Raw genomic sequence first — 115343 nt, forward strand, 5'->3', positions numbered from 1 at the left:
TACTCCAGCCGAGCGTCTACGTGATTTACTACTAACCACCTAACCAACAGGTGTTGCAACGATCCCCAGAATCCAAGATCACGTTGCTGGCCCGGCCCTTTCTTAATACGTTCAGATCGCGTCAATCGGTGACGCTATGACCTCGGTGGGAGGCCGTGACCGCCGCTGGGGTCAGGCGCTGCGCCGTTCGCCACGGCGTTCGCGCAGGATGGTCAGCCGGTCCTCGAGGATCTGCTCCAGCTCCGGAAGGGAACGGCGCTCCAGGAGCATGTCCCAGTGCGTACGGACAGCCTTTTCGTTGCTGGTGTCCGGACGTTCGCCATCAACGAGGAGCGCTTCCTTACCCGTCTTGGAAACCCACACAGGAGGAATTTCAGCCTCTGAAGAGAACGTTACGAAGACCTGCTCGCCGTCCTCGCACCGGTATTCGACGCGCTGGCGCGGGGCCGGCTCAACGCCGGACTCGGTCTCCATGCTCTGCGCGCCAAGGCGCATACCCCGCAGGCTGCGATCGCTCATGTTTTCTCCCTCTGGTCGGTTCGCGGAGCAGGACTCCACGCAAGCCGGAACGGCATAACCGCCCCGGACTACTGTGTGCACTGTGCTGCATCATAAGATTCAACGCATTGCGAAGCTTTCTTGTTCCAGCGGATCTGGTCCGACCGGACAAATACTCAATTATACCGGCGTGGGGCCTAGCCGCAAAACGGGAGGGGACCCGCGACCAAGCGCGAATCCCCTCCCGGCCCGTGTAAGGCGATCCGTGTCAGGACCCAGGCTGTTTAGCGGGTTCCTCGTCGAACAGCCCGCCGCCGCCCGCGGTCGGATCAGGATTGGTACCGCCGAGCGCCTGGCCGATGCCCTTGAGTGCCTCGCCAATTTCGCTGGGAATGATCCACAGCTTGTTTGATGATCCCTCTGCTATTTTCGGAAGCGTCTGCAGGTACTGGTACGCGAGGAGCTTCTGGTCGGGGTTTCCCTTGTGGATGGCGTCGAAGACCTTCTGGATGGCCTGTGCCTCACCGTCTGCGCGGAGGATGGCTGCCTTCGCGTCGCCCTCAGCCGCAAGGATCGAGGCCTGCCGCTGGCCCTCAGCCGTGAGGATGGCGGACTGCTTGGTGCCTTCGGCCGTGAGGATCGCAGCGCGGCGGTCTCGCTCGGCCCGCATCTGCTTCTCCATCGAGTCCTGGATCGAGTGGGGCGGATCAATGGCCTTGAGCTCCACGCGCGAGACCCGGATGCCCCAGCGACCGGTTGCCTCGTCCAGGACACCGCGCAGCTGGCCGTTGATCTGGTCGCGGGATGTGAGCGCCTCTTCCAGGTTCAGGCCGCCCACAACGTTACGCAGTGTGGTAGTGGTGAGTTGCTCCACGGCCTGGATGTAATTGGCAATCTCATAGGTGGCGGCGCGCGGATCAGTGACCTGGAAGTACACCACAGTGTCGATGGACACCACCAGGTTGTCTTCGGTGATGACAGGCTGCGGTGGAAAGGACACCACCTGCTCCCTCAGGTCCAGGAGCGGCAGGAGCCGGTCCACAAACGGGATCAAGATGGTGAGTCCCGGGTTCAGGGTCCGCTGGTACTTGCCGAGCCGTTCAACGACGCCGGCCCTCGCCTGCGGGATAATCCGCACTGAGCGGACCAAGACAATGATCACGAACACGATCAGGACCACCAGCACAATGGCCAGGGCGGCTCCTCCTGCGTTATCCATACGACTCCTATTCCCCAATTGTTAGGCTGTACTTAGGACTGAGTGGCCTGCTCCGGCTGGGCGGAAACAACAGCCGTGGCCCCGTCGATGGCGGACACTACTGCCTTCTGGCCGGCAGGCAGGACGCCGCCGGAGGACCGGGCGCTCCAGACATCGCCCCCGATCTTGACGAGGCCGCCGGTGGAGCTGACTGCTTCCATCACGAGGGCCTGCTCGCCGATGAGCCGGTCAATGTTGGTGCGCTGGTCGGCGGGCCCCTTTTTCAGGTGGCTTAGTGCCACCGGGCGGACAAAGGCGATCATCAGCAGTGAGACGACGCAGAACACCACAATCTGCAGCCACAGGTCAGCGCCGGCAAAATCTGCGACGAGCGCGGCAAGTGTTCCGCCGCCGAGCATAATGAAGAACAGGTCAAGGGTGATCATTTCGATCACTGCGAATGCGAGGAAGGCGGTGAGCCACAGGGCCCACCAGTTTTCGCCGAGCCATTCAAACATTCCGTCCCCCTTGACCATCCGGTAGCTGTCTATTTATCCTAGTCCGCCGGAAAGCAGGACGGCAGGTTGCGTGAAGGGCAGCGGTTGAACGTGGCCAAGTCGTTACGGCGCGGACCGCACTGTACGGAAGACCGTGATCCGGAATCGTGCCTCCACCTGGGTTGACTCCCCGCCGCTCCCGATTTTGGCCGCAATGGCCGTGCGGTCCAGGTGGTGCCCGGCCGGACCCATAAAGGCCAGGTCAGCAAGCTCCCCGGGCGTTAGCATCATCAGGATATCCAGGTCCCGGGTGGACTCGGCGGCGAAGTGCGGCGAGAGGGAATCTGCCAGCCGCGCGTCCTTGTCATCCTCGATGGACAGCATCCCCGCCTGGGCGGCAACGGCGGCCAGGTGTCCGGCGCGCGGCGTCACCACCACCAGCCTTCCGCCGGGGCGGAGCACCCTGGCGAATTCGGCGGCGTTTCGGGGAGCAAAGATCACCGTGATGGCGTCGACGGCGGCGTCGGCCACCGGGAGCGGCTGCCACACATCGCAGGCAAGGCTGACGGCCTCGGGGTTGAGGCGCGCGGCGCGGCGGAGCGCGAACTTGGAGATGTCGAGCGCGACGGCGGCGCAACTGGCGGTGCGCCGCTGCACCTCATCCAGCACCACCCTGAGATAGTGGCCGGTCCCCGTACCCGAATCGAGGACCGTGAACGGTTCGCCCGGGGTTATCCCGGGCACAACGGCGGCCGCGACGGCGTCTGCCAGGGGGCGGTAATGCCCGCCGTCGAGGAAAGCGAACCGGGCCGCCACCATCTCTGCGGTGTCGGCTTCAAAGACTGTCCCCTTACCCACCAGCAGGTTGAAATAGCCCTGTTTCGCCGCGTCGAAGCCGTGCCCGGATCCGCAGACCAGGGCCTTGCGGGCCGCGTCACCCGGCCCGACCCGGACATTCAGTGCGGCGCCGCACACGGGGCAGCGCAGCGGAGGGCGAGGGCTTGATGGCATACGGACCATCTTAGGGCGGGGAGCGGGCCGGCGCGGAGCCCGCGCGAGTGGCCCGGCCGCATGTTCGCGTGGGGGAAAGCCGCACGTTAGGCTCACGTGGGTGAAGCCAGAACACCTCCCGCTGCTCAATTCCGTCTCCGCGCCGGCCGTTCACCCGGACGGCAGCCGCGCTGTTGTGTCGGTGACCAGGCCGGATTTCACTGCTGATTCCTACGTGGGCCAGCTGTGGAACATCCCGTTGAACCAGGAGCAGCTGCCGCGGCGAATAACCAGGGGCTTCCGGGACACCGTCCCTGCCTTCTCTCCTGATGGGCTGGGCCTCGCCTTCCTCCGGACGGGCGGACCGTCGTCGAAAGCGCAGCTCGTCGTGGTGGAGGCCGGCGGCGGTGAACCCCAGGTCATTACCGACAGGCTGCTCGGAGTGGAATCCTTCGCCTGGTCTCCTGATTCGCGCCGGATAGTCTTCAGCTCCCGCGAGCCCGAGACCGGACGGTACGGCAGCAGCGAAGCCATCACCGCAGAGGCGGAGGCCCCACGGCTGATCTCCTCCTACCAGTACAGGCTGAACAGCGTTGGCTACACGCGCGACAAGCCGCGGCAGCTGTTCATCGTGGACGTCCCGGAACTCGGCAGCGAACCGCTGGCACCGCCTGCGGCTCCGTCGCTGCCGGAAGCCCGGCAGCTGGCGTCGCTCGCCACGGACGCCAGCTCCGGAGTTTTCAGTGCAGACGGATCAGCCGTCTACTTTGTGGCAGCACCGCCGGAGAACGATGACGACTTGGCCACCTCGATCTACAGGGTGCCGGTCACCGGCGGCGACCCCCTCCTGGTGGATAAAGGAGTAGCCGCACCTCAAACCGTCTCGGAGGTCCGGCAGTCCCGGGACGGAAAGTGGCTGTTCTACATTGCCCGGGACCTGGGCGGCTCGGGCCGGGACTTCGTGGCACGGAACGCCGTGCTGTACTGCGTAGCGGCCGACGGCGGCATGCCGGTTGCGCTGACCGACCCGGAGTTGATGGACGTTGCGGCGCCGGGTGCCCGGATTGAGCTCCGCGGCCCGGACCACGCCCTCGTCCTGAACAACGCGCAAGGCTCGGTTGAGCTCCTCGAGCTGGGGGCGGCGGGCGGGCATGCCCTGCTGGTGCACGGCGACAAGGTGGTGACGGGGGCTGCCTGGGCGGGTGGTTCGCTGCTCGTCGTATTCGGCGATCCGTCCACCCAGGGGGACGTCGCAGTACTCAACGACGGGCAGCTGCGACTGCTGACAGACTTTTCGGCCGTTCTGCGGACACAGTCGGACATTGTGGTTCCACAGGAGCTGACGTTTGAGGCGCCCGATGGCTATCCCGTCCATGGCTGGCTCGTCAGGCCTGCGGGCAAGGGGCCGCACCCGGTCCTGCTGAACATCCATGGCGGGCCGTTTGCCCAGTTCACCGTTGCCCTGTTCGACGAAGCCCAGGTGTACGCGGCTGCGGGCTATGCCGTGCTGATGTGCAATCCGCGCGGCTCCGCCGGCTACGGCCGGGAACACGGGCTGGCCATCAAGGGCCGCTTTGGCACCGACGACATGGAGGATGTCCTCGCGTTCCTGGACGGGGCGCTGGCCAAATTTCCGGCGCTGGACGCGGGCCGGCTGGGCATAATGGGCGGCTCGTACGGCGGATACCTGACCGCCTGGACCATCGCGCACCACCACAGGTTCCAGGGTGCCATTGTGGAGCGTGGATTCCTGGACCCGGTCAGTTTCGAGGGCTCGGCCGACATTGGCTGGTACTTCGGCAACGAATATCTCGGCAGCTCAACGGTGGGGGTCGCCGCGCAAAGCCCGTTCGAGCACGTGGGCAACGTGCAGACCCCGACGCTGGTCATCCACAGCGAAAACGATCTCAGGTGTCCGCTGGAGCAGGGCCAGCGGTATTTCACGGCCCTGAAGCGCCAGGGTGTGGAAACCCAGCTGCTGGTGTTCCCGGGCGAGGACCATGAACTTTCCCGGTCAGGCAGGCCGCAGCACCGGCGTCAGAGGTTCGAGCACATCCTGCGCTGGTGGGCCCGGTTCCTCCCGACCGACGCAAATCCGGCAGACGCACCGCCGGAGTGACGAGGTGGCGTGCTGGCGTGCAGGCGTGCAGGCGCGTCAGGGGTTCTCGGGCAGGAATCCCAAGGCCGCACGGGCCTTTCCGATCCCCGGCTCGGCCCAGTTGGCGGCATACTCGGCGTTGGAGCTCAAGGACCTCAACTCGGCGCGGTCAATGTAGAGGGTGCCATGGAGGTGATCGGTTTCGTGCTGCACAATTCTCGCCTGCCAGCCCTCGAATTCCTGTTCCGACGCCAGGCCTCCGGGGGTGTCAAACCGGAGCAGCACCCGTTCTGGCCGTACTACCACTGCCTGCAGGCCGGTCAGTGAGAGGCACCCCTCGAAGAACGCGGCGTTTTCCGTTCCGACGGCCGTGTAGTGCGGGTTGATGATGGTGAGGAACTCCAGCGGACTGCGGTGCCGCAGTGCAGCGGCCTCGGGGTCGACGTCGTACTGGTCCTCAAGGACTGCCAGCTGCAGCGGAATTCCGAGTTGCGGGGCGGCCAGCCCCACACCAGGGGCTTCGTGCATCACGTCGCGCATGAGGGCAATCAACTGGTCCAGCTCGCCGGCGCTGATCTGGCCGTCGAAGGACGCGGCCCGCTGGCGGAGTACGGGATTCCCGGCCTGGACGATGGGCGGCAGCGATCCCGCAGACAGGATTTCCTGCACCCGTTCCCTCAGACGCGCAGGAGTGAATGAAGTGGGCGGTGATACAGCGGTCATGCGGAAAGCCTAGCGGCGGACGCCGCAGGGCGTCGGCCGCGTCGGCTACTGTCGATGCCATGGCTGAACTGATTACGTCCGAACCCAACGCACTGGAACTTGTCCTGGACTTTATCCGGACCCTGGAAGCCGGCGGTGACGGCGGGGCCATCGGCCGTTTCCTCGCTGCGGACTTCGTGTTGGTCGAGGCGCCGCATCTGCTCGCGGTTGAAGGCTCCACGCGGACGCGGGACCAGGCGATGGCTGGCCTCGATCAAAGCGGCGAAGTGGTGGCGGACCAGAAGTTCGAGATCCGCCGCACTACCTGCGAAGGCGGTCGGGTTGTGGTGGAGGCCGACTGGTCGGCGAGGACGCTGATGGACCTGCGGTACTGGGATGCCGGGGAGACCATCCGCGCCCGGACGTCGTCGGTCTTTGAAGTCCGGGGCGGCCTGATCATCAGCCAGGACAGTTACGACTGCTACTTCGCGAACTCCTGACCCGTCGCCCTCCGGCGCGGGTTTACTGCATGGTGAACCGGCGGGCCACCAGCCTGTTTGCCGCCGGAATGCCGGACACCGCGCTGACTGCGTGGTTCCTCAACGCCAGGAACGGCGGCGCCATCGGGCGCCCCAGCATCATGTTCACTTCGGACTGCCATCGCGCCACCGAGGCGGCCTTACGACGCCGGGCGGAATAGGCGTGCAGGCGCTGGCCAACCGGTTTCCCCGCCAGGGCATCACAGATGATCGGCGCGAGCTCCGCCGCCTCCAGCCAGCCAAGGTTCATGCCCTGGCCGCCGATGGGGCTTATTTCATGGGCAGCATCGCCGATCAGGACCGCCCGCCCCGCGATAGATCGGCAAGCCACCGTGGAGCGCGGGCTGAAGCTGCTGAGCATACTGTTGGTGGCCGCGTCCGGCCGGATCCCCGTACGCTGGTGGACCATCCGCGCCAGTTCGACGGCGTCCGGGACTGCTGCGGGCCGGGGAATCCTCACTACCCACCGGCGGCGACCGCCCGGCAGCGGAAAGGATTCCACTATCCCTTCCGCTTCGAGGTACAGGACGGCTTCGTTCAGGTTTTCGCCGGTACCTTCGAAATCACCCATCACATAATGGTCGGGATAGGTTCGGGACGTGGCCGGGATGCCCAGCAGGCTGCGCATCAGGGACCGCGAGCCGTCGGCGCCGACCAAAAGCCGTGAGGTGATCCGGGTGCCGGCACCGCCCGCGTTGGTCGCCTCAGCGACGACGGTGACCAGTCCGCCGTCGTCCGCTATTTCCGTCACCCTAGTGCCCCTGACCAACGCGGCGCCATCCAGTTCGTGTACACGCCGTTCCAGCAGGGTTTCCGTTGTGACCTGGGGGAGGGACAGGACAAACGGGAAGCACTCCGAGACGGATGCGAAGGACATTGACCCTACGGTCTTCGTGCCGCTGACTGCGATGCCGCCACGGATCTGCACGCCGGCATCAACCATGGCACTGGCCACGGCTACCCTGTCCAGCGCCGCGAGGGCGGGGGGATGGATGCCGATGGCCCGCGAGTGAGGTTCCCGGCGGAGCCGCTGTTCAAGGACCTGGACCGCGACGCCGTCCTGAAGCAACAGGGCGGCGAGATACAGACCCACGGGTCCGCCGCCGACGATCACCACGTCAGCCATCGGGATGCTCCGGGCGGTGCAGGAGGACCTGATGGAACGGGGAGTGGCGCGCCACCTGCCAGCCCGGGGGAGCAGCGGCGGCGAGTTCTGCCTGGGTGTAGCTGCGCCTGATGGAGGTCAGGCCGTCCGCGCGGATGAACGAGCCGCGGAAGGGGAGGGCCGCCAGGGAGAAAAGTGCGTAGGCTGCGATGTTCCGGCGGAGGTCGTTGTGCAGGGAAATCCGGCGCGCCAGGGCTTGCGAATCTGCCAGGAGCCGAGCCAGGTCTGCCGGTTGGAGGTGGTGGATGACGTGGTTCGAGATAACGACGTCGAACCGGCGGCCTTCGCGGACCAGGTCGGCACTGTCTGCCTGGCGGAACCGGACTGAGACGTGGTGGGGGCGGTGTGACGAGTAGCTGTATGCCCTGGCGTCCGGGTCAATGCCGGTGACCTCGAGCAGCAGTTTGTCCCGGGCGGACCAGAGGGCGAGCTGGCGTGCCAGGTCCCCACCGCCGCATCCTATGTCGAGGAGCGTGGTTTCAGAGTCGGAGGAGAGCAGTGGGCGAAGCTCGCGGCGGTACAGCTGCCGCCAGCCGGAGAAGAGCCGGTTCACCAGTTCGAATTGCCGGTACGTGAGCTCCAGTTTGGTCGGATCACAGTCCGGCAGGTCCATCATTTCCACTGCGTCCGCAGCCCTTTGCCGCATCAGGGACACAGGCTAGACCAGTGACGAGGCTGCCTCGGGCTGCACCGCCCGTTTTCCGGTGGCTGCCTGGCGCAGTTTCGTGAAGAGCCCGGTTTCCACCGTGAGTCCGGGGCCGAACGCCATGGAGCAGATGCGTTCCTCACCCTCCACCGGCGGCTGCTCCAGGATGTGCCTGAGGACAAACAGCACGGTGGCGCTGCTCATGTTGCCGTAGTCCCGCAAAGTATCCCGTGCCGGAACAAGTTGCTCGTCGGTGAGTTCAAGGCGCGTCTGGACCTTGTCAAGGATGCTCCGGCCGCCGGGATGGATGGCCCAATGGCGGATGTCCCGGTAGGGGAGTCCGCGCAGCGAGGGATCCCGGGCCAGCAGTGGCGCGAGGGCGCCGATGATGTGATCGTCGATGATGTGGGGGACGTAGTTGCCCAGCACCATTTCGAAGCCATGGTCGCCGATGTTCCAGGCCATGGATTCCTCGCCCACCGGCGTAAGGACGGTTTCGAAGTGGTCCAGTTGCATCAGCGCAGGTGTGTCCGGATCATTCCGGGCCGTAATGATGGCTGCCGCCGCGCCGTCGGCGAACAGCGCCGAACCCATGATGGTGTCGGGATCGTTCGAGGTCCGCACGTGCAGGGAGCACAGCTCGGCACAGACCACCAGGACAACGGCCTCCGGATCTGCTTCGCAGAACGACTTGGCGGCCCGCAGCGCCGGAAAGGCGGCATAGCAGCCCATGAATCCGAGGTGATAACGCTGGACGGCCGGGTCCAGCCCCAGCGCGCGGACGATCTTATAGTCAGGACCCGGGTTGAAGAATCCGGTGCAGGAGACGGTAATGACGTGGGTTATGTCAAGCAAGGACATTTCCGGGCAGGCGTCCACGGCAGCCCGGGCGGACTCGATGAAAAGTTTGGTGACCTCCCGGGCGAAGATCTCGTTGCGCACCTTGGTGGTGGGGTTCAGGAGCAGGCCCGTGGCGGGATCAAAAAACTGCGGAGCGTCCGAACGGAACGCCATGGTCATTTCTTCGACGGCGGTATGGCGCGTATCGATGGCGGCGGAATCGAAGCAAGTACTCACCAGCCGCGAGCCCAGCCTGGTCAGGCCAGGCTGAGCTGCAAAAACGTCGCGGGCTTCGGTCTGGACCAGCAAGGTGGGCGGAACAGCAGTTTCGAGTGAACGCACGTAGACCGTCATTGGTTCATTCTTGGCGAGCACAAGGGATTAGACAATGGCGACGTGCGGCAACATCAAACGGAAGCCCCGGAGTCGCCCGCTAAACGTCGGCCAAATGCAGGTTCGTTCTCAATGTAATTGTCAGTCGCGACGTGGGAACTGACAGGCTGGATGAGACAAATCTGCAGGATTCTTTCTCATTCGTGTTGTCAGTTCCGTAAATCGTTGACCGGACCCTGAGTGGCTGGGAAGATGATCAGCTAGCCACTCGATGCCATGGCGGGACGCTGACAAGTTGAATGAGAATCGTCCAAAATACGTACGCTGACACGTTCAATGCGAAAACTGACATCTGGAATGAGAACGGACAATGCAGGCCACTCTCCGCTCTCAGGTCACGCCGATAATCTACATTATGTAAAGTAATACTCTTTGTATCTCATCAAGTAGATACGCGGCACCATCCCGCAGCCGTCCTTTCTCAATTTAGTTGGCCATTTTCGCAACCTAGTACTAATGCGGGGCCGCATCCGGCACAACCGCCGGTGGATGCCGACTGACCAGCCCCACCGTGTTCCCTTCCGAGTCACGGATGAAGGCCATCCACTCATCGGTTCCTGCCGGACCCAGGGTGGCGTCGCCATGGTGGAAGATCACCTGCGGCAGCGCAACTACCTCCACTCCCCTGCCCTGCAGGACGCTGATGCTGGTCCGGACATCCTCCACCTCCAGATAGAGGACCGACGACGGTGCGCCGCGCTCCAGGAGGAGTCGGACGCCGTCCAGATCGAAGAACAGGAGTCCCGGCGGGTCGTAGACCGCCGCTGGCTGCATCCCGAGCAGCTGTGAATAGAACTCCGCGGCCCGCTGGAGGTCATGTGCCTGCTGGGCCACCTGGATCAGGCGCACCGTGCCTCCCGCTTGATAAGCACCGCTGTTGTCCCACCCATCTTCCTTAATCCCCCCGTAGCAGGGCAAGCATCAGGACCGGGCCGCCGCCGTCGCCGGGTTAGGCTCGAAGTCATGACCTGGACCCAGCAGCAATCCGCAACCGGCGGCAGGCGCGCCATCACCGCCGCGGCACTGTCCGACGCCGTCCTCATCCTTGTTTTCGCAGCCATCGGCAGGGACGCCCACCAGCGCGGCGACATTGTCACCGGCGTGTTCCTCACCGCATGGCCGTTCCTGGCCGGGGCCGCCATCGCCTGGCTTGCGGGGCGGGCGTGGCGGAGTCCGCTGTCCATGGCAACCGGCGTCGTGGTCTGGCTTGGCGCCGTGGCCGGCGGCATGATCCTGAGGGCGCTGACGGGACAGAGCGTAGTACTGGCCTTCGTGGTTGTTGCGCTCTTGAGCCTGGGGTTGTTCCTGGTGGGCTACCGGGCACTTCTTGCACTGGTACGCAGGCTTAGAAAGTCGTGAAGGGGCCGCCGGCCACGCGTCCGGGGCACGCCTGATGGACACGGCCCATGTAATAGGCTGGCATCACCACAGAGTCTTGCCGGGCACAGCTACGGCCAACAGATCCGGAAGGATTGAACAGTGATCACCGCATTCGTTCTGATCAAGACCGACGCCGCGCGCATCCCGGAAACCGCCGAGGAAATTTCCGCGATCCCAGGCATCAGCGAGGTCTATTCCGTCACGGGCGAATGGGACCTCATCGCCGTTGCCCGCGTCGCCCGGCACGAGGACCTGGCTGACGTCATTGCCGACAAGCTGTCAAAGGTGCCCGCGGTGGTTCACACCACTACACACATTGCCTTCCGTGCCTACTCGCAACACGATCTCGACGCGGCATTCGCTCTCGGCTTCGAACAGTAGGACCACTTCCCCTGAAACAGACGCGGGCCCGGCTTCACAGCCAGGCCCGCGTCCTTTCCTGTCCACTTCAAGGCCGCGTGAGCGAAACCCACTTATCGAGGACCGCAGCGGCAGCACCGCTATCAATCGATTCCGCGGCCCGGGCAAGCGCCGAACGCATACGCTCCAGGAACGGGCCCTCGGACGATTCATCAAAGGCCACCAGTCCAGCGGCCGCGTTCAGCAGAACGGCATCCCGGGCTGCGCCGGTCTTGCCGGCCAGGACATCACGTACGACGGCGGCATTCGCCTGGGCGTCCCCGCCACGGAGGTCCTCCACAGTCGCGGGACGGATGCCAAGCCCGGCCGGCTCAAAATTCAGCTCAGAGACAGCGCCGTCGCGGATTTCCCAGACGGTGGAGGGACCCGTTGTAGTCAGTTCGTCCAGTCCGTCATTGCCGCGGAAAACCAGGCCGCGGCTGCCCCGCTTCGCCAGGACGCCTGCAACCAGTGGAGCCATACGGGCATTCGCCACTCCCACGGCTGAGGCCTGGACAAGAGCCGGGTTGGTCAGAGGTCCCAGGAAATTAAAGGCTGTGGGGATGGCGAGTTCCCGGCGGGGTACGGCGGTGTGACGGAAAGACGGGTGGAACACCTGCGCGAAGCAGAAAGTGATTCCAGCCTCCCCCGCGTTGCGTGCCACCTGGGCCACCGGGAGGTCGAGCCTGACCCCCAGCGCTTCAAGCACGTCAGCCGAGCCGGAGGACGAAGACGCTGCACGGTTGCCGTGCTTGACGACCTTCGCTCCGGCGCCCGCAGCAACTAGGGCGGACATGGTGGAAATGTTGACGGTATTGAGCTGGTCCCCGCCGGTACCAACGATGTCCAGCTTCTGACCGGGGATATCGATGGGTGTTGCATGGCGCAGCATCGCGTCCACCAGACCCGAGATTTCGTCCACGGTTTCGCCCTTGGCGCTGAGGGCAACCAGGAATCCGGCGATCTGCGCGGGGGTGGCCTCCCCGGACATGATTCTGTCCATAGCCCACGCGGTATTGTCCGCAGTGAGGTCAGTACCGTTGATAAGAGCCGAGATGAGCCGCGGCCAGGTGTTGCTGTCCGCCGGGGCGGTTGCCTGAGAAGTCACCTTCTGATGCTATCGAGCCACCTCGGACCTGACCAATGTGAACGTCGCCGGGAACTTTTCATAGTGATTTCGCGTCTTTGTAGAAAAAGTCCCCCCAAAAGGCGGTTCGCGTTGGGAACTACGGACTTTTATAGACATAATGTCTATGTGACATCTGCGACCCATGCCCCCAGTACCCCGGCGCACCCCACGCTGAACCGCCCCAATATGGTTTCTGTCGGAACCGTAGTTTGGCTGTCCAGTGAGTTGATGTTCTTCGCCGGTCTCTTCGCCATGTACTTCACGCTGCGCTCCACGAGCGGACAGATGTGGGCGGAAGAGACAGCAAAGCTCAACTTCCCCTTTGCGCTCGTCAACACGATCGTCCTTGTGGCCAGTTCCTTTACTTGCCAGATGGGCGTCTTCGCCGCCGAACGGCTGCAGCCTCGCAAGACAGGCGGCCCGTTCCAGTTCTCCCGCTGGGGCATGAACGAATGGTTCACGCTGACCTTCATCATGGGTGCGTTCTTCGTCGCCGGCCAGGCAACTGAATACGCGATGCTTGTTTCCGAACACGTTTCGCTCTCATCCAACGCCTACGGCTCATCCTTCTATATCACCACCGGCTTCCACGGTCTGCACGTAATCGGCGGCCTCATTGCCTTCCTCTTCATCATCGGACGCTCGTTCGCAGCAAAGAAGTTCGGCCACTTCGAAGCAACCTCCGCGATCGTCACGTCATACTACTGGCACTTTGTGGACGTTGTCTGGATCGGCCTCTTCCTGGTCATCTACGTACTGAAGTAGTCAAGCTTTGATTCCTTTTCTACAAGAGGCAGAATTTCAAGAAGCGGCTCACGGAGCCGGCGCACGATCGAATAAAGGAACCACCACGTGAAGGCTCTCTCGCAAAAGCGGCGTCACCCACTCGCAGTAATCGCGCTGCTACTGATGGGACTCCTCGTCACTGGTGGGCTGTATGCCGTTGCCACCACCGTCAACGAGGCCAAGGCATCCACCACCAGCTTCAGCGCCAATGACACCACCGAGGGCGAAAAGCTCTTTGAGGCTAACTGCGCCACCTGCCACGGCATGGGCGCGAGCGGCAGCCAGGATGGCCCCTCGCTGGTCGGCGTCGGTGCTGCGTCCGTTGATTTCCAGGTTGGTACCGGCCGGATGCCCATGCAGATGAACGGTCCCCAGGCGTACAAGAAGCCGGCCCAGTTCAACGATGCCCAGACGCATCAGCTTGCAGCCTACGTGGCTTCTCTGGGAGCCGGCCCGGCAATTCCTGAAGAACACCTGCTTGATGAGCAGGGTGACGCCGCCAAGGGTGGCGAGCTCTTCCGCGTGAACTGCGCTATGTGCCACAACGCAGCAGCAGCCGGCGGTGCACTCACCCGTGGCAAGTTCGCTCCCGCCCTTGCCGATGTCTCGGGCAAGCACATCTACGAAGCGATGGTCACCGGACCGCAGAACATGCCCGTCTTCAGTGACGCAAACGTCACCCCCGAGGGCAAGCGCGACATCGTCACGTTCCTGAAGCAGATCGAGGCCAACGGCTCCCCCGGTGGCGCTGACCTCGGAGCCCTGGGCCCTGTCGCCGAAGGACTCTTCGTCTGGGTTGCAGGCCTGGGCGTCATCATCGCGTTCACCATCTGGCTTACTTCCCGGACGTCTTAGGCGCAACGGGAAACTTAAGAACTTCTGCTGCCCAGTCAGCAGTTTGAAATTGAAAACTAACCCGGCAGACGCCGGGACGAGAGAAGGATGAGGCGAATTATGGGCAACCATAGTGACGGCAGTCCGAACCACTCGGGCACCGTAGCTACGGCTGGTCAGAATGAGGTGGAGAAGTTCCAGGATCCTGGAATTCCCCCGCACCGTTTGCGCCTGGCCGACACGGACCCGAAGGCCGCAAAGCGTGCAGAACGGCAGGTCGCCGTGCTTTTCGGCGCCTCAGTTGTCGGCACCCTGATCTTCCTGGTCGCGTACTTCGCCATTGACTTGGGCGAGGGCACGAGCATCGCCACGATCCGGCTGCAGAACGCCCTGCTGGGCGTTGGCACCGCGTTTGCGATGCTCGGCATCGGCACCGGTATTGTGCACTGGGCCAAGGCCCTGATGCCGGACCATGAAGTCTCCGAAGAGCGCCATCCCATCCGCACCGAAGAAGACCGCCTGGCGGCAGTCCGGATCGTGGATGACATCGTGGAAGAGACCGGCATCAAGCGCCGCCCGCTCATCCGCAACACGCTGCTCGGTGCTATGGCCCTGGCCCCGCTTCCCGCGATTGCGGTTTTCGGTGACCTTGGCCCCCGCCCCGACCGGGCGCTGTCCCACACTATGTGGGCACCGCAGGAGGGCAAGCTCAAGCGCCTCACCCGCGACCCCGACGGCACACCTATCAAGGCCTCTGACGTCACCATCGGTTCGGCCTTCCACGTGATTCCTGAGGGCCTGAACGAACTGCATGAAGGCAAGCTCAACGAAAAGGCCAAGGCAGTTGTCCTGCTGATGCGCCTGGATCCGGCCTCGCTGAACCCGTCGGCGGGCCGCGAAGACTGGAGCTACAACGGAATCGTTGCCTACTCCAAGATCTGCACCCACGTCGGTTGCCCCGTTGCTCTGTACGAGCAGCAGACGCACCACCTGCTGTGCCCGTGCCACCAGTCCACCTTTGACCTCACGAACGAGTGCAAGGTGATCTTTGGCCCGGCCAGCCGGCCCCTCCCCCAGCTGCCGATTGCAGTGGACGCCGAGGGCTACCTGGTCGCAACCAGCGACTTCAATGAACCTGTAGGACCGAGTTACTGGGAGCGTGATGAGCATGAGCGCAGCATCAAGAGCTGAAGCCCCCGCCTTCGTCGCCACGACTAAAGCAGGACGCATCACTGATTTTGTTGACGCGCGAGTTGGCGGATCAGGAATCCTGCGCGAGTTCGGACGCAAGGTATTCCCCGACCACTGGTCATTCATGTTCGGTGAAGTCGCCCTCTATTCCTTCGTCATCCTGCTGCTCTCGGGCACCTTCCTGACGTTCTGGTTTGATCCGTCCATGGCGGAGACCCACTACGACGGTTCTTACCTGCCGTTGAAGAACGTCGAGATGTCGGTGGCGTACAGCTCCTCGCTGGACATTTCCTTTGACATCCGTGGTGGCCTGTTCATGCGCCAGGTTCACCACTGGGCCGCACTGCTGTTCGTCGCCTCGATCGGCGTTCACATGCTGCGTGTTTTCTTCACAGGAGCCTTCCGCAAACCGCGTGAAATGAACTGGGTTGTCGGCAGCGTCCTGCTGATCCTCGCCATGGCAGCCGGGTTCACTGGCTACTCACTCCCCGATGACCTGCTTTCCGGCAACGGCCTGCGGATCATCGATGGTGTTATCAAGTCCATCCCCGTGGTTGGTACCTACATTTCCTTCTTCCTCTTCGGCGGCGAGTTCCCGGGAACGGCTGTTATTGGCCGCCTGTACATGCTGCACATCCTGCTGGTGCCCGCGCTCATCCTGTTGATGATCGTCCTGCACCTGTTCATGGTGGTTGTGCACAAGCACACCCAGTACCCCGGCCCCGGCCGCAACGACGGCAACGTTGTTGGCTACCCGCTCGGCCCTGTATACGCAGCCAAGGCCGGCGGCTTCTTCTTCATCGTCTTCGGTGTCGTTGCCCTGATGGCGGCTTTCTTCACGATCAACCCGATCTGGAACTACGGCCCCTACGATCCCTCGCCGGTTTCTGCCGGCACCCAGCCTGACTGGTACATCGGGTTCGTTGACGGTGCACTGAGGCTCATGCCCGGTGTCATCGGTGATTTCCAGTTCGAGTACGTTGTGTTCGGCTACGTGCTGACGCTGAACGTTCTGCTGCCCGCCCTGGTGCCTGCGGGGATTCTGTTCACGGTGATGTTTATGTACCCGTGGATCGAAAGTTGGATCACCAAGGACACCCGCGAACACCATGTCCTGGACCGTCCGAGGAACGCCCCCACCCGCACCGCCATCGGCGTCGCCGGTTTCGTCTGGTACTGCGTGATGTGGGCGGCCGCTGGTTCGGACCTCATCGCCACACACTTCCACGTGTCCCTGAACGATGTGACGTACTGGCTCCGCGCCTTGTTCTTCATCGGCCCGGTCATCGCGTTTATGGTTGCCAAGCGAGTTGCCCTCGCGCTCCAGCGCAAGGACCGCGAAATCGCACTCCATGGCCGGGAGACCGGACGCATTGTCCGCCTTCCGCATGGCGAATTCATCGAAGTGCACGCACCGCTGGATGAGTACAAGCGCTACAAGCTCGTCGGATTCGAATCCCCCGCGCCGCTGCCGGCGGTCCCCAACGACCACGGGATCGTGACGCGCAAGGAAAAGCAGCGTGCTTTCCTCTCCAAGTGGTTCTTTGAAGACCGTGTTGCACCGGCCACGCCTGCAGAGCTGGAAGCCGCACACGGCCACCACGCCCCTGCGGTAGAGGCCGGCGAGGAAACCAAGAGCCTCAGCCACTAGCACTCATAGCAGTAACGGGAAAAGGCCCGGTCCATTTGGACCGGGCCTTTTCCCGTTAATTGCGGCCGGCCGCTGTTGGCTACTGCCGGGCCGCTCCTAGTGGTTGCGGTAACCCAGCGACTGGTTCCGGGCAGGCCTCGCACCTGGCCGCTGGAGGGGTACCCATAGCTTGTAGCGGTCGGCCCGGTAGTACGAAACTGAGTAGTCCACCATCGCCCTGGCAACAAAGGCGTGCCTCTGAATCTTGAGCAAGGGGGCGCCGACGTCGACGTTGAGCAGGCGGGCCGTAGAGGGGGAAGCAGCTGTCGCCTCGATCATGTCCTCCCCCCACTCCATCACGAGGCCGAACTGCTCACTCAGCACGTTGTAGAGCGATGTTGGGGGCTCGCCGTCCAAGAGACCCGGGACGCGCTGCGCCGGGATGAAGTTCTCGTCCACGCTCATCGGCTCACCGTCCGCCAGCAGCAGCCGACGGAAACGCACCAGTGGCGTCCCTTCCTCCACCTGCAGTTCGCGAGCTAGGAAGGCGCTTGCGCCGATCTGTTCAAAGCTCAGGACCTTGGCGGCCGGCACCATGCCGCGGCGCTGCATCTCTTCACTGTACGAGGTGAGCTTTACCTGAAGGTCCAGTTTGGGCTTCCGCACGAACGTGCCGAGACCGACAACCCGCTCGAGGACTTCCTCGCCGACCAAAGCGTCGATGGCCTGCCGGACAGTCATCCGGGCCAGGCCGAACCGCAAGGCAAGATCCCGTTCCGAGGGCAGCGCAGAACCTGGAGGGCAGGAATCGCTGATGTAGGCCCGGAGGATCTCCCTGAGCTGGATATAGATGGCGGTCCCGCTGCTGCGGTCGATCTCGCCGGCAACGGCGCCGGCATCAGCAGCCACGGAGGTAGGTCCTTGCTTCAGTTTTCACTATCCAAGCTTAAGGCAAGCAGCACCGCTGGACTAGACCAGTTCCAGCAACCGACCGGTCCCACTCCCCCGTTTCGTCGCGCGGCCATCCAGCCGGATATATTGGACAGGAAATTCAGCGATGACGGTGTGGGGTCCGTCAGGAGATCGGAGACCCCTTGCCAGTGCATAAGGCCGTTGTGTCAGCGTCAGTCGGCTTGCATGCCCGTCCCGCCGCAATGTTCGTGAGGGCAGTGACTGAAACCGGACTTCCCGTCACCATCCGCAGGGCCGGCATCCAGGGTGTCGACGCCCGTTCCCTGCTGGAAGTCATGACTGCCGACTTTCCCTTCGGCTGCGAAGTAGAGCTTTCAGTCCCCGAAGGCGCCCTCAGCGGCCCCGTCAGTCACCGCGACGCCGAGGAGGCCTTACGGATGCTGGCTGAACTCCTGGAGTCACAGGGAGCCAGCTAGCCCCTCCCAGGGTCCATTGTCCCTTGACTCCCGCGCCAAATCGACGCTCCAACCGAATTGACAAGAACGACGTCGGGCCCCACCAGAAGGTGGGGCCCGACGTCGTAATGTGCAATTCTTTGCTGAAGCTCAGCGGCTTCTAGTGGGCGTGGTCCCCACGGCTGTACTCGAAGACCCACCCCACGAGGGCTACGACTGCGAGGCCGGCTGCAATGAACAGGATCCACCAACCCACTGCGAGGCCCAGGAATCCGCCCGCACAGGCGAGGCCCAGAACCAGCGGCCACCAGCTCCAGGGGCTGAAGTGCCCCTGTTCGCCGGCGCCCTCGTGGATCTCGGCATCGTTGCGGTCCTCGGGACGCATGCCGACGCGCTTGCCGGTGAACCCAAGGTAGCCGCCGATCATCCCGGAAAGCCCACCCACCAGGAGGATCCCGAGGGTTCCGACCCACTCATGCCAGTCGGTCAGGAAACCGTAGACCAGGGAAACCGGTACGAAGAAGAAGACTCCGGCTCCAAATATCCATGATTCGATTTTCACTTGGCAGTGTCCTTCTGGTCGGCGTTACCGAGCACCGCTGCTGCGGCTGCAGGCGATTCAACGGTGTGTACCTGCGAGAGCTCCGGGTGGTGGAGGTCCAGGGCGGGACGCTCCGAACGGATCCGGGGCAGCGAGGTGAAGTTGTGGCGCGGCGGCGGGCAGGAAGTGGCCCACTCAAGCGACGCTCCGAAGCCCCACGGGTCATCCACTTCAACGCGCTCGGAGCTGCGCCAGGTGATGTAAACGTTCCAGAAGAAGGGAATCAGGGATGCGCCCAGAACAAACGAGGAGATGGTGGAGAACTGGTTCATCCAGGTGAAGTTGTCCTCCACCAGGTAGTCCGCGTAACGGCGGGGCATGCCTTCAACGCCCAGCCAGTGCTGGATCAGGAACGTGCCGTGGAAGCCAAGGAACAGCAGCCAGAAGTGGATCTTGCCGAGGCGCTCGTTCAGCATCTTGCCGGTCCACTTGGGCCACCAGAAGTAGAAGCCTGCGAACATCGCGAACACCACAGTGCCGAACACCACGTAGTGGAAGTGCGCCACCACGAAGTAGGAGTCAGAAACGTGGAAGTCCAGCGGCGGCGAAGCCAGGATGATCCCGGTCAGGCCACCGAAGAGGAACGTGATGAGGAAGCCGATGCTCCACAGCATGGGGGTCTCGAATGTAATGGACCCCCGCCACATGGTGCCGATCCAGTTGAAGAACTTCACGCCGGTCGGGACCGCGATCAGCATGGTCATAAAGGCGAAGAACGGCAGCAGCACCGAACCGGTCACGTACATGTGGTGTGCCCACACGGTCACGGACAGTGCCGCAATGGCGATGGTGGCGTAGACCAGGCCCTTGTAGCCGAAGATCGGTTTGCGGCTGAAGACCGGGAAGATCTCGGACACAATGCCGAAGAATGGCAGCGCAATGATGTACACCTCGGGGTGGCCGAAGAACCAGAACAGGTGCTGCCACAGGACCGCGCCGCCGTTCTCCGGATCGAAGATGTGGGCACCGAAGCGGCGATCCGCGCCGAGCGCGAACAGTGCCGCAGCCAGCGGGGGGAAGGCCATCAGCACGAGGATGGACGTCACCAGGGCGTTCCAGGTGAAGATGGGCATCCGCCACATGGTCATGCCAGGAGCACGCATGCAGATGATGGTGGTAATGAAGTTGACCGCGCCCAGGATAGTGCCGAAGCCGGACAGCGCCAGGCCGAAGACCCACAGGTCACCACCGATGCCAGGGCTGAATGTCGTGTTGGACAGCGGCGCGTAGGCGAACCAGCCGAACGACGCCGCACCCTGCGGGGTGATGAAGCCGGACACCGCGATGGTGGATCCGAAGAGGAAGAACCAGAAGGCCAGTGCGTTCAGCCGCGGGAACGCGACGTCGGGGGCACCGATCTGTAGGGGCATGATGACGTTCGTGAAGCCGGCGAACAGCGGCGTCGCGAACATCAGCAGCATGACGGTGCCGTGCATCGTGAACAGCTGGTTGTACTGCTCTTTGGTCTGCAGGATCTGCATGCCCGGTTCGAACAGTTCAGCCCGGATGAGCAGAGCCATGACGCCACCGAGGCAGAAGAACACAAACGACGCGATGAGGTACATGTACCCGATGGTCTTGTGGTCGGTGGAGGTGATCCAGTTGACGACGATGCGTCCCTTGGACCTAGGAACTACGGGAGCCTCAAGGGTTCCGGCAGGTGCGGTCTGGGTATAAGTAGCCACGTCGCTCCCCTTACTTAATTTCGTTCAGGTTCGGGTTGCGGTCATACTCTTCGCCGAGGAGTCCCGTGTTGCCATCTGCCTTGAGCTTGTCCATGTGAGCCTGGAATTCGGTCTCAGAGACAACCTTGACGCGGAACAGCATTTCGGAGTGGTACTCGCCACAGAGCTCGGCGCACTTGCCGTCGTAGGTTCCCTCTTTAGTGGGCGTGAACCTGATGTAGTTGGTCTTGCCGGGGATCATGTCGCGCTTCTGCAGGAAGGCGGGAACCCAGAAAGAGTGGATGACATCGCGGGAGTTCAGTTCAAGGTCAACGGACTTTCCAACCGGCAGGTAGAGCGTCGGCAGCGCTTCCTTGTCGATGGTGTTGCCCGTCAGGTGTGCCTGGACTCCAGCTTCGTGGACATCCTCGGTTACGACCTCGCCGGACTTGTAGTTGAAGTCCCAAGCCCACTGCTTGCCGCGTACGTCAACAACGACGTCGGCCGGCTTGGAACGGTCATCGATCGCCTGCTGGTCACGGTCGGTGAAGTAGAAGAACACCAGGACCATGAACAGCGGGATGGTCAGGTAGAAGACCTCCAACGGGAGGTTAAAGCTGGTCTGCCGCGGGAAACCCGTGGTGCCCTTGCGGCGGCGGTAGGCGACAAGGCACCAAACGATCAAGCCCCACGTGATGATGCCCACAATGAGGGCTGCAATCCATGAGTTGACCCAGAGGTCCATGATCCGGTCAGTGTGATTGGTGGTGCCACGCTCGGTGGGCAGCCACCCCTTCTCTACCTCTGGCGAACATCCAGTCAAAACCAACGCGCCGGCAACTGCCAAGCCTGAGATCGTAGTGATCGTTTTGCGTCGGCTGCCGGTTCGGTTCTGCGAACTCACAGACGGCCCTTCCTACTTGTTGCTGTTGCCCGGCCACCCAAGGGGCCGTCCGGGCACACTAAAAGTTTTACTACTCGGTGTAGAGCTTACCGCTCTGCCGGGCGTTTCGCCCACATGTCGGCGCCGTGCCTCCGTGCCGTTTTTGGCGGACGGAAAGCACGGCGCCGGCATCGGGCGAAAGAACCGGGTCAGTGGAACGAATCACCACAGGCGCAGGAGCCACCGGCGTTGGGGTTGTCGATGGTGAAACCCTGTTTGGAGATGGTGTCCTCGAAGTCGATGCTGGCACCGCTGAGGTACGGCACGCTCATCTTGTCCACCACGACTTCGACGCCGTCATAGTCGCGGACGGCATCTCCATCGAGGAGGCGCTCGTCGAAGTACAGCTGGTAAATGAGGCCGGAGCAGCCGCCGGGCTGGACGGCAACGCGGAGGCGGAGATCGGTCCGGCCCTCCTGCTCCAGGAGGCTGCGCACCTTGCCTGCTGCGACGTCGGTCAGTTTGACCTCGTGTGCGGCCAGTTCTTCGCTGGCAGCGCTGGTGGTCTCGGTGATGTTCTCGTTGGTTGCGGTGCTCATTTGGCCTACCTTAGGACGGTCCTGGCGGCCCCGCGTCAGCGGTGCCTGCCCCTACGGATACGGTACGGGCTATAGCTACATGCTACTTCGGTCAGCCCTGTAGCTCTAACTCCTGACGTAACCAAGCCTGCCCGCTGATTGTTCCCGACGGTGGAGGAATGCCGGCATCAGAGGGGCACGGGATTCAGGCCAGGCCTTCTGCGTTCATCCGGGCGAGCAGCAGCGCCTCGGCGACCACGGCGTTCCTGAAATCACCAATGTGAAGGGACTCGTTGGCACTGTGGGCACGGGAATCGGGATCCTCAACACCGGTCACGAGGATCTGGACGTCCGGATAGACGTCCATCAGGTCCGCAATAAAGGGAATCGACCCGCCGATCCCCATCTCCACCGCCGGAACACCCCAGGCTTCCCCCAGCGCCCACATGGCGAACGTCGCCGCCTTGGAGGATGTATCAGCGAGGAACGACTTTCCGCTTTCCCCGGGAGTGAACACCACCTTTGCCCCAAAGGGCGCATTGGCCTGGACGTGGCGTTGAACGGCTTCCATCGCTGCCGCCGGATCCTGGCCGGGCGCCAGGCGCAGGCTGAACTTGGCACGCGCCCGGGGCAGGAGCGTGTTCGAGGCCACGTCCACGGCGGGCGCATCGAAGCCGATGATGGACAGCGCGGGCTTAGTCCACAGCCGTGCGGCGATGCTTCCGGTGCCGGCGAGCCGGACGCCGTCGAGAACGGAGGAATCAGCACGGTACTCCGCCTCGGTGAGCTCCACGCCGACGTTGTCATTCGATACGAGGCCTTCGATGGCCACGTTGCCGTCAGCGTCGTGGAGGGTGGCAATCAAACGGGACAGCAGGGTTGGCGCGTCCAGCACGGGTCCGCCGAACATACCCGAGTGGACAGCATGCTCCAGCACCTGGACTTCGATGGTTCCGTCCACAAGGCCGCGCAGGCTGGTGGTCAGGGCGGGAATGCCCACCTTCCAGTTGCTGGAGTCGGCCACCACGATCACATCGGCCCGCAGCAGCTCCCGGTGCGTTTCGAGGAAGGAACGGAAGGTGGGAGAACCAGCTTCCTCCTCACCTTCGCAGAAGAACGTCACACCAAGGCCGAATTCCGTGCCCAGAACCTCGGTCGCTGCAGCATAGGCGGCCACATGGGCCATGATCCCGGCCTTGTCGTCAGCAGCGCCACGGCCGTATAACCTGCCGTCCCGTTCGACGGCGGCGAAGGGCTCCGTTTCCCACAGCGCCGGATCCCCCGGCGGCTGGACGTCGTGGTGGGCGTACAGCAGAATGGTCGGCTTTCCTTCGGCCGCCCGTCGGCGTGCGACGACGGCAGGTCCGCCGGGGGTGCCGTCCTCCTTGTTACTGCGCAGGACCTGGACATCCTCAAGGCCGGCGGCGCGCAGCAGTTCCGCTACGGCCTGCGCGCTGGCTTCCAAGGGCGCAGGATCGAAACTCGGCCAGGCGATGCCGGGAATGGCCACAAGTTCCTTGAGCCGGTGGAGGGTTGTGGCGAAGGAACCTGCCACGGAGAGCCTGAGTCCGTCCGCGTCGATGGCCGGTGCAGGGTGGCCGGGGCCGGGGGTGTTGGCGTCGGACGGACTGGCTGCTGGAGTGGGAGACATGGCGAACACAATACCCGCGCCGAATCTCCTTGGGCCGCAAGGTATTCTGTTCACGTGTTCGGACGTAAAAAGGAAGCGCCAACGGCGCAGCAATCAATAGACCAGCAGGCCGCTGAAGCGGCAGCCCGGCAGGATGCCGCGTTGGGCAAGGGTGCGCCCACGCCCAAGCGCAAAGCCCAGGAGGCTGCCCGCAAACGGCCCCTGGTGCCGGAGGACCGCAAGGCGTCGAAGGCCGCTGAGCGCCAGGCTATCCAGGACCAGCGGACCAAAATGCGCCAGGCGCTTGACACAGGTGATGAAAAGTTCCTGCCCCTGCGCGACAAGGGTCCGCAGAAGCGTTATGCCCGCGACTACGTGGATGCGCGCTTCAGCCTGGGCGAATACCTCATGTTCGGCGCCCTGGTATTTGTCATCATTTCCCTCATTGTTCCGGCTTCCAGCGAGCAGATGGTTTATGTCCTGGGCGGTTTTTGGGTGATGTTCCTGGCCGTGTTTGTGGATGTGTTCATTCTGTCCAGGCAGCTCCGCAAGAAGCTGACCGAGAAGTTCGGCGGGGTTGAGCGTGGCACGGTTTGGTACGGCTCGATGCGGTCCCTGCAGTTCCGCAAGCTGCGCCTGCCCAAGCCGCTTGTGAAGCGCGGCCAATACCCGTCCTGACGTGTAGGCCGGACCAGACCCGGCAGCACTCCTCCCTTAAACGACGAAAACCCCGGTTGTCCAACCACCGGGGTTTTCGTCGTTTGAGTCAGCGGTTGCGTCGCGCTTTCGCCAGGTCGCGGTTGATCCGCGCCGCCCAGAACGGCCCCTCGTACAGGAAGGCCGTGTAGCCCTGGACCAGCGTGGCCCCGGCATCCAGACGGTCCTGGACGTCTTTCGCCGTCTCGACGCCGCCGACGGCCACCAGCGTGATCGCGCCCCCGGTGGCCTCCTTGAGCCGGCGAAGGACTTCCAATGAACGCTGCTTCAGCGGTGCCCCGGACAGGCCCCCGGCGCCGCATTCGACCACTTTCTCAGCCGGCGACGCCAGCCCCTCACGCCCGATCGTGGTGTTGGTGGCGATAATGCCGTCCAGCTTAAGGTCCAGGGCCAGCTTGGCGACGTCGTCGATGTCCTCATCGCTGAGGTCCGGTGCGATCTTGACCAGCAGCGGGACGTGCCGGCCTGCCGCCTTGTCCGCCTCGTCCCCCACCGCGGTCAGCAGCGGGCGGAGTGTCTGGACATCCTGGAGAAGGCGCAGGCCGGGCGTGTTGGGTGAGCTGACATTGACTACGAGGTAGTCCGCGGCCGGCGCCAGGCTCCGGGCGCTGATCAGGTAATCGGCCGCGGCGTCGTCGAGTTCCACCACCTTGCTCTTGCCGATGTTCACCCCAATCACGGGGCGCACGTTAGGGTGCCGGCGCTGCAGGGCGGCGCGTGCCGCTTTGAGGCGCGGTTCGACGGCGGCCGCGCCATCGTTGTTGAACCCCATCCGGTTAATGACAGCCCGGTCCTCGATCAGCCTGAAAAGGCGCGGCTTCTCGTTGCCCGGCTGCGCCTGCCCGGTGATGGTCCCTACTTCGACATGGCCAAAGCCAAGTTCGGTGAGGGCCTCGATGCCGAACCCCTCCTTGTCGAACCCGGCTGCGAGACCGAACGGGGATGGGAAGGTCAGCCCAAAGGCAGAAGTCTGCAGTGAGGCCGCGGGTGCCGTGAACCGGTGCAGCAGCCGTCCCGCGCCGGAAGCATGGGCAAGCTTGATTCCCTTGAATCCGATCTTGTGGGCGCGTTCCGCGTCCATCCACGAAAAGGCCAGCCTGAAGAATGTCGGATATACGCGCATGGCTCTAGTTTTCCGTCTCGGACGGTCCAGACCAAACCGGGCCGCCATACATGCGGCTCCGGCTAGCATAAAGCCATGAGGTGGCAGCCAGATATCCTCGGTGCTGGCTTCGAAGCCTGCACGTTCAAGGCAGGGGGCGAAGACGGCGTCCAGCGCACCGCCACGCTGGTGCGCTTCCGCCCGGCGAAGGAACCGGCAGCCACCGGCCTGCGCCGGACAGTGCTGTTCCTCCATGGTTGGAGCGACTACTTCTTCAATGTGGACCTGGCGCAGTTTTGGACACACAGCGGCTACGAGTTCTACGCCCTCGACATGCACAACCACGGCCGCAGCCTGCGCCCGGAAACGCCAGGCGGCTACGTGGCGAACCTGGCGGACTATGACGCCGAGATCGAAGCGGCCATCGCCATCATCCGGGCCGACACGCACACGCCGGAACTGGAAGGCAAGGCCTCCCTCACGCTGATGGGCCACTCCACCGGCGGCCTGGTGGCCGCCCTCTGGGTCAGCAACCACCCCGGAGCGGCCTCCCAGCTGGTGTTAAACAGTCCCTGGCTGGAGATGCACGGCAGCTCGCTGGTCCGCCGTGCTGCGTCCACGATGGTGGGACCCGTGGCGCGGTTCCGGCCGGAGGCTGTCCTGCGGCTGCCCGAGCGGGGGTTCTATTGGCGGACCATCAGCAGTTCAGCCGACGGCGAGTGGCCGCTTGACGACAGGTTCCGTCCGCCCATGGCATTTCCGCTCCGCGCGGGCTGGCTCAGCGCCATCCTGGCCGGCCACACCAAGGTGGCCCGTGGCCTGGACATCGACATACCCATCCTGGTGCTGCTGTCCCGGGGAAGCGCCACCGGGCCGTTCTGGTCCGAGGAAATGCGGCGCACCGACGCGGTACTGGACGTCAACATCATCGCCCTCCGAGCCCTGACACTGGGGCGCAGCGTCACGGTGGAACGGATCGACGGCGCGCTCCACGACGTCTTTCTCTCCCCTGCCAAAGTGCGGGCAGACGCCTATGCGCGGCTCGCCCGCTGGCTCCGGGGTTACGGTACGGCTGAACCCGGTGCGGCGTCGACGGCGCCGCCGTAGCGCCGGTCCCGCTGGGCGTAGATTTCGACGGCGTTCCACAGGGTCCGCCGGTCGACGTCGGGCCACAGCGTGTCCATGAAGACGAACTCGGCATACGCGGACTGCCAGAGTAGGAAATTGGAGAGCCGCTGCTCCCCCGAGCTCCGCAGGAACAGGTCCACGTCCGGCAGGTCCGGTTCGTCCAGGTACTTCTGGATGGTTTTCTCGGTAATGGCGCCGGGTTTGAGCCGGCCTGCGGCAACCTCGGCGGCGATGGCCGATACGGCGTCCGTGATTTCCGCCCGGCCGCCGTAATTAACACACATGTTCAACGTGCACGTGCTGTTGCCCGCGGTAAATTCCTCGGCATCTTCCAGTTCGCGGATCACCGAGCCCCACAGCCTGGGACGCCGGCCAGACCACCGTACGCGGACACCCCAGTCGTCCAGCTGGTTCCGCTGCCTTCGTAGCACGTCCTTGTTAAAACCCATCAGGAAGCGGACCTCTTCGGGTGACCGGCGCCAGTTTTCGGTGGAAAACGCATAGACGCTCACGTATTCGATGCCTAGTTCGATAGCGCCCGCCATCACGTCCAGCAGGGCGGGCTCGCCGGCTTTGTGTCCCTCGATCCGCGGCAGGCCCCGCTGGTTGGCCCAACGGCCGTTGCCGTCCATCACAATGGCAACATGGCGGGGGATGAATTCTGCGGGGATCGCCGGGGCAACCGCGCCTGAAGGGTGCGGATACGGTGCCACCACAGGGGTGGTCCGCTGCCGCGAAGGACTCTTCTTTTTTCCCAAGGCCACTATCAGCCACGCTCCACATGTTTGAGGGATTTCAGGACACGTTCAAGGTGCCATTGCAGGTATACGGCCACCAGCCCCGCAGCTTCCCGTCGGTGCGGCACGTCCGAGCCATCCGCCGTCGTCCAGTCCCCGGTCAGCAGGGCACCCAGGAGCACGACGGTCTCCGCGGCCGGCGCAGGCGAACCGGGTGGTCTGCAGTCAGCGCAGACCATACCGCCGAGCGGAGCCGAAAAGGCCGTATGTGGGCCGGGCCGGCCGCAGCGGGCGCAGTTGGTAAAACTCGGAGCCCAGCCCCCGGTGGAAAGGGCCCGCAGGAGATACGAATCCAGGATCAGTCCCGGCGCGTGCTCGGCCCGGGACAGAGAGGCCAGCGCCCCCACCAGCAGGTTGTACTGGGCGGTGCCGGCTTCGCCGTCGACGTCGGTCAGTTTTTCCGCAGTTTCGGTCATGGCAGCGGCAACGGTATACCGGCCATAGTCTGCGGCGATGTTGCTGCCGTAGGCGCCCTTGGCAACAGCCTGCGTGACGATGTCCAGTGTCTTTCCGGAGACCAGCTGCAGGTCGGCAACCATAAACGGCTCCAGCCGCGCCCCAAACTTGCTGCTGGTCCGCCGCACGCCCTTGGCGACGGCGCGGATTTGGCCGTGGTGCTTGGTCAGCAGCGTGATGATGCGGTCAGCCTCGCCCAGCTTGTGCGTACGGAGCACCACGGCGTCATCCCGGTAGGACCGGGCAGCAAAGGATTGTTGGACCACGGTTAATCTTCGCACTGAGTTCCGGAATGCCGGCATTGCCGGTGCGTTGCGCGCCGGGAATTCCGGCGCGCAACGTGTTCCGAATCAGGCCCGGGAATCCCGAATGGCACGATTGACTGCGGAAATGACGGCCTTGAGCGAGGACATGCTGGTGTTGGCATCGATACCGACGCCCCACAGGACCCGCTCCCCCACGGCACACTCGACGTAGGCTGCGGCCATGGCGCTGCCGCCTTCCGAAAGGGCATGCTCGCTGTAGTCCAGCACCCGGACATCCACGCCGTCCTCGCGCAGGATGCTCAACAGCGCGGCGATGGGCCCGTTTCCGGTTCCCGTGCGACGGGCCTGGACACCGTCGACGGTGAGCGAGGCGTGCAGGGTCATCCCGCCGTCGTCATCGGTTTCGGTGCTGACGGAACCGAGTGAGTAACGGCCCCACTGGCCCTCCGCCTGGCTGGAGGGCAGGTACTCGTCCTGGAAGTGCTGCCACAACTGGGCGCCGCTGACTTCGCCGCCCACGGTATCGGTCTTCTTCTGGATCACGCCGGAGAATTCCATCTGGGCACGGCGCGGCAGGTCCAGGCTGTGTTCGTTCTTGAGCAGGTAGGCCACGCCACCCTTGCCGGACTGCGAGTTGACGCGGATGACGGCCTCGTAGCTGCGGCCCAGGTCCTTAGGGTCAACGGGCAGGTACGGGACCTGCCAGGTGAAGTCCGCGACGTCCTTGCCGGCGGCGGCAGCATCCTTCTCCAGCGCCTCGAAGCCCTTCTTGATGGCGTCCTGGTGCGAGCCGGAGAAAGCGGTGAAGACGAGGTCGCCGCCGTAGGGGGAACGCTCGGCGACGGGTAGCTGGTTGCAGTACTCCACGGTGCGCCGGATCTCGTCGATGTCGGAGAAGTCGATCATGGGATCGATGCCCTGGACGAACATGTTCAGGCCGAGGGTGACGAGGTCCACGTTGCCGGTTCGCTCGCCGTTGCCGAACAGGCAGCCCTCAATCCGGTCCGCGCCGGCCAGGTAACCCAGTTCGGCGGCGGCCACGCCGGTACCCCGGTCATTGTGCGGGTGCAGGGACAGGATGATGCCTTCACGCGGGTGCAGGTTCCGGCTCATCCACTCAATGGAATCGGCGTACACGTTCGGGGTGGCCATTTCCACGGTGGCAGGCAGGTTGATGATGACCTGGCTGTCGGCGGATGCCTCGAAAACGTCGGCGATGGCGTTGCAGACCCGGACGGCATAGTCCAGTTCAGTCCCGGTGAACGACTCCGGCGAGTATTCATAGGTGATGTGCGTGTCAACGAGGGTTTCCTCGTACTTCTTGCACAGTCTGGCGCCCTGGAGCGCGATGTCGAGGATGCCGTCCTGGTCCTGGTTGAACACCACACGGCGCTGCAGGACGGACGTTGAGTTGTACAGGTGGACAATCGCCTGCTTGGCGCCGACGAGGGACTCGTACGTCCGCTCGATCAGGTGCTCGCGGGCCTGGGTCAGGACCTGGATGGTGACATCGTCCGGAATGTGGTTACCGACGATGAGCTGGCGGACGAAGTCGAAATCGGTCTGCGAGGCAGAAGGGAAGCCGACTTCAATTTCCTTATAGCCCATGCGGACCAGCAGATCGAACATCTTCATCTTGCGGGCCGGGCTCATCGGGTCGATCAGCGCCTGGTTGCCGTCACGCAGGTCTACAGCGCACCAGCGCGGGGCCTTGGTGATGACCTTGTCCGGCCACGTGCGGTCAGGCAGTTCAACGGTGATCTGATCCTGGAACGGACGGTAGCGGTGGGCTGGCATTCCGGAGGACTTCTGTGCGTTTCGCATTAGTATCGGGGCCTTTTCTGTGGTTCTTATCTGAAAGGTGGCCGGGCAACACAAACTCCGCGACGAGGGTGGGCCTTGCGCTAAATCGCGTCTGAGGCCTCGCCGCGGCAGCTAAGAAGGAGGAGCTCTGCGCGCACCATTTGAGGGTAGCACGCGTGCGTAAGATGAGAGGGCACCACCGTCCTTATCGTCCAACATGCAGACGCCGCGCCGGTGCCAGCGCCGGCCGCGGCACGTCACACGAAGGAGCATCTGTGCCCATCTCGGGGATCGACCTGTCCAACATTGACCACACCGTCAGGCCGCAGGATGACCTGTACCAGCACGTGAACGGGTCCTGGCTCAAGGCCACGGAAATTCCGGATGACCGGCCACTCGAGGGAACTTTCACCGCGCTGCGCGACGGAGCGGAGATCGCGGTCCGGGACATCATCGAGGAAGCAGCCGCCAAGGGTGAAGCCGCCAGCGGGATAGAACGAAAGGTGGGCGAGCTCTACAACAGCTTCATGGACGAAGCCACAGTGGAGGCCAAAGGCATGGAGCCCATCCGCGGGCGGCTTGCCGAGGTATTTGCCACCGCCACGGTTGCTGATCTCGTGGCTCTGGCCGGGCGGCTGTTCCGGTCAGACGTGCCCGGGCTCTTCTACATCTACCCGGCTCCGGACGCTGGCAACCCGGACCGCATCCTGCTCTACACCGGCCAGGGCGGCCTGGGACTGCCGGACGAGTCCTACTACCGGGAAGAGAAGTTCGCCCCCATGGTCAAGGCCTATGGCGCGCATGTCAGGACCATGTTCACCCTGGCCGGAGTGGCCGATCCGGAGCCTGCGGCCGCACGCGTCGTTGCCCTCGAAACCAGCCTCGCATCCCACCACTGGGACAACGTCACCCTGCGCGACCCGCAGAAGACCTATAACCTCAAGTCCGCTGAGGAAGCGGCCACCCTGTTCCCGCTCCTTAACACCTGGTTCGAAGCTGCCGGGATCGACGCCGACAAGCGCAACGAGATCGTAGTCAGCACACCGGACTTCTTCAGTGGGGCCGCCGGCCTGCTGGAGTCCGAACCGCTCTCCGTGTGGCAGGAGTGGCTGGCCCTGCGGGTCATCAACGGCGCCGCGCCGTACCTGTCCTCCGAGTTCGTGGATGCCAATTTTGCCTTCTACGGAACAACCATCAGCGGCACGCCCCGGAACAAGGACCGCTGGAAGCGCGCCGTCGCCGTCGTCGAAGCTGCACTCGGTGAGGCCGTCGGGCAGATTTACGTCTCGAAGCACTTCCCCAAAACCCACAAGGCCCGCATGCAGACCCTGGTGGCCAACCTGATCGAGGCCTACCGGCAGTCCATCACCGGTCTTGCCTGGATGGGTGAGGAAACAAAGGCCGAGGCGCTGCGGAAACTGGGGGCCTTCCGCGCCAAGATCGGCTACCCCGACAAGTGGATCGATTACTCCGCGGTGGAAATCGACCCGCTGGACCTTCTGGGGAACGTGGAGCGGGCCCACAATGCCGACGTCGACCGCCACCTGGATGAGGTGGGCAAACCGGTAGACCTTAACAAGTGGCTCATGACACCGCAGACGGTCAACGCGTACTACCACCCGATGCTCAACGAGATCGTCTTCCCGGCCGCTATCCTGCAGCCACCGTTCTTCACAGCCGACGCCGACGACGCCGTTAATTACGGTGGCATTGGAGCGGTGATCGGCCACGAGATCGGCCACGGTTTTGATGACCAGGGGTCGCAGTTCGACGGCGGCGGCGCGCTGCGGAACTGGTGGACTGAGGATGACCGGACCGCGTTTGAGAAGCTCACAGCCAAACTGGTGGCACAGTACGACGAGTTGTCCCCCTATGCGGCGCCGGGGCACAACGTCAACGGCAAGCTGACGCTGGGGGAGAACATCGGCGACCTTGGTGGCCTGACCATCGCCTACAAGGCTTACCTGCTCAGCCTTGACGGCAAGGAACCGGAAGTGCTGGACGGGCTGACGGGGCAGCAGCGGTTCTTCGCGTCCTGGGCAGCCGGTTGGCGGCAGGTGATCCGGTCGGAAGAGGCCATCAGGAGGCTCGCCACGGATCCCCACTCCCCCAACGAGTTCAGGACCAACGCCATCGCCAAGAACCTGGACGCCTTCCACCAGGCCTTTGGCGTGACGGACCAGGATGGCATGTGGATGCCGCAGGACGCTCGCGTCAGCATCTGGTAAGCACCCTCCAGACATACAGAGAGGCGGGGCCGCCTGGCCCCGCCTCTCTGTATGTCAACTGGGTGCTGCCGTCAGTCCTGGACGATCAGCACCGGGTTGGCCTGCTGGCACACCGTATCGCCGGCCGTCTGGTTGACGATGTCCTCGGGCAGGGCCACGCCCGCGCCGGCGCCGTAGGTTGCCCCGGTGGTGAAGTCCGTTCCAAGGTAGACCTGCACTCCGGCGACGCGGGGTGCCAGCTGGACCTGCGCGGCCGGAATCCCCAGCAGCGCAGCCACGTCGGCTGCGACGTCGGCGAACTCAGTACCGTAGTAGACAACGCTCTGAGCCACCGGCGCGGCTTCCAACGGCCCGGATTGGGTGAAGCCTCCGGTGATCAAGGCCTGCACGATTTCCTGTGAGCGTCCCGGGACGCCGCTGCCGTTGGCCACAGTGACTGGTTGCAGCGCCTTGTCATACGGCGGCACCGCCGGGGTTGTTTCTGTTGGAGTGGCTGTTGTTTCCGTGGGCGCCGGGGACGGCGTTTTGGGCGCCGTTGGATCCGTGAGGTCCACGTCCTCGCGGAGGGCCGCAAACAGCTGGGACCCTGCGGGCTCCGCAATCTGCAGGCGGTTGATGTCCGTGACTGCCGGCGTGGTGGGCACGGCCACAAACGCCACCTTGCTGATGTCGATGTCCTTAAGCCGGCTACCGATACTCACGAGCGACGGCACGGAGGCCAGCCCCTCATCCACCGTGAGGTTCTTGGTCACTACATCGGCAATGGTCAGCATTTTAGAGGGGTCGGACAGTGTGCCGTCGTCCTTGATCTTGCGCGTGAGGGAGGACAGGAATCCCTGCTGTGCCCGGATCCGGCCCAGGTCGCCGCCGTCGGCAAAGGCATGACGGGTCCGCAGGAAGGCAAGGGCCATTTCGCCCTTAACGGCGGACGTACCCTTCGGCAGGCGCAGCCGGGAGTCAGGATCGTAGACGGCGTCACTGATGCACACGTCAACGCCGCCCACCGTGTTGGAGAGTTCCTTCACGGCGGTGAAGTCCGCCATCATGAAGTGATCGATCTCCAGTCCAGTCAGTTTGTTGACCGTGTCCACGGCGCAGCCGATGCCGGCTTCGTTCATGGCCTCGTTGATCATGACATCGTTGCGGGCAGGAAAAGTCCGTTTGGTCTTCTGGTCGGTGCACTCCGGAATATCGACCAGTAGGTCCCGGGGGAAGCTGATGACGCTGACGCGCTTGTTGTCGGCCGATACGTCCATCAGCATCATGACGTCGGATTTGCCGTAACCTGTCGAGTCGTCCACGGCGCCGTACTCCGCGTTGGCGCCGTCCCTGGTATCGGAGCCAAGGATCAGGATCTGCATCCGATCCGATTTGTCGTCCGATGGGTTCGCACCACCGGCGTTCAGCGGCGCCGTAGTGATGTTCGACTGGAACCGCAAATACCAGTAGCCCGCGAAGCCAAGTCCGCCGACCACCAGGATAGTGACCACCGCAGTGGTCACCTTCAGCCAGGCCGGCATCCGGCTCCGGGATCCGAGATGCCGGGCAACGCCGACGGCGGTAGCATCAGCGTGGCGGGACACCGGACCGGTCCCGGCTGACGCGTCAGCTCCGTACTCGCGATTGTCGCGGCCTCGCCCCATGTGTGGTGTACCTTCCTCGAAAAAATTGAATCCGGCCTATTTTAGTTGCCCAGTCTGGGAACTTCCCGACGACCGGCCGGGTAAGGCGAAAAGGCAGCGTCAGAAGCCGAGCTTGACCAACTGTTTCGGGTCGCGCTGCCAGTCCTTGGCCACCTTCACATGCAGGTCAAGGTAGATGCGGGCACCGAGCAGCGCCTCGATCCCCTTGCGTGCATTGGTGCCGACTTCGCGGAGCCGTGCACCGCCCTTGCCGATGATGATGGCCTTCTGGGACGAACGTTCCACATAGAGATTAACGCGGACGTCGAGGAAGGGCCTGTCTTCGGGCCGGCCCTCACGCGGAACAATTTCATCGACGACGACGGCCAGGGAGTGGGGCAGTTCGTCGCGGACGCCTTCGAGGGCAGCTTCCCGGATGAGCTCGGCGATCATCACGGCTTCGGGTTCGTCCGTCAGGTGACCGTCCGGATAAAGGGGCGGCGACGCCGGCATGTGGCTGATCAGGACGTCTGCGAGCGTGTCCACCTGGAAGCCGTCGGTGGCGGAGACGGGGACGATGTCCTTCCAGCCGTCCTCGCCGATGACATCCCGGCCCAGTGCTGCGACGGCGAGCAACTGCTCGGTGAGCGCCTGCCGGTCCACTGTGTCCGCCTTGGTGACGATCGCGATGACCGGCTTGTTGCCGATGGCGGCGAGCTGGGCGGCGATGTACTTGTCGCCCGGGCCGATTTTCTCGTTGGCGGGCAGGCAGAAGCCGATCGCGTCGACCTCGGCGAGGGTGTCGGCGACGAGTTCGTTCAGCCGCTTTCCCAGCAGGGTGCGGGGGCGGTGCAGGCCCGGGGTATCCACCAGGATCAGCTGGGCGTCATCGCGGTGCACGATCCCCCGGATGGTGTGGCGCGTGGTCTGCGGCTTGGCGGAGGTGATCGCCACCTTCTGGCCCACCAGCGCGTTCGTCAGGGTTGATTTTCCCGCGTTAGGCCGCCCCACGAGGACCGCAAAGCCTGCCCTATAGCCGCCGAAGTCTTTGGCGGCCGAATCCGGGTTGACCGGACGATTACTTTTCTTGCTCACGTGGAACTCCCTGCTGGGTTGCTTTCGCCTCGTCGAGGAGGTCTTCAAGGTCAGTGTCTGCTTTTGGTACTGCTGAGGCAATGATGTGGCTGACGCGGTTGCGGCGGCCCTCGAGCCGTTCGGCGAGCAGCGAGATGCCGCCCACCTCCACGCGGCTGCCCACAATGGGAACGCGGCCCAGGGCCTTGGCCAGCAGCCCGCCCACAGTGTCAACCTCGTCGTCGTCGAGCTCTATGTCGAACAGTTCTCCGAGGTCGTCGATGCTCATCCGGGCGCTCACCCGGTAGGAACCGCCGCCCAGGGCCACGGCCTCGGCGCTTTCGGTGTCATACTCGTCCACGATTTCGCCGACAATTTCCTCGATGAGGTCCTCCAGGGTGACAAGGCCGGCCGTGCCGCCGTATTCGTCGATCACGATGGCAACGTGTGTTGACTCCTTCTGCAGTTCCCGCAGCAGATCGCTCACCGGCTTGGACTCCGGGACGTACCGGACCTCGCGGGCCAGGGCTTCGACCGGGGGCTGTTCGTCGTCGGGTCCGAGCTCATGGAGCGTCGCCGCAACGTCCTTGAGGTACACGATTCCGAGGATCTGGTCCGTGTTGTCGCGGATCACCGGGATCCGTGAATAGCCCGACCGCAGGAACATTGACATGGCCCGCCTGAGGCTGGAGCCGGCGTCGATGCTGAGGATATCCGTCCGGGGCACCATCACGGCGCGCACCAGGGTGTCGCCGAAGTCAAAGACGGATTGGATCATTTCCGCTTCGGTGTCTTCGATCATGTCCGATTCGGAGGCGCGGTCCACAAGTTCGCGGAATTCCTGTTCGCTGAAGAACGCGTCATCACCCGCGGGTGCGCCTGGAGCGGCGGCACTGCCCAGCGCCACGAGCCACCCCGGGATGGGTCCGAGGACCCACGTGAGATACCTGATCAGTGGTGCTGTGGAGCGGACGACTGCGGCCGAATGGAGCCTGCCGAGCTGCCGCGGGGAAACGCCGACGATGACGAAGCCGAGCAGGGCCATGATCCCCGTGGCGGCCAGCCCGGCCAGCCAGACGTTGTCCAGCAGGCTGTGGAGCAGGACGGCCACCGCTACGGCAGAAGCCATCTCGAACCAAACGCGCCAGAACCGCAAGGCCCGGATGTGCGCCACCGGCTGGGCCAGGATGCGCTTCATGGCGTTTCCGCGGCTCTTCAGCAGGGCGTCTTCGGCGTCGTGCCGGGAAAGGAAAGTGAACGCGGCTTCGGCTGCGGTCAGGAGTGCTGCTGTACCGAGGAACGCCAGGGCCATGCCGACAAGGAGCAGGGGCGTCACTGCGTGGTCTCGGCAGGTGCTTCTTTGCCGGTGAAGCCGGAAAGCAGCTGGCGCTGGAGGCCGAACATTTCTTCCTTTTCCTCGGGCTCTGCGTGGTCATAGCCGAGCAGGTGGAGGATCCCATGCGTGGTCAGCAGCAGCATCTCATCCTGCAGGGAGTGCCCGGCGTTGACGGCCTGCACCTGCGCCACCTGGGGGCAGACGGCGATGTCACCCAGCATCCCTTGGGGAGTGGGCCGGTCCGGCGTGCCCGGGGTCAGCTCGTCCATGGGGACCGAGAGCACGTCGGTGGATCCCGGCTCGTCCATAAGCTCGATGTGGAGCTTTTCCATGGCGGGTTCATCCACCAGGAGAATAGAGAGTTCAGCCTGCGGGTGGATGTACAGCTGCTCAAAAACGTACCGGGACAGAGCCACGAGCTCCGCTTCATCAACCTGGATGCCGGACTCGTTGTTGACCTCAATGCTCACGCGTTTTCCCCCCGCTTTTCCCGGCTCACCGAGTGGTTCACTTTGTTCCGCTGGAGATCGTCCCAGAGACTGTAGGCACGCACGATGTCACCCACAAGACGGTGGCGGACCACGTCAGTGGAGTCCAGGACGGTGAAGTTCACGTCCTCGATTCCCTGCAGGATCTCCTCCACGATCCGCAGACCTGAGCGTGTGTCGAAGGGAAGGTCCACCTGGGTGACGTCTCCGGTAACCACCATTTTGGACCCGAAGCCCAAACGCGTAAGAAACATCTTCATCTGTGCCGGTGTGGTGTTCTGCGCTTCGTCCAGGATGATGAAGGCGTCGTTAAGCGTGCGCCCCCGCATGTAAGCCAGCGGCGCGACTTCGATGGTCCCGGCGGCCATCAGGCGCGGGATGGCCTCGGGGTCCATCATGTCGTGCAGCGCGTCGTACAGCGGGCGCAGGTAGGGGTCGATCTTGTCGCTCAGGGTGCCCGGCAGGAATCCCAGCCGTTCGCCGGCCTCGACGGCGGGCCTGGTCAGGATAATACGGCTGACTTCCTTCTGCTGCAGCGCCTGGACAGCCTTGGCCATGGCGAGGTACGTCTTGCCCGTACCTGCAGGGCCAATCCCGAAGATCACCGTGTTCGCGTCAATCGCGTCCACGTAGTTCTTCTGGTTCAGGGTCTTGGGGCGAATGGTCTTCCCCCGGCTGGAGAGGATGTCATGGGTGAGGACGTCCACAGGGTTCTGCAATGACTGGCTGCGGAGCAACGAGACGAGCTGCTGCAACACCGCGGGGCTGATGACTGTGCCACGGGCCACGAGACCGCGAACTTCATGCAGCAGCCGCATGATGCGGGGAACTTCGTTGGCAGGGCCGCTCATGGACAGTTCGTTTCCACGGACGTGGAAGTTAACGGACGGGAACTGCTCTTCGATGTAGCGCAGGGCCTCGTCATGGCTGCCGAGCGATTGGACCATCTGATCGGAGTTGTCAAAGAGAACCACCTCCGTCCGGACACCGGGAAGTGAATGGGGGAATTCTCCGGCGGCGCGGTCAGTATTGAGCCGGCGCTTTCCGTTCGCTGATTCAGTCATGGTGCTGGCCCGCAGGCCCGTGGTCCCCTCCAGTTCGAAAAATTAAGTGCGCCAGCTGCTGCGTGGGGGGCTGTTGCCGAGCATGCAGGAGCCAGCGGAGTCCTTCCATCTTACGCCAGGAGGCACCTCCCGGCGGCGTCAGGCGGTCCCCGGCGAGGGTGCCCGTCACCGGCATACTGCGGGACGGGTGGCGTCATTAGGTATCAACTTCATCTCGGGCTCATATCGTTCCCGTTGCAGTTGGGCCGGCAGCCCGGATTCGGTCCTTTTGGCGGAGCTGGCTATGCGATGCTGGAAATCACAGCCGTCCGGGGACCGGCTCACGGGGCCCAGGCCTCGCCATTTCACAGCCGGAAAGGACAGGCCACGAGAGTGCCGGAAACAGCGACCCCCCTCAGTGCCAGGCGCGTCGCGCCGCGTTTTCGTCCGCAACGTCTCCTGGGCCTGCTGCCAGCATTCCTCCTTCTCACCGGTTGTATCGCGGACCCCAGCCCTGAGCCCAACCTGACGGCAAACTCCAGTGCTGCCGCCACCGGCTCCCCCGGGGCACCTTCCACCAGCGCGCCCCTTGAAACTACACAGTCCTCGAATAAGGCCCCGGTCTACTGGATTGGCCGAAGCAACAGCAACGTGTTCCTATACCGGGAGTTCCGGGACGTGCCGGAGCAGGAGAATCCAGTGACCCGCGCCCTGCGGGCCATGATGTCCGAGAAGCCGCTGGACCCGGATTTCTTCACGCCCTGGCAGGATCCCGAGAAACTCGCCTCGTCCATCTCCGGCAAGAACGTCATTACCGTCGACGTCTCGGAGGATGCCTTTAACAGCAATCTCGACGCCGACATGGCCGGCCGCGCCATTCAGCAGCTGGTCTTTACCGCTACGGCAGCGGCCGCGAGTTCCGGCCTGATCGATTCCGGCCAGCAGATCCAGGTCAGGATCCTGGTGGATAGCCACACCGATTATGTTGCCTTCGACCACGTCCAGCTTGGCGACCCCATGTCCCGAGCTGCCGGAATGGTGGCGCCCGTGTGGATCATCGATCCGCAGGAAGGGACTGATTTGGCCGGCGGAAGCGTCAAGATCACCGGCCGCAGCACGGTTCCGGGCGGTAAACTCCGCTGGCAGATCCTGCGGGCCGAAGCGAACGGGAACAAGGCGCCCTACCTGACCGGGGAGACCACTGCAGCTGCCGAAGCCGCCCAGTCCGGAGTCTTTACGCTTGCCCTTAGCCTGTCCTCGGGGAGTTACGAGCTCCGCGTTTCGCAGGTGGATGCGGCCGGCACCAGCCAGGAGCTGAATGTGGATACGCGGAACTTCAACGTCCGGTAACAGCCCGCGCAGCAGTCGGCCTCAGGATACCGGTGCTGTCCAGCGTCCCAGTACATCACTCGCCAGAACAACCGCTGCCGGTCCGGCCGTGGATGACCTCAGGACGTGGTGTCCCAAGAGCGCCGTCACGGCGCCGGCGTCGCAAAGCCGGGTGACTTCGCGGGGACTGATTCCGCCCTCCGGACCAACGATGAGCAGAATTTCCAGGGGTCCGGCGTCAGCCTGGGTGCCCTGCCATGATTCCAGGACAGACCGGAGCGGCCGGACCGCGTCTTCGTGCAGGATTACGGCCAGATCCGCTGCCGCCACGGCCGCCGCAAGGCCTGGCGTTTCGACGGCGGCGCGCACCTCGGGGATCCAGGCGCGGCGTGCCTGCTTGGCGGCGGCAATGACCACGGACTGCCATTTTGCGTGGGCCTTGGCCGCGCGCTCACCCTTCCAGCGGACAATTGATCGCTCGGACTGCCAGGGAACTACGGCATCAATCCCGAGTTCGGTTGCCGTTTCCACGGCCAGTTCATCGCGGTCCCCCTTGGCCAGGGCCTGCACCAGCACAAGCCGGATGTCGGGCCGGTCCTCCACAACGAGGGCGGAGCATTCCACGGTGAGCTCCGCGGGCGACGCCGAGACAACAGTTCCCGTCAGCCGCCTTCCGGCGCCATCGGCAATGTCCACCGCCTCTCCGGGAGATAGCCGTTTTACGGTCACGGCGTGGCGTGCCTCCGGCCCTTGAAGGACAAAACGGGCACCGGGCACCAGACCGTCCAGCGACCCGGCACCGCTGAAGAAAACGGGATTGCTCACCGCTACAGGTTACCGAACCGGTCCCGCAGCTTGGCAAAGACGCCGCCGCTGGCAGCCAGTTTGCCTTCCGTGAACTGCTCGCCCCGCAGCTTCGCCAGCTGCCGCAAGAGATCCTCCTGCGCGGCATCCAGCTTGGCCGGCGTCTCCACCTGCAGATGGACCATCAGATCCCCGCGGCCGTAGCCGCGCAGGTGCGTCACGCCGAGTCCACGGAGCGTGATGATCTCCCCTGACTGCGTCCCTGCCTTGACGTCGATTTCCTGCAGCCCGTCAAAGGTTTCCAGTGACAGCTCGGTGCCTAGGGCGGCGGCAGTCATCGGGATGTGCAGCGTTGCGTGCAGGTCGTCACCGTCGCGTGCGTACGTGGCGTCGTTGTTGACCCGGAGTTCCACGTACAGGTCCCCGGACGGTCCGCCGGCCGGGCCTGCTTCGCCCTGCCCGGAGAGCTGGATCCGGGTGCCAGTGGCAACACCGGCCGGCACCTTGATGGTGAGCGACCGCCGGCTGCGGATGCGGCCCTGGCCGCTGCATTCGTTGCAGGGGTCCTTGATGACCGTCCCGAAGCCTTCGCAACTGCCACACGGGGCCGCCGTCATGACCTGGCCCAGGATGGAGCGAACCGCGCGCTGGACCTGGCCGCTGCCGCCGCAGATATCGCAGCGCACAGGGTGGCTGCCGTCGCGGCAGCATGACCCGTTGCAGGTGGGGCAGGTGACGGCTGTGTCCACTTCGAGTTTCCGGTTGACGCCGAACACGGCATCGCGGAGTTCGATCCGTACACTGATCAGCGCGTCCTGGCCGCGGCGGACCCGGGAAGCGGGGCCGGAGGTGCCGCCGGCCCCGAAGAACGTGTCGAAGATGTCCTGGAACGCGAAGCCCTGGCCGGAGTATCCACCGCCGCCGAACCCGTTGTCGGTGCCGTTCTCATTGCCGGTGGTGTCATAGATCCGGCGCTTTTGCGGGTCCGAAAGTACCTCGTAGGCATGGGTCACGGCCTTGAAGCGGTCCGATGCATCGTCCCCGGGGTTTACGTCCGGGTGGAGAGTGCGGGCCAGCTTGCGGTAGGCCTTCTTGATCTCTTCCCCGGTGGCTTCCGGCGAGACTCCGAGGACGTCGTAGTGGCTGCTCAAAGTTCGTATCTCTTCCTTGTTGTACTGACGGCAGGCGGGCTGCCGGCACTGCTCTTCGTGCCTGGACCGTGATGCTGTTACGGACCCAGAATTCTTGAAAGGTAACGGGCTACTGCCCTGACGGCGGCCATGGTGGTGGGGTAGTCCATCCGGGTGGGGCCGAGCACACCGATCTTGGCAGTGCTGTCTGGTCCGTAGCCCGTGGCCACCACGGAGGCTTCCGCTAGTCCGTCGTACGGGTTTTCACGCCCGATGCTGACTGCCACGCCCCTCGGATCCTGCGCCATGTCGCTCAGGAGGCGCAGCAGGACAACCTGCTCCTCGAGCGCTTCCAGGACCGGTCCGATACTGAGCGGAAAATCCACATTGGAGCGGGCGAGGTTCGCCGTTCCGGCCATGACCATGCGTTCCTCACGGCTGCTGTGGGCGAGCGTTTCCAGCCCGTGGGCCAGGGCCTGGGCCGCCGCGCGCTGGCCCGGGCTGACGGACGAAACGACTCCGGGCAGCGAGGGGGTCAGCCGGCTCAGCGAGATGCCCGCGAGTGATCCGAGGAAGTGTGTCCGCAGCGCGGCGATGGCGTCGTCGCCGAGGTCCTGGCCGATGTCGATCACGCGCTGTTCGACCTTGCCGGTGGTGGCGATGAGGACCACCAGGACCTGCCGGGGCGCGAGCAGGACGAATTCGATGTGGCGGATGGTGGCGCGGCTCAGATGCGGATACTGCACCACGGCGACCTGGTTGGTCAGCTGCGACAGCATCCTGACGGTCCTGTCCAGGACGTCGTCCAGATCGTCGGCGCCCTCCAGCAGCGACTGGATGGCACGCCGTTCCGCGTGGGAAAGTGGCTTCACCGCTGAAATCTGGTCCACAAACAGCCGATAGCCTTTGTCTGTGGGGATCCGTCCCGCGCTGGTGTGCGGGGCCGTGATCAGACCGTCGTCTTCCAAGGCCGCCATGTCGTTGCGGATGGTGGCACTGGACACGCCGAGGTGGTGGCGTTCCACGAGCGCTTTTGAACCTACTGGCTCGCGGGAGTGCACATAGTCCTCCACGATGGCGCGCAGTACTTCGAGTTTGCGCGGCTCGCTCATACTCCACCTCCATCCGTGGTCACTGCAGGGTTAGCACTCGACATGCCTAAGTGCTAACAGTCTAATATGAGTCACCCCGTTGTTAGCATTGGTACCGCTCCGGGCGAAATTCCGGGCCAGGATCTAGCGGCAAGGCGGAATCAATCCATGCAGTACCAGAACTGGGGTCCGCAGGAGATCACCGCGCCCGTGAGAAGCGAACTCCCTGAGGTCCCCGTGGAACGTGGCATGGTTCTCGAAGACGCCCAGTCAGGCTGGGTGGGAGCGGTGACCCGGGTGGAGAAGTCCGGTGGCATGCATGTAGTGGCCCTCGAAGACCGGCGCGGCAAGTCCCGGTCCTTCCGGCTGGGCTTCGGATTCCTCCTGGAGGGGCAGCCCATCCGGCTCGTTCCCCCGGCGCCCAGGCAGGCCGCCCCCGTGGCCGCCGGCCGGACGGCGTCCGGCTCGGTCCGCGTGGCCGGCCAGCGTGCCCAGGTCGCCAAAGCCAGCAGGATCTGGGTGGAGGGAAAACACGATGCCGAACTCGTGGAAAAAGTCTGGGGTGACGATCTCCGCGTAGAGGGCATCGTCGTCGAGCCTTTGCATGGCATTGATGACCTGGCGGGGGCGGTAGCCGCATTCGGCCCCGGGCCGGGGCGGCGGCTGGGGGTCCTGGTGGACCACCTGGTGCCGGACTCGAAGGAGTGGCGCATTGCGGCTGCCGTGATGGCCTCCCCCGGCGCGGTGGGGAATGTCCTGATCGTCGGGCACCCTTACGTTGACGTGTGGCAGGCAATCCGGCCCGCTGTACTGGGCATCGAACAATGGCCGGTGGTGCCGCGCGGGCAGGACTGGAAGACCGGAATCCTGGCAGCGTTCGGCTGGCCGCACTCCACCAAGGAAGACATCGGGCTTGGCTGGCAAAAGCTACTGGGCGCTGTCCGCAGTTACGCGGACCTGGAAGCATCATTCCTCGGGAGAGTGGAGGAAGTCATCGACTTCCTGACGGTGCCCTGACACCGGATCCGGCTCCTGGCGGCAGCATTTGGTGGCTGAACCAGTATTCTTGGTACTGCGGAGGCTGCAGTTGCATCAGTCCGGCATTCTCCAACCCAGCACCATTGCACTTTCGAAGGAAGAAAACCGTGGCACAAAACGCACGCGAGCACCGGGACGACCACGGCGGCCAGGGCCGTTCCGAGTACCAGGGCGTTCCGGCTAATGCGCTGCCCCTGACGGCCAGCGAAGACCGCCAGTGGGCCACACTGGCACACTTCGGCGGGATCCTCGGCTGTGTTCCGTCACTGCTGATCTACCTGATTTTCCGTGAGCGCGGGCCGTTCACCGCCCAGGAATCCAAGGAAGCGCTGAACTTCAGCCTGCCGCCCACCATTGCGGCGCTGGTGGCCAATCTCCTGGTGTTCATTCCGGTGATCGGAAACATCTTCGCCGTCATCGCCACCCTGATCTGGATTGCCCTGACCTGCTTCTCCGTGGCCGCAGGTATCCATGTCAACAAGGGCCAGCCCCACCGTTACCAGTACAACCTGCGCTGGATCAAGTAGTCACCACCCGCGGTTCAGTCCGGCAGGATCCTGCGGACCACGGCGTCGGCCAGCAGGCGGCCCTTCAGGGTTAATACCAGCGTGCCGTGGAAGGCAGCCGGCGGCTCCACCAGGCCGTCGGCAATGAGCCCGGCCACGGCGTGACGGCCGTGCTCGCCCAGCGTTGACGTGGCCAGTCCCGACACGAGCCGGGCCTCAAGCATCACGCGCTCCACGTCGCGGGTTTCGGCGTCGAGCGTTTCCCGCCCGGCCGCCGGTGACAGGCCCTGAGCGAGCCGTCCGGCGTAGGCCGTGGGGTGCTTGACGTTCCACCACCGCACCCCGCCCACGTGTGAATGTGCACCAGGCCCGATGCCCCACCAGTCGTCCCCGCGCCAGTACGCGAGGTTGTGCCGGCATGCCTGCTCCGGCGTCCGGGACCAGTTGCTGACCTCGTACCAGCTGAGGCCTGCAGCGCCGATCAGCTGGTCGGCGAGTTCGTATTTGTCGGCGTGGTCGTCGTCGTCGATTCCCGGGACTTCACCACGGCGGATCTGGGCTGCCAGCTTGGTGCCGTCTTCCACGATCAGCGCGTAGGCACTGATGTGGTCAGGCTGGTAGGAGAGGGCCGTCTCCAGGGAGAACCGCCAGTCCTCCAGGGACTCCCCCGGTGTCCCGTAGATCAGGTCCAGGCTCACGGCCAGTCCGGCATCGCGCGCCCACTGCACCACCTGCGGCACGCGGCTGGGCGTGTGCGTGCGGTCCAGGACCTTCAGGACATGGGGAACGGCAGACTGCATGCCGAAGGAAACCCGGGTGAAGCCGGCATCGGCCAGGACCTGAAGGGATGCCGGGGTGACCGAGTCCGGGTTTGCTTCGGTGGTCACTTCGGCGCCGGGTTCCAGGCCCCAGTGCCCGACGGCGGCCGTCAGGATCCGTGCGAGGTCTTCCGCCGGGAGCAGCGTGGGAGTGCCGCCGCCGAAAAAGACTGTGCTCAGCGGACGGTCCGGGAGACCCGAGTCGCGCAGGACCGTGGCGGCAAAATCCACTTCGGACACAGCGGTGGTGGCGTAGGCATCCTGGGACGCTCCGCCGCCCAGCTCGGTGGCCGTGTACGTGTTGAAGTCGCAGTATCCGCAACGCACCGCGCAGAAAGGGATGTGCACGTACAGTCCGAAGGCCCGGCCCGCCGCACCGTCCACTGCCTGGGCGGGCAGCAGACCGTCCGACGGCGCGGGGTCGCCGAGTGGAAGAATGCTAGGCATTGCAGGGGCCTCCGGTGTTGCCGGCCACTGTCATCACTACTTCTTGGCCTTGTCCTTGGACTCGTCAGTGGTCAGCGCAGCGATGAAGGCTTCCTGGGGAACCTCAACGCGGCCCACCATCTTCATGCGCTTTTTGCCTTCCTTCTGCTTCTCCAGCAGCTTGCGCTTACGGGAGATGTCGCCGCCGTAGCACTTGGCCAGAACGTCCTTGCGGATGGCGCGGATGCTTTCCCGGGCGATGATCCTGGAGCCGATGGCAGCCTGGATGGGCACCTCAAACTGCTGGCGGGGAATGAGTTCGCGCAACTTGCCCGTCATCATCACACCGTAGGCGTAGGCCTTGTCACGGTGGGTGATGGCGGAGAAGGCATCCACCTGCTCGCCCTGCAGCATGATGTCCACCTTGACCAGGTCGGCCACCTGCTCGCCGTCGGCCTTCCAGTCCAGCGAGCCGTAGCCCCGGGTCTTGGATTTGAGGATGTCAAAGAAATCGAACACGATCTCAGCGAGCGGCAGCCGGTAGCGGATTTCGACCCTGTCCTCGGACAGGTAGTCCATGCCGCCAATAACGCCGCGGCGGCTCTGGCAGAGCTCCATGATGGCGCCCACAAACTCATTCGGCGCCAGGATGGTGGCAGCCACCATCGGCTCGCGGACCTCTGCGATCTTGCCGGACGGGTATTCGCTGGGGTTGGTCACATGGACCACCTTCTTGTCCTCCAGCGTTACCTCGTACTCCACGTTGGGGGCGGTGGAGATGAGGTCAAGATTGTATTCGCGTTCGAGCCGCTCCCTGGTGATTTCCAGGTGGAGCAGGCCGAGGAAGCCGACGCGGAAGCCGAAGCCGAGCGCGGCCGACGTTTCGGGCTCGTACACCAGTGCGGCGTCGTTGAGCATCAGCTTCTCCAGCGCATCGCGGAGCACCGGGTAGTCCGTGCCGTCCAGCGGATACAGGCCGGAGAAGACCATCGGCTTGGCATCGGCGTAGCCGGGAAGGGAGGCCGTGGCAGGCTTGGCGAGGTTGGTGACGGTGTCGCCGACCTTGGACAGGCGGACGTCCTTCACACCGGTGATGAGGTAGCCCACTTCGCCAACCCCGAGACCCTTGGAGGGCGTGGGCTCCGGGGAGCTCACGCCGATCTCGAGGAGTTCGTGGGTGGCCCGGGTGGACATCATCTGGATGCGTTCACGGGGGTGGAGCATGCCGTCAACCACACGGACGTAGGTAACCACACCGCGGTACGTGTCGTAGACCGAGTCGAAGATCATGGCGCGCGCCGGGGCGTTCGGGTCACCCACGGGGGCCGGCAGATCGCGGACGATCTTGTCCAGCAGGACCTCGACGCCCATGCCGGTCTTGCCGGAGACGCGGAGCACGTCGTCGGGGTCGCCGCCGATCAGGCTGGCCAGTTCGGCCGCGTACTTCTCAGGCTGGGCTGCCGGAAGGTCGATCTTGTTCAGTACCGGGATGATGGTGAGGTTGTTTTCCATCGCCAGGTACAGGTTCGCGAGGGTCTGGGCCTCAATGCCCTGCGCCGCGTCAACGAGCAGCACTGCGCCTTCGCAGGCCGCCAGCGAACGGGACACTTCGTAGGTGAAGTCCACGTGGCCGGGGGTGTCGATCATGTTCAGCGCGTAGCTGGTCCCGTCGAGTTCCCAGGGCATACGGACCGCCTGGGACTTAATGGTGATACCGCGTTCGCGCTCGATGTCCATGCGGTCCAGGTACTGGGCCTTCATATCGCGGGACTTAACCACCCCGGTGAACTGCAGCATGCGGTCAGCCAGGGTTGATTTACCGTGGTCAATGTGCGCGATGATGCAGAAATTCCGAATGATGGCCGGATCAGTCGCGGCGGGCACCGGGGCGGTGCGGGCCATGGGAGACACGCAGGGTCCTTACTGTTGACATTCGTGCGACCCCCGCCAGGACGCACCGGAGGCACCCTGCGGCTGGACCGCACATTTGGAACCTCCAGTCTCCCACGTCCGGGCGCATCGTATTGCATTCAGGTCAAACCCGGCACGGTGGCCCGGCGATAGTCTTGGCCCATGCCTATCAACCTCCGCTCCTTGGCCAACGCTGTCCGGACGTCCGTCAGGGTCCTGCAGAAGTTCCGTACCGGGGCAACCCGATCTGCCGGCCCGCACACGCCTGCACCGGCCCGCCAGGCGGCGCCGATGAGGCCTGCCCCGCACGGCGTCTATCCTGGCGACTTTGCCGGCGCGGCATCCATCCGGTACGCCCCGCAGCCCGACGGCAGTCCCGACCCCGGCGAGATTGTGTGGACTTGGGTGCCGTATGAGGAAGACCACACCCGGGGCAAAGACCGTCCGGTTCTGCTGGTGGGCAAGAGCGGACGGTACCTGCTGGGGGTAATGCTCACCAGCAGGGACCATGACCATGCCGGCAACGGATCCGGAGAGTACGTGGACATCGGAACTGGCAGTTGGGACCGCCAGCAGCGGCCCAGCGAGGCAAACCTTGGACGGATCCTGCAGATCAGCCCGGACGCCATCCGGCGCGAAGGTGCAGTTCTGGACCGGAAACGCTTCGATCTGGTGGCTGCAGGCCTACGGCGCCGACACGGCTGGAAATAGCCCGCCAAATGGCCAGCTTCCGGGGGGTCTGCTATTCTGTATAGCTGTGTGTCCGTGCAGGTCGACGGCCACTGATGGTTGGCCGCCATAGGTATCCCCACGCCGCTCAGTCAATGGCCAATCTGAAAGCCCTCTAGACCATTTCCGCATTAAAAAGAGAGTTCACACGTGGCTAATATCAAGTCCCAGAAGAAGCGCATCCTTACCAACGAGAAGGCTCGCCTGCGCAACAACGCAGTCAAGTCTGAGCTGAAGACGGCCATCCGCGCCGTCAACACCGCCGTTGAGTCCACCGACAAGGATGCAGCTGCCGCTGCCCTGCTTGTTGCCGGCCGCAAGCTGGACAAGGCTGTCAGCAAGGGTGTCCTGCACAAGAACAACGCAGCGAACCGCAAGTCGGCCATCTCCAAGAAGGTCAACGCGCTGTAAGGTTTCCAGTTCACCTGAACTGATGATTGTGGCCGGCACCCGATGGGTGCCGGCCACACATCTTTAAGCCGCCAGCGTCTCTGCGCCAGAGCCACCTACCGCAGGCGCGGTCAGCTGACGTCAGTGCCCGCGCACAGAGGTTGCGATGACGGTCACCGCATGTTCAACGGCATAGACGGGATCACGCGAAAGGCCCTTGACCTGGGCATCGGCCTCGGCGGTGGCCTGGATGGAGCGGACCAGACCCTCCGGGGTCCAGCGGCGCACATCGCGCTGGGCCTGCTCCACGAGCCAGGGCTGCATGCCCAGTTCCCGAGCGATCTGCGCCGGGGATCCCTGGGCGCCGGCTACTTTGGCCACCGTCCGCAGCTTGGCTGCCAGCGCGGCAACCAGCGGAACCGGATCAGCCCCGGTGGCCAGCGCGTGGCGAAGGGTGGACAGCGCCACTGGACCGTTTCCGGCCATGGCAGCGTCCGCGACTTTGAAGGCCGTGGCCTCGATCCGGCCACCGTAGTAGCGGTCCACTAACTCCGGGGTCACTGCTCCCGTGGCATCCGCGATCAGCTGGCTGCACGCCGCCGCGAGCTCCGAAAGGTTAGCGCCGACGGCATTAACCAGCGTCTGCACGGCGTCCGAGCTGATCTTGCGTCCGGCGGCCCTGAATTCCGTTGCCACGAAAGTGGCCTTATCCGCATCCTTCTTAAGGGGCTGGCAGTCAACTACCGGCCAACCGCCGGCCTTGACGGCATCGAGGAGCTTCTTGCCGCGGACTCCCCCGGCGTGGCGCAGGACGAGCACCGCATCCGGCTCCGGGCGGGCCAGATAGGTCAGTGCGTCGGCCAGGAAGGCATCGTTCATGCCTTCAACGCCTTCGACTTCGATCAGTTTGCGCTCACCGAAGAGTGAGGGGCTGACTTGCATGGCGAGGGTCCCGGCTTCGTACGTTCCGGCCATGAGGCGGCTGACTTCCACGTCGGGAAACGCCGTCCGCACCTGGGCGCGGACATGGTCCATGGCACGGATGCCTAGGTATTCCTCCGGTCCGCCCACCAGGACGATTTCGGCAGGCGTCACGTCCCGCCAGGTGGCCGTGTTCGACGCCGGAGTCCTGGTAAATGTGGTCTGGGCTGCGGCCATGGTGGATTCCTCCCGGAAATTCTGGTGCAGTGTCTAAGCCTGCCACGGTGGGCCGCCGCCACCAAGCCGGGGCCACGCTGGCCTGGCCCGCGCCGGTCCGGCCAGCACCGCGCCGGACAGCACCGGGCCAACGTGGCCCCCAGTTGCCGTTCCAGGAGGTCCAACACCGATTCCGTCCGGGCGTGCAATGCCAGGACCCCCCGGAACACCTGGCGCGGCCGGACGGCAAGACACACACCGGCAAACGTCAGCACCGAGAGCAGCACCATGGTCAGGAGCCCGAACGGGCCCTCGGGCCAGGGCAGCGCAGCCCCCGGCAATCCGGCCGTGATCCTCGCGGTTCCTGCAACTCCGGCGCTGAAGGTGCCTGCCACGGCGATCAGGACGGTGGCCAGCCACGGCGCGGCAACCACCAGCGGGACGGCTGCCGTTCCCAGCAATGTCACCGGTGCTACCAGCGGGGCTGCCATCAGGTTTGCAGGCAGCGAGTACGTGGAGAACTGGGGCTGCAGGAGCACAATCACCGGGCCGCAGAGCAGCTGCGCGGAGAGCGGGACGGCCCAGGCAGCGGCTGCCCAGCGTGGAATCACTGCCGGGGTCCAGTCGATCATCCGGCGGCCCAGGACGATGATGCCCAGGGTCGCGAGCACCGACAGCAGGAAGCCAAAGCTGGTCCCGAGGCCGGGGTCGATCAGGAGCAGGCCCATTACGGCGAGGCAGAGGAAACTGAGTCCGCGGCCTGTCCGGCCGCCTGCCAGCGATGCCACGGCGATTGAACCCATCAGCGCGGCGCGCAGGACGCTGGCGTCCGGGCCGACGAGCACCACAAACATTGCCAGGCCGGTCAGCGCCAGTCCTGCCGCGGGGAGCCGGGTCAGGCGCAGGCTGCGGGCAGCGATCAGCAGGGCACCCAGGACCAGGCTGCAGTTGGCCCCGCTGACTGCCGTCAGGTGGGTCATGCCCACCGTTTTCATCGCCGCATTGAGCCCTTCATCCAAGGCGCTGGTGTCCCCGGTGACCATGCCCGGAAGCAGACCGGCTGGATCGGCGGCAAGGAAGGACGAAGCGGAGACATACCGGACACGCAGGTCCTTCGCTACGAGCTGCCAGGCCGGGGCGTCGGCATCATCCATTCCGGCGCTGCTGCCGGTCCCGGAGCCGGCACGGGGTGGCAGGGAGGCTGACAGGACAGCCGTTTCCTGCTGGCCTGCGTCCGGTGGCTTCAGCTTGCCGGCGGTCCGGACCACCTGGCCGGGCACCAGGTCTCCCCAGCCCTTGCCGCCCATGACCACCACCGGGGCACGGGTACGGATGACCCGGCTGCTGACGGTGACCTGCTCCGTCTGCGCCGTGACCGACCAGCGTTCGGGCGGCCCCGAAGTTCCCGGGACGGTCATGGCGCGAGGGGATCCGGTGACCTCCAGAATGGCCACCACAGAGTGGCCGGCGGCGACAGCTTCGGCAAACGGCCCGTCGTGGCGTTGGGACGACGAGACAGCCGAATGGGCAGCAGCGGTGGCGGCCAGCAGCAAGGCAACCGCGAGTGTCATCTGAAAGCTCCGCCGGCCTGCCACCAACGCCCTGCCCTTCGAGGCCCGGATCAACAGGCAGGTGGCCAAAAGTACCAAGCCGCAGCAGAGCCCCACCAGCGCCACAGGGGCAAGCCAGACGCCAGCGACGGCGGCACCCCAGACGAGGAGGGCGGGCAGTGCCAGCCTGACGTCGGTGCGCCGGCGCGGCGCATCCGTTGGTGAACTCGATGGCTCCTGGCCCCGGAGTTTCGTCCCGACGCGTGCACCCAGCCTGCGGACACTCAGCCCCGCGGCCTGGACTACGGCGGGCGTAGTCACGGCGGGCGTATCCACGGAAGCCGGGAATGCTGCTGGAGCCCTCTGGCCCTGCACGGCTGAGTCAACAAAGCGGCTCCACTGGCTGCGCCTGGCCACCTCAGATGCCTACCAGGGGAAGGAGTGTTTCGAGCATCTTGGGACCCACGCCATCCACGGCGTCGAGCTCCTCGACCGTTGTGAAGGGGCCGTGTTCCTTGCGCCACTCCACGATCCGCTGAGCCAGCACGGGCCCAACCTTCGGCAGGGCGTCCAGCTCTTCGACGCTGGCTGTATTGAGGTTGACCTTTTCTCCTGCTGAAGCGGTCCCACCACCGCCGGTCCCCTCCCCCGCTTCCCCGGGCATGCCGGACGAACCGGCGGGGACTTCTTCGCCGGCCTGGGGAACGTAGAGCTTCTGACCGTCCGCCAGCATGGCAGCAAGGTTGAGGCGGTTCAGGTCTGCTGTGGGCGTGCCTCCCCCTGCCGCCGCGACTGCTTCGTGAACCCGGCTGCCAGCGGGCAACTGCACAACCCCGGGCACGGCGACAGCCCCGGCAACGTGAATGATAACGGTGCCGGCCTGTGGACTTTCCGACGCCAGCCCAGGCGGCCCGGCGCCGTGCGGCTCCGGGCCTTCGGTTCCTTCCCGAGCAGGCATGCTGCCCTGGGCTGAGATGTCGCTCAGGGGCACAACTTCGGGCAGTCCGGCGGCCACCTGTGACCAGAACCAGGCGCCGCCCAGCACCGCGAATACGGCGATGAGCAGGGCGACCCGCGGGCCCACCCGCCATCTCAGCGCCGGTCCTGTCCGGCCTGTTCCGGCAGCGGACTCATCAGCAGCCCCCGAAGCGGCGTCGTCACCGGATAGGTGGGTACCGCCGTCGTACTCAAAGACCTTTTCGCCACTGCCGGTGAGTAGAAGCCCCGGGCCGGCTCCGAGCGTGGACTGCAGCCGGTCCCGGGCATGCCGGGCCCCCTGGCGTGCTGCTCCAGCGTCCCGGCGTGACATGCTCCCAACGCTAGGGAAGCAGGGCCGCGGGTGACAGTCCCGGCCACACATACCCACAGCAGAGATGTCTCCCTTGCTAATCCCTGGGGCCCTCCGGTGGTCGGCTGGGAGCGAGTATCAGGGGCCCTCGATTCAGCGGCGGCACGATTCAAATCTGGACGCGTCACGGCTTTTGATGCCCTCACCAAGCACGTCACAACCGATCTCGCCTGCTTCCTGGACACAGAACACTGGCAGGCCAAGGTGGGAGGAGCCGACAAAATATCAGCATTTGAGCTACGGGTTACGAGCATCTATCGCCTCGAAGGCGACACCTGGGCACTCGTGCACCGGCATGCAGACCCGATCACCACACCGCAGCCCCCGGACGCCGTCTTGAGAAAATGACAGCCGGGAAACGCACCTATGTGGAAACTGCTAGGTGGAAACTGCGGGGAGCTCCGGCTCCGAGTTCCGCACAGTTGGGCCGCTCTCCCCCACGATCACCGCGAGCACGCCGAGCCCGGCGTGAGCTGCTAGGACGGCGGGCAGGGAGCTGATCTGGGCCGGCGGACAGCTTGGCAAGGCGGCGGACAGCCTGGCTGCCAGCGCTTCTGCCTCGACCGGATTCCCGAAGTGGTGGACGGCGAGGCGGGCCTGGCCGTGGGGGCGCGATGCGGCGTCCGCGGCGGCCAGTTCCTCGAGGCGGGCAACAGCTTTGGCTGCTGATCTGACCTTTTCCAGCGGCACGATCTTGCCGTCGTGGACGGCCAGGATGGGTTTGATGGCGAACATGGTCCCCAGCAGCGAGGCGGCCGCGCCGATCCGCCCGCCCCTGCGGAGCTGTTCCAGGCTGGGCACGTAGAAATAGACCTTGGTCCTCGCGAACTGCGCCGCCGCCGCGGCGGCTACGGCTGTGGTGTCGCTGCCTGCCGCGGCTGCTGCCACCGCGGCCTGCACGCCCATGCCCAGTGCCATGCCCACGGTGCAAGAGTCGAGGACTTCCACGGGGATGGTCACCCGGGTGGCCGCGAGCCGCGCCGCGTCCGCCGTTCCGGACAAGCCGCCGGAAATGTGGATGGAGACCACGCCCTCGTAGCCCAGCCGTTCGGCGGCCAGGAAGGCTTGTTCAAACTGTCCCGGTGACGGGCGGGACGTCTTGACCGACGTGCCGCTGGCGAGTGCCAGGGCAATGGTTTCGGTGATGTCGTCTTCGCCCTCGCCGTAAATTTCCGCGCCAACCATAACAGGCATCGGGATGACAGTCAGGCGCCCGTCCCCTGCACAGGCATGCACCCAGTCGGCCGGCAGTGCAGAGGCAGAATCGGTCACCACCGCGGTACGGACGACGACGGCGGGCGGGGTGGAGGGTACTGGCACACCGGCGCGCGGTGCGGGACGGAGGGCAGCCAAACGCTCCCGGAGCCAGAGCCACGCAGCGGCGTCACGGTCGGGCAAGGGTGCCTCCTGGTTTAGGGCGGCCGCCGGTTGGGCCCGGCGGCCGGTGCCCCGGACTAGGCCGGGACGATGTTGACCAGTTTAGGCGCTCGCACGATCACCGTGCGGATGCCGCGGCCGTCGAGCGCGCGCTGGACGTTTTCGCTGGCCAGCGCCAGTTCCCGCAGTGCGTCCTCGCCGATCCCCGGCGAGACTTCAAGGCGGTCACGGACCTTGCCCTGGACCTGGACCACCGCGGTGACGGTCTCCTGGACCAGCAGCGCTTCGTCGTGCATCGGCCAGCCGGCGTTCGCCACGGACGCCGGGTGACCCAGGACGTTCCACATGTCCTCCGCGGTGTACGGCGCGAAGAGGCTCAGGATGACGGCAACGGCTTCCGCCGCCTCGCGGACGGCGGGATCGGCCCCGCCGTCGCCGGCATCTATAGCCTTGCGGGTCGCGTTGACCAGTTCCATCAGCTTGGCCACCACCACGTTGAACTTGTTAGTGTCCAACAGCGCGGCGGCGTCGGCGATGGTGCGGTGCGTGACGGAACGCAACGCGCGGTCACCGGCGGTCACATCGGCGCCAGGCTCGCTGGTGACGTCCTGCGCCAGGCGCCAGGCACGGGCCAGGAACTTTGCGGAGCCCGACGGCGAAACGTCCGCCCAGTCGACGTCGTCCTCCGGCGGGGACGCGAAGATCATGGTCAGGCGCACGGCGTCCACGCCGAACTTGTCCAGCTGCTCGCTGAGGTCAACGCCGTTGCCCAGCGACTTGCTCATGGCCTTGCCCCCGTTGAGGACCTGGCCCTGGTTCAGGAGCGCACTGAAGGGCTCGTCGGCGTCGATCATACCGAGGTCGTGGATGACCTTGGTGAAGAAGCGGGCGTACAGCAGGTGCAGGATGGCGTGCTCCACGCCGCCCACGTACTGGCCGACCGGCATCCACTCGTTGATCTTCGCCGGGTCGAACGGGCCGTCGGTGTACTGCGGGGAAACAAACCGCAGGAAGTACCAGGACGAATCCACGAAGGTGTCCATGGTGTCAGTATCGCGCTTTGCCGGCCCGTGGCAGTTGGGGCAATCAACGTTGACCCAGGCCTCGGCGGCGGCCAGGGGGGACGTACCCTTCGGGGACAGGTCCTCGCCGCGCAGGTCCGCCGGCAGCCTGACAGGCAGCTGCTCGTCGGGTACCGGAACCTCGCCGCAGGCAGGGCAGTGGATGATTGGGATGGGCGTGCCCCAGAAACGCTGGCGGCTCAGCAGCCAGTCGCGCAGGCGGAAGTTGACGAATTTCTCGCCGGTACCCTGCTCTTCCAGAATGTCGATCGCAGCCGGGATGGCCTCGGCCTTCGGTAACCCATCGAGGACGCCCGAGTTGATCAGGGTGCCCTCACCCGACGTGGCCTTGCCGGAAACGCTGGGATCCTCTTCACCGGTATCCAGCACGGCGCGGACGGGCAGGTCGAACGTCTTGGCGAAGTCGAGGTCGCGCTGGTCGTGTGCCGGGACGGCCATGATGGCGCCGGTGCCGTAGTCGGCCAGGACATAGTCAGCGGCCCAGACCGGAAGTTTTTCGCCGTTCAGCGGGTTGACGGCATAGCGGCCGGTGAAGACACCGGTCTTTTCGCGTTCGGTGGACTGGCGTTCGATCTCGGTGAGTGCCTTGACCTGTTCGCGGTAGGCGTCCAAGGCGGCGGCGTGCTCTTCGGTGACGAGTTCGACGGCGATCGGCGCGTCGGCTGCGACAACAAAGAACGTGGCGCCGTACAGCGTGTCCGGGCGGGTGGTGAAGACGGTGACGTCCTTGGCGGGCTTGCCGCCGACGGCCTCGATCACAAAGTTGACGTGGGCACCTTCGGAGCGGCCGATCCAGTTCTTCTGCATCGCCAGAACCCGCTCGGGCCAGTGGCCGCGCAGCTCGTCCATGTCATCGAGCAGCCGGTCAGCATACTCGGTGATCTTGAAGTACCACTGGTTCAGGGACTTCTTGGTGACGGGGGTACCGCAGCGTTCGCAGGCACCGTTGACCACCTGTTCATTGGCCAGGACGGTCTGGTCCTTGGGGCACCAGTTGACCGGGGAGTCCTTGCGGTACGCCAGGCCCCGCTCGTAGAAGCGCTTGAACAGCCACTGGGTCCAGCGGTAGTACTCGGGGTCCGAGGTGTGCACCCGCCGGGACCAGTCCGCGGAGATCGCGTAACGCTTGAACGACGCCGCCTGGGTGTCGATGTTCGCGTAGGTCCACTCACTGGGGTGGGCATTGCGCTTGATGGCGGCGTTTTCCGCCGGCAGGCCGAAGGAGTCCCAGCCGATCGGGTGCAGGACGTCGAAGCCCCTTTGCCGCAGGTACCGGGCCACAACATCGCCCATGGCAAAAGCCTCGGCGTGGCCCATGTGCAGGTCCCCCGAGGGGTACGGGAACATGTCCAGCACGTAGCGGCGTTCGCGGGAACCATCATCCACAGGCGTGAAAACCTTAAGATCTTCCCACACCTGCGGCCACTTGGCCTCCATCGCCGCGAAGCTGTAGGCACCTTCTTCAGGTGTTTCCGCCGCCACTGCTGCTGTTCCGGTCTCTGTCTCCGGCTGAACGCTCACTGCTGCCCTCTTCTGTTCTGTTGTGGCATCGGTGCTGCCACAACGGTCTGATCCCCTCTGCTGCCGGCCCGGAAACATGCCCGGACACACAAAAGCCCCTCTCCATGGAGGGGCGGCCGCACGGCAATCCGGTTGTTTCCGGGCACCGGGCGGCTAGCTAAGCAGAAGGATCGCACGCATAGGACTACTTTAGCCTACCCACTGCAGGTGGGCAGGCCCAGGCTAAGGGAACGCGCCAGTCCGGGCCGGGCGCAGGGGCGCGTGGCCAGTGCCGGCACCGTCGAAGTGGACAGTGCCGCCGGCCCATTAGGTAGCCCCGATCTCTTCGCCAACGAGAACCCTGTACCAGGGTGGCTCAGGGGGGGTAGATTCTACCCTTGCCAACCCAGCGCAATCGGTCCACAGTATTGTCAAGTCTGTGGGGAAACTAGACGGTCTCAGGTCGAGGAGCCTGACATGTATTCTTGGCGTTTATGTCCCGCACAACGTTGTGATGGACTGAAAATTCCGCCCTTCACCCCTGCGAAGAATTAGCGAGGGACTAGTCGTGTTTGGCTGGGTTACCCGGTTCAGCATGCAGTTCCGAATCTTGGTTCTCGCCCTCGCGGCGGGCCTTATTACTTTTGGCATCGTGAACGTTCCACATATGGCCGTGGACACCATGCCGGAGTTCGCCCCCGCACAGGTAGAGATCCAAACTGAGGCCCTAGGGCTCTCCGCGGTTGAAGTTGAACAGCTTATCACCGCACCGATGGAAGCAGACCTCCTCAACGGCGTGGCCTGGCTGGACGAGATCCGCTCGAAATCTGTCCCGGGGCTGTCGTCCATCGAACTGGTCTTCGAGCCCGGCACGGACCTCCTGCGCGCACGCCAGTTGGTCGCGGAAAGAATGACGCAGGCGCACGCGCTGCCTAACGTCTCATCGCCGCCGCTGATCATGCAGCCCATGTCCTCCACCAGCCGCGTGCTGATGATCAGGATGAACTCCAAGGAGCTCTCCGGCATTGAGATGTCGGTCCTGGCCAGATGGAAGATCAAGCCACGGCTGATCGGCATCCCGGGCGTGGCGAACGTGTCCATCTGGGGCCAGCGCGAACAGCAGCTGCAGGTTGAGGTCACTCCGACGCAGCTGCGCGACAAAGGAATTACCCTTGAGCAGCTAATTAAGACCACAGGCAACGCGGTCTGGGTTTCGCCGTTGAGCTTCCTGGAGGCTTCGACGCCCGGGACCGGCGGTTTCGTGGAGTCGCCCAACCAGCGCCTTGGCATCCAGCACGTCCTTCCCATCCGCACGCCGGCCGACCTGGCCAAGGTCAGCGTGGAGGACACGGACCCGCAGTTGCTCCTGGGCGACATTGCCCAGGTCAAGGAAGACCACCAGCCGCTGATCGGTGACGCCGTTGGGGCAGACGCCGGCCTGATGCTGGTGATCGAAAAGTTCCCCGGAGTCAGCGCCCTGGAGGTCACCCGTAGTGTTGAGGCGGCCCTCAAGGACATGGAGCCGGGCCTCACGGGCGTCCAGATCGACACCTCCGTCTTCAGGCCTGCGACCGGCGTTCAGGACTCCGTCAACAGCCTCGGCCTGGCGCTCCTGATCAGCCTGCTGATTGCGGTAGCACTGTTTTGGCTGCTGTTCCGGTCCTGGCGGGTCGCCGTGATCGCACTCGTGGCCATCTCCACTACCGTCACGACGGCGGCGGTGGTGCTGTTCGCCCAAAATGCCACACTTAACGTCACCGTCCTGATGGGAATTCTGCTCGGCACGTCCGTGATCGTGGGCGACATCGTGGAAGACGTTCAGGCCCACCGACGACAGCGCGCCGTCCGCGAGTCGACGGACGCTGAGGCTACCCCGAGGGCGCGCAGCAGCTACATCGTCCGCGGGGTCCGCACACCGCTGTTCCACGCATCGCTGATGATGGTGGTTGTCCTTGTTCCGACCCTCTTCGTGACTGGAGTAGGCGGCTCGTTTCTTTCGCCGCTTTTCTGGTCGTTGGCGTTGACGCTAGCCGCCGCCCTGATCGTAGGCTTGTCCGTCACACCGGTACTGGCGTTTTTCCTCCTTCCGTCCAAGCCCGCCACCGACAGGGAACTTCCCGCCGTCGGACGTGGGAAGGCGTACTACGACCGCGCACTGGGTGGGGTCAACTCCCGGAAGCCCCTGGCGATTGTGGCCATCGTGGTCGTGGGGATCCTTGGCGTCGCCGCCGGCTCGCAACTGGCAGGAAACCGGCCGCTCGTTCCCACCATGCCCGACCGGACCCTGTTGGTGCAGTGGGACACCATGGCCGGGACATCCAATGACGAAGTCCGGAGGATCGCTGCCCTGGCCTCCGATGAACTCAGGGCCCTCCCGGGGGTTTCGGGCGTCGGCGGTCACGTGGGACGCGCCATCTCTGCGGATCAGGTGGTTGGCAACAGCTCTGCCGAGCTGTGGGTGTCGATCGCACGGGACGCCAATTTCGGCGAAACGGAGAGGGCGGTACGGGACGTGGTCCAAGGCTACCCGGGCATCGCGCACAACGTGCTGAACTACTCCCAGCAGACCGTCGGCGACATGCGCTCCAGCCTGGAGCCGGGATTCGCGGTCCGCGTCTACGGAACTGAAATGCCGGTGCTCCGTGAAAAGGCAGAAGAGGTCCGCCAGGCCCTCCAGAAGATTGACGGTGTGAACAACCCGACGATCGACGCTGCTGCCATGACCGCGATCGTAGAGGTCCAGGTCAATCTCGAGGCTGCCCAAAAGTTCGGCATCAAGCCCGGTGACGCGAGGCGCGCCGCTGCGACACTGATGCAGGGCATCGTCGTCGGGAACCTCTTTGAGGAGCAGAAGGTGTTCGAAGTGGTTGTCCGCGGCGCGGTTGGCGTCCGGGATGACCTGACCAGCATCCGTGAGCTGCTCCTTGACGCTCCTAATGGCGGCCACGTCCAACTGGGCCAGGTCGCCGACGTTCGTATGGTCCCCAGCGAAGTTGTTATCCAGCACGATGCGACGTCGCGGCGGATCGACGTCGTGGCTGACGTCAGCGGACGCCCGCTGGCAGATATCCAGCGGGATATCGAGGCGGCCATCCAACAAATCCAGTTCCCGCTCGAACACCACGCCGAGATCCCCACGAGATACAGCCAGCTGCAGGCCGCAGACACCCTGGTTCATGGACTCGGAATCGCGGCCATCCTGGCTGTACTGCTTCTGCTTCAGACTGCAGTGCGGAGCTGGAAGCTTGCCCTCGCCGTCTTCCTGACGCTTCCCGCCGCGATGGCGGGAGCAGCGGTCGCCGCATGGATCGGGGCGGAGTCCCTGTCCTGGCTGTCACTGACGGCGTTTGCGGCCGTGGTGGCCATCGCTGCACGTAATGCGGCGCTCCTGTCCGCGCGTGTTGACGAACTCTGGCGGGAGTCCGAACAGATGTCACGCACTGACCTGGTCATGACGGCGGCCCGGGACCGGATATCGCCGATCCTGAAATCCGCCCTCATTACGTTCCTCGTGCTGATACCGCCCGCCTTCTTCGGCGGCGCGGTAGGCCAGACCCTGATCGTGCCCATGCTGCTGATCATAGCCGGCGGGCTCGTGACCACAACGCTCGTGGGGATCTTTGTGCTCCCGCTGCTCACACTCTGGTTCGGTCCCCGCACCGAGCCGGAAGAGTGGTCAGAGGTCTACGAATCGGAAGTTCCAGTCATCCCTGTTATGCCGGAAAAGGTGGAAGTATCATGACCAGCAAAAGGACCCTGCGGCGCCTGCCAGTGGCGGCCGCTGTCTGCGCAGCACTGCTGTTTTCACTGCCCGCCTGTGCTCAACCCTCGGCCATGGCGGAAACAGCATCTGAAGCGGCTGCCAAGGTGGAGAAGAATGCCACCACCGGCATAGCACGCATCACGCTGAGCCAGCGGGCCATTGAACGGCTGGAGCTGGTCACCGACACGGTCAAGCCGGGTCCGGGGGGCGCAGGCGTCCTGTTCCCATACGCAGCGCTGTTGTACGACGCGCAGGGGAAGACGTGGGTCTACATCAACGCCGAGCCACGGGTGTACGAGCGCCAGTCCGTCACGGTGACCAAAATCGAAGCGGGCGCGGTCACAGCCAGTGTCGGCCCAGCTGTTGGAACGCCTGTGGTAACAGTAGCCGCGGCTGAGTTGTTCGGCGCAGAGTTCGTCACGGGCAAATGACATGCGCCGGATAGTCGCGGCAAGCCTAAGGTTCAGATCGATCATCATTGCGATGGCGGCGGCGCTGATGATGGTAGGCGGCGCCCAGCTTAGCAGTGCCTCGGTGGACGTGTTCCCTGAATTCGCGCCGCCGAAAGTGGAGGTCCAGACAGCCTGCCTGGGACTTACCGCCGCTGAGGTGGAAGAACTCGTTTCGGTTCCCATGGAAGAAGCCTTCAACGGCATCGACGGCCTCCACCACATGCGGTCCAAGTCGGTACCGCAGCTGTCCTCGATTGTGATGGAATTCGAGAACGGCACGGATCTGCTCACTGCCCGACAGCTTGTGTCCGAACGGATGGCGACGGTCATTCCGACGCTGCCCACCTGGGCGGCGCCGCCGGTCATGCTGCAGCCCCTGTCCTCGACCAGCCGGGTCATGAAGATCGGGCTGTCCTCCGACACCCGGTCCCTGATCGAGATGTCAATGATTTCCTACTGGAACATCAGGGCACATCTGCTCCGCGTTCCCGGCGTGGCAAACGTGGCAATCTGGGGTGAACGTCTCCAGATGCTTCAGGTCCAGGCTGACCCGGCCAAGCTGGCAGCAAACAAGGTCAGCCTGGAAACCGTCATGAGCACCACTGCCAATGCCCTCGACGCCGGCCTGCTCCAGTATTCCTCCGGTGCCCTGATCGGCACCGGCGGTTCCCTGGACACACCCAGCCAGACAATTGGGATCAGGCACATCCAGCCCATCACCACGCCTGCGGACCTCGCGAAGGTGGCACTGGAGGATCGTGAGGGACAGCCCCCGCTCCAGCTGGGCGACGTGGCCAATGTGGTGGAGGACCACCAGCAGCTGATCGGTGACGCCGTCATTAACGGCGGACCGGGCCTGATGCTGATCGTGGAAAAACTGCCTTGGGGCAACACCCTCGAAGTGACGAAGGGGGTGGAAGAGGCCATGAAACAACTCGAGCCCGGCCTGACCGGAATCGCTGTGGACACGACCATCTTCCGGCCGGCAACCTTCATTGAGGAATCCCTCGACAACCTGGGCGTAGCCTTGCTGCTCGGATGTCTGCTGGTCATCCTGGTGTTGAGTGTCTTCCTCTTCCAGTGGCGGACGGCATTGGTCAGCGTGCTGGCCATCCCGTTGTCACTGGTGGCGGCGGCCCTCGTGTTGTATTGGACCGGCGGCACGATCAATACCATGGTGCTTGCGGGGTTGGTGATTGCCGTCGGAGTGGTGGTGGACGATGCCATCATCGACGTCGAGAATATCGTCAGACGGCTCCGGCGCCACCGGGCCAGTGGCGCCACCGGAAGCACCGCCAGGGTGGTGGTCAACGCCTCGCTTGAGGTGCGCGGACCGATTGTGTACGCCACGCTGATTATCGTCGCCGCCACGGTTCCGATCTTCTTCCTTGACGGGCTGACCGGGGCATTCTTCCGTCCGCTGGCCACGTCCTACACCCTCGCGGTGGTCGCGTCCATGCTCGTGGCGCTGACGGTCACGCCCGCAATGGCGTACATCGTCTTGCGAAATGCCAAGCTGGAGGACCGGGATCCGCCCGTGGTCAGGGTCCTGAAGCGTTGGTACGCCAACGCGCTCCGGCCCATTGTCCGCCGTCCTGTCCCCGGCTACCTGACGCTGGCAGCCGTGGGCGTCATCGGCATCGTAGCGGCGCCGCTGCTGGGCCAATCGTTGCTCCCGTCCTTCAAGGAGCGTGATTTCCTGATGCACTGGCTCACGCAGCCCGGCACGTCCAACGCCGAGGAAGTCCGCGTCAGCCAGTTGGCCTGTAAGGAACTCATGACCATCCCCGGAGTGAACAACTGCGGGTCCCACACGGGACAGGCGTTCAACGCCGATGAGGTGGTGGGCGTCTACTTCGGCGAGAACTGGATCAGCGTCGACCCCGGGGTGGATTATGACCAAACCCTGGCAGCAGTCTCGCATGTAGTGGACGGTTACCCCGGAATCACACGGGATGTGCAGACGTACCTCAAGGAACGCATCCGTGAGGTACTCACCGGAACCGGCTATGCCGTCGTCGTCCGCGTATACGGAGACGACCTTGCAACGCTGCGCCAGGAAGCCGACAAGATCAAGACCATCCTGGGCGGCATTGAGGGAGCCATCGGCGCGAAGGTTGCCCTCCAGGCCAGCGTGCCGCAGATCGATGTGGAGGTGAACCTGGAGGCGGCCAACCGCTTCGGACTGAAGCCGGGCGATGTGCGGCGTGCCGCGGCAACCTTTGTTGCCGGCGAAGAGGTCGGCGACATTTACCGGGACGGGAAGGCCTACGACGTCCAGGTGTGGAGCCCACCGGAGGCCCGGACGAGTGTCACGAACATTGAGAACCTTCCCCTCGATACGCCGAGCGGGGTCAAGATCCGGATGGCTGATGTCGCCACGATTTCGGTGCAGCCCACGCCCAACGTCATTGAGCGTTCGGAGGGATCCAGGCGCATCGATGTCAGTGCCAACGTCAAGGAAGGTGATCTGGCGAAGGTCGTGGAGAAGCTCAAGACCGATATGGAATCTGTTCAGTTCCCTGTCGGCTACAGCGCGGTTGTCCTCGGCGAATACGCCGAACGCCAGGCCGCATCCCAACGGCTGCTGCTCTACTCCATTGGCGCGGTCATCGTCGTCTTCCTTCTCCTGCAGGCGGCTTTCAAGAGTTGGCGGCTGGCCACCCTGGCCATCCTGACCCTACCGGTGGCGCTCGTGGGCGGGGTGATCGCCGCCCACCTCAGCGGCGGAATCCTGTCACTGGGTTCGCTGGTTGGCTTCCTGACGCTCATGGGGCTCGCGGCACGCAATGGCATCCTGCTCATCAACCACTGCCAGCATCTGGAGCAGTTCGAGGGCATGGCCTTCGGACCCGCGCTGGTGCTTCGGGGGGCTGCAGAGCGGTTGTCGCCGATCCTTATGACCACGCTGGCCACTGCCCTGGCCTTGGTTCCGCTCGTGGTAATGGGTAACATCCCGGGCCACGAGATCGAACATCCCATGGCGGTGGTGATCCTAGGCGGGCTGGTCACGTCGACGATGGTCAACCTGTTCATCGTCCCGTCGCTGTACCTGCGTTTCGCCAAAGGCGTCCGCGGCCGCCGGCACGGGGCACACGAGTTGGAACCCGCGCCTGCGGTCTAGCAGATCCCCACGAGTATGAAAGGCACGTGAGATGGCTTTTCGAGCACATCGGTTCACGGCATACGGGTCCGCATTGCTGCTGGCCTTCGGATCGCTGACAGTGGTGTCGGCACCCACAGCGGGTGCCGCGCCGCCGGCCCCGGAACTCTGCGGGCCCGGCTCCGCGATCAACTTTGACCGTTCGGATTTCCAGGCTTCCCCGCGGATCGATAACAAATGGTTCCCGCTCAAGCCTGGCATGCAGTACACGACGACGGGGACCGTGACCTCTGCCGAAGGGACCAGCACACGCACTGTCGTCCATACAGTCACCGGGCTGACCAAGGTAATTGACGGCGTCAAGACCCGTGTCCTGTGGGACCGCGACTACTCGGACGGCGAACTGGTGGAATCCGAACTGGCCTTCTTTGCGCAGACTGGAAAGGGAACGGTCTGGCTATTCGGCGAATATCCGGAGGAATACGAAAACGGCGAGTTCGTTGGTGCGCCCAGCACTTTCATCAGCGGGCTTGCCAAGGCCCAGGCCGGCATCGCCATGCAGGCCAGGCCCCGGACCGGCACGCCGGACTATGTCCAGGCCTATGCACCCAAGGTTGACTTCCTTGACTGCGGGACAGTTTTCAAGAAGCACCAGCGCGTCTGCGTCCCGACTGGCTGCTACGACGATGTACTGGTGATCGATGAATACAACCCGCTGGAACCGCCTGAGGCAGGCCACCAGCGGAAGTTCTACTCAGCCGGAACAGGGCTAGTGAAAGTCACCGCCGTCGGCGGTCCCGACCAGGAATTCATGGACCTCGTGAAAGTGAAGAAGCTGGGCGCCGCGCAGTTCGCGGCCGTCAACACCCAAGCGCTGGAACTGGATGAGCGGGCATACTCAGTCAGCAGAAGCGTCTATGCGAAGACACCGCCGGCTGAACTCGACGGACCCTGACCACCGTGCTGGCGAGGGTTGGTGACCGGGGGTCCTGACCCGCACAAGACCAGGGAGGGCGGCACTCCTCGGGCCGCCCTCCCTGTTCGTTGCTGTCCGGAGACGGTTCGGAGTGCCTAGCGGACGTCCTCGTCGACCCAATCCATGGACTTCGTCACGGCCTTCCTCCACAGGCGCAGCTGCCGGTCCTGCTCGGCCTGGTCCAGTTTCGGTTCCCACCTCTTGTCCTCGGACCAGTTGGACGAGAGTTCGCCGAGGTCCTTCCAGAAGCCGACGGCGAGGCCGGCTGCGTAGGCGGCGCCCAGTGCGGTGGTTTCCACTACCTTCGGCCGGATCACCGGAACGCCCAGGATGTCCGCCTGGAACTGCATCAGCGCGTCGTTGGCAACCATGCCGCCGTCGACCTTCAGTTCAGTGAGCGGAACGCCGGAATCCGCGTTGACCGCGTCCAGCACCTCGCGGGTCTGGAAGGCTGTGGCCTCCAGCGCCGCCCGGGCGATGTGGTTCTTGTTGACGAACCGGGTCAGGCCCACGATGGCGCCGCGGGCATCCGAACGCCAGTAGGGGGCGAAGAGCCCCGAGAAGGCCGGAACGATGTAGACGCCGCCGTTGTCCTCAACGGCCGCCGCCAGCGTTTCCACCTCCGGCGCGCTGCTGATCATGCCCAAATTGTCCCGGAGCCACTGAATCAGGGAACCGGTGACCGCGATGGAGCCTTCCAGCGCATAGTGCGTTGGGGCATCGCCGAGCTTGTACCCGACCGTGGTGAGCAGACCGTTCTTCGAGTGAACAATCTCCTCGCCGGTATTGAAGATCAGGAAGCAGCCGGTGCCGTACGTGTTCTTGGCTTCACCAGCCTCGAACGCCGCCTGCCCGAACGTGGCGGCCTGCTGGTCACCCAGGATGCCTGAAACCGGAACTTCGCGCAGCAGCTGAGAGGTGTGCACGGTGCCGTAGACCTCGGAGGAGGACTTGATGGCCGGCATCATGCTCAGCGGCACTCCGAAGATGCCCAGGATCTCCTCGTCCCAGGTCAGGGTCTCCAGGTCCATGAACAACGTGCGGGAGGCGTTGGTGACGTCCGTGACGTGCACGCCGCCGTCCACCCCGCCCGTCAGGTTCCAGAGGACCCAGGCGTCGGTGTTGCCGAAGACGAGGTCGCCGGCTTCCGCTTTGGCCCGGGCGCCGTCAACGTTGTCCAGGATCCACTTGATCTTTGTCCCTGAGAAATACGTGGCCAGCGGCAGCCCCACCTTCTGCTTGAACCGCTCCGGGCCGCCGTCCTTGGCCAGCTCATCCACGATGTCCTGGGTCCGTGTGTCCTGCCAGACAATCGCGTTATAGACGGCCTCGCCGGTGGTCTTGTCCCAGACAACCGCTGTCTCGCGCTGGTTGGTAATTCCGACGGCGGCAATATCGTGCCGGGTCAGGTTCGCCTTGGAGAGGGCGGACGCGATCACTTCGCGGGTGTTGTTCCAGATCTCGGCAGGGTTGTGCTCTACCCAGCCCGCCTGCGGGAAGATCTGCTCGTGCTCCATCTGGCCCGAGGAAACGATGTTGCCGCTGTGGTCAAAGATGATGGCGCGGGAGCTGGTGGTGCCCTGGTCAATGGCGATGACGTATTGGTTCATGGTGACGTCCTTGTCTGTATTTTTGTGTGTGTTTGAAAATGGTTACTAGCCGGCGACGGCAGGCATGATCGCGGGAACCCAGAACGCCACCAGGCCGGCAAGGCTACCGCCGACCAACGGCCCTACGACGGGGATCCAGGAGTAGGCCCAGTCACTGGAACCCTTGCCCTTGATGGGCAGGATTGCGTGGGCGATGCGGGGCCCGAGGTCGCGGGCCGGATTAATGGCATAACCCGTGGGTCCACCCAGGGATACGCCGATGCCCACCACGAGCAGTGCCACCGCCAGCGGCCCAAGGCCCGAGGGCGTCCCGCCGAACGTCAGGATGACGAAGACCAGGACAAACGTGCCGATGATTTCCGTGAGCAGGTTCCAGGGCGTGGAGCGGATGGCCGGACCGGTGGAAAACGTCGCCAGCTTGTTGGCTTCCACGGGTTCGGCATCGAAGTGCTGCTTGTATGCGACCCAGCAAAGGACAGCACCCAGGAAAGCGCCGAGCAGTTCACCGCCAAAGTAGGTGAACGTTGAGGCCACATCTACCGGGACGCCGGGGGCATACTCCTTGCTCTGCTTGGCGAGTAGGCCCAGCGTGACGGCGGGATTGAGGTGGGCGCCGGATTTGGCGGCAACAAAAACACCCGCGAATACGGCGATCCCCCACCCCCAGGTCACCATCAGGAACCCGCCGCTGTTGCCCTTTGTGCCCTTCAGGGCAACGTTGGCCACGACGCCGCAACCCAGCAGGGTGAGCATCGCCGTTCCGAAGACTTCGGAAAGAAAAACAATTCCAAGAGACATCATTGACTCCTCTATTTTCTATTGTGCGGTCCTTCGCGGGTTGAAGGAACCGTTGAACCGGAGCGCGATAACGCCCCGGCTGCAGCCTGGCCTGCCTAGGCCACCAGGCTGTGGATCTGTACGCCGTGGAAGCGCTCCAGCACCTCCCGTGCACGTTGGATCTCGTCAGCCTTGGCTGCCGCGTCCCAGCCGAGCGGTGCGGAAAGGACATCGGCCACCTCGACGAGGAGTTCACCGGTCACCAGCCCCCTGAAGGCAAGCGACGTGCGCCGGACCAGAACATCGATGAGGTGCCCGATCTGCTCATTCCGGGCCATGAACTCCAGCTCACGGACGCTGAGTTCACGGGTGGAACGGAGCAACCTGTCCGGGCCGGCATCAAGGTACCGGATCACGTCGCCAGCCCTCGTGCCGTAGCGGGTCAGCAGGACGGCGGAGCGGTCCGCATCCCGGCCGGCACCCATATGCGCCTTGATCCATTTCTGGATTCCGGCGTCATCTTCGGGGAAGCCGGCGCCGCCTCCGATGGCGAGTTTCGCCGTCGAGACCTTCCGTTCCATCCCCAGCTCGGCGAGGACATCATTTGCCATGTGCTCGGACAGGGCCCGGAAAGTGGTCCACTTGCCGCCCACCAGGCTGAGTACGACGGCGGTTCCTGCGCCGGGTGCCCCGGCAGCCGGCGTGCGCCGTTCAATCCGGTAGTCACGCGAGACAAACCCCGGCTGCGTGGCGTCGTGGCGTGGCAGCGGGCGGACACCCGAGAACGTGTAGACGATCTGGTCACGCTGCACGGTGATGTCCGGGAAGACGTGTCCGATCAGGTCAAAGAAGTACTCGATCTCCTCCTCCGTGCACACAGCGTCCTTCGACATGTCGGCAAGGACATCAGTGGTTCCCACCAGGACCCGGTCGCCCATGGGATAGATCAAGACGATCCGGCCGTCCGTGTGCTCAAAGAAGATCTCCCGGCCTTTGCAGGCCTCGAGCAGGACCGGGTGGTCCAGAACTACGTGCGATCCCTTAGTGCCGCCCATAAAGGCCGACGCCGCCCCCATGGCTTCGTTGGTCAGGTCCACCCAGGCGCCGGTGGTGTTGACAATGACGTCCGCGGTGAAATCAAACAGCTCGCCAGTCAGTTCGTCGCGGAGCTGGACCGTGGTGCCTGTCCCTGTTGTGCCGGACTTCGTGGCTGCCCCGCCGAGCGAATGGAGTGCAAGGTAGTTGCTCGCCCGTGCTGTTGAGCTTTCCGGTCCGCCGCTGACATGCCCGGCTTTCTCGCCGTCCTGGAGCACATCGAGCGTAAGGCGCTCGGGGTTGTGGACCGACGCGTCGAAGTAGGTGGCTGCGTATTTGATGGCGGGGTGCAGCTGCGGCAGCTCGGCGAGGGCACGCTTGCGTCCGCGGAACTCGTGGCGCGGCACGGAGCCGCCGTCCCGGGAGAACGAGTCATACATGCTCAGCCCCAGTTTGATCAGGAAGGCGCCGCGCTCCTTGGGCTTGCCCTGCTGTTTGTGCGTGAGGAACCGCAACGGTGCGGACAGGACGCCGGAAAAGGTGCTGAAGATCGGGATGGTGGTCTGGAGGGGCTTCACGTAGTGCGGTGCGATCCGCAGGAGGCGGTTGCGTTCCACCACGGATTCGCGGACGAGGCGGAATTCCCCGTTTTCCAGGTAACGGATGCCGCCATGAATCATGTGGGAGGACGCACCGCTGGCACCCTGGCAGTAATCGCCACGCTCCACCAGGGCCACGTCCACTCCCTGCAGGGCGAGGTCCCGGAAGGTTCCCACGCCGTTGATGCCACCGCCGATGATCAATACCTTGGCGTGCGGACGGTTCCGCAGACCCTGCACCGATGCGCGCGGCTCGGTGCTGTGCGCGGGCGTGGTTCCGCTGTGGCCGAATGAATCTTTGAGTCCCAACACTGCTCCTTGGGTTATTGGCGTGCCGGCATCCGCCGGACGCACCGTCGTTCTTCAACTATTGTTTGGACTAATGGAAAATGGAGTCAAGCACTATGCACAAACGTGCAGAATGGAATCAGAATGACACCTTCCCGGCACTCAGATGCGCTGCGGGCTGCACAGATGTATTACCTCCAGGACCTGACGATGGACGCGATCGCCCGGGAATTGCGGACATCCCGGTCCACTGTTTCGAGGCTTCTATCGGCGGCCAGGGACACTGGACTGGTCCAGATTCAGATCCGCAACCCGCTTGATACGGGCCCCGAACTCGAAAGCATGATCCGGCGCGAGTACAACGTGGACGTGCACGTTGTTCCGGTGCTGGAGTCGTTGAACGAGGCCGAAACCCTGGACCGCGTGGCCATTCAGGCAGCCCGCACCATCGGCCCTCTGGTGGACTCCAATGCGATTATCGGCGTCGCGTGGGGTTCAACGATCAGTGCGGTCAGCAGGCACCTCACGCGCAAGATCACGCACGATACCGTTGTGGTCCAGTTGAACGGCGCCGGCAACATGCACACCACCGGAATCACCTACGCGAGTGACATCATGCGCCGCTTCGGAAGTGCCTACGGCGCACGCGTGGAGCAGTTCCCTGTTCCCGCGTTTTTTGACCATGCGGCTACCAAAACCGCCATGTGGAATGAGCGCAGTGTGCAGCGCATCCTGGACCTGCAGGCCCGGATGAGCATCGCGATCTTCGGCGTTGGATCCGTGCACGCCGACTACCCGAGCCACGTCTATGCGGGTGGATACCTGGACGAGAGCGATCTCAAGATGCTGGCCCATTCAGATGTGGTGGGTGACGTTGCCACGGTCTTTTTCCGGCGTGACGGATCCTCTGACGGCATCGTCCTGAACGAACGATCCACGGGTCCGGCGCTCGCCCAGCTGCGCCAGGTCCGGCGGCGGATCTGCGTGATTTCCGGGGCATCCAAGATCAACGGCCTGCGGGGCGCCCTCTCCGCTGGCCTTGCCACCGACCTGATCGTGGATGAAGCCACCGCGCGCCGCCTGGTGGGCTTTGGCGGTGTCGCCTGGCCCAATGGGTAAAGTCAATGCTATGAAAACCTCACCCCGGCTCAGCCTCAACAACGGTGTGCTGATCGACCAGTTGGGATTCGGGCTGTACAAAGTTCCGGCAGCGGAAGCATCCGGCCTGGTGGCCACGGCCCTTGGCACCGGATATCGCCACTTTGACACGGCAGCGATGTACGGCAACGAAACCGGCGTGGCGCGGGGGCTCGGCCCCGCCATGGATTCCGAAGGCAGAAGCGGCGGCTCCGGGGAATCCTCGCCCGGCCTGCGGCGCGAGGACGTATTCATCACCACGAAGGTCTGGAACGATGACCAGGGGTACGACTCAACCCTCCGTGCCTTCGATACCTCCATGGTCAACCTCGGCCTGGACTACGTGGACATGTACCTGATCCACTGGCCCTGCGCCAAGCGGGATCTGTTCACCGACACATACCGCGCCCTCGAAACGTTGTACCGCGAAGGCAAAGTCCGCGCCATTGGCGTCTGCAACTTCCAGCCCGCGCACCTGGACCGGCTGCTCGAGAGCGCCGAAGTGGTGCCCGCCGTTAATCAGATTGAACTGCACCCGTGGCTCCAGCAGGCGGAGCTGAGGGACAAGCACCACGCCCTGGGCATCCGGACGGAAGCCTGGAGCCCCCTGGCGCGCGGACACGTTCTGTTGGATCCCGTGGTCCTGGCCCTGGCCGCCGAACACGGGAGGACAGCAGCCCAGATCATTCTTCGATGGCACATCCAGCTGGGGAACATTGCCATTCCGAAGGCAAGTTCCGAATCCCGGATCCGGGAAAACCTGGACGTCTTCGGCTTTGAACTTTCAGACCGCGACATGGCAGCCCTTGCCGAGCTTGACCGTGGTCAGCGCACCGGGTCCCACCCCGACAACGTCAACTAGGACCGAGGGTCATGAAAACCGCCGATCAACAGCCATTGCCTGCGCCCTCCTTCTTCAGCGCCGGGCTGGCCGCCCGCACCCGGGCCGCCGACATCGTGATTAACGGCAGCACGGTGGCGTACTGGACTTACGAACCAATTCAGGCCACGCCGGACACCCGCACCATCCTGGTCATCCATGGTTTCCGCGGCGATCACCACGGCCTGCTCCGGGTTGCAGACCAGTTGCCGGAAATGCGCATCATCATGCCGGACCTGCCGGGGTTCGGCAGCTCCGCCGCGTTCGTGTCCGGGAAACATTCGGTGGAGCAGTACGGCACCTTTGTCACCGACTTTATGGCGGCGCTCGGCCTCGGCCCGGACACCGTGCTGGTGGGGCACTCCTTCGGCTCGATCGTCGCCGCCCATTTTGTCGCCACCCACCCGGGTACCGTCACACCGCTGATCCTGATCAACCCCATCGCCGCGCCTGCCCTGGAAGGCCCCAAGGGCATCATGACCCAGCTGGCCGTCCTCTACTACCGGCTGGCGGCCCGGCTCCCCCGCCCGCTGGGACTGGCACTGCTGCGCAGTCCGCTGATTGTCAGGGTCATGAGCGAGGCCATGGCCAAGACGGCCGACACAGACCTGCGCCGCTTCATCCACGGCCAGCACCATGCCTACTTCAGCGCTTTCGCGAACCGGGAAAGCCTCCTCGAATCGTTCACGGCCTCGGTCAGCGGCCATGTGGCCGAGGTTGCCGGGAAGCTGAGCCTGCCGGTGCTCCTGGTCGCCGGCGAAAAAGACGAGATTGCCACTCTGCCGGACCAGCACCGTCTCGCCGCGCTCCTCCCCGACGGCGTCCTCAAAGTCATTCCCGGCGTTGGCCACCTGATCCACTACGAAACGCCCGGCCCCGCCGCCGGCTTCATCCGCAGCTTCCTTAAGGACCACCCCGCGTGAAGATAGTCATCGATGCACGATTCACCCGGACCGATCATCACGACGGCATCAGCCGTTACGGAGCCAGCCTCATCGCCGCCACGGCAAAGGTGGCCGACGTTTCCATGCTTATCAGCGACACGCGCCAACTGGCGCTGCTCCCGGATGTTCCGTACACACTGATCAACAGTCCGCTGTCCCCGCTGGAGCTGTTCGTGGCCCGCAGGATCAACCCGCTCGGCGCCGATGTTGTGGTGTGCCCCATGCAGACCATGGGCAGCTGGGGGCGCAAGTACGGCCTGGTCCTGACCCTGCACGACCTCATCTACTACGAGCACCCCGCTCCCCCGGGATTCCTGCCGGCACCCGTCCGCGTGCTCTGGCGGCTCTACCACAAGGCGTTCTGGCCGCAGCGCGTCCTCCTCAACCGGGCGGACACCGTGGCCACCATCAGCCGGACTACGGAAGCGTTGATGGCCAAGTACCGGCTCACCAAAAGGCCCGTGCGGATCATCAGCAACGCCCCGCAGCCCTCCCAGGAACCGCGTGATCCTGCCGCCGGAGCGGACCATTCGCTGGTGTACATGGGCTCGTTTATGCCCTACAAAAACGTTGAAACAATGGTGGCCGGCATGTCCGAGCTGCCAGATTTCACCCTGCACCTGCTGAGCAGGATCACCGCCGAGCGCCGGGCCGAGCTGGAGATCATGGTGCCGCCGGGTGCCACGGTGGTCTTCCACAACGGGGTCACCGATGACGAATATGCCGTTCTGCTCAAGCGCGCCACTGCACTGGTGAGCCTCTCCCACGCCGAAGGCTATGGTCTTCCGCTGGTAGAGGCCATGGCCCTCGGCACGCCGGTCATCGCCAGCGACATCCCGATTTTCCGCGAGGTGGGCGGCGACGCGGCAACCTACGTTGATCCCGGATCCCCGGCAGAGTTCGCCGCGGCCGTGCAGAAACTGCGGGACGACGCCCACTGGCAAGAGGTGTCCCGGCGTTCCGTGGCACGTGCGCAGGGGTTCAGCTGGGACGAATCCGCGCAGCAGCTGGTGGACGTGGCCCACGACATCATGGCGCGGCGCAGCCGCTGACTGATGCCGGCAGAGGAAGCCGCTAGAGGACGTCCACGCCGTCCAGCCTGACCTGGACCGGTTCCGTCGTCCTCTTGGCGGCGGCCGCAGCCTTTGTCGCACGTAACACCCGGGTGACCGTGGCTGCCTGCCCGTACGCAAAGAACAGCAGGGTCCGGGCGTCCTCCCCGGCCCCCGCGGCACCCCCGGCTCCCCCGGCTCCCCCGGCGGCCGCTGGACCGGTGAGGACCAGCGGAGCCGGTCCTGCGGTCCGCAGCGTCACGCCGGCGGCGGCGAGCTCTTTCTCCACGGTCCCGCAAAAATGTACGACGGCGGCCCGTGGGCCGGTGACCGAGGCAATCCTGACCGCCGGCGGCAGCTGGAGTTCCATCCGGAGTTCCAGCTCGCGCCGGGCGTACCCGGCCGGGTCCCACCGCAGCAACGCGCCAACAGCAACACTTTCCGTCGCGGTGATGACCACCAGTCCGCCGTCGGACGCCGGGCGCACCAAAGCTGCGGCGTTGAACCAGCGGCGCACCGTGTCTTCCCCGGCGCGGAGGTTCTCCCGGCGGAGCAGGGAGTCGCCGTCGAGGAGCAGCGCCGCTGCGTAACCGCCTTCCGCCACGGGCTCGGCCCCGACGGTGGCCACCACCAAGGCCTTGGTGCTGCCAACGCCGGCCTTGATGTTGCCGCCCGCGGACGTAATGACGGTTTTTCCGGGAAATGCCCTGCCCAGCTCTTCGGCTGTGCGCAGGACGCCGGTGGCGCCCTTACGGAGCTTGTGCCCCGCGCAATGGGCACACTGCCAATCCGGCGCCGGCGTGGAACACCAGCGGCATTGCGGGACCGCAGAACTGCCGGTGGCTCCGGCCACGGCAAGGGGACCTTGGCAGGCCTGGCAGCGGGCGGGTTCGCGGCACGTCTCACAGACGAGCGACGGCGCGTAGCCGGCGCGGGCCACCTGCACCAGGACGGGCCCGCGTTCCAGCCCGTCCTTGGCAGCCCGCCACGCGGCACCGGGAAGCCGCGCAACGAGGGCCAGGGGGTCGCGTTCCTGTTCGAAGCTGTCCGCCGTGTTCAGCACCCGGGGCACGGTCCGTCGTGCGAACGCCCGATCGGCCTCAACGGGCATGGCCCAGCCGGCCTCCACCAGCCGCTGGAGTTCCGTGCTCCTGGAATGACCGGCCATGAGACAGGCTGTGCCTTCCTGGTCCGCGCGCAGCAGCAGCACGTCGCGGGCATGGGCGTACGGGGCACGCTGTTCGATGTGGAGGTCGTCGCCGTCGTCCCAGCAGGCAACAAGGCCCAGATCCCGGACCGGGGCAAACGCTGCCGAGCGCGTGCCGATGGCTACGCGCGCGGACCCGGCAAGGAGGCGAAGGAAGTTCCGGTAACGGGGAGTGGGCCCGTCGTCGGACGTCAGGCGGGCGATATCGTCGGCGGGCAGCACCGCCAGGAGCGCCTTTTCCAGCTGGTCCAGGTCCCGGTAGTCCGGCACCACCACCACGGCGCCGCGGCCGGAGGCACGGACTGCTGCCACGGCCGTTGCCATCAGGTGCGGCCAAGCTGCCGGGCCGAATCCCTGAAGCGGGTTGAAGACCGCCCGTGGGGATCCGCCGTCCCTCAGGTGGCGGACAAATGCCGGGCCGTTGCGGTACCCGGTCCAGTCTGCTTCAGTCCCGGCGGGGACGTCCGGGCCGGTCAAGGCTCCGGCGTCGGCGAGCGGATCCGGTGCCGCCGGCTCTGCTGCCGGCAACGAGAGGAAGTCCTTCTCGAGCCTCGCCATGCGCGGGGGCACCGCGACGCGAAGGACGTCACTGACGGTCCCCGCATACCGGGCCGCGACGGCGGACACCAGGTCCCGGACAGCCGGCGTCAGGACGACGACGGGAGAGACCACCTTCTGCAGGGGCACCAGGGTGTGGCCGGCGTCGGATTCTTCAGTCCGTTCAATGATGAACCCGGACAGGTCCTGGCCATTGAAGCTGACCTTTACCCGGACGCCGGCCTGTGCGGCCCCGTCCAGTTCGGCCGGCACGCTGTAGTCGAAAGGCCGGTCCAGATGCGGCAGCGGCGTCTCCACGAGGACCCTGGCCACCGGAAGGTGCGCGGCCAGCGGGGGCCCGGGCGGCCTGGCCTTCGCCGGGAAGCCCTGCAGCAGCGACAACTGGACGGCGCCGGGAGGGACAGACTCATCAGAGGCCATGGCGGACTGGCCTACGCGTTGAAGAAGGCCTTCAGGTCCTCCACCCGGTCCAGGCGCTCCCAGGTGAAGTCGGGATCGTCACGGCCGAAGTGTCCGTGCGCGGCGGTCTTCGCGTAGATGGGACGCTTGAGGTCCAATGCGTCGATGATGGCACGCGGGCGGAGGTCGAAGATCTCCGCGATGGCGGCGCTGATCCTGGCCGGGTCCACTGTCTCGGTGCCGAAGGTCTCGACGTACGTACCCACGGGGCGGGCCTGGCCGATAGCGTAGGCAATCTGGATCTCGGCGCGCTTTGCCAGTCCGGCCGCCACGACGTTCTTGGCAACCCAGCGCATGGCGTAGGCAGCGGAACGGTCCACCTTGGAGGGGTCCTTGCCCGAGAAGGCGCCGCCGCCGTGGCGGGCCATGCCACCGTAGGTGTCCACGATGATCTTGCGTCCGGTCAGGCCGGCGTCACCGACGGGCCCGCCGATGACAAACTCACCGGCCGGGTTCAGGATGTTGGCAGCCCGGGAAATGTCAAGGTTGGCTGCAGCCAAGACGGGCTTAATGACAAAGGCGGCGAGGTCCGCGCGCAGCCGGTCCAGGCTGGTGCCTGCGGCGTGCTGGCTGGAGATGACGACGGTTTCGACGGAAACCGGGACGTCCTTGTCGTAGCCGATGGTGACCTGGGTCTTGCCATCGGGGCGGAGGTAGGACAGTTCGCCGGACTTGCGCACCTCGGTGAGGCGTTCAGACAGGCGGTGCGCGATCCAGATCGGCACCGGCATGTAGGACGGGGTTTCGTCGCTCGCGTACCCAAACATCAGGCCCTGGTCGCCGGCGCCCTGGAGGTCGTAGTCGTCCTCCTGGCGGCCTTCGCGGGCTTCGAGGGAGTTGAAGACACCCCCGGCGATGTCGTTGGACTGCTGTCCAATGGAAACGGAGACGCCGCAGCGGGCACCGTCAAAGCCGTTGGCCGAGGAGTCGTAGCCGATGCCGAGGATGGTTTCGCGGACGATCTGCGGGATTTCGACGTAGGCGTCGGTAGTGACCTCACCTGCAACGTGGACCAGGCCGGTGGTGGCCATGGTCTCCACGGCGACGCGGGACTCGGGGTCCGCGGCGAGCAGTGCATCCAGGATGGCGTCACTGATCTGGTCGCAGATCTTGTCCGGGTGGCCTTCAGTGACCGACTCGGACGTGAAGAGCCGGAGGGCGGAGGGCGTGGCCCCGGGGGTGTGGGGAATGTGCAGCGGTAAAGTCACTCAACTACCTTACTGGTTGGGAATCGGACGTCCGGCGGCGTGTGTCCCCGTGCTAAGGAAACGGTGCGTGGCTTTCGGTCAGGCGCGTGGCGAAACGTGGTTCAGCTCATAGCCGACCCGCGTGATGACGGCGGCCGAAACCTCTGTTTTGGTTCCGGCGGCCAGTTGTGGTTCGGCGCCGGAGCGGGCAAGGATGACTACCGAGTTGCTGTCCTGGCCAAAAACCTTGTCCGATCCCACATGATTGACCACCAGGAGATCGCAGCCCTTGCGCTTGAGCTTTGCCTCCGCGTAGGTCAGGACGTCGCCCTGGCCGTCACCGGTCTCTGCTGCGAAGCCCACAATCAGCTGGCTCCGGCGGCTGGCTTGGTTTTCGGGAGCGTGGTCCCGGACCTCGACCAGTTCCTGGAGGATGTCCGGGTTCCGGACCAGGGAAATGACGGGGTCCGCGGTGTCATCACGTTTCTTGATCTTGGTGCCGGAGATCTCGGCGGGGCGGAAGTCCGCCACGGCCGCAGCCATGATCACGACGTCGGACTCCGCCGCCGCTGCCAGCATGGCCTCGCGCAACTCCAGCGCGGTCTCAACGGTCACGACGTCGACCCCTGCCGGCGCCGGGACCTCCATATGGGCGGCGACCAGGCGGACCGTGGCACCCGCGTTGCGGGCGGCGACGGCCAGCGCCACGCCCTGCTTACCGGAGGACCGGTTGCCCAGGAAACGGACGGGGTCCAGCGGTTCCCGCGTTCCGCCTGCACTGACTGTGACGGTCCGCCCGGCCAGCGGAAGCTGGTAATCGGACTGGCCCTGGGCGAGTGCCATGGCGGCGTCGAAGATGGCTTCGGGCTCAGGCAGGCGGCCCGGACCGGAGTCGGTGCCGGTGAGCCGGCCGCTGGCCGGTTCCAGGACGGCCACTCCCCTGCTCCGCAGCGTTTCAACGTTGGCGCGGGTGGCGGCGTGCTGCCACATCTCCGTGTGCATGGCGGGGGCAAAGAGTACCGGGCCGCTGGCCATGAGCAGCGTGTTGGTGAGGAGGTCATTGGCTTGTCCGGTGGCCGCCCGAGCCAAAAGATCGGCCGTCGCGGGCGCCACCACAATGAGGTCGGCCTCATGGCCGAGCCTGACGTGGTTGACCTGGTGCACGTCGTCGAAGACGCTGTTGCTGACCGGGTTCCCGGACAGGGCCTCCCACGTGGCGACACCCACAAAGCGGGTGGCTGCCTCAGTGGGAATCACCGTGACATTGTGGCCGGCTTCAGTAAAAAGCCGGAGGAGCGATGCGACCTTGTAGGCCGCTATCCCTCCCCCGACTCCGAGGACTATGCGCACGTGACCTCCGTCAACAGGGCAGTCTGAACTTACTCTGCGGCTTCGATCGGCGTGGAAACGAGCTTGCCTTCGTTGATTTCGCGCAGGGCGATGGACAGCGACTTCTCGTTCAGCTTGGTGTCGACCAGGGGGCCGACGTACTCGAACAGGCCCTCGTGCAGCTGGGCGTAGTAAGCGTTGATCTGACGTGCACGCTTGGCACCGAAGATCACCAGGCCGTACTTGGAATCAGCTGCCTTAAGCAGTGAGTCGATCGGCGGGTTGATGATGCCTTCAAGGTTCGTGGACACGAATTCTCCAAATTCTAACGGGCTGGCTGCTACCGGCTACTAGTGCGGGTGCGGGGTCAGCCCCATGAGTGAAACAAGCTCGTCCGCTGCCCGGCGAACGTCATCATTGATGACGGTGTGGTTAAACTCCGGTTCAGCGGCAAGTTCCAGTTTAGCTGTTTCCAGCCGCTGCTGCTGCTCCTGCTCAGTTTCCGTGCCGCGACCCACCAGTCGGCGGACCATTTCGTCCCAGCTGGGCGGCGCCAGGAACACAAACTGGGCGTCAGGAACGGCCTGCTTGACCTGGCGTGCACCCTGCAGATCGATCTCCAGCAGGACGGACCTGCCGGCCGCGATGGCCTCGTCCACGGAACTCCGCAGCGTGCCGTAGGTGTTCTGGCCGTGGACTACGGCCCATTCCAGAAACTCGCCGGCCGCAACGAGCGACTCGAACTCTTCCTTGGACTTGAAGAAGTAGTGGACGCCATCCTGCTCACCGGGCCGCGGAGCGCGGGTGGTGGCCGATACGGAAAGCCAGACTTCGGGGTAGTTATCCCGGATGTAGGTGGACACGGTGCCTTTGCCAACAGCCGTCGGACCAGCGAGGACTGTCAGTCCCGGTTTCTTGCTCACGTATTCCTTTGCGGCGGAGTTTGGGTTCGGGCGCCTCTAGGAAACGCCCTATTTCTCGTCAATAAAATCTACCAGCGCCTGGCGCTGGTGAATGCCCAGCCCGCGGAGACGGCGGGAGGCCGCTATGCCCAACTGCTCCATAATGGCTGCAGCCCTGACTTTTCCGATGCCCGGCAGGGCCTCCAACAGCTCCACCACCCGCATCCGGGCCAGGGCGTCATCCGCGGCGGCGGCACCGATAAGGTCCGCTGCCGACGTCTTGCCGTTTTTGAGGCGCTCTTTGGCGGCCGCCCTGGCGGCCCGCGCGGCGGCCGCCTTGTTCAGGGCCGCCGCGCGTTCCGAAGGAGATAAGGGTCGCAGGCTCATGGAGGACACCCCCGGATTCATCGGCCGAGTCCAAGGCGACCGCCATTGGACTTGTCCTGAAACCTACCCCTTGGTGGGCGGTGAATCAATGGATGCCAGCTTCGGGCCGCTATTCGCCGCGGAGGCCCTCAAGCGTGCGCAACGCAGCATCACGGAGACCCCGGGTCCCTGGACCGGCAGCCAGGATATCCCGGCTGGACGTCCCCAGGACCTGCGGGTACGCCGCCCCGAAGGTCCGGCGAAGGTCGGCCGGTGTGGCACCCTGGGCGCCCAGTCCCGGGGCCAGGATGGGTCCACGGACCGCCGGGAGGTCCAGGTGCAGGTCAGTCAACGCTGACCCCACAGTGGCGCCGACAACGAGTCCAATGGACCCCAGTCCGCCGGCATAACGGCTGTTCTCTGCCGCTGCCGCCTCGACGATCCGCCGGGCCACGGAGTCGGCTCCGCCCACATGCTGCACGGAAGCCCCCTCCGGGTTGGAGGTCAACGCCAGGACAAAAACGCCCCGGCCGTAGTCCGCTGCCAGGTCAAGCGCCGGGCGGAGCGACTCAAACCCCAGGTACGGGCTGAGGGTCACGGAGTCGGCTGCCAGGGACGAGCCGTCCCGCAGCCAGGCGTCCGCGTAGGCAGCCATCGTGGAGCCGATGTCGCCCCGCTTGGCGTCAGCAATGGTGAGGACCTGCGCCTGCGTTGCCGCGGCCAGCACTTCCTCCAGGACTGCCATCCCGGCCGAACCGTGGCGCTCGTAGAGCGCCACCTGCGGCTTCACCGCGGCAGCGAGCGAACCGACAGCCTCCAGGACCGTCAGCGAAAACCGCCTCAGCCCTGCGGCGTCGTCGGCCAGTCCCCAGTCCTTCAGGAGTGCCGGGTGCGGGTCAATGCCCACGCACAGCGGCCCGCGGGCCGCCATGGCCGCCCCGAGCCGGGAGCCGAAGGGCTCCCGGGCGGGGCCTGATGGTGTGGAGGCGGCCTCAGGCATGCTGCGAAACCGCAGACTCGGCCGCCGCGTTCTCCGCAGCCGCCTTCTGGGACGCCACCAGGGCGGCGGCGTGCTCCTGCAGGCTGGTCACCGACCATTCGTAGGTGCGCATCGCCTCGATGGCCTGCACCGCCGCGTTGAACTCGGCCACCGTGGTGATGCAGGGGATGCCGATGGAGGTCGCTGCAGCACGCAGGGCGTAGCCGTCGCTGCGGGCCTCGCCGCCGGAGGGGGTGTTGAAGACCATGTCGATCTCGCCGGCGATGACGAGGTCTGCGATGGTGCCCTCGCCTTCGGCACTGCTGCCCTCGGCGACCTTGCGGACCGTGCTGGCCTGGATGCCGTTGCGGCGCAGGACGTCGGCGGTGCCGCCGGTGGAGACGATCTCAAAGCCGAGGTCCGAAAGGCGCTTGACGGCCATGATGACCGCCCGCTTGTCCCGGTTGGCCACGGAGACGAAGATCTTGCCTTCGGTGGGCAGGGCATTGTTGGCGGCTGCCTGGCTCTTGGCGAAGGCGGTGTCGAAGTGCTTGTCGATGCCCATGACTTCGCCAGTGGACCGCATTTCCGGGCCGAGCAGCGAGTCCACTACCTTGCCTTCCGGGGTGCGGAAGCGGCTGAACGGAAGCACGGCTTCCTTGACCGAGACCGGGGCGTCGAGCGGCAGCGTGGAGCCGTCGCCGGTTTCGGGAAGCATCTTGTAGGCGGTCCGCAGCTGGTGGATGGTGACGCCCGTGCCGATCAGCGCGGCGGCCTTGGCCATCTGGACACCCGTGGCCTTGGAGACGAACGGCACGGTGCGGGAGGCACGCGGGTTCGCTTCGAGCACGTAGAGAACGTCCGAGGCCAGCGCGAACTGGATGTTGATCAGGCCGCGGACCCCCACGCCCTCGGCGATGGCACGGGTTGCCGTGCGGACACGCTCGATCACGTTGTTGCCCAGGGTGATGGGAGGCAGGACACACGCGGAGTCGCCGGAGTGGATGCCGGCCTCCTCGATGTGCTCCATGATGCCGCCCAGGTACATGTCGGTGCCGTCGAAGAGGGCGTCGACGTCGATTTCGACGGCGTCCTCCAGGAAGCGGTCGATCAGCACCGGGTGGTCCGGGGTGATTTCCGTGGCGTTGGCGATGTACCGGGAGAGGTTCGGCTCGTCGTAGACGATTTCCATGCCGCGGCCGCCGAGCACGTAGGACGGACGGACCAGGACGGGGTATCCGATCTCGTCGGCGATCTTCTTGGCGTCGTCGAAGGACACCGCGGTGCCGTTCTTCGGGGAGATCAGCCCGGCGTTGTCGAGCACGCGGGAGAACTCGCCGCGGTGCTCGGCGAGGTCGATCGCTTCCGGAGAGGTGCCCAGGATGGGGACACCGGCGTCGGCCAGCTGCTGTGCCAGCTTCAGCGGGGTCTGGCCACCGAGCTGCACAAAGACACCCATCACGCCGCCGGTACGTTCCTCGGCGGCGATGACCTCGAGGACGTCCTCCAGGGTCAGCGGCTCGAAGTACAGGCGGGTGGAAACGTCGTAGTCCGTGGAGACGGTTTCCGGGTTGCAGTTGACCATCACGGTCTCGTAGCCGGCCTTGCGCAGCGCCATGGAGGCGTGGACGCAGGAGTAGTCGAACTCGATGCCCTGGCCGATGCGGTTGGGGCCGGAGCCGAGGATCAGGATGGACGGCTTGGAGTGCAGCGCAATCTCGTCCTCCTCGTCATAGGACGAGTAGTGGTACGGAGTGTAGGCGGCGAACTCGGCGGCGCAGGTGTCCACCGTCTTGTAGACCGGACGGATCCCGAGGGCCTGCCGGACGCCGCGGACCACGGCTTCGGAATTGTGCGTGAGGGACCCGATCTGCTCATCCGAGAAGCCGTGGCGCTTGGCGCGCTTGAGCATCTCCACGGTCAGGGCTCCGGCCTGGCGGATCTCGTGGGAGATCTCGTTGAGCAGCTGGAGCTGGTCCAGGTACCAGGGGTCGATCTTGGTGGCTTCGAACAGCTGTTCCACGGTGGCGCCGCCGAGCAGGGCACGCTGGACCTGGTGCAGGCGCTCCGTGGTGGGCCGCTTGGCCTTCTCGATCAGCTCCGGGACTTCCCATTCGGGGACGGAGCTGAAGTCCAGCTGCGAGCCCTTCTGCTCCAGGGAGCGCAGGGCCTTCTGCAGGGCCTCGGTGAAGTTGCGGCCCATGGCCATGGCTTCGCCGACGGACTTCATGGTGGTGGTGAGGGTGTCGTCAGCGGCCGGGAACTTCTCGAAGGCGAAGCGCGGAACCTTGACCACCACGTAGTCCAGGGTGGGTTCGAACGACGCCGGGGTCTTCTGCGTGATGTCGTTCGGGATCTCGTCCAGCGTGTAGCCGAGGGAGAGCTTGGTGGCGATCTTGGCGATGGCGAAGCCCGTGGCCTTGGACGCCAGGGCGGAGGACCGGGAGACGCGCGGGTTCATTTCGATGACCACTACCCGGCCGGTGTCCGGCTCGATGGCGAACTGGATGTTGCAGCCCCCGGTGTCCACGCCCACCTCACGGATGACGGCGATGGAGATGTCGCGGAGCCGCTGGTATTCGCGGTCCGTCAGGGTCAGCGCCGGTGCCACGGTGATGGAGTCGCCGGTGTGGACGCCCACGGGGTCGAAGTTCTCGATGGAGCAGACCACCACGACGTTGTCGTTTTTGTCGCGCATCATTTCGAGCTCGTATTCCTTCCAGCCGAGGATGCTCTCTTCGAGGAGCACCTCGCTGGTGGGGCTGTACTGCAGGCCCTGGCCGACGATGCGGCGCAGGTCGTTTTCGTTGTACGCCAGGCCGGAGCCCAGCCCGCCCATGGTGAAGGAGGGCCGGACCACCATCGGGTAGCCGAGGTCCTCGGCGGCGGTGAACGCCTCGTCCATGGTGTGGATGATGTGGCTGCGGGCAGATTCGGCGCCGCAGCGTTCCACCACGCCCTTGAACTTTTCGCGGTCCTCGCCGAGCTCGATGGCCGCGATGTTCGCGCCGATGAGCTCCACGTTGTACTTTGCCAGCACGCCGTTCTTGTCCAGCGCGATGGCCGTGTTCAGTGCGGTCTGCCCGCCCAGGGTGGGCAGGATCGCGTCCGGGCGCTCCTTGGCGATGATCTTCTCCACCACCTCGGGGGTGATGGGCTCGATGTAGGTGGCATCGGCGAACTCGGGGTCCGTCATGATGGTGGCCGGGTTCGAGTTCACCAGGATGACCCGCAGGCCCTCCTCCTTGAGGACACGCAGTGCCTGGGTACCGGAGTAGTCGAACTCCGCGGCCTGGCCGATCACGATCGGGCCGGAACCGATGACCAGGACGCTCTTAAGGTCAGTTCTCTTGGGCATTACTTCTTGTCCTCAGTCTTGGAATCGGTGGTGTTCTCTGCGCCGGTTTTGGTGACGGCCATCAGGTCGATGAAACGGTCGAACAGGTAGGCGGCGTCGTGCGGGCCGGCTGCGGCTTCCGGGTGGTACTGCACCGAGAAGGCCGGGATGTCCAGGCACGCGAGGCCTTCAACGACGTCGTCGTTGAGGCTGATGTGGCTGACCTCAACGCGGCCGTAGCGCTCCTCGGGAGCCTGCGTGGCGCCGTCGAGCGGTGCGTCGACGGCGAAGCCGTGGTTCTGCGAGGTGATCTCCACCTTGCCGGTGCGGCGGTCCAGGACGGGCTGGTTGATGCCGCGGTGGCCGTAGCGGAGCTTGTAGGTGCCGAAGCCCAGGGCGCGTCCCAGGATCTGGTTGCCGAAGCAGATGCCGAAGTACGGCAGCTTCTCGTCCAGGACGGAGCGCAGCAGCTTGACCTGGACGTCTGCCGTGGCGGGGTCGCCGGGGCCGTTGGACATAAAGAAGCCGTCCGGGTTGACGGCCTTGACGTCCTCGAGGGTGGAGGTTGCGGGCAGGACATGGACGCGGACGCCGCGCTCGGCGAAGCGGATGGGGGTCATGGCCTTGATGCCGAGGTCGATCGCGGCAATGCTGAAGCGCGGCTCGCCGTCCCAGCCGTGGTCCTTGGGGTCCACCACATAGGCTTCGCTGACGCTGACTTCCTCGGCCAGGCGGGCGCCTTCCATCGGGGCGCTGGCCAGGACCGCGTCAAGGAGTTCCTTGTCCGTGGCCTTGGCGGCCTCACCCGAGAAGATGCCGGCGCGCATGGTCTTGTGCTCGCGCAGGTGGCGGGTGATGGCGCGGGTGTCCACGCCCTGGATGCCCACGATCCCCTGCTCGATGAGTTCCTCGTCCAGGGAGCGTTCGGAGCGCCAGTTGGACGGGCGGCGGGCGGCATCGCGGACGATGTAGCCGGCCACCCAGATGCGCCGGGACTCGGCGTCCTCGCTGTTCACACCGGTGTTGCCGATGTGCGGCGCGGTCTGCACCACCAGCTGGCGGGCGTAAGAGGGATCGGTGATGGTTTCCTGGTAGCCGGTCATGCCGGTGGCGAACACTGCCTCGCCCAGGGCAGTGCCCTGCGCGCCGTAGCTGGTGCCGCGGAACATGCGGCCGTCCTCCAGGACGAATACCGCCGGGGTGGTAACTGTGGTGGAAAGGGCTGCTGGTGCCGCAGCCTCTGCTTTTGCTGTCGCTGTTTCTGTCACTGTCTTACTTTCCACTCTGGGGATCCTGGGAATGTTCCTGGGGGGCGGCGGCGATCAATTGCTGAAGGGAGTCATACAGGGCGTCCTTGTCGGCGGCCCGGCGGGTCCGGAAGCCCGTGTCGAGTTCGTGCGTTCCGAGGCCCCAGGTGAGGACCAGGAGGCCGTCCTTTTCCACGAACTTGCCGGCCATTCCGCTTTCCTGCCGGACGGCGGTGAGGCTTCCTGCCGGGATGTAGAGCGCCGGGGCACCGGTTCTGTCGAAGAGGACGCCGTGCGGGTACACGCTGAGGACGGCATTGGTCCGGATGCCAAGCCTGTGTACCGCGATGCGGTCCAGCCAGTCTCCGGCGGTGGTGGACGCAACGTACTGGCCGTCCGCCCCGGCGAGCGGCACCCCGGGCGCCTCTGGCACGTCGGGCAACCGGCCGACGTCGGCCTGCCGCCTGAGGCGGTTGCGCCAGCCTGCCCAGATCATCACCAGCACGACGGCGATGAGCGCGGCCGTGATGAGGCCGGTGAGTAGTTTGGTGTCCATCAGGAGGCGCCTGCCGCGGACGGTTCCCGGTACGGCGTGTTGAGCTGGCCGTCCAGGACGGTGGGGTGGCCCTTGTAGAAGGTGGCCACCACCTTGCCCGGCAGCTCCAGGCCGGCGAACGGGGAGTTGCGGCCCATGGTTGCCATCTTGGCAGGGTCAACGGTCCACCGGGCAGCGGGGTCAACCAGGATGACGTTGGCGGGTTCGCCGGCGTCCAGTGGACGGCCCTGGTCCGTCATTCGGCCGATCTGCGCCGCGGCGGTGGAGGTCACTCGAGCGAAATCGGCCCAGGTCATGAGGCCGGTTTCGATCATGGTGTGCTGGACCACGGACAGGGCGGTTTCCAGCCCGGTCATGCCCATCGCGGCCTGCGCCCACTCGCATTCCTTGTGCTCGCTCGGGTGCGGGGCGTGGTCGGTGCCCACCACGTCGATGGTGCCGTCCGCCAGGCCGGCGCGCAGTGCCTGCACATCTGCATCCGTCCGCAGCGGCGGGTTGACCTTGTAGACCGGGTTGTAGCTGCGGACCAGGTCGTCGGTGAGCAGGAGGTGGTGGGGGGTGACTTCGGCGGTGACGTTGATGCCGCGTTCCTTGGCCCAGCGGATGATCTCCACGGATCCGGCGGTGGAGACGTGGCAGACGTGCAGGCGGGAGTCCACGTGCTGCGCCAGCAGGACGTCACGGGCGATGATGCTCTCCTCGGCCACCGCCGGCCAGCCGGTGAGTCCCAGGACGGCGGAGACGGCGCCTTCGTTCATCTGGGCTCCAGCGGTAAGGCGGGGTTCCTGCGCGTGCTGGGCCACCACGCCGTCGAAGGCTTTGACATACTCCAGGGCGCGGCGCATCAGCACCGGATCGTGGACGCAGATGCCGTCGTCGGAGAACATGCGGACCTGGGCGCGGGAATCGGCCATGGCGCCGAGTTCGGCGAGCTGCTCGCCGGCCAGGCCGACGGTCACGGCGCCGACGGGACGCACGTCCACCCAGCCGGCCGCGCGGCCCAGGCTGTGGACCTGTTCCACCACACCGGCGGTATCCGCCACCGGGTTGCTGTTGGCCATGGCGTGGACCGCGGTGAAGCCCCCCAGGGCGGCGGCGCGGGTGCCGGTCTCTACGGTTTCGGCATCTTCGCGGCCGGGTTCGCGCAGGTGCGTGTGCACGTCCACCATGCCGGGCAGTGCCACCAGGCCGGCGGCTTCGATGACGGTGGCGCCGTCCGCGTCTGGGTGGGTGGCAGCGGCTGCGCCCCGGGCGGCGATGACGCCGTCACTGATGAGCAGGTCCTCGGCCCCGGCGCCCAGGATCGATGCACCGCGGATCAGGTAGGTTCCGTTGTTCTCTGCCATCAGTTGCTCTCCTTGGTGGAATGGTTGCGGGCCGCGCCCGCTGTGGCGGCTGGTTCGCGGGTGTCCCCGGAGAGCAGCAGATAGAGGGTGGCCATCCGGACCGAGACGCCGTTGCGCACCTGTGCAAGCACGGTGGAGCGGGGCGAGTCGGCGGCGGCGGAAGAAATCTCCAGGCCACGGTTCATGGGTCCGGGATGCATGATGATGGTGTCCTTCAGTCCCAGGCTGTCCAGGGCCCGGAGCCGGTTATCATCGAAGCCCCAGCGGCGCGAGTATTCGCGGGTGGAGGGGAAGAACGAGGCGTTCATCCGCTCGCCCTGCACGCGCAGCATCATCACGGCGTCCACACCCTGCGCCAGGGTGTCATCCATGTCGTAGCTGACCTTGCACGGCCACTGTTCGACGCCGATGGGCAGCAGGGTGGGTGGCGCCACGAGGGTGACTTCGGCGCCGAGCGTGCGGAGCAGCCAGACGTTGGAGCGGGCAACGCGGGAGTGCAGGACGTCCCCGGCGATGGCTACGCGCATGCCTTTGAGGTCTGCGCCGGTCGAGGCGGAGCCGGCCAGCTTTGACCAGTGCCGGCGCATAGTGAAGGCATCCAGGAGGGCCTGCGTAGGGTGTTCGTGGGTGCCGTCACCGGCGTTGATGACGGCGGCGTCGATCCAGTCCGTCGCGGCGAGCCGGTGCGGCGCGCCCGAGGCCCAGTGGCGGATCACGACGGCGTCCGCGCCCATGGCTGCCAGCGTCTGGGCCGTGTCCTTGAGGGATTCGCCCTTGGAGACGGAGGAGCCCTTCGCGGCGAAGTTGATGACATCGGCGGACAGCCTCTTGGCGGCCGCTTCGAAGGAGATCCGCGTGCGGGTTGAGTCTTCGAAGAAGAGGTTCACCACGGTGCGGCCGCGGAGGGCCGGGAGCTTCTTGACTTCGCGGTCCCCGACGGCAGCCATTTCCTCGGCGGTGTCGAGGATGCGGATGGCGTTGGCCAGGCTGAGGTCTTCAGTGGAGAGGAGGTGTTTCACGCGCCGCCCTCGATAACCACTTCGTTGACTACGGAACCGTCGGCTGCGGTGTCGGTTTCCTCCAGGCGGACCCGGACCTTCTCGGCGGATGAGGTGGGCAGGTTCTTGCCCACGTGGTCGGCGCGGATGGGCAGCTCACGGTGGCCGCGGTCGATCAGCACAGCGAGCCGGACGATCCGGGGACGGCCGAGGTCGATGATGGCGTCAAGGGCGGCACGGATAGTGCGGCCGGAGTACAGGACATCATCGATGAGCACCACAACCTTGTTATCGATTCCCGTGCGTGGGAGCTGTGTGGGGTACGGCGGCCTGGTGGGCTGGTGGGAAAGGTCATCGCGGAACATGGTGACGTCCAGCTGCCCGACAATGGCGGTGGCGTCCACGGTGGGGTCCGCGGCCGCAATCTTGTGTGCGAGGCGGACGGCCAGCGGGTAGCCGCGGCGAGGAATGCCCAACAGAACCAGGTCCTTGGACCCTTTGTTGGCCTCAAGGATCTCGTGGGCGATTCGAGTGAGTGCACGGTCAATGTCCGCCTGGTTGAGGACAACCCTGGCTGGAACCGGTGCGTTTGTGACAGAAGTCAAACTCTCGTCTCCCCTTTCCCCGCCTCACGGGACGGAATTAAAAAAGGATCATTTGCGTTTCAAAATTACCACATCGGCAGGGGCATCATAGGCTTCCGGTATGTCCATGCACCCTCATCAGCCGGGTTCCGGCCAGGCCGGTGGGCCGGCCGGCCCACCGGATCCTTTCCCCACGCAGGCGAACCCCAGCTGGATGGGCCGGGTTGAACCGGAGTACTACAGGCCCGCGCCCGGAACCAACGCGGCCCGGCTGCCGCCGCTGGGGCCACCGCAGGAAACCCTGGCCGGCCGCCGGCCCGCAGGCCTTCTGGCACTCACGGTGGGCGGCGCCGCCCTTGTTTTCCTGAGCTTGTTCCTGGTGGTGCCGTTCTTAGTGGCCAACACCGGCGTGGGCGGGTTCCTGGCAGGGTTTGTGCTGTCACTTATCCCGCTGTCCGCGGTGCTCCTTGCGGTCTATCTGATCGACCGGTGGGAACCGGAACCCAAGCGGCTCCTGGTCTTCGCGTTCACCTGGGGCGCTGCGGTGTCCATCGCGGTCACGCTGCTCATCCAGCCGTTCTTCGCCCTGACTTTCCAGTTCAGCGAGGTGGCTGACTTCCAGACGTTTATGGCCACCGTCCAGGCGCCCGTGGTGGAGGAGTTCGCGAAGTCCCTGGGCCTGCTGATGATCCTGCTGCTGGCGCGCAAACACTTCGACGGTCCGGTGGACGGCATAGTCTTCGCCTTCACCATCGCCGGCGGCTTCGCGTTCACCGAAAACATCCTCTACTTTGGCAGGGCCATCGCCGAATCCGCCAACCCGGGAACGGATCTGGCCCAGATCTTCCTCCTCCGCGGCGTGATGTCACCCTTCGCCCATGCCATCTTCACGGGAACCACCGGCCTCATCATGGGTTTCGCCGCCCGCCGCTGGCACTCCGGAGCCTCGGTGCTGGCCTTTATCATCGGGCTGATCCCGGCGATGCTGCTGCATAACCGGTGGAACAGCATGGGCGCGGGTTTCCTGTCGGAATACATCCTGGTCCAGGTGCCCATCTTTGTGCTGGCCGTGGTGGGCATCGTCCTCCTCCGCGTCGCTGAAAACCGGCTCACCCGCCAACGGCTGATGGAATACTCCGCGGCTGGCTGGTTCAGCCCCGCCGAGGTGGAACTGCTGGCCACCCCGCGCGGCCGGCGGACCGCCCTGCAGTGGGCGGCCGGCTACCACCGCCGCCCGCAGATGAAGGCGTTCCTCCACGCTGCCACCCAGCTCGCCTTCACCCGCCAGCGCATCCTCAGCGGCCGCGACGTCCGGCTGCACCAGATGGAGGAGCAGCAGCAGCTGCAGCGGATTCTGTCCCTGCGCGCCGCCGTCGCGGGCTGACTCGGGCGCCGTTCGGTTCCTCCTGTTCGGTTCCTCCGGCTAGGTTCCCCGGAGAGCCTCCTGCAGAGCCGTCATGGACAGTGCCTCATCAAGGACTTTGCCGAAGTTCGCCGCATCGTGGGCGAACCGGCCCAGGAAGAGCCCGGAGACGCCGTCGAGCGCGGGCAGCAGCCCTGGCTTGGCCGACCCGCCATAGATGACCGGCAGCTCCCCCAACGCGTCGCCGGCCTCGTGCGAATGGGCAGCCAGCAGCGTCCGCAGTGAACGCACGACGGCGGCGACGTAGCCTGCGTCGGCGGGCTCCGCTGCTCCAATGGCCCAGACCGGTTCGTAGGCGATCATGAGCCGGGATGCCAGGGCCCAGTCACCGCCGACCGCCTCGTCGATCTGCTGATGGACAAATGCAGCCGCTCCGCTGGCTCCGGTCCCGCTTTTTTCATCGCGTGTTTCCTCGCCCACGCACAGCAGCGGGGTGATGCCGGCGTCGTCGGCTGCCCTGACTTTCCGGGCGATCATGGTGTTGTCCTCGCCGAAGTGCCGCCGCCGTTCGGCGTGGCCGATCTCCACGAGGCTTACCCCAAGCTCGGCCAGAAGCGACGGCGACACCTCACCTGTCCACGGGCCGTCCGCCCAGCCGCAGTTCTGGGCCCCCAGCAGAAGCGGTGATCCTGAGATGACGCTGCCGGCGGCCGGAAGAACCGGGAAGGAAGGGATCACAAACGGGACCACCCGCCCGGCCGCAAGAGCCGGACGGGAGTCCGCTTCATGCCGTATGCGGGCGAGCCAGTCCAGGCAGTCCCGGTATCCCATGTACATCTTGGTGCTGACGCCGATGTAGAGGATCTCTGGGGTGCCGCTCTGGTCAGCGCTGCTCCATTCAGTCATGGTGTCCGGTCACTGGTTGTCGAGCAGATCGTCGGCCTTGTTGCGGAACCTCTTGGTGGCGTACATCATGATGGCCGCCACGAACGGAAGCACGCCGAGGGCGTAAACGCCCATGGTGCCGGTGTCCGATGCGGTGACCTGGTTGACCGTGGTCCGCAGGATGGGGGCCACGAAACCGCCCAGGTTACCCAGCGAGTTGATCAGGCCGATGCCCGCAGCGGCCGCCGTTCCGGTGAGGAACGCCGTCGGGTAGGACCACGCGATGGGACCGATCGAGAGGAAGCTGCACACCGCGAGGGTGATGAAGATGATGCCCAGCGCCGGGAGGTGGTTGGAGCCCGCCCAGGCGGAGCCGAAGATGCACAGGCCGGTGGAGATAAACAGCCCGGTGCCCCAGACGCGGCGGCGGACGATGGTGTTGGCCGCCTTCCCGATGAAGTAGCACGCGAAGATGCCGAAGAACCATGGGATGGCCGCCAGCAGGCCCACTTCGATGCCCACCTTCTGCCCGGTGAGCTGTGCCACCTGCTGCGGCAGGTAGAACGTCACGCCGTAGACGGCGGTCTGGAGGCAGAAGTAGATGGCGGTGAAGTACCAGACCTTGCGGTTCTTCATGGCGGCGAGGACACCGCGGGGGCCGTCCTTTTCCTTGACCCCGTCCTCGAGGGCCATAACGTCCAGCAGCGCCTTCTTCTCGTCCTTGTCCAGGAATTTCGCGTCCTGCGGGGTGTTGATGAGGAAGAAGTAGGCGGCAATACCGGCGAGTACTGCCAGCATGCCTTCAACGAAGAACATGACCTGCCAGCCGGCAACGCCGGGAACCTGGTCGCCGATGTTGATGAGCCACCCCGACAGCGGGGCGCCCATCATCTGGGAGAACGGCTGGGCCAGGTAGAAGATGGCGAACATCTTGACACGGACCTTGTTGGGGAACCAGGCGGCCAGGAACATGATGACGCCCGGGAACAGGCCGGCCTCGGTCACGCCGAGCAGGAAGCGCAGGATGATGAAGGACGTCTCACCCTGGACGAAGGCGAAGCAGGCCGAGACGACTCCCCACGTGATGGCGATGCGGGCCAGCCACACCTTGGCGCCGAACTTGGTCAGCAGCAGGTTGGAAGGGATCTCGAACAAGGCGTAGCCGATGAAGAAGATACCGGCGCCCAGGGCATATGCGCCGGCGGTGATGCCCCTGTCCACTTCAAGTGCTGCCTCGGCGAAGCCCACGTTGGTGCGGTCCAGGAAGGCCACGACGTACAGGATGACGAGCATCGGCATCAGCCGGAAGGAGGCTTTGGAGATCGCCGATTTTAGGACCGGTGAATCCAGTAACTCCTTGGTGGCGTTTGTTCCAGTGGTGACAGTCATTCAAACTCCTCGTTGAGTAAGCAGGTGAGCAAATCAGTGGAAGGTGGAGCGGTTAGAGCGAGAAGGCGATGAGTATTGCGCCGACCACGCAGGCGAACACGCCCACGGCCAGGTAGATTCTGCGTTCCTTGGTCCAGGAGCCCATGGTGGTCCTTCCTAGTGCATGTAGAGTCCGCCATCCACGTTCAGCGTCTGGCCGGAGATGTATCCGGCGTCCTCGCTGATGAGGAAGGCGATGGCTGCTGCGATGTCGCGGGTGGAACCGACGCGGTTGACCACGAGGTCCTTGGTGAGTTCGTCTTTGCGTTCCTGGCTGAGGGTGCCGCCCATGATGTCCGTGTCGACGGGGCCGGGGGAAATGGCGTTCACCGTGATGTCGTACTCCCCCAGCTCGCGGGCGGTGGCGCGGGTCAGGCCGATGACCCCTGCCTTCGCCGCGGAGTACGGCGTTTTGGAGAACGTGCCGCCGCCGCGTTGGGCGGACACGGAAGAGATGTTCACGATGCGTCCGATCCGGTTCTTCGCCATGGATTCGGCGACGCGGCGGGTGGCGTAATGGACACCGTTGAGGTTGATGCTCATAACGCGGTCCCATTCAGCGGCGTCCAGTTCGAGGTACGGAACTGGTGAGCTGACGCCGGCCACGTTGGCCAGTGCGACAACCTGCGGCAGCTCTGCTTCGATCGAGTCGATGGCCGCGCGGACGGAGGCTTCGTCGCCGATATTGGCGCCGACGCCGTGGGCCTTCACGCCGTACTGGGCGGCGATTTCCTTGGCGGTGGCCTGGGACTGGGCGTCATCCAGGTCGATGATGCCGATGTTCCAGCCCTGGGCGGCAAGGTAGCCGGCCGTGGCGCGGCCGATACCGCGTTCGGAGACGGCGCCGGTGATGATGGCGGTGCGTTCGGCGGGGAAAGTGGCCATGGAAATGCTCCTTAGTTGATGGGGGCCGGGCCGAGCTCGTCGATGAGCTTCTGCATGGCCACGTAGGCCCTGTTGCGGTAGGCGATGAGTTCCGGGGTGCGTTCGGCGGGGACGTTGAGGAAGCCGGCGCCGGTCTTGGTGCCGAGTTTGCCTGCTTCCACCAGGTCACTCAGGATCCTGGGCGTGGCGAAGCGTTCTGGGAATTCGGTCTGCAGTGACTTGTAGCAGAAGTTGTAGACGTCGAGGCCGGCCATGTCTGCGATCGCGAACGGACCGAAGAACGGCAGGCGGAAGCCGAAGGTGGTGCGGACCAGGGTGTCCACGTCCTCGGCGGTGGCGATTCCCTGCTCCACGAGCTGCGCGGCCTCGTGGAAGAGTGCGTACTGCAGGCGGTTCAGGACGAATCCGGTGACGTCCTTGACCACCGCGGTCTGCTTGTTGGCGGCATGGACGAGGTCCCGGACGGCACCGATGGTGGCGGCCGACGTGCCGGCATGCGGGATGATTTCCACGCCAGGGATGAACGGGGACGGGTTCGAGAAGTGCACGCCCAGGAACCGCTCCGGGTTGGCGACCGGCTCGGACAGCTCCGCGATGGAGATGGTTGATGTGTTGGAACCGATGATGGCGTCCGGCCGGGCGGCGGCGCTGATCCGCGCCAGGGTCTGGTGCTTGATGGCGATCACTTCGGGCACGGCTTCCTCGATGAAGTCGGCATCCGCCACGGCTTCCTCGATGTCCTTGGCCGCCCACAGATTCTGCTTGAGGATGGCCGTGGACCCCTCGGGGAACAGGCCGTCGACGACGAACTGGTCCGATTCGGCCAGCAGCCGCTCATAGTTGTTCTGCGCCACCTCGGCGGAGACATCGGCCAGGGCAACCCGGGCTCCGCCCAGTGCCAGGACCTGGGCAATACCACCGCCCATGTATCCCGATCCGACGACGGCGATCTTGCGTGCGCTGTTGGGTGTTGTGGTCATGATCAGACTGCCTTTGTGTAATCGGGCTCATAGGAGCAGATGGCGTCGACCTTGCCGGCGGACGCTGAGCTTTCATCAAAGCGGTACGCGAGCCACTCGCCCACGAGCTTCTTGGCGAGCTCCAGGCCGATGACCCGCTGGCCCAGCGTGAGGACCTGGGCGTTGTTGCTGAGGACGGAGCGCTCCACGGAATAGCTGTCGTGGGCCGTCACCGCACGGATTCCGGGCACCTTGTTGGCCGCGATGGCAACTCCCAGTCCCGTTCCGCAGATGAGGAGTGCGCGGTCCGCCTCGCCGTCCGCCACCTTGCGGGCGGCATTGACCGCGACGTGCGGGTAGGCGGTGGCATCGTTGGCCCCAACCCCGATGTCCACCACGGCGGCAACGCGGCTGTCTGCCGTGAGCAGCGCCTTCAGTGCTTCCTTGTACTCGACGCCGGCCTCATCGTTGCCGATGACGATGCGCCAACCTGCGTGGGTGTTCATGTTGTTGCTCCTTTTCCGGCCGCGTAAGCCAGTTCAGAATGGACCGGCCCTGGCTCCGTGAAGTCTGGCTCCGCCAGGCCAGAGTGGATGTATGCGGCAATCCGTTCGGCGATCAGTCCAAAGGAGACCGCGCCGGGGTCGGGATGCCCGAGGCTCTTTTCGGCCAGCGGACGGGCGCGGCCCTTGAGCGGGCGCAGTTCCGCCGTCTTGGCTGCCGCCGCCCTGGCAGCGGAGGCGGCAACGGTGAGGGCCTGGGCCAGGGTGGTGCCGCCGTCGAACTCCCGGAGGAACGCCGCCCGGAAAGGCAGGAGCGCGTCCACCATGGTCTTGTCGCCCGGCTCGGCCTTGCCGAGCTCAGTGATGGCGCCCACGAATGCGGCCACGGCGGCGATCGCGTCCTCATTGGTGTAGGTTGCCCGGCTGCCCAGGGCAACTCCGGACGCGATGACCGCAGATCCCCACAGTGCTCCTGAGGTGCCGCCGGCCCGTTCGCTCCAGGCTTCACCGGCTGCTTCAAGCACGCGTCCCACCGACGCGCCGGACGCTGCGGCCTGTGCCGCGGCGTCGGAAGCTGCCTCCACGCCGCGGCGCATGCCGATGCCGTGGTCGCCGTCGCCGGCAATGGCGTCCAGGTTGCCCAGTTCCTCTTCGTGATCGACGACGACGTCCCGCACTTGGGCGAGCACGGCGGCTGCCAGCCGGCCCAGGTCCGCTGCTGCCGCCGTCGTTTCTTCCACTTCGCCGGCCACGGCGTCTTCCGGTCCGGTCAGCTGGCGGCGGGCACGCGGAGCCAGGTTGCCCTTGCGGTAGGCCGGTGAGTCTGCTGGCGCGGCCCAGTAACGTTCGAGTTCCTCATCCAGCCAGAGCAGCGTCAGGGATAGCCCGGACATGTCCAGGCTCGTGACCAACTCGCCGCATTCCGGTTCCACTACGGTCAGCCCGGCGTTGACGAGGAGTTTCTCGATCTTGCCGAACAGGAGGAAAAGTTCGTCGTACTTGACGGTACCGAGGCCGTTGACGATGGCCACCACGCGGCTTCCGCGGTGATCCGGGGTGTCCGCGAGGAGGCGCGAGACCAGCAGTTCAGCGAGTTCGGACGCCGTGGGCATGGGATGTTCCGAGATGCCCGGTTCCCCGTGGATGCCCAGGCCCAGGGACATCTGGCCTGCGGGCACGTGGAAGAGCGGTCCGGCGGCGCCCGGCAGGGTGCAGCCGTCGAAGGCCACGCCCAGGGAACGCGTACGGTCATTGGCCTTGATGGCAAGCCGTTCCACGTCATCCAGGCCCAGGCCCGCTTCGGCGGCGGCGCCGGCAATCTTGAACACCGTGAGGTCGCCGGCGATGCCGCGGCGCTTTCCGATCTGGTCCAGTGGTGCACTGGCGATGTCGTCCGTGACGGTGACCGTGCGGGTCTCGATGCCTTCGGCGTTCAGGCGCAGCTGCGCCTGGCCGAAGTGCAGGACGTCGCCCGCGTAGTTGCCGTAGCTCAGCAGCACTCCCCCGCCGGCATTTGCCTCTTTGGCCACGCGGTAAATCTGCCCGGCGGCCGGTGAAGCGAACATGTTGCCGCAGGCGGAGGCTGTTGCCAGCCCCGGCCCAACCAGACCGGCGAAGGCCGGGTAGTGGCCGGAGCCGCCGCCGACGACGAGTGCGACCTGGCCGGCGGGCACCTCGGTCGAGCGGACCACACCGCCGTCTACGCGGGCAACGTATGCGCGGTTGGCAGCGACGAAGCCGTCCAGTGCCTCATCCGCGAAATCAGCGGGATTGTCAAAGATCTGCGTCATGGCTCTTCCTAGACTCCTGCCAGTTCCGCGGCGGGCAGTTGCCGGCCCTGGGCAACCTGGCTCTGGCCCAGCGCATAGCCATCGGTCTTGGGCAGGATGTGGCGGCGGAGGTACTCCTGGTTGCTGGCCGTAACGCTGAGCCCGTCTCCGCCGTAGTGTTCGGTGCACAGGATGCCCTGGAAGCCTACGGACAGTGCAACCTTGAAGGCTTCGCGGTAGTTGATGAGGCCGCTCTCCATCGGGGCGGGCATGGTGATGTAACTGTCCCGCGCCACGTCCTCGTCCCGGATGTAGTTCTTCATGTGCCAGTAGTTCGAATACGGCATGGTCTTGGCTACCATTTCGCGCCAGTCCTCGATGGGCCGGTGCAGCCGGATCAGGTTGCCGAGGTCCGGGTTGAGCCCAACATTGGCCAGGCCGATGTCCTGCACCAGCTGTACCGAGGAGTCCGCCGTGCCGAGGTAGGTATCCTCGTACATCTCCAGGGAGAGCAGGACGCCGGCGTCTGCTGCGTGCTGGCCCAGCTCACGGATGCGGGAGACTGCCTTGCCCCACACTTCCTTGTCCCCCACCGGGTCCTTGTAGCCGTCAACGGTCCAGAACCACAGCTGCTTCTGCTGCTCCGGGGTAATGGCCTGGTGCAGTCCGAAGGAGACAACTTCGCAGCCGAGCTCGGCGGCTGCGTCGATGGTCCGGTGGCTGTAGGCGAGGTTGTCGGCCCAGTCCGTCTGATGGATCACGCTGCGGCGGATGGCGGAAATGACCGGGATCCCGATGCCCACAGTCTCTGCAGTCTGCTTGAACTCGGCGAGCCGCTCTTTGCTCAGATCGCCGGGACGGACCCAGCTGTCGGTCAGGTCAGCGTTGGCGAAGCCGGCTTCCTTGACCTCGGTCAGGACTTCCGCCCAACTGGACGCGTCGGCGTCGTTTATCTGCGTGCCCTGGGCATCAGTTCCCGGAAACTGCAGCAGTGCTGCGGTGATGGGCCAGTTCTCAGCTGTGTAAGCCACGGTGCTTTACTCCTTCGTAATCCTCTTTCCTATAGGATCTACTATCCAAAAGGAGTTGTCAAGATCACATCCCTGAGTGAGGCTGCCCATCCCAACTAGGTAGCAGTAGGTGTCGTTTTGAGGGCTCAAAACGACACCTACTGCTACCTACATGGGGCCGGACTAGCTTTCCGGGGCGTCGGCAATGGCCCGGGAACGGACCTTGCGGATGTGGTCCGCCATGGCTGCGGCTGCTTTGTCGGGATCGCCGGTGGTAACGGCAGCCAGAACTGCCTCATGTTCCGCGATGGCGTGCTCGGCATCCGTAATGCCCACGCCGCCGAAGAGCCGGAACCGTTGGACCTGTCCTCCGAGGGCTGAGTAGGCGGCCTCCATAAACTGGTTTCCGGTTTGCCGCGCAATCAGCTGGTGGAACCTCTCGTCCGCTTCGAGGTAGTCCTTGAACTCGGCAAACGAAGGTCCCCGAGGTGCGGATTTCAGGTCCTCGACGGCCTTCCCGAGCTCGGCCAGGCCATGCTGGTTGATGCGTTCACAGGCCAGCCGGGCGTTGACGGGCTCGATTGCCAACCGCGCCTCCATTAGCTCCGCAAAATCCTCCTGCGTAAAAACGGGAGCCACGCGGTAGCCTTTCAGCGCCACCCTCCGGACCATTCCGGTGTGCTCAAGCCGAGCAAGGGCCTCGCGGACCGGAGTGGGAGAAACGTCCAGCTCGCGGGCCGTGCCGTCAATGCTGACCACGGCGCCGGGCGCCAGCCGGCCATCCATAAGGGAGGCCAGGAGCTCCGCGTAAACATGGTCCGCCAGCACCTCGCGGCTGACCGCGCGGCCGGCCCTGCGGGGGCCGGTCTGGTCATTTGTGCTTCTGCCGGCGCGGGGGCCTGTGGACGCGTTTTGCATAGTCAGATCCTATAGGAAGCGCCGGTCAGCGATCGTTTCCGGGGACACAAAGAGCCCCGGCCAGGTGGACCTGGCCGGGGCTCTTTATGGCGCCGTTCGCGGGCTCTTGGCCCGCGGCATAGCAACACTCAGGCCAAGAGGGAGGGCTTCAGCTGCTGCAGCCGGCCGAGGAGGCCGTTAATGAACGACGGCGATTCATCCGTTGAGAGCGTCTTGGACAGTGCCACTGCTTCACTGACCGCGACACCGTCGGGAACGTCGTCGTTGTACAGCAGTTCCCAGGTGCCGATCCGCAGGATGATGCGGTCCACCGAAGGCATACGTTCCAGGGTCCACCCCTGGGAATAGGTCTCGAGAAATTCGTCGATGGCGGTCTGCTGTGAGACGACGCCTTCCACGATTTCCAAGGTGTACGGGTTCACGATCTGGTCTGTCAGTTCGCGCCGGGACCTGAGTACATCGAAGGCGGAAACCGAGCGCTGCTCGGCCTCGAAGAGGACATCCAGTGCCCTGTTACGGGCCTTACCGCGTGCGCTCACTACTCGCTGACCCGGCCGAGGTAGCTGCCGTCGCGAGTATCGACCTTGACCTTGGTGTTGTTCTCGACGAACAACGGAACCTGGATCTCGTAGCCGGTTTCCAGCGTTGCGGGCTTGGTGCCAGCCGAGGAGCGGTCGCCCTGCAGGCCAGGCTCGGTGTAGGTGATCTCCAGGACAACGCTGGGCGGAAGTTCGATGTACAGCGGGTTGCCTTCGTGGATGGCGATGTTCACCATCTGGTTCTCCAGCATGAAGTTGGTGGCGTCACCAACAGTGGCGCCGGAGACGGTGAGCTGGTCGAAGTCCGAGGTGTCCATAAACACGAAGTCGGCGCCGTCCTGGTACAGGTACTGGTAGTCCCGGCGGTCAACCGTGGCCGTCTCGATCTTAAGGCCGGCGTTGAACGTCTTGTCTACAACTTTGCCGGACATCACGTTCCGCATCTTGGTCCGCACAAACGCGCCACCTTTGCCGGGCTTGACGTGCTGGAATTCAATGATGTTCCAGAGCTGGCCCTCAAGCTTCAGGACCGTTCCGTTCTTGATGTCGTTAGTGGTTGCCACTGGTATCCTCTGGTTTCTATCTGTCTGGTCAGTTGTCAGACGTTCTATGCCGGCCAGGCAAGCCGAACGGCCCGCCAGCGCGTGTTTATCAAAAATCCAAGAACCATTCTACCGGTAAAACCCGGGCGGACTGCGTCCGGGCCTTCCGGCCGCCAACCCCGGAACGTAACAGGCCTGTCAGCAGGCAAGATCCAGGACGTCGCGGGCCCGCTGAAGCGCCACGGTGGACGAGTAGATCTGTGCGGCATCAGCCGATTGCGCAACCCGCAGGTCCAAGGCACGGGCAAAGGCTTCCACCGCGGCGGACGTATGTCCGGCGGCGTACTGGGCCTTGCCCAGGTATTGCAGGACCAGGGCTTCACGGTCGGTCCCCTGGAACTCCGCGAGCAACTGCCTGAACAAATCAAGGGCGCGGTCGGTGCGGTGTGAGACACGCAGCACCTCGGCCTCGAACGTGCGAAGCCGGAAGGACTCAGGGTCCTTGAAGCGGGCCTCCGCGAGGAGTTCGGCCGCCTCCGCAGCGTGCCCTTCCACGATCAGGACGAAGATCTGGTCTGACGGGTCCGTGGACGCCGCCAGGGCCGCCCGGCAGGCGTCCTCGTTGACGATCTCCGGCAGCAGGGAGACCGGGTTGATCCGGATTCCGGGAAAGCCAGCCTCGGGCCAGTCGCTGGTGCCCGCCACGTCGCCCTGCATCAGGAGGCGATTTCCTGGTAGGCCGCGAAGAGCAGGGACGTGTCCGGGACATCCAGGATGCCCGGTTTAGCGATGCCGTCCAGGACCACAAAGCGCAGAAGGTCACCGCGTGATTTCTTGTCCCGCCGCATGCCGTCCAGCAGCCCCTGCCAGCGGTCCCGCCGGTACGTGACCGGGAGTCCCAGTGTTTCCAGGATGCTGCGGTGGCGGTCGGCGTCGGAGTCGCTGAGCCGGCCAACGCTGCGGGCAAGTTCAGCGGCGAACATCATGCCCACCGATACTGCCGCGCCGTGCCGCCAGGAGTACCGCTCCACGAGTTCAATGGCGTGGGCCAGGGTGTGGCCGTAATTCAGGATTTCGCGCAGCCCGGATTCCTTGAGGTCTTCCGAGACCACTTTGGCCTTGACCGCGATGGCGCGTTCGATGAGTTCGCGCAGGGCCTCCGATCCGGGGTCCGTGGCCGCCGCCGGGTCCTTTTCCACCAGGTCAAGGATGGCCGGATCTGCGATGAAGCCGCACTTGATGACTTCAGCCATGCCGGAAATGATTTCGTTCCTGGGCAACGTGTTAAGGGTGTCCAGGTCCACCAGCACTCCGGCCGGGGGGTGGAAGGAACCCACCAGGTTCTTGCCCTCAGCCGTGTTGATGCCGGTCTTTCCACCCACGGAAGCATCCACCATGCCCAGCAGGCTGGTGGGCATGTGGATGACCTTCACGCCGCGGAGCCAGGTAGCCGCCACAAAACCGGCCAGGTCGGTGACGGCCCCGCCGCCCACTGCCACGATGGCGTCCGAGCGCGTGAAATCGTTCTGTCCCAGGACCTGCCAACAGAAAGCGGCGACCTGGATGTGTTTGCCTTCTTCGGCGTCCGGGATTTCCGCGGTGAGCGAGGTGAAACCCGCTGCAGCCAGCTCATCGCGGACCGTGTCACCAGTGAGCCGCAACGCACGGGGATGGATGACCAGCACACGCCGGACCCGCTCCCCCAGCAACGCCGGAAGGTTCCCCAGCAGACCGCGGCCAACTACGACGTCGTAATTCTGCTCAGCGGATTCGCCGGTGACCTTGATGACTGTTGAATCGACGCTCAATTTTCAACTTCCTGTTTGGCGGCCGCGTAGTCACGCAGCGCAACTTCGAGCCGGTGTCCCAGCTCGCTGACCGAGCCCTGGCGGACATCCACCACAAGGTTGGCCAGCCGTTCGTAAACGGGTTTCCTGGTAATAAACAGAGCGGACCATCGGGCCATGGCATCGCCGGCGAGCAGCGGCCGGCCCGAGTTCCGGGCGATGCGGCTGGCCACGGTTTCCTCATCACATTCGAGGTACACCACAGTGCAGCGGCCCAGGAGCTGCTGCGTGCCGGAATCCAGCACGGCGCCGCCACCCAAGGAAATCACGCTGGCCGCGCCTTCTGCATGCTCCACCGCGCTGGCAACGGTCCGGGCCTCGATCTCCCGGAACGCGTGCTCGCCGCGGCCGGCAAAAATGGAGGCGATGCTGCCATGGGCGTCCACGATCAGGTTGTCCGTATCGACGAAGGGCACGTCCAGCAGCTTGGCCAGCTCGTGGCCGATCGCGGACTTTCCCACCGCCATGGGTCCGATGAGGACAATGGGCCGGTTGCCAGGCACACCGGCCTTACGGCTCCCGGGCACTAGTGGCCGATCGAGTCCAGGGATGCCGGAATGTTGTCCAGGTAACCCTTGATATTGCGGGCGGTCTCCGCCACGGAGTCACCGCCGAACTTTTCGGTGACGGCTTCCGCCAGAACCAGCGCGACCATCGCCTCGGCCACCACGCCGGCAGCCGGCACGGCACAGACGTCGGAGCGCTGGTGGTGCGCCTTGGCAGGCTCCCCCGTGCTGACGTCAACCGTGCGAAGGGCGCGGGGCACCGTGGCGATGGGCTTCATGGCCGCCCGCACGCGCAGGACGTCGCCGATGCTCATGCCGCCTTCAATGCCGCCGGCCCGGTTGCTGGTCCGGATGATCTTGCCGTCCGCGTCCTTGACGATTTCGTCGTGGGCAGCGGAGCCGCGGCGCGCAGCCGTCAGGAAACCGTCGCCGACCTCCACGCCCTTGATTGCCTGGATGCCCATCAGGGCGGCGGCGAGGCGCGAATCAAGCCTGCGGTCCCAGTGGACATAGCTGCCCAGTCCCGGCGGCAGTCCGTACGCGAGAACCTCCACCACACCGCCCAGGGTTTCGCCTTCCTTGTGGGCGGCGTCAACCTCGGCCACCATGGCGTCGGAGGTCTCGCGGTCAAAACAGCGCAAAGGATCGGCGTCGAGCGCAATCACGTTGGCCGGAACGGGCAGCGGACGGCCCTCGGGCACGGTCACACTGGCGATGGAGACGGTGTGGCTGACCAGTTCGATACCGAGCGCCTTGAGGAACTGGGACGCCACGGTGCCCATGGCAACCCGCGTGGCGGTCTCCCGGGCGCTGGCGCGTTCCAGGACAGGGCGGGCCTCGGTGAACCCGTACTTCTGCATCCCGGTGAAGTCTGCGTGGCCCGGACGGGGCCGGGTCAGGGGTGCGTTGCGGGCCTGGTCGGCCAGGATTTCCGGATCCACCGGATCGGCAGCCATGATCTGCTCCCACTTGGGCCATTCGGTGTTGGCGACCTGGACGGCCACCGGACCGCCCTGGGTCAGGCCGTGGCGGACGCCGCCGAGAATGGTCACGACGTCCTGCTCGAACTTCATCCGGGCGCCCCGGCCGTAGCCAAGGCGGCGGCGTGCCAATGAATCGGCGATCTGCCCGGTGGTGAGTTCAACACCGGCGGGGACGCCTTCAATAATTCCCACTAGGGCCGGACCATGGGATTCACCGGCAGTCAACCAACGCAACATAATTTCCATCCTGCCACGTATGGCGGTCAGAACGCCCGTCGGGGAAGTCCGACTGAGTCGCACATCACATCTATGACAGACGCATTAACGTCCTCACCGCGACCGGTGAACAGGCGTACCTGTTCCACCGCCTGGTACAACAACATTTCGAGCCCGGGCACCACCGCACCGCCGCCGGACTGCCACGCCGACGCAATCTGGCTGGGCCACGGATCATAGGCCACGTCCAGGAGGACACCGGGTGTTCCGGTTCCCAACGCGGCGATCTCCGCCGCCAGCCCGTCCGCTACGCGCGGCGGGAGCGTGGAAATTACGACGTCGGCACTTGCGGTCGGAACGGCGGCTTCGGTCAGCGGCCGGACGGCTATGGAAAGGCCTACTCCGGCCGCGGCGGCGCGTGCTTCGTCGGCCCGGGAGATATCCCGGACGAACACCTGGGCGTGCTGCGTGCCCAGATCCTTCAGCGCGGCCACAGCCGCTGCGGCTGTACCGCCTCCGCCGAGCACCACGGCGGCGGGGCTGGCCGCCACTCCGGCGTTAAGGACAGCGTTGACGATGCCGGCGACGTCGGTGTTGTAGCCGATGCGCCTGACGGAGCCGAGGACTTCCTCGAAGGCGACGGTGTTGACCACGCCCAGTGTCCGTGCCACGCCGCGGACTTCGTCCACTTCGGCAAACATGCCTGATTTCAGGGGCATGGTGACTGAGAGTCCACGCCAGCCCCGCTGCGTCCTGACCTGTTCCATAAAGGCGGGCAGAGCCTGCTCAGTTAGGTCCAGGGCCGTGTAGGCGATGTCCATCCCGAGTTTGCCGTAGGCCGCCAGGTGCAGGGCCGGGGACTTGGAGTGGCTGATCGGATGGCCCAGGACGGCGGCCCGGAGACTCATGTGCAGCGGCCCACGTTGGCCTGGCACCAGGTGTTGTACTGGTTGACATAGACGTTGTGTTCGTCGAGCGTCTTGGAGAACTTAGTCTCCTTCGTGTCCAGGTTGATGGTTACCCAGTACAGGTAGTCGTTGGTTTTGGGCTTCGCCGCCGCATCGATGGCGGTCTTGCCCGGGGAGCCGATGGGGCCCGGCGGCAGGCCCGGGTTGGCGTAGGTGTTGTACAGGTTGGATTTGTCCTGGCGCTCTTCATCGGTGAAGTTGAAGCTCTTGGTGCCCAGCCCGTACGTCACAGCAGAATCCACCTGCAAATATCCGGAGGTCTGGTCATTCGGCTTGAGGCGGTTGTAGATGGCCCCGGCAACGTCGCCGTACTCAGCCTGTCCGCCTTCGGCCTGGACAATGCTCGCCACGATCACAGCTTCATACTGCTTCGCCGGATCGGAGATGCCCTGTGCCACCAGTTCGTCCGTGGTTACTTTCACCAGCGACTGGAGGATGTCCTTGGCCGGTGTGCCAAGCGGGAAACGATATTCCCCCGGGGCAAGGAAACCCTCAAGGTTTTTGGCGTTGGCCGGGAGCCCAAACTGCGTGGGAGCGTTGCTGAGCTCCTTCAGTTGCTGCAGCGACACACCGGAGCCTTCGGAGATGGCCTGAAGCGACTCGCCGACCCTGAGACCGGCGCTCAAGGCGAAGTAGATGACCTTGCTCTTGTCGGTGCCGAGCAGGACGCTGACGGCGTCGGAGTTCTTCATTTCCATCTTGAACGTGTAGTCCCCCGGCGACAATGTTCCGCCGGAAGTCGCAAATGCCTGCAGGAAAGTGTCAGCGTTGGCCACGACTTTCCCGCTTTCCAGTTTGGTGGCCACGGAGCGCGTACCTTCTCCTGGCTGGACCGAAACTATGACTTCGCCCGTGCCGGGGCCGGGGTAGTCGGCCGCCTTATCGTTTCCCAGCAAGGGCTTCAGGAACTGCGCGCCCACGGCGATCGCTGCCACGAAGACCACAAGAGTCAGGAACAGCGCCAGGAGGCGGCGCCGGCGCCGCACCTTCTTAGAGGGCTTTGCCACTACGGGAAGCGTGGCTGCGCCGGCGAACAGGCCGGTGTCGGGGTGGTGATCATCAGCGTAGTGGTCATCGGCATGGTGATCATCATGGTGGCCTGCTTCGTGGTGTTCTTTGTCCGAATAGTGGTGCCCGGCGTCGTGCGCTTCGTTAGGGTGGAGGTGCCCGGCGTCGTGCGCTTGATAAAAGTGCTGGTCGTCGGGGTGGTATTCCTGAACCTGGGCTTCGTCCGGCTGGTGGTCTGCGGCCGGACCGGCGTCCTGGGTGGAAGGCGGCGTTTCCGGGGCTGTGGGGACGGCCGGCTGCGGCTCCGACTCCGGTTCAGGCGCCTGAACCGGTTCGGCCGACTGGACCGGAGCGGGGGCAGCTTCGGGAACAGGAGCCGTGGCAGGTGCGGGCGCATCCTGCCCCGTTTCGTAGGCCTGCTCGGGAACCACATCGCTGCCTCCCGTGTGCTTCTCCAGGGCGCGGAGCTCTTTTCGGGTCAGCGGCCTGGCGCCATCGTTGCTCGTGGCGCCTGGGGCGTCGTCGTTACTGGACGGGCTCACTGTAGCCTTCCGTGTTCTGAGATCGGGTCGTGCCTTCCGGGGCCGCATGCTCGGGCTGGACTGCCGAACCTGCTCCGGATGGACGGGGCGGCGCAGTCACGCGGCTGCCAACGTCCGTTCCCCTGGCTTTTTGCATGTCGATGGCGTGCTGGAGGATGCCTGCCGCCGCGACCTGATCCACCACTTTACGGTGGTTCCGGCTGCTCATGCCAGCTTCGTGCAGGTTACGGTGCGCCGTAACACTGCTCAGGCGCTCGTCGACGAGGTTGACCGGAACATCCATTCCCCGGGCAACGAACTCCGCGACCAGGAGTCCGGCGTAGTCGGTGGCCATCCTGGCAGAGGCGTGTTCCTCGCCCTTCATGGTGCGTGGCAGCCCCACGAAGACCTGGACGGCGCCCAGTTCCCCAGCGAGGGACGCGATGACACGCACGTCGGAATTCTTCTTGACGTTGCGGTCCAGGGTCTTGTGCGGAGTTGCCAGGATTTCGTCCCGGTCGCAGAGGGCCACGCCCACGCGGACGGTGCCGACGTCTACCCCCAGTTTGATGCCCTGGGGGTAGACGGCGCCAGCGGATTCTGTCACGGGTTCCCTAGCGCCGGGAGATGGCGTCCACAACGGCGGCCAGCGCCGGTGCGACCTTGGCGGCGTCCGTGCCGCCACCTTGGGCGACGTCGTCCTTGCCGCCGCCGCCGCCGCCGAGGATTCCGGCCGCGAGCCGGACCAGGGCCCCGGCCTTCACGCCGGCTTCCCGGGCTGCCTCGTTGGTGGCCACCAGGATCATGGGCCGGTCATTGCTGACACCGGCCACTGCCACGGTGGATGCTGCCGAACCGAGGCGGTTGCGCAGGTCGAGGGCAAGGTTGCGGATGTCGTCAGCGCCGCCGATCTGGCCGGCGTCGTGTGCGATGACCTGGACGCCGGCTGCGTCCCGGGCTGTGCCCACGAGGTTTCCGGCGGCCGCGGCGATCTGTTCCTTGCGCAGGCGGTCGAGTTCCTTCTCCGTGGCCTTGAGCTTGTTCAGCGTGCTGGCGATTCTGTCGGCGAGCTGACCGGAAGGCACTTTGAGCATCTCGGTCAGTTCAGTCACCAGGGCGCGCTCGGCGGCCAGGTGGCGGAAGGCATCCATGCCCACGAACGCCTCCACACGGCGGTTTCCTGAACCGACCGACTGCTCGCCGAGCAGCGACAGGCTGCCGATCAGGGACGTGTTGGGTACGTGCGTGCCGCCGCAGAGTTCCCGGGACCATGCGCCGTCGATCTCCACAACACGGACTTCGCTACCGTAGTTTTCGCCGAAGAGCGCCATGGCGCCCAGCGCCTTGGCCTCCGCTAGGCCCATGATCTTCGTGTCCACGCGGAAGTTGTTGCGGATGGCGAGGTTGGAGACTTCCTCGATTTCCGAACGCGTGGCGGTACTGAGGCCTTCGCCCCAGGCGAAGTCGAAGCGCAGGTAACCGGCCTTGTTGTAGGAACCGCGCTGGGTGGCTTCGGGGCCGAGGATCTGGTGCAGGGCGGCATGGACGATGTGCGTGCCGGTGTGGGCCTGCTCAGCGGCGTGGCGCCGCTCGCGGTCCACGGCTGCGCGGACCAGTGAGTCGGAGCCGATCTCGCCTTCGCGGACGATTGCCTTGTGGACGCTCAGTCCCTTGATGGGGCGTTGGACGTCCAGGACCTCGACCACGAAACCGTCACCGGTGATGAGGCCGGTGTCAGCCGACTGGCCGCCCGCCTCAGCGTAGAACGGGGTCTCCGCCAGGACGAGTTCAATCTCGTCGCCGGTGGCAGCATGCCCCACGTTCTGTCCGCGGCTGAGGATGCCCCGGACCCGGGACTCGCCATCCAGGTCGGTGTATCCGGTGAAGACAGTCTCGCCCTGGGCCAGCAGCTCCTGGAAGGCGCTGAGATCGGCGTGGCCACCCTTCTTGCCCTTGGCGTCCGCCTGGGCACGCTGGCGCTGTTCGAGCATCAGGCGGCGGAATTCCGGCTCGTCGACCTTGAGTCCGGCTTCTTCCGCCATCTCCAGAGTGAGGTCGATCGGGAAGCCGTAGGTGTCGTGCAGGGCGAAGGCATCTGCACCGGACAGCGGCGTGCCGGCGGCCTTGGACTCCGTGACGGCGTCTTCGAGGCGGGCGGTACCTGAAGCGATGGTGCGCAGGAAGGCCCGCTCCTCGGCGTAGGCGATCCGGCTGATGCGGTCAAAGTCCGTCGCCACGATGGGGTAGACGCCCTTCATGGCATCGCGTGAGGCGGGGAGCAGGTCCGGCAGGCAGGCCTTTTCGACGCCGAGCAGGCGCATGGAACGCACCGCGCGGCGGATCAGGCGGCGCAGGACGTAGCCGCGGCCCTCGTTGGACGGGGTCACGCCGTCGGCGATCAGCATAAGGGCCGAGCGGATGTGGTCACCGACAACGCGCATGCGGACGTCGTCCGTGTGGTGCGGATCCTCAGGTGTTTCGGCCGAGGTGTACTCCCGGCCCGACAGCTCGGCAGCTCTGTCGATCACAGGCCGGACCTGGTCGGTCTCGTACATGTTTTCGACGCCCTGCAGGATCATCGCGAGGCGCTCCATGCCGAGGCCGGTATCGATGTTCTTTTTGGGCAGCTCGCCGACGACGTCGAAGTCGTCCTTGGAGCGGACGTTGTCGATCTGGTACTGCATAAACACCAGGTTCCAGATTTCAACGTAGCGGTTTTCGTCGGCGATGGGACCGCCCTCGACGCCGTAGGCAGGGCCCCGGTCGTAGTAGATCTCCGAGCAGGGGCCTGCGGGGCCCGGCTGGCCGGTGTGCCAGTAGTTGTCGGCCTTGCCCATGCGCTGGATGCGCTCGGACGGGACGCCAGTGTTAGTGAGCCACAGCTCCTTGGCTTCGTCGTCCTCTTCGTAGACCGTCACCCACAGCAGTTCCGGCGGAAGTCCGTATCCGCCGTCGTCCACGCTTTTGGTGAGCAGCTCCCAGGCGTACTTGATGGCGTCTTCCTTGAAGTAGTCACCGAAGGAGAAGTTGCCGCACATCTGGAAGAAGGTGCCGTGGCGGGCGGTCTTGCCCACTTCCTCGATGTCACCGGTGCGGATGCACTTCTGGACGCTGGTGGCCCGGGCGAAGGGGGCTTCCTCGCGGGCAGTCAGGTAAGGGATGAACGGAACCATGCCGGCCACGGTGAACAGGAGGGAGGGGTCGCTGGAGACCAGCGAGGCGGAGGGAACCGCGGTGTGTCCTTTGCTGACAAAAAAGTCCACCCAGCGCTTTGTGATCTCCTGCGACTTCATGAGCTGATTACATACCCTTCTCGGTTCACGCGTTGTGCCACGCATGACTTATTGATTCAGACGGCAGTGCCGGCAAGCGGCGGCTGCTGGTTTAATTCTCGCGCGTTTTTCCCGCGCGTTCAGCGGCGGGCAGCATCCCGCGATGGGACGGCCTGGGAGTCGACCCCGAGGGCGGCCCGAAGGTCGGTCTCGCGCTCCTGCATTCCGGCACGCACGGCATCGGCGAAATCGTATACGCCGTCAGCCAGCCGGCCCACCGCGCGGTTCAGGCCCTCGGGCCCCAGGTTGGACTGGGCTTCGCTGATCTTGCGGAACGCAATGACACCGATGGCCACGCCGATTCCCATCCAGACAAATCGTTTCATTTCAGTTCTCCGGTGGCTTAGCGGCTGCGGCGGCCGGGTGCGGGCTTCTTGCGGTTGGCCAGTGCTGAACGCACGCCGTAGCTGAAGGCTGCAACCTTGATCAGCGGTGAACCGACGGTCGCTGCAATGAGTGAGGACAGTGCGGAAAGGTTTGCCGACGCATCCGAAACGTTGGAGGCGATGCCATCCACTTTCTTCAGCTGCTGGTTGGTGGTGGAGACGGTCGCGGTGACTTCGTCCATCAGGGGCGTGGCGCCATCGCTGATAGAGCGGATGGAGGTCCGAACTTCCTCCAGCACACTGCCGAGCTTCAGGATGGGCACGGCGAGCAGAAGCACCAGGAGCGCGAACACCCCGGCTGCGATCAGGCCGGCAATATCGCCACCAGACATAGACGTTCATCTCCTTGAAACTGACGTGGATCTTTTACCTCCGCGCACGCTGCCTTGATGCGTTCCGCAGATGTCCCCCAAGTACCTTACATACAAAGAAGCCCGTGGCGCTTGCCACGGGCTTCTTTGGATACGCTGCTGGGATTTAGCGTGCGTAGAATTCGACGACGAGCTGCTCTTCGCAGGTTACGGGAACCTCGGAGCGCTTCGGGCGACGGACCAGGCGGGCCTGCAGGGCGTCAAGCTTGACGTCCAGGTAGGCCGGAACCTGGGGCAGGACGTCGCGGTGTGCGCCGGCTGCTGCAACCTGGAGCGGAACCATGGTTTCGCTGCGGGTGTGGACGTGGACAAGCTGGCCTTCGCTGACGCGGAAGGACGGGCGGTCAACGCGGATGCCGTCAACCATGATGTGGCGGTGCACAACGAGCTGGCGGGCCTGGGCGATGGTGCGGGCGAAGCCGGCACGCAGCACGAGGGCGTCGAGACGCATTTCGAGCAGTTCGATCAGGTTTTCACCGGTCAGGCCCTTGGTGCGGCGGGCTTCTTCGAAGGCGCGGGTCATCTGGGCTTCGCGGATGCCGTACTGGGCGCGCAGACGCTGCTTTTCGCGCAGACGTACGGCGTAGTCGGAGTCCTGCTTCTTGCGGGCACGGCCATGCTCACCGGGGCCGTACGGGCGGCGCTCCATGTACTTGGCGGCCTTGGGGGTCAGAGCAATGCCGAGTGCACGCGAGAGGCGTGCTGTACGGCGAGCACGAGTGTTGTTAGCCACTTGTGTCCTTCCAATATCTGCGGTGTGTCAGTGTTACTGGCCTCCATAATGGAGAGCATCGGCCAACCGCTGCCTTTTGCTACTGGGCACAGGGCTACCCCAACGAAACAGCAGAAATACTGAAGGATGGGGAGATTGCGTCCGCGCCTTGCCAGACAACGAACAATCTTAGCAGGATTCGGCTGCGTTCCCACACTCCGCCGGCCGCTCCGGCCGCCGCTCCCCCCGGTCACTCCCGTGGCGTCACTGCCCGGGCCACTCCACCGCCGACGCCGGTCAGTTGCCGCGGATGATCTTGCGCAGGCGTTCGAGGCGCACGGCGATGTCCCGTTCCGCGCCGTTGGCGGTGGGCTCGTAGTAGTCCCGACCCACCAAATCATCCGGCGGGTACTGCTGGCTGGCCACGGAATGGGGGGCATCGTGGGCGTACTTGTAGCCGAGCCCGTGGCCCAGCTGCTTGGAGCCGGGGTAGTGCGCATCACGCAGGTGCGCCGGGATCCCGTTGCCCAGGCCGGCACGGACATCCGCGACGGCCTTGTTGATTCCCATGTACGCGGCATTGGATTTCGGCGCGGTGGCCAGATGCACCACGGCCTCAGCCAGGACGATCCGCCCCTCGGGCATGCCGATCAGCTGGACTGCCTGGGCGGCGGCGACCGCCGTCTGCAGCGCTGTGGGGTCCGCCATTCCCACGTCCTCCGCCGCGGAAATCACGATTCGCCGGGCGATGAACCTCGGGTCCTCCCCTGCCTCCAGCATTCTGGCCAGGTAGTGCAGGGCGGCGTCGACGTCGGAGCCGCGGACCGATTTGATGAAGGCGCTGGCGACGTCGTAGTGCTGGTCCCCCGCGCGGTCGTAGCGCACGGCAGCCACGTCCAGGGCGCGTTCGGTGTGCTTGAGCTCCACGGTGACCAACGAGTCGGCAGCGGCGTCGTCCGCATCGCCGAAGGCCACGCCTGCTGCGGCTTCAAGGGCCGTCAGGGCGCGCCGGGCGTCGCCGCCCGCGAGCCGGACGAGGTGCGCCAGGGCCTCGGCGCTGAGCTCCACTTTCCCGTTCAGGCCGCGTTCGTCCGCCACGGCGCGCTGCAGCAGCCCTTCGATGTCCGCCTCCGTCAGCGGTTTCAGGGTGAGCAGGAGGGAGCGGGACAGCAGGGGCGAGACCACCGAAAAGGACGGGTTTTCGGTGGTTGCTGCTACGAGCACCACCCAGCGGTTCTCGACGCCGGGCAGCAGGGCATCCTGCTGGGCCTTGTTGAAGCGGTGGATCTCGTCGAGGAAAAGAACAGTGGTGGTCTTGTACAGGTCCCGTGCTGTCAGGGCTTCGTCCATAACCCGCCGGACGTCCTTGACGCCTGCTGTGATGGCGGACAGCTCCACGAACTTCCGCCCCTTGCCCTTGGCGATCACGTGCGCCAGCGTGGTTTTTCCGGTCCCGGGCGGTCCCCAGAGGATCAGCGAGCTGGGGCCTGCGGGACCCAGGGCGTCGGTGCCGGCGGCCAGCTGCCGCAACGGCGATCCCTGACCCAGCAGGTGCTGCTGGCCCACCACGTCATCCAGGGTGCGTGGCCGCATCCGCACCGCCAAGGGACTGCGGGGCGCGGCGGTACGGCCGGACGACGACGGTTCGTCAGTGTCGTCGTCGTCATTGCCATGCCCTTGGGCGAAGAGATCATCCACATAGATAGGCTACTCATTAGTTCACTGCCCCACTTCCGCCCTCCATTTTCGTCCGCCACCTAAGGGATCCCGCCATGAGCGCACGCAGTACCCCCGGCGCCGGCCGGCCGGGGTCCGTCAGGACCGCGTTTGTGTCCGGCGGACGCCTGGCCGGCTGGGCGGACCGCTTCGGTGCCTCGCACGGCGGCTTCCGGATCAGCGATGACGACGACGGCGTGCGGCTGCTGGCGGCCGACGGCACCACTGCACTGCTCCAGGCTCCGTGGCCACCTGACGGACGGCCGGGGCGCGGTGCTGGTCCGCTGGAGCGCCTGGCCTCCGTCGCCGCCCAGCCACGGACGGCCGGCCTGGTGCTTGTGCGGCGCGGCGGCTATGCGGTGGGCGTTGCTCGGGAAGGCATCCTGCTCGCATCCAAGGCAGGGTCCCGCTACGTGCAGTCCCGCACCGCGGCCGGCGGCCAGTCGCAGCAGCGGTTCGCACGGCGCCGGGCCAACCAGGCTGATGAGCTGGTGGAGAAAGTGGCGGCCCACGCCGCGGCGGCCTTCGGCGGCCAGCCTCTCGAATATGTTGCTCCGGGCGGGGACCGGACCCTTGCGGGGCTGGTCCTGGACCACCCTGCCATGAAGCTGTATGCCGCAGTCCCCCGGCTGGACTTCCTGGATGTGCCTGATCCCAACGGCTCGGTGCTGCGGAAGGCCGCCGCGGATGCCTGCGCCGTCCGGATACAGGTGGCGGACGCGCCGCCCTAGTTATCCACCGGCCACGACTCGGCCAAGACCCGCGGCCTGCTCGACGAACTCAGCTGCAAGGCCGAGGTCGCCACCAAGGGCAACTCAATCTCGGGGTGGTACTCCGTGACCCACTCGGCCATCCGACGCTTCCGTCCCGCGATGAAATCCATCGTGGCATCCCGGTGCGTCACGTACTCCTCGGTCGTGGCCGGTGCCCCGGAACGCTCGAAGTTGTCGAAAGGGGGCTTCCTAGTTCTCCTGCTTAGTGACGCCGGATGCACTCACGCGTGAGGTCCATGCGGTCACCGATCTGTTGACCTTCGGGACCGATGCCATGTTCATGGTGGGCTGGTCCTTCTTCCTGACGGGCCAAATCATCGAACTGCCGATGGTGTGGGGAGGGTTCGGGTAACGGGACTTCTGGTCCTCGTTCTGCCGAGCTGATGAAATGCTCGGGGCGAAAAACGACCCCGCAGCGCAGTCTCTTCGGACACAGCAGCTCCTGGTCCAACCGGAGCCTCGGACTGTCCCTGTCCGCGTCGGCTCTGGTCCTCTTTCGGACCCAAGGAAAAAGGTAGTGCCAGCCCAAAAGACAGGTACCGACTACCGGGTACCGGAGGTTTGCCTGGTCTATAAACTCCGGATTGAGCCGTTATATCGGCACGAACGCGACACAACAGACTTCGCTTTCCACATGCAGGAGGACCTGATGCGGTTCATAACAGGATTGTCCCGGCGACACCGGGGGCGGCGTTCCGCCCCGAGCAAGAAAGGACCAGGCGCCGGCAATCCCCGGTTCCGCCGGGGTACATCCGCTTCCCTCCTGTTCCGGCGGCGTGCGGTCATCAGCATGATCCTGGCGGCGCTCATGCTGGTCGGCAATATCCCCGCAACCGCTGCAGGCACGGTGACCTCCACGATCCCGGTCGGGTCGCTTCCGGCAGGTGTTGCGTTCACCCCGGACGGGTCGACAGCCTACGTCATCAACACCGGCTCGGACACGGTGTCGGTCATCGATGTGGCGTCGGGCACGGTGACCTCCACGATCCCGGCCGGGTCGAATCCGGGCGGTGTTGCGTTCACCCCGGACGGGTCGACAGCATACGTCACCAACAACGCTTCCGACACGGTGTCGGTCATCGATGTGGCGTCGGGCACGGTGACCTCCACGATCCCGCTCGGGTCGAATCCGGTCGGTGTTGCGTTCACCCCGGACGGGTCGAGGGCCTACGTCACGCAGTCCGACTCGGTGTCGGTTATCGATGTGGCGTCGGGCACCGTGACCTCCACGATCCCGGTCGGGCCGGGTCCGAACAGTGTTGCGTTCACCCCGGACGGGTCGACAGCCTACGTCACCAACACCGCTTCCGACACGGTGTCGGTCATCACTGTGGCGTCGGGCACCGTGACCTCCACGATCACGGTTGGGTCGGAACCGGTCGGTATTGCGTTCACCCCGGACGGGTCTGCAGCCTACGTCACCGACAACGGTTTCAGAACGGTGTCGGTCATCGATGTGGCGTCGGGCACGGTGACCTCCACGATCACGGTCGGGTCGCATCCGTACGGTGTTGCGTTCACCCCGGACGGGTCGACAGCATACGTCACCAACGACGGTTCCGACTCGGTGTCGGTCATTTCTGTGGTGTCGGGCACGGTGACCTCCACGATCCCGGCCGGGTCGAATCCGACCGGTGTTGCGTTCACCCCAGACGGGTCGACAGCCTACGTCACCAACTACGGTTCCAACACGGTGTCGGTCATCGATGTGAACTCGGCACCCCCGGTGTTCACCGCGGACACACCACCGACCAAAACGACCACGCGTGCCGCCTACAGCTACACGTTCACCACCACGGGTGACCCGGCCCCGACCTTCTGCGTGTCCTCCGGTGCACTGCCCGCAGGGCTGAGCCTGGACTCCAGCACGGGGGTCCTTTCCGGGACTCCGACCAAGGCTGGCAAGGCAACGTTTAAGGTGACCGCCACAAACGGCGTCAGCCCCGACGCGGTCACCTCACGCATCACGATCACCGTGACCAAGGGCAAGGTCCGCTGAGCATGACGATGTCTGGTTCGACGAATCGTTCATGCATATCTCAGGGGACCTCAGGGGACGCTGATGATGGCAGCTCAACTCCACTCGCTTCGCCGTCCAATGAAGGATCGGCCAATGGGCATCAATGGTGACATTCAGCGCTGGACCACACCGCCCGCAAACAGGAGGACCTGAGTGTTTACGCAACCGGGATCGCGTGCGAAAAGTTGCTGATCTCCGGCGTCACCGGGCCGCCGGACGGGCGCAAACCCCTTGGGATAAGCGTTGATGTACCGGAGCCATGATGTGCCTGATCCCTTGATGAACCCCTGCCGTGGATGCGCCCGTGCATTGCAGCGGCCGCACACACCGTCAACAGCCGGTCAGGTGCCGCTTGGGCCGTTCCTGCCGGTAGAGGTAGCGGCCGGCCTCCTTGAATCCTGCCTGGGCGTAGAGCTGCCGGGCCCCGGAGTTCGCTGCGGTGACCAGCAGCCAGTAGCCAGCCAAGTTGCGGGCGGCGCCTTCCTGCAGGAGTGCCTGCATGATCCGCAGGGCATGGCCGCGCCGCCGGGCGTCCGGGCGAGTGGCCATGCTGTACAGCCCGCCCCAACCGCTTCCTGCTTCCCCGGCGGGAGGGAGAGCGAGCCGGCCGACGGCGGCTGGCACGCCGTCGTCGGACCGCACCAGGGCATAGAGCGACGGGCAGCCTGCCAGGATGCTGCGTGCGGTCTCCCGCTCGGCCGGGCCGCCGCGGCCATCCACGCTCCACCACAGCTCCAGCCACTCATCGCTGGGGACCGTGGAGATCTCGACGCCGGGTTGGGCCGCCGCAGTTTGAAGCACAGCAGGTTGGTTCATACTCTGCGGGTCCGCCACCTGGGCGCCGTTACTCCGGCACATCACCAGCGTTTCGGATTGGCGGGTGAAGCCTTCCCCGTCGAGGATGGCATTCAGTCCGGTGGAGCGGGGATCATCGAAGACCTGGAAAATCAGCGGAAGGCGCCGGCCGCGGTACCAGAGCCGCGCCGCACTCAAGGCCTCGTGCTGCCGGTGCATATCGCCCTCCGGCCCGCGCGGCCACACCGAATTGGCGCGCTGGGTCACGCCGGAGGCTGCGCGAAGCACCCAGCCGTCGGATTCCTCGCGGTCCGGCGCCGGCCAGGCGGCATCCATCAGCGCCTCAAGCCCAGGCAGGGCCAGGGCTGGTGCAGGACGTGAAACTATCATGGCGTACCACTCTTCCAATGCGAAAGGCCCCCCGGTTTCCCGGGGAGCCTCTCGACTGCGGTGTTCAGATTACTCGGCCTTTTTGGGCTCTTCCGGTTTCGTCTGGGGCTTGAAGTCCACGCCGGCTTCCTTGCGCTGCTGCGCCGTGATCGGCGCGGGAGCCTGTGTCAGGGGGTCGTAGCCGTTGCCTGTCTTCGGGAAGGCGATGACGTCGCGGATGGACTCAACACCCGCCAGCAGTGCCACCACACGGTCCCAGCCGAACGCGATGCCGCCGTGGGGAGGTGCCCCGAACTTGAAGCCTTCGAGCAGGAAGCCAAACTTGGTCTGGGCGTCTGCCTTGTCCAGCCCCATCAGTTCGAATACGCGTTCCTGCACGTCACGCTCGTGGATACGGATGGAGCCGCCGCCGATTTCGTTGCCGTTGCAGACGATGTCGTAGGCGTAGGAAAGAGCCGATTCC

The 115343-nt window shown here is 65.1% G+C and carries 104 protein-coding genes (1 of these 104 running past the window's edge); 29 read left to right on the top strand and 75 right to left on the bottom strand.

What is annotated here, in order from left to right:
- Window positions 1–171: 171 nt before the first annotated feature.
- The 4 genes from CXR02_RS02995 to CXR02_RS03010 form a co-directional block, all read right to left on the bottom strand.
- Window positions 172–519 (bottom strand): RNA polymerase-binding protein RbpA, encoded by a 348-nt coding sequence (locus CXR02_RS02995; protein ID WP_003802221.1) that lies wholly within the window; start codon window positions 517–519, stop codon window positions 172–174.
- A gap of 247 nt (window positions 520–766) precedes the next feature.
- Window positions 767–1717 carry an SPFH domain-containing protein gene (locus tag CXR02_RS03000; RefSeq protein WP_056340024.1) on the bottom strand — a complete coding sequence of 317 codons (951 nt, stop codon included), beginning with the start codon at window positions 1715–1717 and terminating at the stop codon, window positions 767–769.
- 32 nt (window positions 1718–1749) lie between these two features.
- Window positions 1750–2214, bottom strand: coding sequence for an NfeD family protein (locus tag CXR02_RS03005; protein ID WP_104060872.1), 465 nt, complete (start codon window positions 2212–2214; stop codon window positions 1750–1752).
- 102 nt (window positions 2215–2316) lie between these two features.
- Window positions 2317–3204, bottom strand: coding sequence for a methyltransferase domain-containing protein (locus CXR02_RS03010; RefSeq protein ID WP_104060668.1), 888 nt, complete (start codon window positions 3202–3204; stop codon window positions 2317–2319).
- A 100-nt stretch (window positions 3205–3304) separates the two neighbouring features.
- Between CXR02_RS03010 and CXR02_RS03015 the strand changes: the two genes are divergently transcribed.
- Window positions 3305–5302, top strand: a complete 1998-nt coding sequence (locus CXR02_RS03015) for a S9 family peptidase (RefSeq protein ID WP_104060669.1) — start codon at window positions 3305–3307, stop codon at window positions 5300–5302.
- A 36-nt stretch (window positions 5303–5338) separates the two neighbouring features.
- Here the strand turns inward: CXR02_RS03015 and CXR02_RS03020 are convergent, their stop codons facing one another.
- A complete protein-coding gene (locus tag CXR02_RS03020; protein ID WP_104060670.1) occupies window positions 5339–6004 on the bottom strand; it encodes a peptide deformylase in 666 nt (221 codons plus the stop codon).
- A gap of 59 nt (window positions 6005–6063) precedes the next feature.
- Between CXR02_RS03020 and CXR02_RS03025 the strand changes: the two genes are divergently transcribed.
- A complete protein-coding gene (locus CXR02_RS03025; protein ID WP_181037108.1) occupies window positions 6064–6483 on the top strand; it encodes a nuclear transport factor 2 family protein in 420 nt (139 codons plus the stop codon).
- Window positions 6484–6505: 22 nt separating this feature from the next.
- Here CXR02_RS03025 and CXR02_RS03030 read toward each other — a convergent pair whose 3' ends face one another.
- From CXR02_RS03030 to CXR02_RS03045, 4 genes are all read right to left on the bottom strand, one after another.
- Complete coding sequence (locus CXR02_RS03030; protein WP_104060671.1) at window positions 6506–7648, bottom strand: NAD(P)/FAD-dependent oxidoreductase; 1143 nt, start codon at window positions 7646–7648, stop codon at window positions 6506–6508.
- Window positions 7641–8333, bottom strand: a complete 693-nt coding sequence (locus CXR02_RS03035; protein WP_104060672.1) for a class I SAM-dependent methyltransferase — start codon at window positions 8331–8333, stop codon at window positions 7641–7643. The genes CXR02_RS03030 and CXR02_RS03035 overlap by 8 nt, the downstream gene beginning before the upstream one ends.
- Window positions 8334–8345: 12 nt before the next feature.
- Window positions 8346–9527: a type III polyketide synthase gene (locus CXR02_RS03040; RefSeq protein WP_104060673.1), complete on the bottom strand. Its 1182-nt coding sequence runs from the start codon at window positions 9525–9527 to the stop codon at window positions 8346–8348.
- Between the two features lie 492 nt (window positions 9528–10019).
- On the bottom strand, window positions 10020–10415 hold the full coding sequence (locus CXR02_RS03045; RefSeq protein WP_104060674.1) for a VOC family protein: 396 nt from the start codon (window positions 10413–10415) through the stop codon (window positions 10020–10022).
- A 114-nt stretch (window positions 10416–10529) separates the two neighbouring features.
- Here CXR02_RS03045 and CXR02_RS03050 point away from each other — a divergent pair, with 114 nt between their 5' ends.
- Both CXR02_RS03050 and CXR02_RS03055 read left to right on the top strand, forming a co-directional pair.
- Entirely contained in the window at window positions 10530–10925 is a 396-nt protein-coding gene (locus CXR02_RS03050) for a DUF3054 domain-containing protein (RefSeq protein WP_104060675.1), read from the top strand.
- Window positions 10926–11045: 120 nt separating this feature from the next.
- On the top strand, window positions 11046–11327 hold the full coding sequence (locus CXR02_RS03055) for an Lrp/AsnC family transcriptional regulator (RefSeq protein ID WP_056340053.1): 282 nt from the start codon (window positions 11046–11048) through the stop codon (window positions 11325–11327).
- A 67-nt stretch (window positions 11328–11394) separates the two neighbouring features.
- On the opposite strand, the gene trpD is transcribed toward CXR02_RS03055, so the two are convergent.
- On the bottom strand, window positions 11395–12453 hold the full coding sequence (trpD, locus tag CXR02_RS03060; protein WP_104060676.1) for an anthranilate phosphoribosyltransferase: 1059 nt from the start codon (window positions 12451–12453) through the stop codon (window positions 11395–11397).
- Between the two features lie 111 nt (window positions 12454–12564).
- On the opposite strand from trpD, the gene CXR02_RS03065 reads away from it, so the two are divergent.
- From CXR02_RS03065 to CXR02_RS03080, 4 genes are all read left to right on the top strand, one after another.
- On the top strand, window positions 12565–13239 hold the full coding sequence (locus CXR02_RS03065) for a heme-copper oxidase subunit III (protein ID WP_258060715.1): 675 nt from the start codon (window positions 12565–12567) through the stop codon (window positions 13237–13239).
- Between the two features lie 87 nt (window positions 13240–13326).
- On the top strand, window positions 13327–14115 hold the full coding sequence (locus CXR02_RS03070; protein ID WP_104060678.1) for a c-type cytochrome: 789 nt from the start codon (window positions 13327–13329) through the stop codon (window positions 14113–14115).
- Between the two features lie 99 nt (window positions 14116–14214).
- Window positions 14215–15285 carry a ubiquinol-cytochrome c reductase iron-sulfur subunit gene (locus CXR02_RS03075; RefSeq protein WP_056340063.1) on the top strand — a complete coding sequence of 357 codons (1071 nt, stop codon included), beginning with the start codon at window positions 14215–14217 and terminating at the stop codon, window positions 15283–15285.
- Window positions 15263–16936, top strand: coding sequence for a cytochrome bc complex cytochrome b subunit (locus CXR02_RS03080; RefSeq protein WP_104060679.1), 1674 nt, complete (start codon window positions 15263–15265; stop codon window positions 16934–16936). Before CXR02_RS03075 ends, CXR02_RS03080 begins: the two co-directional genes overlap by 23 nt.
- 96 nt (window positions 16937–17032) lie before the next feature.
- On the opposite strand, the gene CXR02_RS03085 is transcribed toward CXR02_RS03080, so the two are convergent.
- Window positions 17033–17824: a GntR family transcriptional regulator gene (locus CXR02_RS03085; RefSeq protein ID WP_104060680.1), complete on the bottom strand. Its 792-nt coding sequence runs from the start codon at window positions 17822–17824 to the stop codon at window positions 17033–17035.
- 185 nt (window positions 17825–18009) lie between these two features.
- Here CXR02_RS03085 and CXR02_RS03090 point away from each other — a divergent pair, with 185 nt between their 5' ends.
- Window positions 18010–18303 carry an HPr family phosphocarrier protein gene (locus CXR02_RS03090; protein ID WP_104060681.1) on the top strand — a complete coding sequence of 98 codons (294 nt, stop codon included), beginning with the start codon at window positions 18010–18012 and terminating at the stop codon, window positions 18301–18303.
- A gap of 139 nt (window positions 18304–18442) precedes the next feature.
- Here CXR02_RS03090 and CXR02_RS03095 read toward each other — a convergent pair whose 3' ends face one another.
- The 5 genes from CXR02_RS03095 to CXR02_RS03115 form a co-directional block, all read right to left on the bottom strand.
- Entirely contained in the window at window positions 18443–18844 is a 402-nt protein-coding gene (locus CXR02_RS03095; RefSeq protein WP_104060682.1) for a cytochrome c oxidase subunit 4, read from the bottom strand.
- On the bottom strand, window positions 18841–20568 hold the full coding sequence (gene ctaD / locus CXR02_RS03100) for a cytochrome c oxidase subunit I (protein ID WP_104060683.1): 1728 nt from the start codon (window positions 20566–20568) through the stop codon (window positions 18841–18843). Before ctaD ends, CXR02_RS03095 begins: the two co-directional genes overlap by 4 nt.
- A gap of 10 nt (window positions 20569–20578) precedes the next feature.
- A complete protein-coding gene (coxB, locus tag CXR02_RS03105) occupies window positions 20579–21451 on the bottom strand; it encodes a cytochrome c oxidase subunit II (RefSeq protein ID WP_104060684.1) in 873 nt (290 codons plus the stop codon).
- A 188-nt stretch (window positions 21452–21639) separates the two neighbouring features.
- The gene (locus tag CXR02_RS03110; RefSeq protein ID WP_104060685.1) at window positions 21640–22029 is read right to left on the bottom strand and encodes an iron-sulfur cluster assembly accessory protein; all 390 of its coding nucleotides are present in this window, start codon (window positions 22027–22029) and stop codon (window positions 21640–21642) included.
- Window positions 22030–22213: 184 nt separating this feature from the next.
- Window positions 22214–23659 (bottom strand): dipeptidase, encoded by a 1446-nt coding sequence (locus tag CXR02_RS03115; RefSeq protein ID WP_104060874.1) that lies wholly within the window; start codon window positions 23657–23659, stop codon window positions 22214–22216.
- A gap of 54 nt (window positions 23660–23713) precedes the next feature.
- Here CXR02_RS03115 and CXR02_RS03120 point away from each other — a divergent pair, with 54 nt between their 5' ends.
- Window positions 23714–24316, top strand: coding sequence for a DUF3043 domain-containing protein (locus CXR02_RS03120; protein WP_058932432.1), 603 nt, complete (start codon window positions 23714–23716; stop codon window positions 24314–24316).
- Between the two features lie 88 nt (window positions 24317–24404).
- Here the strand turns inward: CXR02_RS03120 and CXR02_RS03125 are convergent, their stop codons facing one another.
- A complete protein-coding gene (locus CXR02_RS03125) occupies window positions 24405–25478 on the bottom strand; it encodes a quinone-dependent dihydroorotate dehydrogenase (RefSeq protein ID WP_104060686.1) in 1074 nt (357 codons plus the stop codon).
- Window positions 25479–25553: 75 nt separating this feature from the next.
- On the opposite strand from CXR02_RS03125, the gene CXR02_RS03130 reads away from it, so the two are divergent.
- A complete protein-coding gene (locus tag CXR02_RS03130; protein ID WP_104060687.1) occupies window positions 25554–26564 on the top strand; it encodes an alpha/beta hydrolase in 1011 nt (336 codons plus the stop codon).
- On the opposite strand, the gene CXR02_RS03135 is transcribed toward CXR02_RS03130, so the two are convergent.
- The 3 genes from CXR02_RS03135 to leuA form a co-directional block, all read right to left on the bottom strand.
- Entirely contained in the window at window positions 26519–27349 is an 831-nt protein-coding gene (locus CXR02_RS03135) for an isoprenyl transferase (protein WP_104060688.1), read from the bottom strand. The genes CXR02_RS03130 and CXR02_RS03135 overlap by 46 nt on opposite strands.
- Before the next feature lie 2 nt (window positions 27350–27351).
- Complete coding sequence (gene recO, locus CXR02_RS03140; protein ID WP_104060689.1) at window positions 27352–28104, bottom strand: DNA repair protein RecO; 753 nt, start codon at window positions 28102–28104, stop codon at window positions 27352–27354.
- 84 nt (window positions 28105–28188) lie between these two features.
- A complete protein-coding gene (leuA, locus tag CXR02_RS03145; RefSeq protein WP_104060690.1) occupies window positions 28189–29928 on the bottom strand; it encodes a 2-isopropylmalate synthase in 1740 nt (579 codons plus the stop codon).
- A 254-nt stretch (window positions 29929–30182) separates the two neighbouring features.
- Between leuA and CXR02_RS03150 the strand changes: the two genes are divergently transcribed.
- The gene (locus CXR02_RS03150) at window positions 30183–32135 is read left to right on the top strand and encodes a M13 family metallopeptidase (protein ID WP_104060691.1); all 1953 of its coding nucleotides are present in this window, start codon (window positions 30183–30185) and stop codon (window positions 32133–32135) included.
- Between the two features lie 71 nt (window positions 32136–32206).
- Here CXR02_RS03150 and CXR02_RS03155 read toward each other — a convergent pair whose 3' ends face one another.
- From CXR02_RS03155 to CXR02_RS03175, 5 genes are all read right to left on the bottom strand, one after another.
- Window positions 32207–33778: an LCP family protein gene (locus tag CXR02_RS03155; protein ID WP_104060692.1), complete on the bottom strand. Its 1572-nt coding sequence runs from the start codon at window positions 33776–33778 to the stop codon at window positions 32207–32209.
- A 99-nt stretch (window positions 33779–33877) separates the two neighbouring features.
- Complete coding sequence (gene era, locus CXR02_RS03160) at window positions 33878–34852, bottom strand: GTPase Era (protein ID WP_104060693.1); 975 nt, start codon at window positions 34850–34852, stop codon at window positions 33878–33880.
- Window positions 34836–36167: a hemolysin family protein gene (locus CXR02_RS03165; protein WP_058932424.1), complete on the bottom strand. Its 1332-nt coding sequence runs from the start codon at window positions 36165–36167 to the stop codon at window positions 34836–34838. Before CXR02_RS03165 ends, era begins: the two co-directional genes overlap by 17 nt.
- Window positions 36164–36637 carry an rRNA maturation RNase YbeY gene (ybeY, locus tag CXR02_RS03170; RefSeq protein ID WP_056340121.1) on the bottom strand — a complete coding sequence of 158 codons (474 nt, stop codon included), beginning with the start codon at window positions 36635–36637 and terminating at the stop codon, window positions 36164–36166. The genes CXR02_RS03165 and ybeY overlap by 4 nt, the downstream gene beginning before the upstream one ends.
- The gene (locus tag CXR02_RS03175) at window positions 36634–37719 is read right to left on the bottom strand and encodes a PhoH family protein (protein WP_104060694.1); all 1086 of its coding nucleotides are present in this window, start codon (window positions 37717–37719) and stop codon (window positions 36634–36636) included. Before CXR02_RS03175 ends, ybeY begins: the two co-directional genes overlap by 4 nt.
- Window positions 37720–38196: 477 nt before the next feature.
- Between CXR02_RS03175 and CXR02_RS03180 the strand changes: the two genes are divergently transcribed.
- Window positions 38197–39048 (top strand): GerMN domain-containing protein, encoded by an 852-nt coding sequence (locus tag CXR02_RS03180; protein WP_258060762.1) that lies wholly within the window; start codon window positions 38197–38199, stop codon window positions 39046–39048.
- A 21-nt stretch (window positions 39049–39069) separates the two neighbouring features.
- On the opposite strand, the gene CXR02_RS03185 is transcribed toward CXR02_RS03180, so the two are convergent.
- From CXR02_RS03185 to hrcA, 3 genes are all read right to left on the bottom strand, one after another.
- Complete coding sequence (locus CXR02_RS03185) at window positions 39070–39852, bottom strand: 16S rRNA (uracil(1498)-N(3))-methyltransferase (RefSeq protein ID WP_104060696.1); 783 nt, start codon at window positions 39850–39852, stop codon at window positions 39070–39072.
- 2 nt (window positions 39853–39854) lie between these two features.
- A complete protein-coding gene (gene dnaJ, locus CXR02_RS03190) occupies window positions 39855–40982 on the bottom strand; it encodes a molecular chaperone DnaJ (RefSeq protein WP_104060697.1) in 1128 nt (375 codons plus the stop codon).
- 77 nt (window positions 40983–41059) lie between these two features.
- Window positions 41060–42073, bottom strand: coding sequence for a heat-inducible transcriptional repressor HrcA (hrcA, locus tag CXR02_RS03195; RefSeq protein WP_104060698.1), 1014 nt, complete (start codon window positions 42071–42073; stop codon window positions 41060–41062).
- Window positions 42074–42220: 147 nt separating this feature from the next.
- On the opposite strand from hrcA, the gene CXR02_RS03200 reads away from it, so the two are divergent.
- Complete coding sequence (locus CXR02_RS03200) at window positions 42221–43069, top strand: DUF3097 domain-containing protein (RefSeq protein ID WP_104060699.1); 849 nt, start codon at window positions 42221–42223, stop codon at window positions 43067–43069.
- Window positions 43070–43197: 128 nt separating this feature from the next.
- The gene (locus tag CXR02_RS03205) at window positions 43198–43617 is read left to right on the top strand and encodes a DUF4870 domain-containing protein (protein WP_104060700.1); all 420 of its coding nucleotides are present in this window, start codon (window positions 43198–43200) and stop codon (window positions 43615–43617) included.
- 14 nt (window positions 43618–43631) lie between these two features.
- Here the strand turns inward: CXR02_RS03205 and hemW are convergent, their stop codons facing one another.
- On the bottom strand, window positions 43632–44861 hold the full coding sequence (gene hemW / locus CXR02_RS03210) for a radical SAM family heme chaperone HemW (RefSeq protein WP_104060701.1): 1230 nt from the start codon (window positions 44859–44861) through the stop codon (window positions 43632–43634).
- Window positions 44862–44897: 36 nt separating this feature from the next.
- On the bottom strand, window positions 44898–46751 hold the full coding sequence (gene lepA / locus CXR02_RS03215; protein WP_181037110.1) for a translation elongation factor 4: 1854 nt from the start codon (window positions 46749–46751) through the stop codon (window positions 44898–44900).
- Between the two features lie 162 nt (window positions 46752–46913).
- Between lepA and CXR02_RS03220 the strand changes: the two genes are divergently transcribed.
- Complete coding sequence (locus CXR02_RS03220) at window positions 46914–47462, top strand: type II toxin-antitoxin system PemK/MazF family toxin (protein ID WP_104060703.1); 549 nt, start codon at window positions 46914–46916, stop codon at window positions 47460–47462.
- Window positions 47463–47630: 168 nt separating this feature from the next.
- A complete protein-coding gene (gene rpsT, locus CXR02_RS03225; protein WP_056340153.1) occupies window positions 47631–47891 on the top strand; it encodes a 30S ribosomal protein S20 in 261 nt (86 codons plus the stop codon).
- A 120-nt stretch (window positions 47892–48011) separates the two neighbouring features.
- On the opposite strand, the gene holA is transcribed toward rpsT, so the two are convergent.
- The 5 genes from holA to leuS all read right to left on the bottom strand — a co-directional run bounded on the left by holA (window position 48012) and on the right by leuS (window position 55885).
- Window positions 48012–49028, bottom strand: a complete 1017-nt coding sequence (gene holA / locus CXR02_RS03230; RefSeq protein WP_104060704.1) for a DNA polymerase III subunit delta — start codon at window positions 49026–49028, stop codon at window positions 48012–48014.
- A complete protein-coding gene (locus CXR02_RS03235; protein WP_258060722.1) occupies window positions 48962–50878 on the bottom strand; it encodes a ComEC/Rec2 family competence protein in 1917 nt (638 codons plus the stop codon). Before CXR02_RS03235 ends, holA begins: the two co-directional genes overlap by 67 nt.
- A 97-nt stretch (window positions 50879–50975) precedes the next feature.
- Entirely contained in the window at window positions 50976–51866 is an 891-nt protein-coding gene (locus tag CXR02_RS03240; RefSeq protein ID WP_104060706.1) for a ComEA family DNA-binding protein, read from the bottom strand.
- Window positions 51867–52283: 417 nt separating this feature from the next.
- On the bottom strand, window positions 52284–53303 hold the full coding sequence (locus CXR02_RS03245; protein ID WP_104060707.1) for a DegV family protein: 1020 nt from the start codon (window positions 53301–53303) through the stop codon (window positions 52284–52286).
- A 56-nt stretch (window positions 53304–53359) separates the two neighbouring features.
- Window positions 53360–55885, bottom strand: a complete 2526-nt coding sequence (leuS, locus tag CXR02_RS03250; protein WP_104060708.1) for a leucine--tRNA ligase — start codon at window positions 55883–55885, stop codon at window positions 53360–53362.
- 574 nt (window positions 55886–56459) lie between these two features.
- Between leuS and CXR02_RS03255 the strand changes: the two genes are divergently transcribed.
- Genes CXR02_RS03255 through CXR02_RS03270 form a run of 4 tightly spaced genes read left to right on the top strand, consistent with a single transcriptional unit; the run spans window position 56460 to window position 64137 of the window.
- Window positions 56460–59606: an efflux RND transporter permease subunit gene (locus CXR02_RS03255; protein WP_258060723.1), complete on the top strand. Its 3147-nt coding sequence runs from the start codon at window positions 56460–56462 to the stop codon at window positions 59604–59606.
- Window positions 59603–60058, top strand: coding sequence for a hypothetical protein (locus CXR02_RS03260; RefSeq protein WP_104060710.1), 456 nt, complete (start codon window positions 59603–59605; stop codon window positions 60056–60058). The genes CXR02_RS03255 and CXR02_RS03260 overlap by 4 nt, the downstream gene beginning before the upstream one ends.
- A 1-nt stretch (window position 60059) precedes the next feature.
- Complete coding sequence (locus CXR02_RS03265) at window positions 60060–63203, top strand: efflux RND transporter permease subunit (protein ID WP_104060711.1); 3144 nt, start codon at window positions 60060–60062, stop codon at window positions 63201–63203.
- Between the two features lie 31 nt (window positions 63204–63234).
- Window positions 63235–64137, top strand: a complete 903-nt coding sequence (locus CXR02_RS03270) for a hypothetical protein (protein WP_104060712.1) — start codon at window positions 63235–63237, stop codon at window positions 64135–64137.
- A gap of 116 nt (window positions 64138–64253) precedes the next feature.
- Here the strand turns inward: CXR02_RS03270 and glpK are convergent, their stop codons facing one another.
- From glpK to CXR02_RS03285, 3 genes are all read right to left on the bottom strand, one after another.
- Window positions 64254–65768, bottom strand: coding sequence for a glycerol kinase GlpK (gene glpK / locus CXR02_RS03275; RefSeq protein ID WP_104060713.1), 1515 nt, complete (start codon window positions 65766–65768; stop codon window positions 64254–64256).
- Between the two features lie 45 nt (window positions 65769–65813).
- Entirely contained in the window at window positions 65814–66566 is a 753-nt protein-coding gene (locus CXR02_RS03280) for an MIP/aquaporin family protein (protein WP_104060714.1), read from the bottom strand.
- Window positions 66567–66661: 95 nt separating this feature from the next.
- Window positions 66662–68488: a glycerol-3-phosphate dehydrogenase/oxidase gene (locus CXR02_RS03285; RefSeq protein WP_104060715.1), complete on the bottom strand. Its 1827-nt coding sequence runs from the start codon at window positions 68486–68488 to the stop codon at window positions 66662–66664.
- A gap of 123 nt (window positions 68489–68611) precedes the next feature.
- Here CXR02_RS03285 and CXR02_RS03290 point away from each other — a divergent pair, with 123 nt between their 5' ends.
- Genes CXR02_RS03290 through CXR02_RS03305 form a run of 4 tightly spaced genes read left to right on the top strand, consistent with a single transcriptional unit; the run spans window position 68612 to window position 72480 of the window.
- A complete protein-coding gene (locus CXR02_RS03290) occupies window positions 68612–69586 on the top strand; it encodes a sugar-binding transcriptional regulator (protein ID WP_058932384.1) in 975 nt (324 codons plus the stop codon).
- A 10-nt stretch (window positions 69587–69596) separates the two neighbouring features.
- Complete coding sequence (locus CXR02_RS03295) at window positions 69597–70466, top strand: aldo/keto reductase (RefSeq protein WP_104060716.1); 870 nt, start codon at window positions 69597–69599, stop codon at window positions 70464–70466.
- 11 nt (window positions 70467–70477) lie between these two features.
- Window positions 70478–71407 (top strand): alpha/beta fold hydrolase, encoded by a 930-nt coding sequence (locus tag CXR02_RS03300; RefSeq protein WP_104060717.1) that lies wholly within the window; start codon window positions 70478–70480, stop codon window positions 71405–71407.
- Window positions 71404–72480 carry a glycosyltransferase family 1 protein gene (locus tag CXR02_RS03305; RefSeq protein ID WP_104060718.1) on the top strand — a complete coding sequence of 359 codons (1077 nt, stop codon included), beginning with the start codon at window positions 71404–71406 and terminating at the stop codon, window positions 72478–72480. Before CXR02_RS03300 ends, CXR02_RS03305 begins: the two co-directional genes overlap by 4 nt.
- A 22-nt stretch (window positions 72481–72502) precedes the next feature.
- Here CXR02_RS03305 and CXR02_RS03310 read toward each other — a convergent pair whose 3' ends face one another.
- The 13 genes from CXR02_RS03310 to pyrR form a co-directional block, all read right to left on the bottom strand.
- On the bottom strand, window positions 72503–74665 hold the full coding sequence (locus CXR02_RS03310; protein ID WP_104060719.1) for a primosomal protein N': 2163 nt from the start codon (window positions 74663–74665) through the stop codon (window positions 72503–72505).
- Between the two features lie 11 nt (window positions 74666–74676).
- On the bottom strand, window positions 74677–75912 hold the full coding sequence (gene metK, locus CXR02_RS03315; RefSeq protein WP_104060720.1) for a methionine adenosyltransferase: 1236 nt from the start codon (window positions 75910–75912) through the stop codon (window positions 74677–74679).
- 78 nt (window positions 75913–75990) lie between these two features.
- Window positions 75991–77241, bottom strand: a complete 1251-nt coding sequence (coaBC, locus tag CXR02_RS03320; protein WP_104060721.1) for a bifunctional phosphopantothenoylcysteine decarboxylase/phosphopantothenate--cysteine ligase CoaBC — start codon at window positions 77239–77241, stop codon at window positions 75991–75993.
- Window positions 77242–77270: 29 nt separating this feature from the next.
- Window positions 77271–77531 carry a DNA-directed RNA polymerase subunit omega gene (gene rpoZ / locus CXR02_RS03325; protein ID WP_056340218.1) on the bottom strand — a complete coding sequence of 87 codons (261 nt, stop codon included), beginning with the start codon at window positions 77529–77531 and terminating at the stop codon, window positions 77271–77273.
- Between the two features lie 39 nt (window positions 77532–77570).
- Window positions 77571–78143 (bottom strand): guanylate kinase, encoded by a 573-nt coding sequence (gmk, locus tag CXR02_RS03330; RefSeq protein WP_058932377.1) that lies wholly within the window; start codon window positions 78141–78143, stop codon window positions 77571–77573.
- A 48-nt stretch (window positions 78144–78191) separates the two neighbouring features.
- Window positions 78192–78509: an integration host factor, actinobacterial type gene (gene mihF, locus CXR02_RS03335; RefSeq protein ID WP_168223552.1), complete on the bottom strand. Its 318-nt coding sequence runs from the start codon at window positions 78507–78509 to the stop codon at window positions 78192–78194.
- Between the two features lie 109 nt (window positions 78510–78618).
- Window positions 78619–79488, bottom strand: a complete 870-nt coding sequence (gene pyrF, locus CXR02_RS03340; RefSeq protein ID WP_104060722.1) for an orotidine-5'-phosphate decarboxylase — start codon at window positions 79486–79488, stop codon at window positions 78619–78621.
- Window positions 79481–82825: a carbamoyl-phosphate synthase large subunit gene (gene carB, locus CXR02_RS03345; protein WP_104060723.1), complete on the bottom strand. Its 3345-nt coding sequence runs from the start codon at window positions 82823–82825 to the stop codon at window positions 79481–79483. Before carB ends, pyrF begins: the two co-directional genes overlap by 8 nt.
- Window positions 82825–83988 carry a glutamine-hydrolyzing carbamoyl-phosphate synthase small subunit gene (carA, locus tag CXR02_RS03350; RefSeq protein ID WP_104060876.1) on the bottom strand — a complete coding sequence of 388 codons (1164 nt, stop codon included), beginning with the start codon at window positions 83986–83988 and terminating at the stop codon, window positions 82825–82827. The genes carB and carA overlap by 1 nt, the downstream gene beginning before the upstream one ends.
- 88 nt (window positions 83989–84076) lie before the next feature.
- Window positions 84077–84607 (bottom strand): hypothetical protein, encoded by a 531-nt coding sequence (locus CXR02_RS03355; protein ID WP_104060724.1) that lies wholly within the window; start codon window positions 84605–84607, stop codon window positions 84077–84079.
- Window positions 84607–85953 (bottom strand): dihydroorotase, encoded by a 1347-nt coding sequence (locus tag CXR02_RS03360; protein ID WP_104060725.1) that lies wholly within the window; start codon window positions 85951–85953, stop codon window positions 84607–84609. Before CXR02_RS03360 ends, CXR02_RS03355 begins: the two co-directional genes overlap by 1 nt.
- Complete coding sequence (locus CXR02_RS03365) at window positions 85953–86972, bottom strand: aspartate carbamoyltransferase catalytic subunit (RefSeq protein WP_104060726.1); 1020 nt, start codon at window positions 86970–86972, stop codon at window positions 85953–85955. The genes CXR02_RS03360 and CXR02_RS03365 overlap by 1 nt, the downstream gene beginning before the upstream one ends.
- Complete coding sequence (pyrR, locus tag CXR02_RS03370) at window positions 86969–87556, bottom strand: bifunctional pyr operon transcriptional regulator/uracil phosphoribosyltransferase PyrR (RefSeq protein ID WP_056340241.1); 588 nt, start codon at window positions 87554–87556, stop codon at window positions 86969–86971. Before pyrR ends, CXR02_RS03365 begins: the two co-directional genes overlap by 4 nt.
- A 100-nt stretch (window positions 87557–87656) precedes the next feature.
- Here pyrR and CXR02_RS03375 point away from each other — a divergent pair, with 100 nt between their 5' ends.
- A complete protein-coding gene (locus CXR02_RS03375) occupies window positions 87657–88919 on the top strand; it encodes a PrsW family intramembrane metalloprotease (protein ID WP_104060727.1) in 1263 nt (420 codons plus the stop codon).
- Between the two features lie 39 nt (window positions 88920–88958).
- On the opposite strand, the gene CXR02_RS03380 is transcribed toward CXR02_RS03375, so the two are convergent.
- The 22 genes from CXR02_RS03380 to CXR02_RS03485 all read right to left on the bottom strand — a co-directional run bounded on the left by CXR02_RS03380 (window position 88959) and on the right by CXR02_RS03485 (window position 110884).
- A complete protein-coding gene (locus CXR02_RS03380; RefSeq protein WP_104060728.1) occupies window positions 88959–89804 on the bottom strand; it encodes a triose-phosphate isomerase family protein in 846 nt (281 codons plus the stop codon).
- Window positions 89805–89813: 9 nt separating this feature from the next.
- On the bottom strand, window positions 89814–91172 hold the full coding sequence (locus CXR02_RS03385) for an MFS transporter (protein WP_104060729.1): 1359 nt from the start codon (window positions 91170–91172) through the stop codon (window positions 89814–89816).
- Between the two features lie 156 nt (window positions 91173–91328).
- A complete protein-coding gene (locus CXR02_RS03390; RefSeq protein WP_058932366.1) occupies window positions 91329–92096 on the bottom strand; it encodes an SDR family NAD(P)-dependent oxidoreductase in 768 nt (255 codons plus the stop codon).
- Between the two features lie 11 nt (window positions 92097–92107).
- The gene (locus CXR02_RS03395; protein WP_104060730.1) at window positions 92108–93076 is read right to left on the bottom strand and encodes a 3-hydroxyacyl-CoA dehydrogenase family protein; all 969 of its coding nucleotides are present in this window, start codon (window positions 93074–93076) and stop codon (window positions 92108–92110) included.
- A gap of 2 nt (window positions 93077–93078) precedes the next feature.
- Window positions 93079–93561: a ribose-5-phosphate isomerase gene (locus CXR02_RS03400; RefSeq protein WP_104060731.1), complete on the bottom strand. Its 483-nt coding sequence runs from the start codon at window positions 93559–93561 to the stop codon at window positions 93079–93081.
- The gene (locus tag CXR02_RS03405) at window positions 93558–95348 is read right to left on the bottom strand and encodes a dihydroxyacetone kinase family protein (protein ID WP_104060732.1); all 1791 of its coding nucleotides are present in this window, start codon (window positions 95346–95348) and stop codon (window positions 93558–93560) included. Before CXR02_RS03405 ends, CXR02_RS03400 begins: the two co-directional genes overlap by 4 nt.
- An 8-nt stretch (window positions 95349–95356) precedes the next feature.
- Window positions 95357–96358, bottom strand: a complete 1002-nt coding sequence (locus CXR02_RS03410; protein ID WP_104060733.1) for a sugar phosphate isomerase/epimerase — start codon at window positions 96356–96358, stop codon at window positions 95357–95359.
- Window positions 96359–96520: 162 nt separating this feature from the next.
- Window positions 96521–97255 carry a GntR family transcriptional regulator gene (locus CXR02_RS03415; RefSeq protein WP_104060734.1) on the bottom strand — a complete coding sequence of 245 codons (735 nt, stop codon included), beginning with the start codon at window positions 97253–97255 and terminating at the stop codon, window positions 96521–96523.
- Window positions 97256–97383: 128 nt separating this feature from the next.
- Window positions 97384–97794, bottom strand: a complete 411-nt coding sequence (nusB, locus tag CXR02_RS03420; protein WP_056340263.1) for a transcription antitermination factor NusB — start codon at window positions 97792–97794, stop codon at window positions 97384–97386.
- Complete coding sequence (gene efp, locus CXR02_RS03425; protein WP_056340266.1) at window positions 97794–98357, bottom strand: elongation factor P; 564 nt, start codon at window positions 98355–98357, stop codon at window positions 97794–97796. Before efp ends, nusB begins: the two co-directional genes overlap by 1 nt.
- A gap of 177 nt (window positions 98358–98534) precedes the next feature.
- On the bottom strand, window positions 98535–99053 hold the full coding sequence (locus CXR02_RS03430) for a tetratricopeptide repeat protein (protein ID WP_104060735.1): 519 nt from the start codon (window positions 99051–99053) through the stop codon (window positions 98535–98537).
- Entirely contained in the window at window positions 99053–100144 is a 1092-nt protein-coding gene (gene aroB / locus CXR02_RS03435) for a 3-dehydroquinate synthase (protein WP_104060736.1), read from the bottom strand. The genes CXR02_RS03430 and aroB overlap by 1 nt, the downstream gene beginning before the upstream one ends.
- Entirely contained in the window at window positions 100141–100686 is a 546-nt protein-coding gene (locus tag CXR02_RS03440) for a shikimate kinase (RefSeq protein WP_258060726.1), read from the bottom strand. The genes aroB and CXR02_RS03440 overlap by 4 nt, the downstream gene beginning before the upstream one ends.
- Window positions 100687–100709: 23 nt before the next feature.
- Window positions 100710–101909, bottom strand: a complete 1200-nt coding sequence (aroC, locus tag CXR02_RS03445; protein ID WP_104060737.1) for a chorismate synthase — start codon at window positions 101907–101909, stop codon at window positions 100710–100712.
- A gap of 26 nt (window positions 101910–101935) precedes the next feature.
- On the bottom strand, window positions 101936–102796 hold the full coding sequence (locus CXR02_RS03450; RefSeq protein ID WP_104060738.1) for a shikimate dehydrogenase: 861 nt from the start codon (window positions 102794–102796) through the stop codon (window positions 101936–101938).
- On the bottom strand, window positions 102793–104406 hold the full coding sequence (gene mltG / locus CXR02_RS03455) for an endolytic transglycosylase MltG (RefSeq protein WP_104060739.1): 1614 nt from the start codon (window positions 104404–104406) through the stop codon (window positions 102793–102795). The genes CXR02_RS03450 and mltG overlap by 4 nt, the downstream gene beginning before the upstream one ends.
- Window positions 104390–104992 (bottom strand): Holliday junction resolvase RuvX, encoded by a 603-nt coding sequence (gene ruvX / locus CXR02_RS03460; protein WP_104060740.1) that lies wholly within the window; start codon window positions 104990–104992, stop codon window positions 104390–104392. The genes mltG and ruvX overlap by 17 nt, the downstream gene beginning before the upstream one ends.
- Before the next feature lie 7 nt (window positions 104993–104999).
- Window positions 105000–107678 (bottom strand): alanine--tRNA ligase, encoded by a 2679-nt coding sequence (gene alaS / locus CXR02_RS03465; RefSeq protein ID WP_104060741.1) that lies wholly within the window; start codon window positions 107676–107678, stop codon window positions 105000–105002.
- A 119-nt stretch (window positions 107679–107797) separates the two neighbouring features.
- Window positions 107798–108043, bottom strand: a complete 246-nt coding sequence (locus CXR02_RS03470) for a DUF6167 family protein (RefSeq protein WP_258060728.1) — start codon at window positions 108041–108043, stop codon at window positions 107798–107800.
- A gap of 17 nt (window positions 108044–108060) precedes the next feature.
- Complete coding sequence (locus tag CXR02_RS03475; RefSeq protein ID WP_104060742.1) at window positions 108061–108435, bottom strand: DUF948 domain-containing protein; 375 nt, start codon at window positions 108433–108435, stop codon at window positions 108061–108063.
- Window positions 108436–108580: 145 nt separating this feature from the next.
- Window positions 108581–109207, bottom strand: a complete 627-nt coding sequence (gene rpsD / locus CXR02_RS03480; protein WP_058932352.1) for a 30S ribosomal protein S4 — start codon at window positions 109205–109207, stop codon at window positions 108581–108583.
- Window positions 109208–109483: 276 nt separating this feature from the next.
- Window positions 109484–110884, bottom strand: a complete 1401-nt coding sequence (locus tag CXR02_RS03485) for a replication-associated recombination protein A (RefSeq protein WP_104060743.1) — start codon at window positions 110882–110884, stop codon at window positions 109484–109486.
- A 74-nt stretch (window positions 110885–110958) separates the two neighbouring features.
- Here CXR02_RS03485 and CXR02_RS03490 point away from each other — a divergent pair, with 74 nt between their 5' ends.
- The 3 genes from CXR02_RS03490 (at window position 110959) to CXR02_RS03495 (ending at window position 113674) form a co-directional block, all read left to right on the top strand.
- Complete coding sequence (locus CXR02_RS03490) at window positions 110959–111633, top strand: acVLRF1 family peptidyl-tRNA hydrolase (protein WP_104060744.1); 675 nt, start codon at window positions 110959–110961, stop codon at window positions 111631–111633.
- A 247-nt stretch (window positions 111634–111880) separates the two neighbouring features.
- The gene (locus CXR02_RS22270) at window positions 111881–112027 is read left to right on the top strand and encodes a hypothetical protein (protein ID WP_181037112.1); all 147 of its coding nucleotides are present in this window, start codon (window positions 111881–111883) and stop codon (window positions 112025–112027) included.
- Window positions 112028–112192: 165 nt separating this feature from the next.
- Window positions 112193–113674 carry a beta-propeller fold lactonase family protein gene (locus CXR02_RS03495; RefSeq protein ID WP_258060732.1) on the top strand — a complete coding sequence of 494 codons (1482 nt, stop codon included), beginning with the start codon at window positions 112193–112195 and terminating at the stop codon, window positions 113672–113674.
- 351 nt (window positions 113675–114025) lie between these two features.
- Here CXR02_RS03495 and CXR02_RS03500 read toward each other — a convergent pair whose 3' ends face one another.
- Together CXR02_RS03500 and aspS are read right to left on the bottom strand one after the other, a co-directional pair.
- Window positions 114026–114880: a GNAT family N-acetyltransferase gene (locus tag CXR02_RS03500; RefSeq protein WP_104060745.1), complete on the bottom strand. Its 855-nt coding sequence runs from the start codon at window positions 114878–114880 to the stop codon at window positions 114026–114028.
- 69 nt (window positions 114881–114949) lie between these two features.
- Window positions 114950–115343, bottom strand: partial view of an aspartate--tRNA ligase gene (aspS, locus tag CXR02_RS03505; protein ID WP_104060746.1) — the 3' portion only. 1394 nt of this gene lie beyond the right edge of the window; the window shows 394 of its 1788 coding nt (coding positions 1395–1788); the start codon falls outside the window, past its right edge — the gene reads right to left on this strand; its stop codon occupies window positions 114950–114952.

This window comes from Arthrobacter sp. 4R501 (assembly GCF_002929755.1).
GTDB lineage: Bacteria > Actinomycetota > Actinomycetes > Actinomycetales > Micrococcaceae > Arthrobacter.

What these genes read in the sequence shown, in the direction of transcription:
- CXR02_RS03220 (WP_104060703.1), top strand. Translation starts at nt 46,914, where the DNA reads ATGCCTATCAACCTCCGCTCCTTGGCCAACGCTGTCCGGACGTCCGTC.
- CXR02_RS03375 (WP_104060727.1), top strand. Translation starts at nt 87,657, where the DNA reads ATGTCCATGCACCCTCATCAGCCGGGTTCCGGCCAGGCCGGTGGGCCG.
- CXR02_RS03290 (WP_058932384.1), top strand. Translation starts at nt 68,612, where the DNA reads ATGACACCTTCCCGGCACTCAGATGCGCTGCGGGCTGCACAGATGTAT.
- CXR02_RS03475 (WP_104060742.1), bottom strand. Translation starts at nt 108,435, where the DNA reads ATGTCTGGTGGCGATATTGCCGGCCTGATCGCAGCCGGGGTGTTCGCG.
- CXR02_RS03265 (WP_104060711.1), top strand. Translation starts at nt 60,060, where the DNA reads ATGCGCCGGATAGTCGCGGCAAGCCTAAGGTTCAGATCGATCATCATT.
- CXR02_RS03240 (WP_104060706.1), bottom strand. Translation starts at nt 51,866, where the DNA reads ATGTCACGCCGGGACGCTGGAGCAGCACGCCAGGGGGCCCGGCATGCC.
- CXR02_RS02995 (WP_003802221.1), bottom strand. Translation starts at nt 519, where the DNA reads ATGAGCGATCGCAGCCTGCGGGGTATGCGCCTTGGCGCGCAGAGCATG.
- CXR02_RS03395 (WP_104060730.1), bottom strand. Translation starts at nt 93,076, where the DNA reads ATGACCACAACACCCAACAGCGCACGCAAGATCGCCGTCGTCGGATCG.
- CXR02_RS03450 (WP_104060738.1), bottom strand. Translation starts at nt 102,796, where the DNA reads ATGAGTCTCCGGGCCGCCGTCCTGGGCCATCCGATCAGCCACTCCAAG.
- CXR02_RS03470 (WP_258060728.1), bottom strand. Translation starts at nt 108,043, where the DNA reads ATGAAACGATTTGTCTGGATGGGAATCGGCGTGGCCATCGGTGTCATT.
- CXR02_RS03385 (WP_104060729.1), bottom strand. Translation starts at nt 91,172, where the DNA reads ATGACTGTCACCACTGGAACAAACGCCACCAAGGAGTTACTGGATTCA.
- glpK (WP_104060713.1), bottom strand. Translation starts at nt 65,768, where the DNA reads ATGAACCAATACGTCATCGCCATTGACCAGGGCACCACCAGCTCCCGC.
- CXR02_RS03430 (WP_104060735.1), bottom strand. Translation starts at nt 99,053, where the DNA reads ATGCAGGGCGACGTGGCGGGCACCAGCGACTGGCCCGAGGCTGGCTTT.
- CXR02_RS03115 (WP_104060874.1), bottom strand. Translation starts at nt 23,659, where the DNA reads ATGTCTCCCACTCCAGCAGCCAGTCCGTCCGACGCCAACACCCCCGGC.
- carB (WP_104060723.1), bottom strand. Translation starts at nt 82,825, where the DNA reads ATGCCCAAGAGAACTGACCTTAAGAGCGTCCTGGTCATCGGTTCCGGC.
- pyrF (WP_104060722.1), bottom strand. Translation starts at nt 79,488, where the DNA reads ATGCCTGAGGCCGCCTCCACACCATCAGGCCCCGCCCGGGAGCCCTTC.
- CXR02_RS03255 (WP_258060723.1), top strand. Translation starts at nt 56,460, where the DNA reads ATGCAGTTCCGAATCTTGGTTCTCGCCCTCGCGGCGGGCCTTATTACT.
- CXR02_RS03360 (WP_104060725.1), bottom strand. Translation starts at nt 85,953, where the DNA reads ATGGCAGAGAACAACGGAACCTACCTGATCCGCGGTGCATCGATCCTG.
- CXR02_RS03155 (WP_104060692.1), bottom strand. Translation starts at nt 33,778, where the DNA reads ATGGGGCGAGGCCGCGACAATCGCGAGTACGGAGCTGACGCGTCAGCC.
- CXR02_RS03280 (WP_104060714.1), bottom strand. Translation starts at nt 66,566, where the DNA reads ATGTCTCTTGGAATTGTTTTTCTTTCCGAAGTCTTCGGAACGGCGATG.
- hrcA (WP_104060698.1), bottom strand. Translation starts at nt 42,073, where the DNA reads ATGAGCGAGCCGCGCAAACTCGAAGTACTGCGCGCCATCGTGGAGGAC.
- CXR02_RS03400 (WP_104060731.1), bottom strand. Translation starts at nt 93,561, where the DNA reads ATGAACACCCACGCAGGTTGGCGCATCGTCATCGGCAACGATGAGGCC.
- CXR02_RS03355 (WP_104060724.1), bottom strand. Translation starts at nt 84,607, where the DNA reads ATGGACACCAAACTACTCACCGGCCTCATCACGGCCGCGCTCATCGCC.
- CXR02_RS03010 (WP_104060668.1), bottom strand. Translation starts at nt 3,204, where the DNA reads ATGCCATCAAGCCCTCGCCCTCCGCTGCGCTGCCCCGTGTGCGGCGCC.
- CXR02_RS03415 (WP_104060734.1), bottom strand. Translation starts at nt 97,255, where the DNA reads ATGCAAAACGCGTCCACAGGCCCCCGCGCCGGCAGAAGCACAAATGAC.
- CXR02_RS03025 (WP_181037108.1), top strand. Translation starts at nt 6,064, where the DNA reads ATGGCTGAACTGATTACGTCCGAACCCAACGCACTGGAACTTGTCCTG.
- CXR02_RS03050 (WP_104060675.1), top strand. Translation starts at nt 10,530, where the DNA reads ATGACCTGGACCCAGCAGCAATCCGCAACCGGCGGCAGGCGCGCCATC.
- CXR02_RS03175 (WP_104060694.1), bottom strand. Translation starts at nt 37,719, where the DNA reads ATGACTGAATCAGCGAACGGAAAGCGCCGGCTCAATACTGACCGCGCC.
- CXR02_RS03040 (WP_104060673.1), bottom strand. Translation starts at nt 9,527, where the DNA reads ATGACGGTCTACGTGCGTTCACTCGAAACTGCTGTTCCGCCCACCTTG.
- mihF (WP_168223552.1), bottom strand. Translation starts at nt 78,509, where the DNA reads ATGAGCCTGCGACCCTTATCTCCTTCGGAACGCGCGGCGGCCCTGAAC.
- hemW (WP_104060701.1), bottom strand. Translation starts at nt 44,861, where the DNA reads ATGCCTAGCATTCTTCCACTCGGCGACCCCGCGCCGTCGGACGGTCTG.
- CXR02_RS03405 (WP_104060732.1), bottom strand. Translation starts at nt 95,348, where the DNA reads ATGACGCAGATCTTTGACAATCCCGCTGATTTCGCGGATGAGGCACTG.
- CXR02_RS03075 (WP_056340063.1), top strand. Translation starts at nt 14,215, where the DNA reads ATGGGCAACCATAGTGACGGCAGTCCGAACCACTCGGGCACCGTAGCT.
- CXR02_RS03390 (WP_058932366.1), bottom strand. Translation starts at nt 92,096, where the DNA reads ATGGCCACTTTCCCCGCCGAACGCACCGCCATCATCACCGGCGCCGTC.
- CXR02_RS03490 (WP_104060744.1), top strand. Translation starts at nt 110,959, where the DNA reads ATGAGCGCACGCAGTACCCCCGGCGCCGGCCGGCCGGGGTCCGTCAGG.
- CXR02_RS03110 (WP_104060685.1), bottom strand. Translation starts at nt 22,029, where the DNA reads ATGAGCACCGCAACCAACGAGAACATCACCGAGACCACCAGCGCTGCC.
- CXR02_RS03020 (WP_104060670.1), bottom strand. Translation starts at nt 6,004, where the DNA reads ATGACCGCTGTATCACCGCCCACTTCATTCACTCCTGCGCGTCTGAGG.
- CXR02_RS03130 (WP_104060687.1), top strand. Translation starts at nt 25,554, where the DNA reads ATGAGGTGGCAGCCAGATATCCTCGGTGCTGGCTTCGAAGCCTGCACG.
- leuA (WP_104060690.1), bottom strand. Translation starts at nt 29,928, where the DNA reads ATGCGAAACGCACAGAAGTCCTCCGGAATGCCAGCCCACCGCTACCGT.
- CXR02_RS03035 (WP_104060672.1), bottom strand. Translation starts at nt 8,333, where the DNA reads ATGCGGCAAAGGGCTGCGGACGCAGTGGAAATGATGGACCTGCCGGAC.
- aroC (WP_104060737.1), bottom strand. Translation starts at nt 101,909, where the DNA reads ATGTTGCGTTGGTTGACTGCCGGTGAATCCCATGGTCCGGCCCTAGTG.
- CXR02_RS03295 (WP_104060716.1), top strand. Translation starts at nt 69,597, where the DNA reads ATGAAAACCTCACCCCGGCTCAGCCTCAACAACGGTGTGCTGATCGAC.
- CXR02_RS03080 (WP_104060679.1), top strand. Translation starts at nt 15,263, where the DNA reads ATGAGCGCAGCATCAAGAGCTGAAGCCCCCGCCTTCGTCGCCACGACT.
- CXR02_RS03310 (WP_104060719.1), bottom strand. Translation starts at nt 74,665, where the DNA reads ATGGCCTCTGATGAGTCTGTCCCTCCCGGCGCCGTCCAGTTGTCGCTG.
- CXR02_RS03200 (WP_104060699.1), top strand. Translation starts at nt 42,221, where the DNA reads ATGCAGTACCAGAACTGGGGTCCGCAGGAGATCACCGCGCCCGTGAGA.
- CXR02_RS03260 (WP_104060710.1), top strand. Translation starts at nt 59,603, where the DNA reads ATGACCAGCAAAAGGACCCTGCGGCGCCTGCCAGTGGCGGCCGCTGTC.
- CXR02_RS03270 (WP_104060712.1), top strand. Translation starts at nt 63,235, where the DNA reads ATGGCTTTTCGAGCACATCGGTTCACGGCATACGGGTCCGCATTGCTG.
- CXR02_RS03125 (WP_104060686.1), bottom strand. Translation starts at nt 25,478, where the DNA reads ATGCGCGTATATCCGACATTCTTCAGGCTGGCCTTTTCGTGGATGGAC.
- CXR02_RS03000 (WP_056340024.1), bottom strand. Translation starts at nt 1,717, where the DNA reads ATGGATAACGCAGGAGGAGCCGCCCTGGCCATTGTGCTGGTGGTCCTG.
- CXR02_RS03500 (WP_104060745.1), bottom strand. Translation starts at nt 114,880, where the DNA reads ATGATAGTTTCACGTCCTGCACCAGCCCTGGCCCTGCCTGGGCTTGAG.
- holA (WP_104060704.1), bottom strand. Translation starts at nt 49,028, where the DNA reads ATGGCCGCAGCCCAGACCACATTTACCAGGACTCCGGCGTCGAACACG.
- CXR02_RS03030 (WP_104060671.1), bottom strand. Translation starts at nt 7,648, where the DNA reads ATGGCTGACGTGGTGATCGTCGGCGGCGGACCCGTGGGTCTGTATCTC.
- CXR02_RS03300 (WP_104060717.1), top strand. Translation starts at nt 70,478, where the DNA reads ATGAAAACCGCCGATCAACAGCCATTGCCTGCGCCCTCCTTCTTCAGC.
- CXR02_RS03005 (WP_104060872.1), bottom strand. Translation starts at nt 2,214, where the DNA reads ATGTTTGAATGGCTCGGCGAAAACTGGTGGGCCCTGTGGCTCACCGCC.
- alaS (WP_104060741.1), bottom strand. Translation starts at nt 107,678, where the DNA reads ATGAAGTCGCAGGAGATCACAAAGCGCTGGGTGGACTTTTTTGTCAGC.
- CXR02_RS03380 (WP_104060728.1), bottom strand. Translation starts at nt 89,804, where the DNA reads ATGACTGAATGGAGCAGCGCTGACCAGAGCGGCACCCCAGAGATCCTC.